Origin of the sequence: Streptomyces sp. NBC_00503 (assembly GCF_036346895.1) — a bacterium.
Classification (GTDB): domain Bacteria; phylum Actinomycetota; class Actinomycetes; order Streptomycetales; family Streptomycetaceae; genus Streptomyces.
The window spans coordinates 4,188,200-4,300,328 of record NZ_CP107855.1 but is presented as its reverse complement, the minus strand read 5'-3'; the positions used below and the strand labels follow the sequence as shown (position 1 = coordinate 4,300,328).

Annotated in this window: 114 protein-coding genes, 1 tRNA gene and 3 pseudogenes (1 of these 118 only partly in view); 61 read left to right on the top strand and 57 right to left on the bottom strand. The window is 70.3% G+C overall.

Going from position 1 to position 112,129, the window contains the following annotated elements; translation table 11 throughout:
* The first annotated feature begins 21 nt into the window (after positions 1-21).
* Positions 22-510, top strand: a complete 489-nt coding sequence (locus tag OG490_RS20165; protein WP_330297690.1) for a carboxymuconolactone decarboxylase family protein — start codon at positions 22-24, stop codon at positions 508-510.
* A 21-nt stretch (positions 511-531) separates the two neighbouring features.
* On the opposite strand, the gene OG490_RS20160 is transcribed toward OG490_RS20165, so the two are convergent.
* From OG490_RS20160 to OG490_RS20145, 4 genes are read right to left on the bottom strand one after another with little or no spacing between them, the layout of a single operon-like run.
* Positions 532-1,347 carry an alpha/beta fold hydrolase gene (locus tag OG490_RS20160; RefSeq protein WP_330297689.1) on the bottom strand — a complete coding sequence of 272 codons (816 nt, stop codon included), beginning with the start codon at positions 1,345-1,347 and terminating at the stop codon, positions 532-534.
* A gap of 50 nt (positions 1,348-1,397) precedes the next feature.
* Positions 1,398-1,811: a hypothetical protein gene (locus OG490_RS20155; RefSeq protein ID WP_443065844.1), complete on the bottom strand. Its 414-nt coding sequence runs from the start codon at positions 1,809-1,811 to the stop codon at positions 1,398-1,400.
* A 38-nt stretch (positions 1,812-1,849) separates the two neighbouring features.
* Positions 1,850-2,086 carry a DUF397 domain-containing protein gene (locus OG490_RS20150; RefSeq protein WP_330297688.1) on the bottom strand — a complete coding sequence of 79 codons (237 nt, stop codon included), beginning with the start codon at positions 2,084-2,086 and terminating at the stop codon, positions 1,850-1,852.
* Entirely contained in the window at positions 2,083-2,919 is an 837-nt protein-coding gene (locus OG490_RS20145; RefSeq protein ID WP_330297687.1) for a helix-turn-helix domain-containing protein, read from the bottom strand. Before OG490_RS20145 ends, OG490_RS20150 begins: the two co-directional genes overlap by 4 nt.
* 213 nt (positions 2,920-3,132) lie before the next feature.
* Here OG490_RS20145 and OG490_RS20140 point away from each other — a divergent pair, with 213 nt between their 5' ends.
* Positions 3,133-3,507 (top strand): hypothetical protein, encoded by a 375-nt coding sequence (locus OG490_RS20140; protein ID WP_330297686.1) that lies wholly within the window; start codon positions 3,133-3,135, stop codon positions 3,505-3,507.
* On the opposite strand, the gene OG490_RS20135 is transcribed toward OG490_RS20140, so the two are convergent.
* From OG490_RS20135 to OG490_RS20100, 8 genes are all read right to left on the bottom strand, one after another.
* Positions 3,432-4,337, bottom strand: coding sequence for an alpha/beta hydrolase (locus OG490_RS20135; protein WP_330297685.1), 906 nt, complete (start codon positions 4,335-4,337; stop codon positions 3,432-3,434). The two genes, OG490_RS20140 and OG490_RS20135, sit on opposite strands and share 76 nt — an antisense overlap.
* Positions 4,338-4,507: 170 nt before the next feature.
* On the bottom strand, positions 4,508-5,731 hold the full coding sequence (kynU, locus tag OG490_RS20130) for a kynureninase (RefSeq protein ID WP_330297684.1): 1,224 nt from the start codon (positions 5,729-5,731) through the stop codon (positions 4,508-4,510).
* Complete coding sequence (locus tag OG490_RS20125) at positions 5,724-6,572, bottom strand: tryptophan 2,3-dioxygenase (RefSeq protein WP_330297683.1); 849 nt, start codon at positions 6,570-6,572, stop codon at positions 5,724-5,726. Before OG490_RS20125 ends, kynU begins: the two co-directional genes overlap by 8 nt.
* A 185-nt stretch (positions 6,573-6,757) precedes the next feature.
* Complete coding sequence (locus OG490_RS20120; RefSeq protein WP_215028014.1) at positions 6,758-7,171, bottom strand: DUF3151 domain-containing protein; 414 nt, start codon at positions 7,169-7,171, stop codon at positions 6,758-6,760.
* An 85-nt stretch (positions 7,172-7,256) separates the two neighbouring features.
* On the bottom strand, positions 7,257-8,279 hold the full coding sequence (fbaA, locus tag OG490_RS20115; protein WP_112446238.1) for a class II fructose-bisphosphate aldolase: 1,023 nt from the start codon (positions 8,277-8,279) through the stop codon (positions 7,257-7,259).
* A 254-nt stretch (positions 8,280-8,533) separates the two neighbouring features.
* The gene (gene pyrE, locus OG490_RS20110) at positions 8,534-9,073 is read right to left on the bottom strand and encodes an orotate phosphoribosyltransferase (RefSeq protein WP_330297682.1); all 540 of its coding nucleotides are present in this window, start codon (positions 9,071-9,073) and stop codon (positions 8,534-8,536) included.
* Positions 9,074-9,105: 32 nt separating this feature from the next.
* Positions 9,106-9,894 carry an aldose epimerase family protein gene (locus OG490_RS20105; RefSeq protein ID WP_330297681.1) on the bottom strand — a complete coding sequence of 263 codons (789 nt, stop codon included), beginning with the start codon at positions 9,892-9,894 and terminating at the stop codon, positions 9,106-9,108.
* A 39-nt stretch (positions 9,895-9,933) separates the two neighbouring features.
* Positions 9,934-10,836, bottom strand: coding sequence for an SRPBCC family protein (locus OG490_RS20100; protein ID WP_330297680.1), 903 nt, complete (start codon positions 10,834-10,836; stop codon positions 9,934-9,936).
* A gap of 115 nt (positions 10,837-10,951) precedes the next feature.
* Here OG490_RS20100 and OG490_RS20095 point away from each other — a divergent pair, with 115 nt between their 5' ends.
* Together OG490_RS20095 and OG490_RS20090 are read left to right on the top strand one after the other, a co-directional pair.
* Entirely contained in the window at positions 10,952-11,524 is a 573-nt protein-coding gene (locus tag OG490_RS20095; protein WP_330297679.1) for a TetR/AcrR family transcriptional regulator, read from the top strand.
* A gap of 12 nt (positions 11,525-11,536) precedes the next feature.
* Positions 11,537-12,142, top strand: a complete 606-nt coding sequence (locus OG490_RS20090) for a DUF4865 family protein (RefSeq protein ID WP_330297678.1) — start codon at positions 11,537-11,539, stop codon at positions 12,140-12,142.
* A gap of 12 nt (positions 12,143-12,154) precedes the next feature.
* Here the strand turns inward: OG490_RS20090 and OG490_RS20085 are convergent, their stop codons facing one another.
* The 3 genes from OG490_RS20085 to OG490_RS20075 form a co-directional block, all read right to left on the bottom strand.
* Complete coding sequence (locus tag OG490_RS20085; protein ID WP_330297677.1) at positions 12,155-13,819, bottom strand: polyamine aminopropyltransferase; 1,665 nt, start codon at positions 13,817-13,819, stop codon at positions 12,155-12,157.
* 223 nt (positions 13,820-14,042) lie between these two features.
* Complete coding sequence (locus OG490_RS20080; RefSeq protein ID WP_330297676.1) at positions 14,043-14,606, bottom strand: DUF2617 family protein; 564 nt, start codon at positions 14,604-14,606, stop codon at positions 14,043-14,045.
* Between the two features lie 332 nt (positions 14,607-14,938).
* A complete protein-coding gene (locus OG490_RS20075; RefSeq protein WP_330297675.1) occupies positions 14,939-15,214 on the bottom strand; it encodes a hypothetical protein in 276 nt (91 codons plus the stop codon).
* 140 nt (positions 15,215-15,354) lie between these two features.
* Here OG490_RS20075 and OG490_RS20070 point away from each other — a divergent pair, with 140 nt between their 5' ends.
* Positions 15,355-16,557: a pyridoxal phosphate-dependent aminotransferase gene (locus tag OG490_RS20070; RefSeq protein WP_330297674.1), complete on the top strand. Its 1,203-nt coding sequence runs from the start codon at positions 15,355-15,357 to the stop codon at positions 16,555-16,557.
* Between the two features lie 75 nt (positions 16,558-16,632).
* Here OG490_RS20070 and OG490_RS20065 read toward each other — a convergent pair whose 3' ends face one another.
* Complete coding sequence (locus OG490_RS20065) at positions 16,633-17,049, bottom strand: DUF3224 domain-containing protein (RefSeq protein WP_330300986.1); 417 nt, start codon at positions 17,047-17,049, stop codon at positions 16,633-16,635.
* A 111-nt stretch (positions 17,050-17,160) separates the two neighbouring features.
* On the opposite strand from OG490_RS20065, the gene OG490_RS20060 reads away from it, so the two are divergent.
* Entirely contained in the window at positions 17,161-18,315 is a 1,155-nt protein-coding gene (locus OG490_RS20060) for a mannosyltransferase family protein (RefSeq protein ID WP_330297673.1), read from the top strand.
* Between the two features lie 14 nt (positions 18,316-18,329).
* Here OG490_RS20060 and OG490_RS20055 read toward each other — a convergent pair whose 3' ends face one another.
* On the bottom strand, positions 18,330-18,878 hold the full coding sequence (locus OG490_RS20055; protein ID WP_330297672.1) for a YbjN domain-containing protein: 549 nt from the start codon (positions 18,876-18,878) through the stop codon (positions 18,330-18,332).
* Positions 18,879-19,015: 137 nt separating this feature from the next.
* On the opposite strand from OG490_RS20055, the gene OG490_RS20050 reads away from it, so the two are divergent.
* A complete protein-coding gene (locus OG490_RS20050) occupies positions 19,016-19,501 on the top strand; it encodes a hypothetical protein (protein WP_330297671.1) in 486 nt (161 codons plus the stop codon).
* Between the two features lie 69 nt (positions 19,502-19,570).
* Here the strand turns inward: OG490_RS20050 and clpB are convergent, their stop codons facing one another.
* On the bottom strand, positions 19,571-22,183 hold the full coding sequence (clpB, locus tag OG490_RS20045) for an ATP-dependent chaperone ClpB (protein WP_330297670.1): 2,613 nt from the start codon (positions 22,181-22,183) through the stop codon (positions 19,571-19,573).
* 114 nt (positions 22,184-22,297) lie between these two features.
* Here clpB and OG490_RS20040 point away from each other — a divergent pair, with 114 nt between their 5' ends.
* A complete protein-coding gene (locus OG490_RS20040) occupies positions 22,298-22,717 on the top strand; it encodes a pyridoxamine 5'-phosphate oxidase family protein (protein ID WP_330297669.1) in 420 nt (139 codons plus the stop codon).
* A gap of 206 nt (positions 22,718-22,923) precedes the next feature.
* On the opposite strand, the gene OG490_RS20035 is transcribed toward OG490_RS20040, so the two are convergent.
* Complete coding sequence (locus tag OG490_RS20035) at positions 22,924-23,235, bottom strand: (2Fe-2S)-binding protein (protein ID WP_330297668.1); 312 nt, start codon at positions 23,233-23,235, stop codon at positions 22,924-22,926.
* A gap of 281 nt (positions 23,236-23,516) precedes the next feature.
* Between OG490_RS20035 and OG490_RS20030 the strand changes: the two genes are divergently transcribed.
* Complete coding sequence (locus OG490_RS20030) at positions 23,517-24,527, top strand: helix-turn-helix transcriptional regulator (protein ID WP_330297667.1); 1,011 nt, start codon at positions 23,517-23,519, stop codon at positions 24,525-24,527.
* Positions 24,528-24,634: 107 nt separating this feature from the next.
* On the opposite strand, the gene OG490_RS20025 is transcribed toward OG490_RS20030, so the two are convergent.
* Genes OG490_RS20025 through dnaK form a run of 4 tightly spaced genes read right to left on the bottom strand, consistent with a single transcriptional unit; the run spans position 24,635 to position 28,873 of the window.
* A complete protein-coding gene (locus OG490_RS20025) occupies positions 24,635-25,105 on the bottom strand; it encodes a heat shock protein transcriptional repressor HspR (protein ID WP_330297666.1) in 471 nt (156 codons plus the stop codon).
* 1 nt (position 25,106) lies between these two features.
* The gene (dnaJ, locus tag OG490_RS20020) at positions 25,107-26,294 is read right to left on the bottom strand and encodes a molecular chaperone DnaJ (RefSeq protein ID WP_330297665.1); all 1,188 of its coding nucleotides are present in this window, start codon (positions 26,292-26,294) and stop codon (positions 25,107-25,109) included.
* 60 nt (positions 26,295-26,354) lie between these two features.
* A complete protein-coding gene (gene grpE / locus OG490_RS20015) occupies positions 26,355-27,026 on the bottom strand; it encodes a nucleotide exchange factor GrpE (RefSeq protein WP_330297664.1) in 672 nt (223 codons plus the stop codon).
* Positions 27,026-28,873: a molecular chaperone DnaK gene (gene dnaK, locus OG490_RS20010; RefSeq protein ID WP_330297663.1), complete on the bottom strand. Its 1,848-nt coding sequence runs from the start codon at positions 28,871-28,873 to the stop codon at positions 27,026-27,028. Before dnaK ends, grpE begins: the two co-directional genes overlap by 1 nt.
* Positions 28,874-29,126: 253 nt before the next feature.
* On the opposite strand from dnaK, the gene OG490_RS20005 reads away from it, so the two are divergent.
* Positions 29,127-29,660, top strand: a complete 534-nt coding sequence (locus OG490_RS20005; protein ID WP_330297662.1) for a sugar transferase — start codon at positions 29,127-29,129, stop codon at positions 29,658-29,660.
* A 110-nt stretch (positions 29,661-29,770) separates the two neighbouring features.
* A complete protein-coding gene (locus OG490_RS20000; protein ID WP_330297661.1) occupies positions 29,771-32,272 on the top strand; it encodes a (Fe-S)-binding protein in 2,502 nt (833 codons plus the stop codon).
* Positions 32,273-32,418: 146 nt separating this feature from the next.
* Here OG490_RS20000 and OG490_RS19995 read toward each other — a convergent pair whose 3' ends face one another.
* Positions 32,419-33,480 carry a hypothetical protein gene (locus OG490_RS19995; RefSeq protein ID WP_330297660.1) on the bottom strand — a complete coding sequence of 354 codons (1,062 nt, stop codon included), beginning with the start codon at positions 33,478-33,480 and terminating at the stop codon, positions 32,419-32,421.
* 310 nt (positions 33,481-33,790) lie between these two features.
* Here OG490_RS19995 and OG490_RS19990 point away from each other — a divergent pair, with 310 nt between their 5' ends.
* A complete protein-coding gene (locus OG490_RS19990) occupies positions 33,791-34,702 on the top strand; it encodes a Yip1 family protein (protein WP_330297659.1) in 912 nt (303 codons plus the stop codon).
* A gap of 93 nt (positions 34,703-34,795) precedes the next feature.
* Here the strand turns inward: OG490_RS19990 and OG490_RS19985 are convergent, their stop codons facing one another.
* Together OG490_RS19985 and dcd are read right to left on the bottom strand one after the other, a co-directional pair.
* Entirely contained in the window at positions 34,796-35,296 is a 501-nt protein-coding gene (locus OG490_RS19985; protein WP_330297658.1) for a phosphoribosyltransferase, read from the bottom strand.
* Positions 35,293-35,880, bottom strand: coding sequence for a dCTP deaminase (gene dcd, locus OG490_RS19980; RefSeq protein WP_330297657.1), 588 nt, complete (start codon positions 35,878-35,880; stop codon positions 35,293-35,295). The genes OG490_RS19985 and dcd overlap by 4 nt, the downstream gene beginning before the upstream one ends.
* A gap of 484 nt (positions 35,881-36,364) precedes the next feature.
* Here dcd and OG490_RS19975 point away from each other — a divergent pair.
* Positions 36,365-36,435: transfer RNA gene (locus OG490_RS19975), tRNA-Gly, on the top strand.
* Between the two features lie 752 nt (positions 36,436-37,187).
* Positions 37,188-37,892, top strand: coding sequence for a restriction endonuclease (locus tag OG490_RS19970; RefSeq protein WP_330297656.1), 705 nt, complete (start codon positions 37,188-37,190; stop codon positions 37,890-37,892).
* Between the two features lie 168 nt (positions 37,893-38,060).
* On the opposite strand, the gene OG490_RS19965 is transcribed toward OG490_RS19970, so the two are convergent.
* The 5 genes from OG490_RS19965 to OG490_RS19945 form a co-directional block, all read right to left on the bottom strand.
* Positions 38,061-39,218 (bottom strand): helix-turn-helix domain-containing protein, encoded by a 1,158-nt coding sequence (locus OG490_RS19965; RefSeq protein ID WP_330297655.1) that lies wholly within the window; start codon positions 39,216-39,218, stop codon positions 38,061-38,063.
* A 32-nt stretch (positions 39,219-39,250) separates the two neighbouring features.
* A complete protein-coding gene (locus OG490_RS19960; RefSeq protein ID WP_330297654.1) occupies positions 39,251-39,898 on the bottom strand; it encodes a hypothetical protein in 648 nt (215 codons plus the stop codon).
* 143 nt (positions 39,899-40,041) lie between these two features.
* The gene (locus OG490_RS19955; protein ID WP_330297653.1) at positions 40,042-41,190 is read right to left on the bottom strand and encodes a tyrosine-type recombinase/integrase; all 1,149 of its coding nucleotides are present in this window, start codon (positions 41,188-41,190) and stop codon (positions 40,042-40,044) included.
* On the bottom strand, positions 41,190-41,408 hold the full coding sequence (locus OG490_RS19950; RefSeq protein WP_324289260.1) for an excisionase family DNA-binding protein: 219 nt from the start codon (positions 41,406-41,408) through the stop codon (positions 41,190-41,192). Before OG490_RS19950 ends, OG490_RS19955 begins: the two co-directional genes overlap by 1 nt.
* A 204-nt stretch (positions 41,409-41,612) precedes the next feature.
* The gene (locus tag OG490_RS19945) at positions 41,613-42,104 is read right to left on the bottom strand and encodes a helix-turn-helix domain-containing protein (RefSeq protein ID WP_330297652.1); all 492 of its coding nucleotides are present in this window, start codon (positions 42,102-42,104) and stop codon (positions 41,613-41,615) included.
* Between the two features lie 308 nt (positions 42,105-42,412).
* Between OG490_RS19945 and OG490_RS19940 the strand changes: the two genes are divergently transcribed.
* From OG490_RS19940 to OG490_RS19920, 5 genes are all read left to right on the top strand, one after another.
* The gene (locus OG490_RS19940; RefSeq protein WP_330297651.1) at positions 42,413-43,921 is read left to right on the top strand and encodes a DnaB-like helicase N-terminal domain-containing protein; all 1,509 of its coding nucleotides are present in this window, start codon (positions 42,413-42,415) and stop codon (positions 43,919-43,921) included.
* A gap of 342 nt (positions 43,922-44,263) precedes the next feature.
* On the top strand, positions 44,264-45,061 hold the full coding sequence (locus OG490_RS19935) for a DUF2637 domain-containing protein (protein ID WP_330297650.1): 798 nt from the start codon (positions 44,264-44,266) through the stop codon (positions 45,059-45,061).
* A gap of 377 nt (positions 45,062-45,438) precedes the next feature.
* Positions 45,439-45,726 carry a mobilization protein gene (locus OG490_RS19930; RefSeq protein WP_330297649.1) on the top strand — a complete coding sequence of 96 codons (288 nt, stop codon included), beginning with the start codon at positions 45,439-45,441 and terminating at the stop codon, positions 45,724-45,726.
* A complete protein-coding gene (locus OG490_RS19925; RefSeq protein WP_330297648.1) occupies positions 45,723-47,423 on the top strand; it encodes a relaxase/mobilization nuclease domain-containing protein in 1,701 nt (566 codons plus the stop codon). Before OG490_RS19930 ends, OG490_RS19925 begins: the two co-directional genes overlap by 4 nt.
* A 302-nt stretch (positions 47,424-47,725) precedes the next feature.
* Positions 47,726-48,106, top strand: a complete 381-nt coding sequence (locus OG490_RS19920) for a hypothetical protein (RefSeq protein ID WP_330297647.1) — start codon at positions 47,726-47,728, stop codon at positions 48,104-48,106.
* A 66-nt stretch (positions 48,107-48,172) separates the two neighbouring features.
* On the opposite strand, the gene OG490_RS19915 is transcribed toward OG490_RS19920, so the two are convergent.
* The 6 genes from OG490_RS19915 to OG490_RS19890 form a co-directional block, all read right to left on the bottom strand.
* Positions 48,173-48,610 (bottom strand): NUDIX hydrolase, encoded by a 438-nt coding sequence (locus OG490_RS19915; protein WP_330297646.1) that lies wholly within the window; start codon positions 48,608-48,610, stop codon positions 48,173-48,175.
* Positions 48,611-48,638: 28 nt separating this feature from the next.
* Entirely contained in the window at positions 48,639-49,469 is an 831-nt protein-coding gene (locus OG490_RS19910) for a hypothetical protein (protein WP_330297645.1), read from the bottom strand.
* Complete coding sequence (locus OG490_RS19905) at positions 49,450-50,343, bottom strand: aldo/keto reductase (RefSeq protein WP_330297644.1); 894 nt, start codon at positions 50,341-50,343, stop codon at positions 49,450-49,452. The genes OG490_RS19910 and OG490_RS19905 overlap by 20 nt, the downstream gene beginning before the upstream one ends.
* The gene (locus OG490_RS19900) at positions 50,340-51,524 is read right to left on the bottom strand and encodes a cupin domain-containing protein (protein WP_330297643.1); all 1,185 of its coding nucleotides are present in this window, start codon (positions 51,522-51,524) and stop codon (positions 50,340-50,342) included. The genes OG490_RS19905 and OG490_RS19900 overlap by 4 nt, the downstream gene beginning before the upstream one ends.
* 19 nt (positions 51,525-51,543) lie before the next feature.
* Positions 51,544-51,675, bottom strand: coding sequence for a hypothetical protein (locus OG490_RS19895; RefSeq protein ID WP_258054030.1), 132 nt, complete (start codon positions 51,673-51,675; stop codon positions 51,544-51,546).
* Between the two features lie 201 nt (positions 51,676-51,876).
* Entirely contained in the window at positions 51,877-52,104 is a 228-nt protein-coding gene (locus tag OG490_RS19890) for a hypothetical protein (protein WP_037929703.1), read from the bottom strand.
* A gap of 237 nt (positions 52,105-52,341) precedes the next feature.
* Between OG490_RS19890 and OG490_RS19885 the strand changes: the two genes are divergently transcribed.
* The gene (locus OG490_RS19885) at positions 52,342-53,625 is read left to right on the top strand and encodes a helix-turn-helix domain-containing protein (protein ID WP_330297642.1); all 1,284 of its coding nucleotides are present in this window, start codon (positions 52,342-52,344) and stop codon (positions 53,623-53,625) included.
* Here the strand turns inward: OG490_RS19885 and cutA are convergent.
* The gene (gene cutA, locus OG490_RS19880) at positions 53,622-53,939 is read right to left on the bottom strand and encodes a divalent-cation tolerance protein CutA (protein WP_330297641.1); all 318 of its coding nucleotides are present in this window, start codon (positions 53,937-53,939) and stop codon (positions 53,622-53,624) included. The two genes, OG490_RS19885 and cutA, sit on opposite strands and share 4 nt — an antisense overlap.
* Positions 53,940-54,477: 538 nt before the next feature.
* Here cutA and OG490_RS19875 point away from each other — a divergent pair.
* The 4 genes from OG490_RS19875 to OG490_RS19860 all read left to right on the top strand — a co-directional run bounded on the left by OG490_RS19875 (position 54,478) and on the right by OG490_RS19860 (position 58,165).
* Positions 54,478-55,932: a vanadium-dependent haloperoxidase gene (locus OG490_RS19875; RefSeq protein ID WP_330297640.1), complete on the top strand. Its 1,455-nt coding sequence runs from the start codon at positions 54,478-54,480 to the stop codon at positions 55,930-55,932.
* A gap of 91 nt (positions 55,933-56,023) precedes the next feature.
* Positions 56,024-56,200, top strand: coding sequence for a hypothetical protein (locus OG490_RS19870; protein WP_330297639.1), 177 nt, complete (start codon positions 56,024-56,026; stop codon positions 56,198-56,200).
* A gap of 113 nt (positions 56,201-56,313) precedes the next feature.
* Complete coding sequence (locus OG490_RS19865; protein WP_443065843.1) at positions 56,314-56,883, top strand: DM13 domain-containing protein; 570 nt, start codon at positions 56,314-56,316, stop codon at positions 56,881-56,883.
* 229 nt (positions 56,884-57,112) lie between these two features.
* Entirely contained in the window at positions 57,113-58,165 is a 1,053-nt protein-coding gene (locus OG490_RS19860) for a PucR family transcriptional regulator (protein ID WP_443046195.1), read from the top strand.
* Position 58,166: 1 nt separating this feature from the next.
* Here OG490_RS19860 and OG490_RS19855 read toward each other — a convergent pair whose 3' ends face one another.
* The 3 genes from OG490_RS19855 to OG490_RS19845 are packed head-to-tail and all read right to left on the bottom strand — an operon-like array spanning position 58,167 to position 61,181.
* The gene (locus tag OG490_RS19855) at positions 58,167-59,465 is read right to left on the bottom strand and encodes an ArsB/NhaD family transporter (RefSeq protein WP_330297638.1); all 1,299 of its coding nucleotides are present in this window, start codon (positions 59,463-59,465) and stop codon (positions 58,167-58,169) included.
* Positions 59,462-59,929, bottom strand: coding sequence for a CBS domain-containing protein (locus OG490_RS19850; protein WP_330297637.1), 468 nt, complete (start codon positions 59,927-59,929; stop codon positions 59,462-59,464). The genes OG490_RS19855 and OG490_RS19850 overlap by 4 nt, the downstream gene beginning before the upstream one ends.
* Entirely contained in the window at positions 59,916-61,181 is a 1,266-nt protein-coding gene (locus tag OG490_RS19845) for a cation:proton antiporter (protein ID WP_330297636.1), read from the bottom strand. The genes OG490_RS19850 and OG490_RS19845 overlap by 14 nt, the downstream gene beginning before the upstream one ends.
* Positions 61,182-61,386: 205 nt before the next feature.
* Between OG490_RS19845 and OG490_RS19840 the strand changes: the two genes are divergently transcribed.
* The 6 genes from OG490_RS19840 to OG490_RS19815 all read left to right on the top strand — a co-directional run bounded on the left by OG490_RS19840 (position 61,387) and on the right by OG490_RS19815 (position 63,940).
* Positions 61,387-61,701, top strand: a complete 315-nt coding sequence (locus tag OG490_RS19840) for a hypothetical protein (protein WP_330297635.1) — start codon at positions 61,387-61,389, stop codon at positions 61,699-61,701.
* 5 nt (positions 61,702-61,706) lie between these two features.
* A complete protein-coding gene (locus tag OG490_RS19835; protein ID WP_330297634.1) occupies positions 61,707-61,916 on the top strand; it encodes a hypothetical protein in 210 nt (69 codons plus the stop codon).
* 399 nt (positions 61,917-62,315) lie between these two features.
* Positions 62,316-62,459, top strand: coding sequence for a hypothetical protein (locus tag OG490_RS19830; RefSeq protein ID WP_330297633.1), 144 nt, complete (start codon positions 62,316-62,318; stop codon positions 62,457-62,459).
* Between the two features lie 26 nt (positions 62,460-62,485).
* Positions 62,486-63,025, top strand: a complete 540-nt coding sequence (locus OG490_RS19825; protein ID WP_330297632.1) for a hypothetical protein — start codon at positions 62,486-62,488, stop codon at positions 63,023-63,025.
* A gap of 118 nt (positions 63,026-63,143) precedes the next feature.
* Complete coding sequence (locus OG490_RS19820) at positions 63,144-63,506, top strand: hypothetical protein (RefSeq protein WP_330297631.1); 363 nt, start codon at positions 63,144-63,146, stop codon at positions 63,504-63,506.
* A gap of 62 nt (positions 63,507-63,568) precedes the next feature.
* Entirely contained in the window at positions 63,569-63,940 is a 372-nt protein-coding gene (locus OG490_RS19815; RefSeq protein WP_330297630.1) for a hypothetical protein, read from the top strand.
* A gap of 205 nt (positions 63,941-64,145) precedes the next feature.
* Here OG490_RS19815 and OG490_RS19805 read toward each other — a convergent pair whose 3' ends face one another.
* Entirely contained in the window at positions 64,146-64,421 is a 276-nt protein-coding gene (locus tag OG490_RS19805; protein ID WP_330297629.1) for a hypothetical protein, read from the bottom strand.
* 345 nt (positions 64,422-64,766) lie between these two features.
* Between OG490_RS19805 and OG490_RS19800 the strand changes: the two genes are divergently transcribed.
* From OG490_RS19800 to OG490_RS19785, 4 genes are all read left to right on the top strand, one after another.
* Positions 64,767-65,726, top strand: a complete 960-nt coding sequence (locus tag OG490_RS19800) for a tetratricopeptide repeat protein (protein WP_330297628.1) — start codon at positions 64,767-64,769, stop codon at positions 65,724-65,726.
* 615 nt (positions 65,727-66,341) lie between these two features.
* Positions 66,342-67,682: a hemolysin family protein gene (locus OG490_RS19795; protein WP_267038675.1), complete on the top strand. Its 1,341-nt coding sequence runs from the start codon at positions 66,342-66,344 to the stop codon at positions 67,680-67,682.
* On the top strand, positions 67,679-68,692 hold the full coding sequence (locus tag OG490_RS19790; protein ID WP_267038676.1) for a hemolysin family protein: 1,014 nt from the start codon (positions 67,679-67,681) through the stop codon (positions 68,690-68,692). The genes OG490_RS19795 and OG490_RS19790 overlap by 4 nt, the downstream gene beginning before the upstream one ends.
* A gap of 121 nt (positions 68,693-68,813) precedes the next feature.
* Positions 68,814-69,506 (top strand): Pr6Pr family membrane protein, encoded by a 693-nt coding sequence (locus OG490_RS19785; RefSeq protein ID WP_267038677.1) that lies wholly within the window; start codon positions 68,814-68,816, stop codon positions 69,504-69,506.
* A gap of 182 nt (positions 69,507-69,688) precedes the next feature.
* Here the strand turns inward: OG490_RS19785 and OG490_RS19780 are convergent, their stop codons facing one another.
* Positions 69,689-70,561, bottom strand: coding sequence for a serine hydrolase (locus OG490_RS19780; RefSeq protein ID WP_330297627.1), 873 nt, complete (start codon positions 70,559-70,561; stop codon positions 69,689-69,691).
* The gene (locus OG490_RS19775) at positions 70,558-71,490 is read right to left on the bottom strand and encodes a LysR family transcriptional regulator (RefSeq protein WP_267038679.1); all 933 of its coding nucleotides are present in this window, start codon (positions 71,488-71,490) and stop codon (positions 70,558-70,560) included. The genes OG490_RS19780 and OG490_RS19775 overlap by 4 nt, the downstream gene beginning before the upstream one ends.
* A 211-nt stretch (positions 71,491-71,701) precedes the next feature.
* On the opposite strand from OG490_RS19775, the gene OG490_RS19770 reads away from it, so the two are divergent.
* Positions 71,702-73,174 carry a peptidoglycan D,D-transpeptidase FtsI family protein gene (locus tag OG490_RS19770; protein ID WP_330297626.1) on the top strand — a complete coding sequence of 491 codons (1,473 nt, stop codon included), beginning with the start codon at positions 71,702-71,704 and terminating at the stop codon, positions 73,172-73,174.
* 113 nt (positions 73,175-73,287) lie between these two features.
* Positions 73,288-74,817 carry a D-alanyl-D-alanine carboxypeptidase family protein gene (locus OG490_RS19765; RefSeq protein WP_330297625.1) on the top strand — a complete coding sequence of 510 codons (1,530 nt, stop codon included), beginning with the start codon at positions 73,288-73,290 and terminating at the stop codon, positions 74,815-74,817.
* 620 nt (positions 74,818-75,437) lie between these two features.
* Here the strand turns inward: OG490_RS19765 and OG490_RS19760 are convergent.
* A complete protein-coding gene (locus OG490_RS19760; protein WP_330300984.1) occupies positions 75,438-75,947 on the bottom strand; it encodes an HIT family protein in 510 nt (169 codons plus the stop codon).
* 633 nt (positions 75,948-76,580) lie between these two features.
* On the opposite strand from OG490_RS19760, the gene OG490_RS19755 reads away from it, so the two are divergent.
* Positions 76,581-78,236: an ice-binding family protein gene (locus OG490_RS19755; protein WP_330297624.1), complete on the top strand. Its 1,656-nt coding sequence runs from the start codon at positions 76,581-76,583 to the stop codon at positions 78,234-78,236.
* Between the two features lie 236 nt (positions 78,237-78,472).
* Here OG490_RS19755 and OG490_RS19750 read toward each other — a convergent pair whose 3' ends face one another.
* Complete coding sequence (locus OG490_RS19750) at positions 78,473-79,405, bottom strand: helix-turn-helix domain-containing protein (protein ID WP_330297623.1); 933 nt, start codon at positions 79,403-79,405, stop codon at positions 78,473-78,475.
* Between the two features lie 1,007 nt (positions 79,406-80,412).
* Between OG490_RS19750 and OG490_RS19740 the strand changes: the two genes are divergently transcribed.
* Positions 80,413-80,976, top strand: a complete 564-nt coding sequence (locus tag OG490_RS19740; protein ID WP_330297622.1) for an NADPH-dependent FMN reductase — start codon at positions 80,413-80,415, stop codon at positions 80,974-80,976.
* On the opposite strand, the gene OG490_RS19735 is transcribed toward OG490_RS19740, so the two are convergent.
* Positions 80,859-81,224: an MmyB family transcriptional regulator gene (locus OG490_RS19735; protein ID WP_330297621.1), complete on the bottom strand. Its 366-nt coding sequence runs from the start codon at positions 81,222-81,224 to the stop codon at positions 80,859-80,861. The two genes, OG490_RS19740 and OG490_RS19735, sit on opposite strands and share 118 nt — an antisense overlap.
* On the bottom strand, positions 81,221-82,309 hold the full coding sequence (locus OG490_RS19730; RefSeq protein ID WP_330300983.1) for a serine hydrolase domain-containing protein: 1,089 nt from the start codon (positions 82,307-82,309) through the stop codon (positions 81,221-81,223). Before OG490_RS19730 ends, OG490_RS19735 begins: the two co-directional genes overlap by 4 nt.
* A 259-nt stretch (positions 82,310-82,568) precedes the next feature.
* On the opposite strand from OG490_RS19730, the gene OG490_RS19725 reads away from it, so the two are divergent.
* The 5 genes from OG490_RS19725 (at position 82,569) to OG490_RS19705 (ending at position 87,809) form a co-directional block, all read left to right on the top strand.
* Entirely contained in the window at positions 82,569-84,119 is a 1,551-nt protein-coding gene (locus tag OG490_RS19725; RefSeq protein WP_330297620.1) for an alpha/beta hydrolase, read from the top strand.
* Between the two features lie 12 nt (positions 84,120-84,131).
* Positions 84,132-85,742 carry an alpha/beta hydrolase gene (locus OG490_RS19720; RefSeq protein WP_330297619.1) on the top strand — a complete coding sequence of 537 codons (1,611 nt, stop codon included), beginning with the start codon at positions 84,132-84,134 and terminating at the stop codon, positions 85,740-85,742.
* A complete protein-coding gene (locus OG490_RS19715; protein ID WP_330297618.1) occupies positions 85,711-86,358 on the top strand; it encodes a DUF4436 family protein in 648 nt (215 codons plus the stop codon). The genes OG490_RS19720 and OG490_RS19715 overlap by 32 nt, the downstream gene beginning before the upstream one ends.
* Positions 86,359-86,517: 159 nt before the next feature.
* Positions 86,518-86,835 (top strand): hypothetical protein, encoded by a 318-nt coding sequence (locus OG490_RS19710; protein ID WP_330297617.1) that lies wholly within the window; start codon positions 86,518-86,520, stop codon positions 86,833-86,835.
* A 164-nt stretch (positions 86,836-86,999) separates the two neighbouring features.
* Positions 87,000-87,809 (top strand): helix-turn-helix transcriptional regulator, encoded by an 810-nt coding sequence (locus tag OG490_RS19705; protein ID WP_330297616.1) that lies wholly within the window; start codon positions 87,000-87,002, stop codon positions 87,807-87,809.
* A gap of 16 nt (positions 87,810-87,825) precedes the next feature.
* On the opposite strand, the gene OG490_RS19700 is transcribed toward OG490_RS19705, so the two are convergent.
* Positions 87,826-88,692 carry an FAH family protein gene (locus OG490_RS19700; protein ID WP_330297615.1) on the bottom strand — a complete coding sequence of 289 codons (867 nt, stop codon included), beginning with the start codon at positions 88,690-88,692 and terminating at the stop codon, positions 87,826-87,828.
* A 424-nt stretch (positions 88,693-89,116) separates the two neighbouring features.
* On the opposite strand from OG490_RS19700, the gene OG490_RS19695 reads away from it, so the two are divergent.
* From OG490_RS19695 to OG490_RS19650, 10 genes are all read left to right on the top strand, one after another.
* On the top strand, positions 89,117-90,319 hold the full coding sequence (locus OG490_RS19695; RefSeq protein WP_330297614.1) for an MFS transporter: 1,203 nt from the start codon (positions 89,117-89,119) through the stop codon (positions 90,317-90,319).
* 21 nt (positions 90,320-90,340) lie between these two features.
* Positions 90,341-91,600, top strand: a complete 1,260-nt coding sequence (locus OG490_RS19690) for an ATP-grasp domain-containing protein (RefSeq protein ID WP_330297613.1) — start codon at positions 90,341-90,343, stop codon at positions 91,598-91,600.
* Entirely contained in the window at positions 91,597-93,327 is a 1,731-nt protein-coding gene (locus tag OG490_RS19685; protein ID WP_330297612.1) for a GH3 auxin-responsive promoter family protein, read from the top strand. Before OG490_RS19690 ends, OG490_RS19685 begins: the two co-directional genes overlap by 4 nt.
* A gap of 77 nt (positions 93,328-93,404) precedes the next feature.
* The gene (locus OG490_RS19680) at positions 93,405-94,259 is read left to right on the top strand and encodes an alpha/beta hydrolase (protein ID WP_330297611.1); all 855 of its coding nucleotides are present in this window, start codon (positions 93,405-93,407) and stop codon (positions 94,257-94,259) included.
* Positions 94,256-95,497: an enolase C-terminal domain-like protein gene (locus tag OG490_RS19675; protein WP_330297610.1), complete on the top strand. Its 1,242-nt coding sequence runs from the start codon at positions 94,256-94,258 to the stop codon at positions 95,495-95,497. Before OG490_RS19680 ends, OG490_RS19675 begins: the two co-directional genes overlap by 4 nt.
* Positions 95,494-96,240 carry an SDR family NAD(P)-dependent oxidoreductase gene (locus tag OG490_RS19670; RefSeq protein ID WP_330297609.1) on the top strand — a complete coding sequence of 249 codons (747 nt, stop codon included), beginning with the start codon at positions 95,494-95,496 and terminating at the stop codon, positions 96,238-96,240. The genes OG490_RS19675 and OG490_RS19670 overlap by 4 nt, the downstream gene beginning before the upstream one ends.
* Before the next feature lie 37 nt (positions 96,241-96,277).
* Positions 96,278-96,568: a YciI family protein gene (locus tag OG490_RS19665; protein WP_330297608.1), complete on the top strand. Its 291-nt coding sequence runs from the start codon at positions 96,278-96,280 to the stop codon at positions 96,566-96,568.
* Positions 96,569-96,635: 67 nt separating this feature from the next.
* On the top strand, positions 96,636-98,003 hold the full coding sequence (locus OG490_RS19660; RefSeq protein ID WP_330297607.1) for an aminotransferase-like domain-containing protein: 1,368 nt from the start codon (positions 96,636-96,638) through the stop codon (positions 98,001-98,003).
* 87 nt (positions 98,004-98,090) lie between these two features.
* Positions 98,091-99,050 (top strand): TauD/TfdA family dioxygenase, encoded by a 960-nt coding sequence (locus tag OG490_RS19655; protein WP_330297606.1) that lies wholly within the window; start codon positions 98,091-98,093, stop codon positions 99,048-99,050.
* Between the two features lie 84 nt (positions 99,051-99,134).
* Positions 99,135-99,947: a carbon-nitrogen family hydrolase gene (locus tag OG490_RS19650; RefSeq protein ID WP_330297605.1), complete on the top strand. Its 813-nt coding sequence runs from the start codon at positions 99,135-99,137 to the stop codon at positions 99,945-99,947.
* A 28-nt stretch (positions 99,948-99,975) separates the two neighbouring features.
* Here OG490_RS19650 and OG490_RS19645 read toward each other — a convergent pair whose 3' ends face one another.
* On the bottom strand, positions 99,976-100,815 hold the full coding sequence (locus OG490_RS19645; protein WP_330297604.1) for an oxidoreductase: 840 nt from the start codon (positions 100,813-100,815) through the stop codon (positions 99,976-99,978).
* 112 nt (positions 100,816-100,927) lie between these two features.
* Here OG490_RS19645 and OG490_RS19640 point away from each other — a divergent pair, with 112 nt between their 5' ends.
* Positions 100,928-101,335, top strand: a complete 408-nt coding sequence (locus OG490_RS19640) for a MerR family transcriptional regulator (protein ID WP_330297603.1) — start codon at positions 100,928-100,930, stop codon at positions 101,333-101,335.
* 90 nt (positions 101,336-101,425) lie between these two features.
* Here the strand turns inward: OG490_RS19640 and OG490_RS19635 are convergent.
* Positions 101,426-101,533 (bottom strand): annotated as a pseudogene (locus OG490_RS19635) (LysR family transcriptional regulator); the annotation flags it as partial.
* Positions 101,534-101,642: 109 nt separating this feature from the next.
* Positions 101,643-101,843, bottom strand: a pseudogene (locus OG490_RS19630) (LysR family transcriptional regulator); the annotation flags it as partial.
* Here OG490_RS19630 and OG490_RS19625 point away from each other — a divergent pair.
* Positions 101,841-102,083: pseudogene (locus OG490_RS19625) on the top strand (hypothetical protein); the annotation flags it as partial. The pseudogenes OG490_RS19630 and OG490_RS19625 overlap by 3 nt on opposite strands.
* On the opposite strand, the gene OG490_RS19620 reads toward OG490_RS19625, so the two are convergent.
* The 3 genes from OG490_RS19620 to OG490_RS19610 are packed head-to-tail and all read right to left on the bottom strand — an operon-like array spanning position 102,050 to position 106,126.
* Positions 102,050-102,751, bottom strand: a complete 702-nt coding sequence (locus OG490_RS19620; RefSeq protein ID WP_330297602.1) for a response regulator transcription factor — start codon at positions 102,749-102,751, stop codon at positions 102,050-102,052. The pseudogene OG490_RS19625 and the gene OG490_RS19620 overlap by 34 nt on opposite strands.
* Positions 102,748-103,941 carry a sensor histidine kinase gene (locus OG490_RS19615; protein WP_330297601.1) on the bottom strand — a complete coding sequence of 398 codons (1,194 nt, stop codon included), beginning with the start codon at positions 103,939-103,941 and terminating at the stop codon, positions 102,748-102,750. Before OG490_RS19615 ends, OG490_RS19620 begins: the two co-directional genes overlap by 4 nt.
* Positions 103,942-103,957: 16 nt before the next feature.
* Positions 103,958-106,126 carry an MMPL family transporter gene (locus tag OG490_RS19610; RefSeq protein ID WP_443065842.1) on the bottom strand — a complete coding sequence of 723 codons (2,169 nt, stop codon included), beginning with the start codon at positions 106,124-106,126 and terminating at the stop codon, positions 103,958-103,960.
* Positions 106,127-106,460: 334 nt separating this feature from the next.
* On the opposite strand from OG490_RS19610, the gene OG490_RS19605 reads away from it, so the two are divergent.
* The 3 genes from OG490_RS19605 to OG490_RS19595 are packed head-to-tail and all read left to right on the top strand — an operon-like array spanning position 106,461 to position 109,670.
* The gene (locus tag OG490_RS19605; RefSeq protein WP_330297599.1) at positions 106,461-106,799 is read left to right on the top strand and encodes a hypothetical protein; all 339 of its coding nucleotides are present in this window, start codon (positions 106,461-106,463) and stop codon (positions 106,797-106,799) included.
* Positions 106,796-109,090, top strand: a complete 2,295-nt coding sequence (locus OG490_RS19600) for a tetratricopeptide repeat protein (protein WP_330297598.1) — start codon at positions 106,796-106,798, stop codon at positions 109,088-109,090. Before OG490_RS19605 ends, OG490_RS19600 begins: the two co-directional genes overlap by 4 nt.
* Positions 109,074-109,670 carry a hypothetical protein gene (locus tag OG490_RS19595; RefSeq protein ID WP_330297597.1) on the top strand — a complete coding sequence of 199 codons (597 nt, stop codon included), beginning with the start codon at positions 109,074-109,076 and terminating at the stop codon, positions 109,668-109,670. The genes OG490_RS19600 and OG490_RS19595 overlap by 17 nt, the downstream gene beginning before the upstream one ends.
* Here OG490_RS19595 and OG490_RS19590 read toward each other — a convergent pair.
* Together OG490_RS19590 and OG490_RS19585 are read right to left on the bottom strand one after the other, a co-directional pair.
* The gene (locus tag OG490_RS19590; RefSeq protein WP_443065841.1) at positions 109,577-110,002 is read right to left on the bottom strand and encodes a hypothetical protein; all 426 of its coding nucleotides are present in this window, start codon (positions 110,000-110,002) and stop codon (positions 109,577-109,579) included. The two genes, OG490_RS19595 and OG490_RS19590, sit on opposite strands and share 94 nt — an antisense overlap.
* A gap of 175 nt (positions 110,003-110,177) precedes the next feature.
* A complete protein-coding gene (locus OG490_RS19585; RefSeq protein WP_330297596.1) occupies positions 110,178-110,633 on the bottom strand; it encodes a VOC family protein in 456 nt (151 codons plus the stop codon).
* A 176-nt stretch (positions 110,634-110,809) separates the two neighbouring features.
* On the opposite strand from OG490_RS19585, the gene OG490_RS19580 reads away from it, so the two are divergent.
* From OG490_RS19580 to OG490_RS19570, 3 genes are all read left to right on the top strand, one after another.
* Positions 110,810-111,367, top strand: coding sequence for a CGNR zinc finger domain-containing protein (locus OG490_RS19580; protein ID WP_330297595.1), 558 nt, complete (start codon positions 110,810-110,812; stop codon positions 111,365-111,367).
* 516 nt (positions 111,368-111,883) lie between these two features.
* Complete coding sequence (locus OG490_RS19575; protein WP_330297594.1) at positions 111,884-112,054, top strand: hypothetical protein; 171 nt, start codon at positions 111,884-111,886, stop codon at positions 112,052-112,054.
* On the top strand, positions 112,051-112,129 hold the start of the coding sequence (locus tag OG490_RS19570) for a TOMM precursor leader peptide-binding protein (protein ID WP_330297593.1). The gene runs 2,204 nt beyond the window's last position; only the first 79 of its 2,283 coding nucleotides appear in the window; it begins with the start codon at positions 112,051-112,053; its stop codon lies off the right edge, out of view. The genes OG490_RS19575 and OG490_RS19570 overlap by 4 nt, the downstream gene beginning before the upstream one ends.

The window sequence follows — 112,129 nt, the reverse complement described above, 5'->3', positions numbered from 1 at the left end:
CCGACCTGAAGGAGAGCAGCCATGACGAACACCCCCATCTCCCGGATGTCCGACCCGACCAAGCTCGTCCCCGAGCTGGCCGACGTGAGCGCCGCCCTCTTCCGGGCCACCGGCAACCACACGGTGCCGCGCAGCACGTTGAACCTCATCGGCATCCGGGCCGGGCAGATCGTCGGCAACACCTACCTGACCATCCTGAACACCAGCTTCGCCCGCAAGGCCGGGGAGACCGAGGAGCGCATCACCGCCGTCTCCTCCTGGACGGACGCCCTCTTCTTCACCGACGCCGAGCGGGCCGCCCTCGCGCTGATGGAGGCGACCATCCAGCCCGCCCCGTTCGGCAAGGAGCGGGTCTCCGACGAGCTGTACGCGGAGGTGGCCAGGCACTACGACGAGAAGGCCATCGCCACGCTCACCATCGCGATCGGCCAGCTCAGCTTCTTCATCGCCCTCGCCGTCATCGGCAAGCCGGCCCCGGTCACCTCGCTGGCGGCCCAGCAGTGGGACTGAGGATCCCGGACGGAGCCGGCGTCAGCCCTCCCCGATGAATCGGGTGAGGGCGGCGACGTACTCCTGGGGGTGGGTGACGTGCGGGATGTGGCCCGCGCCCTCCAGCCGCTGCCGCCGGGCCCGGGGCAGCGCCTCGGCCAGGTGGTCGAGGACGGTCCCCAGCCACGCCGGGCTCTCCGTCCCGCCGCTCAGCAGGACCGGTACCTCGCACCGCGAGAGCCCCTCCAGGTCCACCGTCGCCCAGTCGGGGTCGGACTGTTCGTCCAGGAAGGTCGGGGCGTTGTGCACGAACGTGTCGCGCGCCCGCTGAGGCAGCCGGTCCCAGGTCCCCGGGCCCATGGCGACCTCTTCCACGAACAGTCGCGCGCCCTGCTCGTACTCACCCTTCCGCAAGAGGCCGAGCACGGCCTCGATCGAGGCTCCGGCCGTCCCCATCTCCGCCAGGGCGGCCGGGTCCCCGGCCACCATCGCCATCAGCGGCGGCTCGTGGGCCGTGATCGTACGGAAGAGCTCGGGCCTGCGCGCCGCCAGCCCCAGGACGGTGGCCGCGCCGAAGGAGTTCCCGGCCACGTGCGCGGGGGCCGGGCCGAGCTCCTCGATCAGGGCCGCCAGATCGTCCTCGTCCTGCCTACGGGTCCCGGGCAGCGGCCCCGCCTCGCTCTGCCCGTGGCCACGGCGGTCGTAGCTCAGCACCCGGAAGGAGGCGCGGATGTCCGCCTCGATCGCGGGCTGCCAGGAGGTGTGGTCGTTCCACGAACCGTGGACGAGGACGAGCGGCTCGCCCTCCCCGACGACCTCGTAGTAGAGATTCGGGCCACCTGCACGGAGAAAGGGCATGCGCACTCCCTACCAACGCCCCCGACCACCGGTCAACGACCGGCGGCGGGTCACGGCGTGTCCCGCTCCAGCCAGGAGGGCCGCTCGGGCACGTCCGCGTCCCAGGCCCTCGGGGGCGGCGGCGGCTCGGCCGGAGCCTTCGGGGGCCGCGCGGACCACGGGCGCGCGGCGCGTACGGGCTCGGGTGCGGGGTCCGGTGCGGCCCAGGGGTTGGACTCGGCCGGGGGCGGCGCGCTGTCGGAGAGCTCCTCGGCGACCGTGAGGCGGCAGTGGTAGGTCTGCCACACCCCGTCCAGGACCAGCAGGAACCCGTCCCGCTCCTGGTAGAGCACCCGGCGTTTGACGTTGTACGGGTGCGCGGGCTCGTACGTCTGCGCCCGCGCCCGGAGTGCGGCGAGCGCGTCCTCCCTAGTCCCCTCGACGTGCCCGATCACCCCGACGGACCACCGATGGTCCCGGCCCATCCCAATGTTCTGCTCGGCTATCAACCCCCACCTGGCCATTACGCTGCCGCCCACCCCGCGAAGTCGGACCAGGCGGCGGTCGTCAGGGTGAGGGTCGGGCCGAGGTTCTTGGAGTCCCGGACGTGGATGGCGTGGGGGCAGGCCGCCACCTCTACGCACTGGCCGCCGCTGGCGTCGCTGTAGCTCGACCTGTGCCAGTCGTAGGCCACCTCGACGCAGTCGCCGCCGCTGGGGTTGCTGTAGCTCGACTTGAACCACCGCAAGCTGCCGCTCATTGCCGTTCTCCCGCCAACTCCTGAATTAGGCCCAGTGATTCATCCGGGCTTAGGGCCTGCGCACGGATCTTTGCATACCGCTGGCTGTACATGCTCACCTTTGCCGGGTCGCTGATCAACAGCCCCTCGTCCTGAACCTCCAGATATACGAGGCGCTCGTGCGCGGGCGTTTCGACCAGCTTCAGCGGCCCGTAGAGGCCGACGTGATCGGTCCGATCGCCTCGGTTCGGAGGCAGCACCTGGACGGTGACGTTGCGCCTCCGGGCGTATGACAGCAGGCACAGCAATTGCGCGCGCATCACCTCTTCGGTTCCAACCCTGCGGGTCAGAACCGCCTCTTCCACCACCAGCTCGATCAGCGCGACCGGATCCCGGTCGAAGAGGGACTGGCGCGCAATCCGGCCTCCGACCAGCTCCACCACCCGCAGGTCCGAGTGCGGAGGAAAGCTGCCGCTGATGAGTGCGGTCGCGTACTCCAACGTCTGGAAGATCCCGTCGATGACGAGCGGCTGGTACGAGGAAACCGCCAGGGCCGTCTTCTCCAGCTCGGCGAAGTCCTGGAACTGCGGCGGGTATCGATCCAGCCGCACCAGCTCCCGCGCCGCCTCGAAAACCCCCAGCCCGTCCCCGATCACCGCTTCCAGTCGGATCAGCATCTCGTCACTCGGCGGCTGCGCGCACGTCTCCAGGGCGCTGATGGCCGCCGCCGAGTAGCCCAGCATTTCGCCGAGTTCCTCCTGCGTCAGCCCCTCGCGCTTCCTGAACGCCCGGACCAGATGGGCCACCAGTCGGGTCGTCCCGCTCGCCGCTTCCTTGTTCGCAGACTTCGCCATGCGATCACCCTCGAACTCAACCGGACACAACCGAACTCAACCAACGGAGCCCGGGTTCCTACCGTTTGAGCGGTTGAGTTCGGGCTCTGGAAAACGGTAGACCCGCGCCACCAAGCTGGACCCATGAACACAGAAAGTCACGCCACTCCCACCTGGGTCCCCGCCGCCGGAATCTCAATGCGCAAGGCAGGAGTGCAATTTGACGCTGTACGCATGGACGGCGACGACGGCCGGAACCTCGTCGATCTGCTCATCACGCTCACGGGCGGTGACCCCGGTCCGGTCATCACACAAAGCAACGGCAGGCGGCCCGTCTACTTCCTGATCCCGCCCGGCAGCGCCGCCCACCGGTCCTGGCCGCCCGGAATGACCCGGCTCGGCTCCGGCCCGCGCCGGACCACGTACATCCCCGTCCCGGAGCTCGACGGCTCCTGGCCACTGGCCTGGCGCTGTCCACCCACCGCCGAGGACCGCTTCGTGCACGCCCTGCTCCTGCACCGGGCCGCCGGGCTCTACCAGGCGAGTTGGGAGATCTCCTCCGACACCACCGCGCACGCGTCCGCCGCCGGGTCGATGAGCGGGAAGTGACCGACCTCGTCCAGCAGGGTCAGGCCGACCATCTCCCCCGCGTGCGCGGCCGCGGCCACGTACGCCTCGGACACCTCCTCCGGGACCACGATGTCGCTGCGCCCCTGGACCACCGCCGTCGCGATGCCGGTCGGGAGCAGCGCCGCCGGATCGGCGTACGGGCGGCGTGCGCCGAAGGCAGTGGCCCCGCCCAGCAGTTGCGCCGAGGCGCCCCCGCAGACCCCCAGCTCCTCCGCCACCGTGAAGTCCGCGATCGGGGCCAGTGCCACCACGCCGCGCAGCAGCGGCGGGGAAGGCAGCCTCCAGCCGGCCGGCGAGTCGTACGGGAGCACGTGCCGGGCCGCGGCCCACAGTGCGAGGTGGCCTCCGGCCGAGTGGCCGGTCAGCACCGTGCGGCGCGGGTCCGCCTCCGGCAGGCACGCGGCGGCCAGGTCGGGCAGGGCGTCCATCGCGGCGGCCACGTCGTCGAAGGTCTCGGGCCAGCGGCCCGCCACGGGGCCCTCGGCATCCTGGTGGGGCAGGGGCAGCGATGCCCGGGACTGGCCTCTCCGGTACTCGACATTGGCGACGGCGAAACCACGGCGGGCCAGGAAGTCCACGAAGGGGGTGATGTGCTGCCGGTCGTAGGGGGCGCGCCAGGCTCCGCCGTGCAGGACGACCACCAGCGGGACGGAACGGGGGGCGCGGGTCCCCTCGCCGCGCGGGGCGTAGAAGTCGACGATCTGGTCGGGGTGTTCACCGTAGGCCGCCGTCGCGTCGGGGGCGACGGGCGGATGGGAGAAGGCCGAGGCCGCCTCGGCGGCGTCCCGTTCGACTGCGGGGTCCGTCATCGGCTCAACCTCCGGTAACGCATGGGACAAGGGGGACTGGTGTTCCGGTGTTCCGGCAGAGCGGGACCGTATCAGGCCGGAACGGGCCCCTCCGTGGCGGGCCGAGGAGATACGGCTGCGGGCGGGGCCGTAGCCCCGCCCGCATGGTGATGTGACGTTTCGCTACCGGTTCACCCGAAAATGTGACCCAGTGTGCGGGCTGCGCGCTCCGCGTCGGCGAAACCGACGTAGAGAGGGGTGAAGCCGAAGCGCAGGACGTCGGGGGCCCGGAAGTCCCCGATCACGCCCCGGGCGATGAGCTCGCGCATGATCTCCGCCGCGTTCGCGGTGCGCAGGGAGACCTGGCTGGCGCGGCTGCCGTGCTCGGTCGGGGTGACCGGCTCGACCTTGCCCGCCGGGACGTACGCCGCCACGCACTCCAGGAAGAAGTCCGTCAGCGCGAGCGACTTCGCACGGACCGCTTCGACGGAGACCCCGTCCCAGGCGTCGAGGGCGGCGTCCAGGGCGAGCATGGACAGGATGTCCGGGGTGCCGACGCGCCCCCTGCGGACGCCCTCCGCGGCCTCGTAGGACGGGGTCATCGCGAACGGGTCCGCGTGTCCGTTCCAGCCCGGCAGCGGCGAGTCGAAGGCTCCCTGGTGGCGGGCGGCGATGTACAGGAACGCGGGAGCGCCGGGGCCGCCGTTGAGGAACTTGTACGAGCAGCCGACCGCGAGGTCCACGCCGTGCGCGTCGAGGCCCACGGGCAGGGCTCCGGCCGTGTGGCACAGGTCCCAGACGATCAGCGCGCCCGCGGCGTGCGCCGCCGTGGTGAGGGCGGGCAGGTCGTGGAGGCGGCCGGTGCGGTAGTCGGCGTGGTTGAGCAGGACCACGGCGGTGTCCGCGGACATCGCCCCGGCCGCTTCGGACGGGTCCACGGGGACCACGCGCAGCCCCGTCATCCGGGCCGCGGACTCTGCGATGTAGCCGTCCGTGGGGAAGGTGGTGGCGTCCACGAGCATCTCGGTTCGGCCGGGGGCGGCGAGGCGGGCCGCGCCGACCAGGGCCTTGAAGAGGTTGACGCTGGTGGAGTCGCCGACGACGACCTGACCGGCGGCCGCGCCGATCAGGGGGGCTATCCGGTCGCCGATGCGCTCCGGGGCGTTCCACCAGTTGGCCTCGCCCTCGGTCCAGGAGCGGATGAGGCGGGTGCCCCACTGCTCGGTGGCCACCTCGGCGAGGCGCTGGGCGACCCCGGCCGGGAGGGCGCCGAGGCTGTTGCCGTCCAGGTAGACGACGCCCTCGGGCAGGGTGAAGCGCTCGCGGAGCTTGCCGAGCTCGTCGGCGGCGTCGAGCTCGGCGGCCCGCTGCGCCAGATCGGGCGCGGTCGGCTCAGGCGTGGTCGGCTCAGACATGGCTGCGCGCCGTCCACAGCTCCGGGAAGACGTTCTTCGTCGCCCGCTTCTCCAGCCAGGTCACGCCCGCCGAACCGCCGGTGCCCGTCTTGGCGCCCATCGCGCGCCGGGTGGCCACCAGGTGGTCGTTGCGCCAGCGCCAGACCAGCTCCGCGACGTCCGTGAGGACCTCGCCGAGGCGGTGCAGGTCCGGGTGGGCGTCGGGGTCCGCGTAGAGGGAGGTCCAGACGGACTCCACCTCCGGCGAGGGCTCGTAGCGCTGGGTCAGGTCGCGGTCCAGGACGGCCGCCGGGACCCCGAGGCCGCGGCGGGCCAGGAGGCGCAGGACCTCGTCGTACAGGCTGGGCTCGTGCAGGGCCTTCTCCAGCTCCCCGTGGACGCGCGGCGCGCCGCGGTGCGGGACCAGCATGGAGGCGGACTTGTCGCCGAGCAGGAACTCCATCCGGCGGTACATCGCCGACTGGAAGCCGGAGCCCTCGCCGAGGGCGGCGCGGTACGCGTTGAACTGGCCCGGGGTCAGCTGGGCGAGGGGGCGCCAGGAGGCGTTGAGGGCCTCCAGCTCGCGGAGTGAACGTTTCAGCGCGTCCATCGCGACGGGGATCCGGTCCTCGCGGAGCGCCCGCGCGGCCGTCTCCCACTCGTGGACGATCACCGTGAACCACAGCTCCATGACCTGGGTCGTGACCAGGAAGACCATCTCGCCCGGGTCGTCCGAGCGCAGGTGCTGGAGGTGGGTGAGGACGTCCGCCTGGACGTAGTCCTCGTAGGGGGTCGTGCCGGCGAAGTCGAGGTTCGGGGTGTCCGAACCGCCGTCTCCGGAGGCATCAAGGGCGTGCGACATCGCTGTCTCCTCGATACGTGCTTCCGGGTAGCGGTCCGCTCCTTCCGGTGAGGTGAGTGGAGCTCCGGTCCCCTGTCCGCATCATAAGACCGTCGTGCGGCGGGGACTCAATAGTCAGTGGGGTACGTCACATTCCGCGACCGGGCGGGCCCCGGTGGAGCCCGCCCGGTCATCCGCATGGCGGATCAGGCGCCGAGGACGTCCGCAGCGGTCTCCGAGGAGTCGCGCAGGAAGGTCGAGCAGCGCTCGTACTCCTCCTTCTCCTCGATCGCACCGGCCGCGCGGGCCAGGGCGTTCAGGGCGCGCAGGAAGCCGCGGTTCGGCTCGTGCTCCCACGGCACCGGGCCGTGGCCCTTCCAGCCGGCGCGGCGCAGCGCGTCGAGGCCGCGGTGGTAGCCCGTACGGGCGTACGCGTACGACTCGACCGTGCGGCCGGCGGCGAAGGCCTCGTCGGCGAGGAGCGCCCAGGCGAGGGAGGACGTCGGGTGCGCGGCGGCCACCTCCACGGCGGGGGTGCCGGCGGCGATGGCCTCGCGGCCCGGCTCGTCGGGCAGGTGGGTGGGGGCGGGGCCCCCGAGCAGGTTCTGGTGAATGGACATGCCCACAGTCTGGGGGATGCCGGGACCGCGAAAGGGCCCGACCCCGCCGTCCGGAGACGGCGGGGTCGGGCCCTTCGTGGCGCGACTACTTGAGCTTGGTGCCCGTGGAACGCAGGTTCGCGCACGCCTCGGTGACGCGCGCGGCCATGCCGGCCTCGGCGGCCTTGCCCCAGGTGCGGGGGTCGTACTTCGACTTGGTGCCGACCTCGCCGTCGACCTTCAGGACCGCGTCGTAGTTGCGGAACATGTGGTCCACGACCGGACGGGTGAAGGCGTACTGGGTGTCGGTGTCGAGGTTCATCTTCACGACGCCGTTCTCCAGCGCGGTGGCGATCTCCTCGGCCGTGGAGCCCGAGCCGCCGTGGAAGACGAAGTCGAACGGCGAGGACTTGCCGTACTTCTCGCCGACGCCGGCCTGGAGGTCCTTGAGGAGCTCGGGGCGCAGGACGACGTTGCCCGGCTTGTAGACGCCGTGGACGTTGCCGAAGGAGGCGGCCAGCAGGTAGCGGCCCTTCTCGCCCAGGCCGAGGGCCTCGGCGGTGCGCAGCGCGTCGTCGACGGTCGTGTACAGCTCGTCGTTGATCTCGTGGCTGACGCCGTCCTCCTCGCCACCGGTCGGGGTGATCTCGACCTCGAGGATGATCTTCGCGGCGGCGGCCTTCGCGAGCAGCTCCTGGCCGATGGCCAGGTTGTCGGCGAGGGTCTCGGCGGAGCCGTCCCACATGTGCGACTGGAACAGCGGGTTGAGGCCGCGGGCCACGCGCTCGGCGGAGATCTCGATCAGCGGGCGGACGTAGGTGTCCAGCTTGTCCTTGGGGCAGTGGTCCGTGTGCAGCGCGACGGTGATGTCGTACTTCGCGGCCACGATGTGCGCGAACTCGGCCAGGGCGGCGGCGCCGGTGACCATGTCCTTGTTGTACTGGCCACCCAGGAACTCCGCACCACCGGTGGAGATCTGGATGATGCCGTCGCTCTCGGCCTCCGCGAAGCCGCGCAGTGCAGCGTGCAGGGTCTGGGTCGAGGTCACGTTGATCGCCGGGTAGGCAAACTTGCCTGCCTTCGCCCGGTCGAGCATCTCGTTGTAGACCTCGGGGGTTGCGATGGGCATCTGTCCGCTCCTTGGATGTGCGGGAGGTGTGCTTATTGCGGGCCCTGACCTGGGGGCGACGTTGCCGTCGGGCCCATCTTTCCAGACTCCGGGGCGCACTCCACCTCGACGACGGCGGCGCGCGGGCCGAAGCGGGTGGAGTGTTTCACGTGAAACACTCCACCCGGACACAAAAGGCCAGGTCAGGACCTACTTCGGGACTCCTGGGGACCTAAGTCACCAGTTGTGCGGAAGCACCACCCGCTGTCCGAGTGCTAGGACAATCCGAGGTCGCCGAGCTGGTAGCCCGTGAGGTACGGCAGACCGGCCGCGGCGATCGCGTCGGCCGCACCGCGGTCGACGATCGTCGCGACGGCGACGACCTCGCCGCCGGCCTCGCGGACCGCCTCGACGGCGGTCAGCGGGGAACCGCCGGTGGTCGAGGTGTCCTCGACGACCAGGCAGCGCTTGCCCTTCACGTCGGTGCCCTCGATGCGGCGCTGCATGCCGTGCGCCTTCTGCGCCTTGCGGACGACGAAGGCGTCCAGCACCGCGCCGCGCGCCGCGGAGGCGTGCAGCATCGAGGTGGCGACCGGGTCGGCGCCCAGGGTCAGACCGCCGACGCAGTCGAACTCCAGGTCGGCGGTGAGGTCGAGCATGACCTGGCCGACCAGCGGAGCGGCCGTGCCGTCCAGGGTGACCCGGCGCAGGTCGATGTAGTAGTCGGCCTCACGGCCGGAGGAGAGGATCACCTTGCCGTGCACGACGGCCTTGTCCTTGATCTGCTGCAGAAGCGCATCGCGTACGTCACTCATGGGCATGAGCTTAATTGGGCGCCGGAGCCCGGCTACCCGAGGCGCCGCCAGGTCCAGGTCGTGGAGATCTCCAGCGGGTCCACCGGGGTGACCAGCTGCGGCAGGCTGTTCAGCCCGTTCGGCGGGCCGGACTGCGGTTCCACGCAGACCGCCTCGGGCTCCTCGTCGTAGACGACCACCCATTCGGAGCGGCTGGTGACCTTCAGCTCCAGCGCTCCGGGCCAGGTGAGGGTGACGTCGACCCCGTCCGGCATGCCGAAGCAGTCGTCCCACGGGCCGGGCTTGGGGTCGATGCGGATTCCGGTCGGGAGGTGGTCGGCGCCGCGCTCCTCCTGCCAGCCCGCTTCGAAGTCGATGCGGACGTCCTCGCCGCCGTTGCCGAGGTTGCGGTGGAACCAGGGGTGCCAGCCGGCCTGCGCCGGGAAGGAGTCCTCGTAGGTCTCCACGCCCATGGTCAGGGTCAGGCCGTTCTCGCCGAGCTCGAAGATCTGGGTGACGAGGCCCGCGTAGGGCCACGGGTCGGTGAGGGCGTACGTGAACGCGGCCTCGGTGGCGGTGGTGCGGGCCGGGCGCCAGGCGGCGTCGCGGCCGAAGCCGTGGATGGCGTGCGGCGGGTGGTTGAGCGGCAGTTGGTGGAGGGTCGCGCCGTCCTGGAACTGGCCGTTCCTGGTGCGCCCGCACCAGGGCACCATCGGGAAGGACCCGAAGCGGTCCCCCTGCCGCAGCAGCTCCGTCCCGTCGATGCGCAGACTGCTGATCCGGCAGCCGTTCTCCTGGTCGATGGTCACCTCGGCGCCGCCGGCGCGCAGTTGCGTACTCATGTCCCCGACCTTAGGGCGTCCTGGGCCTGAGCCGCTTCTTCATCGCTTGCGGCGAAGGGCCCGGCCCAGCAGGACGGCCGAGGCCACGGCCACCGCCGCGGCCGGGGCGATCCAGCGGAGGTTGGCGTTGGCCGCGGTCGCGGTGGGGGCGGGGACGGGGGCGTAGCGGCCGCGCGGGGGCGCATGGTCCACCTCTTCCGCGCTGCGGCCGATCATCGTGCGGCGGGCATGGGCGGCCTCGGCGGGCGGACGCGGCGGACCGCCGAGGTCCCCGAGGTCGGCGATGCCTTCGAAGGTGCCGTCCAGGAAGGGATCCAGCGAAGGGGGCGGGACCTCGGCGTCGAACACGGACGCGGTGACCTCGGTGACCTCGGGCAGGTCCGGATCCCCGGGCTCGTCCCCGACCTCCTCCTCGGACTCGGCCACCACATCGGTGACCGCCACCGCATCGGTGACCTCCCCGTCGGCGGCCTCCCCGTCGGCGACCGGCTCATCGGTGCCCGGCTCGTCCGTGCCCGCCACCGCGGCGAGGTGGGCCGCGGCCCGGTCCAGCAGGCGGTGCCCGGCGGTGGCGGAGGCCTCCGGGTCGAAGGCGGCGGCGCGGCCGTCCGCGGTCGACTCGGCGGTGAACTCCAGCCGGGTGCCGCCGTCCGCCTCGGTGAGCCGGAGCTCCAGGGAGAGCTTCACGCTCCCGCTGCCCCGCACCTCCGCGCCCCGGGCTTCGAGGGTGAAGTGGCCGGGATCCCGCTCGGTGACGGACAGGACTCCGCGGTAGGTCACGGTGTGGCCGCCGACCCGCACCTTCAGCCGGCCGGACAGCGGCCCGGCGTCGGTGTCGGCGTCCTGCTGGAGCCCCGGCACGCAGCGCGCCACCCGGGCGGGATCGCGCAGCACGGCGCGGACGTCTACGGCGGGGACCGGAACGAACACCTGATGCTCCATGCGGTCGAGCCTACCGACGAGTCAGCTCCCCGTCAGGGAGTGCTGCGGTCCGGAGAGGCCGTGTTCGCGCAGCGCCACGCACCGCGCTGTACCTACTGGTATGTACAGTGGAATCATGAACGCGTCCGAGGACCTCATCGAAAGCACCCGCGAGCTGCTGTGGGAGCGCGGTTACGTCGGCACCAGCCCCAAGGCCATCCAGCAGCGGGCCGGGGTCGGCCAGGGCAGCATGTACCACCACTTCGCCGGGAAGTCCGGCCTGGCGCTGGCCGCGATCGAGCGCACCGCCGCGGAGCTCCGCGCCAAGGCGCAGGCGCAGTTCGACGCCCCGGGCACCGCGGGCGAGCGGATCACCGCCTATCTGCGGCGCGAGCGCGACGTGTTGCGCGGCTGCCCGATCGGCCGGCTCACCCAGGACCCGGACGTCATGGCGGACCCCGTGCTGCGCGTCCCGGTCGAGGAGACCTTCGCGTGGCTGCGGTCCCGGCTGGCCGGGGTGCTGGCCGAGGGGCGCCGCACCGGCGAGTTCGGGCCCGCGCTGGACCCGGACGCCACGGCCGCGACGGTCGTCGCCGTGCTCCAGGGCGGGTACGTCCTGGCCCGCGCCGCCGAGGACGCCGAGGTCTTCGCCCAGTCCGTGGACGGACTCCTCGGACTGCTGGGCCTGTTCCAGGCACCCACCGAGTAGGAAGCAGATCCCGTGTACGCGAGCCAGTACGAGATCACCCTCCCCGCCGACTACGACATGGGGATCATCCGCAGACGCGTCGCCGACTTCGGGCACGGGCTCGACGACCGCGCCGGGCTGGGCCTCAAGGCCTACCTCGTCCGCGAACGCGGCGCCGGCGGCTCCCCGGTCAACCAGTACGCGCCCTTCTACCTGTGGAACGACCCCGGCGCGATGGGCCGCTTCCTCCTCGGCGGAGGCGGATTCCAGGGCATCGTCCGCGACTTCGGCCGCCCGGCCGTCCACCACTGGACCGGGCTTGCCGCCTTCGCCGGGCCCGCCCGCGCCGCCACGGCGCCCCGGGCGGCCTCGCGCCGCCTGACCGCCGTCCCGGCCGATGCCGACCTCACCGCGCTGGTCGAGCGGGAGACCGAGGAGCTGGAGCGGCTCGCCCGGCACCCCGGCGTGCACACCGCGGCGCTCGCGGCCGACCCGCGGAGCTGGCAGCTGCTCCGCTTCGTCCTGTGGGAGGAGGCCGTACCGGACGGCCCCGGGGACGAGGACGCCACCGAGCGGTACGAGGTGCTGCACCTGTCGGCGCCGGAGCTCGCAGCGCTCCCGGCCGGCCGCGCCTGGTAGGGCGGAAGGGATCTACGAGTACCGCGGATGCGGGAGCGTGGACGGCGGGAGCCCGAAGACCCGGCCGCGTTCCGCGTCGCGGGCGGCGTCGCCGAGGGACTGCGTGGACAGCGAGCGCAGGGCGGGCGTGTCCCGGTCCACGCGCAGCGCGGGAACCCCTTCGCGGGCGGCGAGGACGAAGCCCCAGTCCTGCGGATGCGCCTCGGGGGCGGCGCCGAGCGCCCGGTCGGGCCCCGCGGCGAATCCGGAGAGGCGGCCGCCCGCGCTGTAGGGGGCGGTGCTCAGGCCGGCCGCGCGCAGGGTGGCTTCGACGGTCCAGTACGTACGGGGCCTCGTGGCCAGCGGTCCCGCGTGCACGGCGAGCCGCCCGCCGGGGCGCAGGGCCCGCGCGGCCAGCCCGTAGAACTCCTGCGAGTACAGCTTCGTGCTGGGGGTGATCCCGGGGTCGGGCAGGTCGGAGACGATGACGTCGAAGCGGTCGCGGGCGGCGGGTCCGCGCAGCCAGCGGAAGGCGTCCTGGGTGACGACTCCGAGTCGCGGATCCTCGTACACCCGGCCGTTGAGCGCGGAGAGCATCGGGTCGGTGCGGGCGAGCCGCACGACTCCGGGGTCGAGTTCGACGACGGTGACGGAGGTGACGTCGCGGTAGCGCAGGACTTCGCGGGCGGCGAGCCCGTCGCCGCCGCCGAGGACCAGGACCCGGGAGTGCGGGCCGGTCATCGCGGGGTGCACGAGGGCTTCGTGGTAGCGGTACTCGTCGTATCCGCTGACCCGCAGGCGACCGTCGAGGAAGAGGTCGAGCGAGCGCGGGGAGCCGGTCGGGGGGCCGGTCAGGACGAGCTCCTGGACCCCGGTCTGGACGGCGACGCGGACCTCGCCGCCGTAGACGGCGCGGCGGGCCACGCGTTCGAAGTCGTCGGCCAGGACGGTGGCGCTGGCGAGGACGGCGAGGACGGTGATGTTGGCGGCGATGAGCAGCCAGCGGGCGCGGCGGCTCAGATCGCGGCGGAACAGCCACAGGACGAGCCCGGCGCCGACGGTGGCGTTGACGGTGCCGGTGACCATGGCTCCGGTGAGCTGGCCGAGGACGGGCAGGAGCAGGAAGGGGAAGGCGAGGCCGCCGACGAGGGCGCCGACGTAGTCGGCGGCGAACAGGTCGGCGACGGCGCCGCCCGCGTCCTGTCTGCGGATGCGCTGGATGAGCACCATCAGGAGCGGGATCTCGGCGCCGATGAGCACGCCGATGGCGAAGGAGAAGGCGACGAGCGCGGGCCGCGACTCCCCCAGCCAGGCGAAGCTGGCGTAGAGAGCTATGGCGGAGAGCCCGCCGAGGAGGGCGAGCGCCGCCTCGATGGCGGCGAACCCGAAGGCGGGGCGGTTGCGCAGGGCCTTGGCGAGGAGGGATCCGACGCCCATGGCGAAGACCATGACGGACAGCACGACCGACGCCTGGGTGACGGAATCGCCGATGAGGTACGAGCCCAGGGCGAGCAGCTCCAGCTCGTACACGAGCCCGCAGGCGGCACAGACGAACACGGTGGCCAGGACGAGGAACCGTCCGGTCCGGGGCCGTACGGGCAGGGGGGCCGGGAGGCGGGCCACACCGCGCGGATCCGGAGCCGGGAGGCGGCGCCACCTGGTGCGAAGCACCCCGCGCGGGGCGGAACGGTCGATCATGAAGCGAACCGTACGTCACCGCCCGCTTGCATCAAGTCACCCACATGGGTGTAAGTGGCGCACTGGTTCGGGCAGTTGGCGTAACCGCGGGACGGCTCCGCACCCCGGTGAACCCGTACGCGTGAACGTCGAACTCGGAGGCGGTTCCCGCCCGGGCGGGAACCGCCCCGCCCCGGCGGGTGTCAGCCGAACGAGTGCCCGTCAAAGGCCTGCCGGGCTCCCGTCAGATGAGCGCCGGCGCCGCCGCGGCCGCGGCGCCGACCGTGGGCACCCCCGTCGCACCCATCCGCACGCCGACGCGCGTGCGCGTCGCCACCAGCTGCCCTTCCTGCGGATAGGCGTGCCAGGTGCGCCATCGGACCTGGCCCTCGTAGCGCTGCGCGAGCATGGCGGTGAAGGCGTGCGGGTCGCCGGGGAAGGTCCCGGCGAGCCCGTTCGGGTGATCCGCGACCAGCGCGAGCAGTTCCTGCGCCCGGCCGGCGAAGGAGCCGCGCGAGAGGGTCTCGACCCGCGCGGCGAACTCGTACTCCCAGTCGCCGACCCGCTTGGCCACGCCGAGCGGCAGCGGGGTACTGCTCCCGGGCATACAGGCGACGGTCTCGGAACAGAGCACGTCCCCCTCTTCCAGGAGCACCTGATGAGAGGCCCCGAGCAGGCGCAACTCGACTTTTGCGCCCATCAGTTCGAGGTTCAGTACGGCCAGGGCGGGCAGCCGCTCCCGACCCAGGGCCCAGGCGAGGTCGGCGGCACGCGTGTCGGTATAGGTGGTCTGGAGGGTCGTGAGCATGAGTCGGCTCCGCAAACGCGCGAGGGAGATGGGCCGGGGCCCGCCAGCGGTAGTCAACGGGTGGGGGGACACCGGCACGGGTCCACAGGAAGTCCCGGGAGGTCCGGGGACTGGTCTACTCAACCGAGGGAATCATGAAAGGCACGGCACTCACAGCGTTTTTACCCAACTTGACGGGGTTTACATCCCCTCGGGGGCTCCTCAGTTCACGTGTTCAACAACATCCCGCCCGTACGCCGTAATACGCGGCGGCGGCGCCCCGAACAAGAAGACGCCTGACGGAAGTTGTCCCCGGTGGACGCTTCGCGTACACGCATCCATGCTCCCCCGTGTCAGCTGGATCCGCATCCTCCGCCGCCGCACGACGAGGAGGAGGAGCCGCAGGAGGACGAGGAACCGCACGAGGACGAGGAGGATCCGCACGAGGACGAGGACCCGCCGCCGTCCGAACCGCCCGCCCACCAGCTGTTGCTGCTGCCGCTGTACCCGCCAGAGCCGCCCGAGCCGCCGCCCGAGTACCCGGAGCGGGCCGCACGGACCACCACCACCCCGATGAGCACCACGACGACGGATACGGCCAGGCCGATCATCAACAGAACGAACGTCATGTCCGTTCACCCCCTTTGCGTTCCACCCGGTTCCCCGGGTCCGGGATCCCCTGTCGTCCCGTGTGCAGGGGGGATGCCCTGCGGGTACACGACCCAAAGCTCACTTGAGCAAGTCCAGAGCTTGCCGGAAGGATGACGCCATGAGCGCTCCCGAACGCAGCAACAGCAGCCCCGACAGCACCGCCGCCGACCGCCCGTTCCTCAACCGCAGGCTGGCGGCCTTCGGTACGACGATCTTCGCGGAGATGTCCGCGCTGGCCACCGCCACCGGATCGATCAACCTCGGCCAGGGGTTCCCCGACACCGACGGCCCCGCCGAGATCGCCGAAGCGGCGGTCCGCGCGATCCGCGACGGCAGGGGCAACCAGTACCCGCCGGGCCCCGGCGTCCCGGAGCTGCGCCGCGCCGTCGCCGCCCACCAGCAGCGCTTCTACGGCCTGTCCTACGACCCCGACACCGAGGTCCTCGTCACCGCGGGCGCCACCGAGGCCATCGCGGCCGCGCTCCTGGCCCTCCTGGAACCGGGCGACGAGGTCATCGCCCTGGAGCCGTTCTACGACTCCTACGCCGCCTGCATCGCAATGGCCGGGGCGGTGCGGGTCCCGCTCACCCTGCGCGCCCCCGATTTCCGCCTCGACGTCGACGCGCTGCGCGCCGCCGTCACCCCGCGGACCCGGCTGCTGCTGCTGAACACCCCCCACAACCCGACGGGCACCGTGCTCACGCCCGCCGAACTCTCCGCGATCGCCGAGCTGGCCGTCTCCCGGGACCTGCTGGTCATCACGGACGAGGTCTACGAGCACCTGGTCTTCGAGGGCTCCCACACCCCGCTGGCGGGCCTGCCGGGCATGCGGGACCGTACGGTGACGATCTCCTCCAGCGGCAAGACCTTCTCCTTCACCGGCTGGAAGGTCGGCTGGGTGACCGGGACCCCGGAACTGGTCACGGCGGTGCGCTCCGCCAAGCAGTTCCTGACCTACGTCTCCTCGGGGCCCTTCCAGTACGCCATCGCCGAGGCGCTGGCCCTGCCGGACTCGTACTACGAGGCCTTCCGCGCGGACCTGGCCGCCAAGCGCGACCTCCTCGCCGACGGCCTCGCGGCGGCCGGCTTCGAGGTGTTCCGGCCGCAGGGCACGTACTTCATCACCACCGACATCACCCCGCTCGGGGAGCGCGACGGCCTGGCCTTCTGCCGGGCCCTGCCGGAGCGGTGCGGGGTCGTGGCCATCCCGAACCAGGTGTTCTACGACGACAAGTCGGCGGGAGCCACCCAGGTGCGCTGGGCCTTCTGCAAGAAGACCGAGGTGCTGGAGGAGGCCGTGGCCCGGCTGCGACGCCTCTGAAGGCCCTGAGGGCCCTGAGGGCCCTGAGGGCCCTGAGGGCCCGGACGGCCCTGAGGGCCCGGACGGCCCCGAGGGCTACGCCGGCAGGTCGAAGTCGAACCAGATGCGGTGGGTGCCGTCCTCGTCGACGCGCAGGCCGCCCGTGCCCGTGATGCCCTTCAGGGCCCGCGTGCCACTGGCCGGGACGATCGCGAAGTGCTCGGCGCTGCGGTCGGGGCCGCCGTCCGTGGTGGCCCCGTGGACGAAGTTGAAGGCACCCTCACGGCCCGCGAGGGTGCCCTCGAAGGACTCCATTGCCACGTAGCTGCCGACGCCCGCCTCCTGGTCGAAGGCGGCGGTGAAGAGCGTGGCCGAGCGGCCCGAGAGGGACTCGCCCTCGTAGTGTTTCTCCATCGTCGCCACACCGACCGGGAGCCCGGTCTCCACCGGGGGCTCCGGGGTCAGCGGGGCCGGAGTGAAACTGACGACCTTGAAGGTGCCCGAAGCTCTCATCATCATGGGGCGAGCGTAAACGCGTCCCACGCAGGACGAGGCAGCACGAGGCAGAACGCAGCAGCACGAAGCAGGCCGAGGCAGGACGAGGGAAGTCGGGGATACATGTCCATGGCCACGGCCACGGCCACCGCATCGCGCACCGTACGCACCCAGACCCCCACCGCCCTCCTCGCGCTCGGGGTCTTCGCCGCCCTGCGCGGGGCCGGGGTGCTGGTGGTCGCCGCCGTGGCCTGGTGGACCGGACGCAGCCCCGTGAAGGTGCTCGGGGAGTCCTGGGACTCGGTCTGGTACCTGCGGATCGCCGAGCACGGCTACGGGCGCACCCAGATGTACCCCGGCATCGGCTCGCTCCAGAGCGACTCGGCCTTCTTCCCGCTCTACCCCGTCCTCATCCGCTGCGCCTCCCTCGTGCTGCCGGGCTCCCTGACCACCGCCGCGCTCGTGGTCGCCTGGATCGCGGCCGGGGCGGCGGCCGTCGGGGTGTACCGGGTCGGGGAACACCTCCTCGGGCCCCGCGGCGGACTGCTGCTCGTCGCACTGTGGGCCGTGCTGCCGCACTCCCTCATGCTCACCCTCGCCTACACCGAGCCCCTGCTGGCCGCCTTCGCGGCCTGGGCCCTGTACGCGCTGCTGCGGGGCCGGTGGGGCTGGGCCGCGGGGCTGGCCGTGCTCGCCGGGCTGACCCGGCCCACCGGGGCCGCGGTCGCCGCCGCCGTGGTGGTGAGTGCCGGGTACGAGATCCTCGTACGCCGGGGCCGTGCTCCGGCGGTGTGGGCCGCCGCGCTGGCCGCGCCCGCGGGCTGGGCCTCGTACGTCCTGCTCGTCGGCGCCCGCCGGGACGACCTCCTCGGCGGCTACTTCGCCGTCCAGAGCGGCTGGGGCTCGCGCTTCGACTTCGGCGCGGCGGCGCTGCGCTCCGCCTGGAACGCCGTGTCCGGCGGGCACACGGAGCTCGCCACCACGGTGACGGCGGTCCTGCTGGTGGCGGCGCTGCTGCTCGCGGCCCGGCTCGTACGGGACCGGACGGCCCCGCTGCCGCTGCTCGTGTACACCGGCGTGCTGCTGCTGATGACCTACGGCGGGGCCGGCTTCTTCGAGTCGAAGCCGCGCTTCCTGCTGCCCGCGTTCCCGCTGCTGCTGCCGGCGGCGGCCCTCATGGCGAAAGCCCGGCCGCGCACCGCGGTCGTGGTGACCGGGGTGCTGGCCGGGCTCTCGTACGCATACGGGCCGTACCTGCTGCTCGTATCCGGGGTGGCGCCGTGAGGGACGGCTGAGACCTAGTTGGTCTCGCTGTCGCCCTCGTCGTCGTCGCCCTTGTCGGCGGAGTCGACCTCGGCCTCCAGGCCGAGCTGCTCGACGAGCCACTTGTCGAACTCGATCGACGCACGGACCCAGCTGACCGTGGAGGACACGAAGTGCTCCAGGTTCACGCCGGTGCCGATCAGCATCTGCGCCTCACCGATCAGACGGACGGAGCCGTCGTCGTGGGTGTGGCTGTAGACCTTCGGCCACAGGGTGCGGCGGTTCCAGTCGTCGATCGACTCGAGGAGCTGCGGCTTCTCGTCGATCTTGTGGGGGCGGTCGTAGAAGGTCCGCACGGAGAAGACCTGCTGGTCGTCCTCGCCGCGGAACATGAAGTACGTGCGGAACTCCTCCCACGGCGCCGCGAGGTCACCCTCGTCGTCGACGACGTACTTGAGCTCCATCTGCTCCAGAAGCTGCTTGACCAGATCCTGGTCGGGGACGACGGGGCCCGCCGGTCCTGTGGCCTGCGGATCGGGCTGCTGCCCTCCGAAGTTCGGAATCGAGGCCGGGTCGATGCTCACCGTGTACTTCCCTTCGTGCGGATGCGGCCATCCTCCCTCATCCCGCCCGCCTCATGTCCACCCCCGCACGTACGATCCGCTCCGGGCGGACAGGAGTAGGGCCGCCGTAAGGGGGATGGGTGTCTATTCACAGGCCTTTGCGTGTACTCGCGGTGTCGGCGCCCGCCGCGGCGCTGGTGATCGGCCTCGGCGGAGCGATCTGGCTGTGGACGGCACCGGGCGACCGGGGCGACGCCGGGAAGGGCCCCGAGGGCAGCCACGAGGTCACCTGCGCCCAGGCGATGGAGTTCGCCGGGGGGAACCTGCCCGCGGGGGTCCACGACGAGAAGTGCTGGCGGGTCGACTCGCCGCACTCCACCGTGACCGGATCGTTCCGCTTCGACCGGTCCGGGTTGGACGCCTGGCTGGCCAGCGCCTTCCCCCAGGCGCCGGAGTACGCGCGGGACGACCGTCCCGCGATCTGTCCGAAGCCGGGGCCGGGGTTCGACCCGGAGGGCGGGGACCGGTGCCTCGGAGTCGACCGCCCCGACGCCGTGCCGGGCCGCGCCCCGAAGGTGCGGATCAGTGTCGAGCAGCAGACGGGGTACGACGTCCGGATCCGGTTCGTCGCCTACGACGGGTGAGGGCCGTACGGGGCCCCTGGCCACGGCGGCAGTGCCGCGGCCCGGGCCCCGTACGGCCCTCGGCGTGCCTCAGAGCGCCTTGCCGACCAGCAGGTCGTCGCCCGCGAGGGAGACGCGGACGGTGTCGCCGTCCTTGACCTCGCCCGAGAGGATCTCGCGGGCCAGGCGGTCGCCGATCGCCGTCTGGATCAGGCGGCGCAGCGGGCGGGCTCCGTACGCCGGGTCGTTGCCCTTGTCCGCCAGCCAGGCCAGGGCCTCGGGCGTGACGTCCAGGGTCAGGCGGCGCTCGGCCAGCCGCTTGGCGAGGCGGCCGATCTGGAGCTCGGCGATGTGGGCCAGCTCGGCCCCGCTCAGGGCCGAGAAGACCACCAGGTCGTCGAGGCGGTTGAGGAACTCCGGCTTGAAGGAGGCCCGCACCACGTCCAGGACCCGGGCCTTCTTGTCCTCCGGGGAGGTGGTCGGGTCGACCAGGAACTGCGACCCCAGGTTCGAGGTCAGGATCAGGATGGTGTTGCGGAAGTCCACGGTGCGGCCCTGGCCGTCCGTGAGGCGCCCGTCGTCGAGGACCTGGAGCAGGATGTCGAAGACCTCGGGATGGGCCTTCTCCACCTCGTCCAGGAGGACCACGGAGTACGGGCGGCGGCGGACGGCCTCGGTGAGCTGGCCGCCCTCCTCGTAGCCCACGTACCCGGGCGGGGCGCCGACCAGGCGGGCCACGCTGTGCTTCTCGGAGTACTCCGACATGTCGATGCGGACCATCGCCCGCTCGTCGTCGAAGAGGAAGTCCGCAAGCGCCTTGGCCAGCTCCGTCTTGCCCACGCCCGTGGGGCCCAGGAAGAGGAACGAGCCGGTCGGGCGGTCCGGGTCGGCGATACCGGCCCGGGTGCGGCGCACGGCGTCCGAGACGGCCCGTACGGCCTCGCCCTGGCCGATCAGGCGCCGTCCCAGCTCCTCCTCCATGCGCAGCAGCTTCTCGGTCTCGCCCTGGAGCAGCCGGCCGGCCGGGATGCCCGTCCAGGCAGCGACCACGTCGGCGATGTCGTCCGGGCCGACCTCGTCCTTGACCATGGCGTCTTTGGAATGTCCGGTCTTCGCGGCGGACCCCGCCGAAGCGGCCTCCTCCTCGGTGGCTTCCGCGAGCTCGTGCTCCAGGGCCGGGATCTCCCCGTAGAGCAGCTTGGAGGCGGTGTCGAAGTCTCCGTCGCGCTGGGCCCGCTCGGCCTGGCCGCGCAGGTCGTCCAGGCGCTCCTTGAGCTCGCCGACCCGGTTGAGGGACTGCTTCTCCTTCTCCCAGCGGGCGGTCAGGCCCCGCAGGTCCTCCTCCTTGTCCGCGAGGTCCTTGCGGATCTTGTCGAGACGCTCGCGGGAGGCGGGGTCCGACTCGTTGTTCAGGGCCAGCTCCTCCATCCGGAGGCGGTCGACCGAGCGCTGGAGCTCGTCGATCTCCAGCGGGGAGGAGTCGATCTCCATGCGGAGCCGGGACATGGACTCGTCGACGAGGTCGATGGCCTTGTCGGGCAGGAAGCGGGAGGTGATGTACCGGTCGGAGAGGGTGGCCGCGGCCACCAGTGCGCTGTCGTTGATGACGACCTTGTGGTGGGCCTCGTAGCGGCCCTTGAGCCCGCGCAGGATCGCGATGGTGTCCTCGACGCTCGGCTCGGCGACCAGCACCTGCTGGAAGCGCCGCTCCAGCGCCGCGTCCTTCTCGATCCGCTCGCGGTACTCGTCGAGGGTGGTCGCGCCGACCATGCGCAGCTCGCCGCGGGCCAGCATGGGCTTGAGCATGTTGCCCGCGTCCATGGCGGAGTCCCCGCCGGCGCCCGCTCCGACGACCGTGTGCAGCTCGTCGATGAAGGTGATGATCTGGCCGTCGCTGGACTTGATCTCCGCGAGGACGGTCTTGAGCCGCTCCTCGAACTCGCCGCGGTACTTGGCGCCGGCGACCATCGCGCCGAGGTCGAGGGAGACGAGCCGCTTGTTCTTCAGGGACTCCGGAACGTCGCCCTTGACGATGCGCTGGGCCAGGCCCTCGACGACGGCGGTCTTGCCGACGCCGGGCTCGCCGATGAGCACCGGGTTGTTCTTGGTGCGGCGCGAAAGGACCTGGACGACGCGCCGGATCTCGTGGTCGCGGCCGATGACCGGGTCGAGCTTGCCCTCGCGGGCCGCCGCCGTGAAGTCGGTGCCGAACTTCTCCAGGGCCTTGTACTGGCCCTCGGGGTCGGGGGAGGTCACCCGCCGCCCTCCTCTTGAGGTCTCGAATGCGGACAGCAGTTTCTTCGCGGTCGCGCCCTGGGCGGCGAGGAGCTCGCCGGCCGCGCCGCCCTTGGCGGCGATGGCGATGAGCAGGTGTTCGGTGGAGAGGTACTCGTCGCCGAGCTTGCCGGCCTGCGCGTCCGCCTCGGCCAGTACGGCGAGCAGCTCGCGCGTGGGCTGCGGGGGCGCGACCGTGGAACCGGTGACGCTGGGCAGGGCGGCCAGCAGCCGGTCCGCTCCGGCGCGCACGGCGGCCTGGTCGGCGTCGGTGGCGGCCAGCAGGTCGGTGACGTTCTCGTTGTCCTCGCCGGCGAGGAGCGCCAGCAGCAGGTGGGCGGGCGTCAGGTCCGCGTGCCCGTCCTTGACGGCCCTGCTCGTGGCCGCGTTCAGCGCGTCCCGGCTCTTGTTGGTCAGCTCGGCATCCACTTGCGGCTGCTCCTCTCCGTACGGTTAACAAGAACAACCTGCACAAAGTTGAGTCTATTCCACTCAAGGTGGCCCGTGCACCTTGCGCCGGACCCTTCGCCGTACCCTCGCACCATGTCTCACGAGGTACTCAACCCGACGCCGGAATACCTCGCCTTCTGGCGGGAGCGGCACGTCTGCACGCTGACCACCCCGCGCCCCGACGGCAGCCCGCACGTGGTGCCCGTGGGCGTGACCTACGACCCGGAGGCCGGGCTGGCACGGGTGATCAGCAACAAGAACAGCAAGAAGATCCGCAACGTCCTGGCGGCACAGGGGCGCGCGGACGCACCGGACGGCCCCCGGGCGGCGGTCTGCCAGATGGAGGGACGCCGCTGGGCGACCCTGGAGGGCCGCGCGGTGATCCGTACGGACGAGGCCTCCGTCGCGGAGGCGGTGCGCCGCTACGCGGAGCGCTACGGGCGCATGCCCTCGCCGAACCCGGACCGGGTGGTCATGGAGATCACCCTGGACCGGGCCATGGGTCGGGCGTAGGGCGCCGGGCGTAGTCGCGCAGGGCGCAGTCGCGCAGGTCGGGCCGGGCTCGAGGCGGGCGCGGGCCGGGTGCGAGGCCGTTCGGTATTTGTCCGGTTCAACTACTGGACAGGCACATCACAACGGCGCCATCGTGGTCAGGTCCACGATGGCGCCGCTGTGTGGGGGGTAGCGCCTGAGCGATCTGTGACGACGGGGGAATCGCGTCAGGCACTGCGGGGGGTGGCGGTGGTTTCGGGCTCGAAGAGCTGGTGATCACGTTGATCCAGGTTGACGAAGACCATGCCGTACCGGACCTCGCAGCGCACGGGCTGCGGCGCACCTCGGGGACGGCGCAGGCAGCGGTAGGCGCGGACGTCCTCGTCCTCCTCGCGCACCACGACGATCGGCTGGCCGAAGAGGGTGACCTTCAATGAATCGCCGGCGTACGGAATTGCGCTGGTCAGGTCGATGAACTGCCAGCCCGATCGGTACGCGGAAGCCATTTCGCGACGGAAGCCGCGGTCGTCGGGGGTCATCAGGCGACCCGCGTCGGCATGGAGTCCCAACTGATGTCCCCCGCCTGAGCCGCATTGAGGGGCGTCGAGTCCCAGCTGATGTCTGACTTGCCCACTCCGTTGACAGCACTGGCTGCCGCAAAGACCGTAGCGACGGAGAAAACAACGGCAAGCGCCGAGCGAAGCATTCTCTTGTACATGGTCGGCTTCGTCCTCACTTGATGGAATCCTCTCCCCCGCGTGTCAGACGATGGCTCATTCAGGCACGTCAGTGCCACAGGGACGATGCATCATGTTCTTACATGTTCAGGACCCTGGGGGGTGGAGATTTGCCTAATAACGACACGAACCCGACACATCCCCACCCGGTCACATGTATGTGTGCCGAGGGAACGCGGCTGTACGCCGCCGCGCTGAGCAATGGTCGCGTACCGCGCAGTGAGGTCGGAAACGCCCCCTGCCTGCTCGAATTCGGGCTGCTGCGACCCGACCCGGATGACGCGAATCAGCTCCGCGCGGTTCCACCCTCGGTCGCACTCGCACAAAGGCTCCACCCGCTCGAACAGGAGATCCAGGAGCGTCGCCGCAGCGCCGTGGATCTCACAGACGCATTCGAGCCGTTCCTCGCCATCAGCGCCCGGTCCCCCGCGGACAGCCACGCCATCACCCCCCTCGACGGCCTGGAACAGATCAACGCGGCGCTCGACCTGGCCACCGCCGAATGCCACACCGAGGTCCTGACCGTCCAGCCGGGCGGGGCCCGGCCCCCCTTCGCCCTCTCCGAGGCCCTGGAGCGCGGCACCGCCCTGACCAACCGCGGGGTGAGCATCCGCACCCTGTACCAGCACACCGCGCGGCACAGCCAGGGCACGCTCGCCTACGCGGACCGCATCGCCACGGGCAAGGTCGAGATCCGCACCCTGGAGGAGCTCATCGAGCGCCTCATCATCTTCGACCGCACCGTCGCCTTCATCCCGGCCGGCGCCGGCCGCGGCCTCGCCCTGGAGCTGCGCCACCCCGGGCTCGTCCAGTACCTCATCAAGGTCTTCGAGCAGCTGTGGCGCCGCGCCGTGCCCCTGGACGACGAGGTGACCTACGAGCACACCCCGGCCGGCATCTCCGGCGTGCAGCGCTCCATCGCCCAGCTCCTCATCGAGGGGCACGTGGACGAGGCCATCGCGCGCCGCCTGGGGATGAACGTACGGACCTGCCGCGCGCACATCGCCAAGCTGGCCTCCGCCCTGGGCAGCGGCAGCCGCGCCCAACTCGGCTTCCTCATCGCCCAGTCGGGCATCCTCAAGGACCCGCCGTAGCCCCTGGGGGCCCCGGCGCGTCCCGCGCGCCCTGCGCGCCCCGAGGGGCCCCCGGACGCCGGGAAGGCCCCGATCCGATGGATCGGGGCCTTCCCGGGCTCTGGACGTCAGCCCTGCGGCCGCTTCGGCGCCGGGCGCCAGACGACCAGGGCGTTGCCCGGGACCGGCGGCTGGTACGGGACCAGGTCGCGGCGGTACGAGGCGTGCACCTGGGCCTCGCGCTGCTGGAGGACGGCGGCGGCGCCGTCGACGGCACTGGAGAGCTCGGCCACGCGCTGCTGGAGCGCGGCGACCTGGTTCTCCAGTTCGATGATGCGCTTGATGCCGGCCAGGTTGATGCCCTCGTCCTGGGACAGCGCCTGCACCGTACGGAGCAGCTCGATGTCACGGGCCGAGTAGCGCCGGCCGCGCCCGGCCGTACGGTCCGGGGAGACCAGGCCGAGGCGGTCGTACTGGCGCAGGGTCTGCGGATGCAGGCCCGAGAGCTGGGCGGCCACCGAGATCACGTAGACCGGGGTCTCGTCGGTGAGCTGGTAATACCCCTTACCCGTACGAGCCTGGCTGCGGCGACCGTCCATGTCATGCTCCCTTCGCGGACTCGAACAGCGCGGAGCGCGGGTCCTCGGACTCCATCGCGTCGCGGTACAACTCCAAGGCCTCGCGGGCCTTGTCGTTCAGCTCGGTCGGGACCGCTACCTCCACCGTGACGAGCAGGTCGCCGCGGGTGCCGTCCTTGCGGACCGCTCCCTTGCCGCGGGCCCGCATCGTACGGCCGTTGGGGGTGCCCGGCGGCAGCTTCAGCGTCACCGAGGGGCCGTTCAAGGTCGGGACCTTGATGTCGGCGCCCAGGGCCGCCTCCGCGAACGACACCGGGACGGTCACCGTGAGGTTGTCGTCCTTGCGGCCGAAGACCGGGTGGCCGTCCACGTGCACGACCACGTACAGGTCGCCGGACGGGCCGCCGCGCTCGCCCGGAGCACCCTTGCCGCGCAGCCGGATCCGCTGGGAGTCGGAGACTCCCGCCGGGATCCGGACCTGCATGGTCTTGGAGCTGCGGGCCCGGCCGCTGCCCTTGCAGACGTCACAGGGGGTCTCGGCGATGAGGCCGCGGCCCTTGCAGTCCGCACAGGGGTCGGTCAGCGAGAAACCGCCGCCGCTGCCCCGGGAGACCTGGCCGGTGCCGACGCAGGTCGGGCACACGCGGGGCGTGCCGTTCTTGTCGCCGGTGCCCGAACAGGCCTTGCAGGGCGCCTGCGAGGACATCCGGAGCGGGACCGTGGCCCCGTCCACCGCCTCCGTGAAGGAGAGGGTGACCTCCGATTCGATGTCCTGGCCGCGGCGCGGCTGGGTACGGGTCCCGGCGCCGGGACCGGCGCCGCCGCGGTTGAACAGGCCGCCGAAGACGTCGCCCAGACCGCCGCCGAAGCCGCCGCCCGCGCCGCCGCCCTGCTGCTGGCCTCCGAAGAGGTCACCGAGGTCGAAGTTGAACTGGCCGCCGGCCCCGCCCGGGCCGGGGCGGAAGCCCCCGCTGCCGAACAGGGCCCGGGCCTCGTCGTACTCCTTGCGCTTCTTGGGGTCCCCGAGGATGTCGTTCGCCTCGGAGATCTCCTTGAAGCGCTCCTCGGCCGAGGAGTCGCCCTTGTTGGCGTCCGGGTGGAACTCGCGGGCGAGCTTCCGGTACGCCTTCTTGATCTCGGCCTCGGTGGCGTCCTTCGGGACACCGAGGACCTTGTAGTAGTCCTTCTCGACGAAGTCCTTCGTGCTCATCCCCGGTGTCCCTCCTCTCGTACTGCTACTGCGATACGTCGTGCAAAATACGCTGCAGCGTCAGCCCTTTTCGGGGGCATCCGCGTCCTTGTCCGACGGCGCGTCGGCCTCGGCCGCCTCGGACTTCGGCGCCGCGCCCGGCTGGGGCTCGGCCACCGCGACCCGTGCGGGACGGATCGTACGCTCGCCGATCCGGTAGCCGGGCTGCAGGATCGCCACGCAGGTGTCCTCGGTGACGTCCGGCGCGTACGAGTGCATCAGGGCCTCGTGGATCGTCGGGTCGAAGGGCTCGCCCTCCTTGCCGAACTGCTGCAGGCCCATCTTGGCCGCGGCGGTCTCCAGCGATTCGGCCACCGACTTGAAGCCGCCGACCAGTTCGCCATGCTCCCGCGCCCGGCCGATGTCGTCCAGGGTCGGGAGGAGCTCCGTCAGGAGGGCCGCGACCGCGATCTCCTTGACGGCGATCCGGTCCCGCTCCACCCGGCGGCGGTAGTTCTGGTACTCCGCCTGGAGTCGCTGGAGGTCACCGGTGCGCTCGCCGAGCGCCGTACGGGCCTGGTCCAGCTGGGCCAGGAGGGCCACATCCGCTGCCGCTGCCGCTGCCGCTGCGTCCCCGGCCGGGGCCGCCGGCTCCCCCTTGGAGGAACCGGCGGTCTTCGGCTCGGCGGCTGCGTCATCCGCGCCGGTGGGGACTTCGGGCTTCTCGTCGAAGCCCGGGGTCTCCTCCGACATCAGGCAGCGCCGCCCTTCTGCTTCTCGTCGTCGACGATCTCGGCGTCGACGACGTCGTCGTCGGCGTGGGCCTGGCCGTCACCGGCCGGGGCGCCACCGGCGGCCTGGGCCGCCTGGGCGTCGGCGTAGATCGCCTGGCCGAGCTTCTGGCTGACGGCGCCGAGCTTCTCGGTCGCGGTGCGGATCTCGGCGGTGTCCTCGCCCTTGAGCTTTTCCTTCAGCTCGTCGATGGACGCCTGGACCTCGTCCTTGACCTCGGCCGGGACCTTGTCCTCGTTGTCCTTGACGAACTTCTCCGTCTGGTAGACGAGCTGCTCGCCCTGGTTGCGGGACTCGGCCGCCTCCTTGCGACGGGAGTCCTCGTCCGCGTACTGCTCCGCCTCCTGGCGCATGCGGTCGACCTCGTCCTTGGCGAGCGAAGAGCCGCCGGTGACGGTCATCTTCTGCTCCTTGCCCGTGCCGAGGTCCTTCGCCGTGACGTGCATGATGCCGTTGGCGTCGATGTCGAAGGAGACCTCGATCTGCGGGATGCCACGGGGGGCCGGCGGCAGACCGGTCAGCTCGAACATGCCGAGCTTCTTGTTGTACGCCGCGATCTCGCGCTCGCCCTGGTAGACCTGGATCTGCACGGACGGCTGGTTGTCCTCGGCCGTCGTGAAGATCTCGGACCGCTTGGTCGGGATCGTGGTGTTGCGCTCGATGAGCTTGGTCATGATGCCGCCCTTGGTTTCGATACCGAGGGACAGCGGGGTCACGTCGAGGAGCAGGACGTCCTTGACCTCACCCTTGAGAACGCCCGCCTGGAGGGTCGCGCCGAGGGCGACGACCTCGTCCGGGTTGACGCCCTTGTTGGCGTCCTGACCGCCGGTGAGCTCCTTGACGAGCTCGGCGACGGCCGGCATGCGGGTGGAGCCGCCGACCAGGACCACGTGGTCGATCTCGGACAGGTTGATACCCGCGTCCTTGATGACGTTGTGGAACGGGCTCTTGCAGCGCTCGAGCAGGTCCGAGGTCAGCTGCTGGAACTGGGCGCGCGTGAGCTTCTCGTCCAGGTGCAGCGGGCCCTCGGCGGAAGCCGTGATGTAGGGCAGGTTGATCGAGGTCTCCGTGGAGGAGGACAGCTCGATCTTCGCCTTCTCGGCGGCCTCGCGCAGACGCTGGAGCGCCATCTTGTCCTTGGACAGGTCGACGCCGTGGCCGTTCTGGAACTGCTTCACGAGGTACTCGACGACGCGCTGGTCCCAGTCGTCGCCACCGAGGTGGTTGTCACCGTTGGTGGCCTTGACCTCGACGACGCCGTCGCCGATCTCGAGGAGCGACACGTCGAAGGTGCCGCCACCGAGGTCGAAGACGAGAATGGTCTGGTCGTCCTTGTCGAGGCCGTAGGCCAGGGCGGCGGCAGTCGGCTCGTTGACAATACGCAGGACGTTGAGGCCCGCGATCTCGCCGGCTTCCTTCGTCGCCTGACGCTCGGAGTCGTTGAAGTAGGCCGGGACGGTGATGACCGCGTCCGTGACCTTCTCACCCAGGTACGCCTCGGCGTCGCGCTTCAGCTTCTGCAGGATGAAGGCGCTCATCTGCTGCGGGTTGAAGTCCTTGCCATCCAGGTTGATCTTCCAGTCAGTGCCCATGTGGCGCTTGACGGAACGGATGGTCCGGTCCACGTTCGTGACCGCCTGGCGCTTGGCGACCTCGCCGACGAGGACCTCGCCGTTCTTGGCGAAGGCGACGACGGACGGCGTGGTCCTGGCGCCCTCGGCGTTGGTGATGACGGTGGGCTCGCCGCCTTCCAGAACGCTGACGACGGAGTTAGTGGTGCCCAGGTCGATGCCGACCGCACGTGCCATTTTGATTCCTCCAGCTGACTTGAGTGGAACAGACTCAAGGATGCCGCAACGCTGCGCTGGCGTCAACAGAGCTGAGCCGAGGGGGCTCAACCTTTAGGTCGCGCTTACGCTCAAGCCAGCCTCCATTCCAACCCCGCCGGCGTTTGAGGCGCGGGGTTCGGGGCGGAGCCCCAACGGCGACGCCGCACCCGAACGGGTAACCACGGCCGCGCGGCACCCCCACACCGCCCAAGGCGTCCGGCACGGTGCTGGCATGCCTCTGCTGCTACGCCTCCCCGCCGCGCCAGGGCTCCGGCCGGCCAGGCCACCCGCCAAGCGGGTCCTCGACCTCCTGGGGGCGGCGCTCCTGATCGCGGTGCTCCTCGTACCGCTCCTGCTGGTCGCCGGGCTGCTGTACGCGACCCAGGGCGCGGGCGTCCTCGTACGGGAGCCCGCGGCCGGGCTCGGCGGGCGGGCGTACGGGGCCTGGCGGTTCCGGGTCGGCAAGGGCCGGGCCGGGGCGGCGCTGGAGCGGTGCGCGCTGGACGGGATGCCGCAGCTGCTGAACGTCGTGCGCGGGGAGATGTCGCTGGTCGGGCCGCGCCCGGAGCCCCGCACCGACCGGCCCGACCGGCTCCTCGTGCGGCCCGGGATGACGGGGCTGTGGCAGGCGGGCGCGCGTTCGGACCTGCCGTGGGAGGAGATGGACCTGCTGGACCGGCACTATGTGGAGAACCACTGGCTGGGGATGGATCTGGCGATCCTCGCGCGGACCCCGCGGGCGGCCTGGCGGCACAGGCGACCCTGAGCGACGCAGATCACCGCACGCTCGGCTACATTGCGGCGTCGGGACTGGGTAACCTCAAGCCTTGACTGGATAAGTTACCGCTTAGTAAGTGCCGCCCGAGGAGCCCTTCCATGCAACTCGCCGCGATCATCGTGTCGCTGGTCCTGACCGTGGTCGGCGTCGCGCTGCTCGCCCGAGCCGTGGCGCAGATCTACCGCTTCGTGAAGCTCGGACAGCCCGTACCGGCAGGCAGCCGTACGGACGATCCGAAGGCACGAACGATCACCCTGGTCCGGGAGTTCCTCGGACACAGCCGGATGAACCGCTGGGGCCTCGTCGGCTTCGCGCACTGGTTCGTCGCGATCGGCTTCCTGACCCTGCCGCCGACGCTGGTGCAGGCGTACGGGCAGCTCTTCCAGGCCGACTGGACGCTCCCGATCATCGGCGAGTTCCTGCCGTTCGAGCTCTACATCGAGTTCATCGGCCTCATGACGGTCCTCGGCATCGTCATCCTGATGGGGATCCGTCTCGCGTCGCTGCCCTCGCGGGCCGGCCGCAAGTCGCGCTTCGCGGGCTCGAAGGCCTGGCAGGCGTACTTCGTCGAGTACATCATCCTGACCATCGGCCTCGCGATCCTGTGCCTGCGCGGCCTCGAAGGCGCGATCCACCACGTGGACTCGTACGAGCCCGCCTACTTCGTCTCGTACCCGCTGGTGCTGGCGTTCAAGGGCATGTCGCTCGGCGCGCTGCAGAACGCCATCTACTTCACCGCGATGATCAAGATCGGCACCTCGCTGATCTGGATGATCGTCGTATCGCTCAACACCAACATGGGTGTCGCCTGGCACCGCTTCCTCGGCTTCCCGAACATCTGGTTCAAGCGCAACGCGGACGGCGCGGTCGCGCTGGGCGCCCTGCAGCCCATGACCAGCGGCGGGAAGGTCATCGACTTCGAGGACCCGGGCGAGGACGACGTCTTCGGCGTCTCCCAGGTCGAGCAGTTCTCGTGGAAGGGCATCCTCGACTTCTCCACGTGCACGGAGTGCGGTCGCTGCCAGTCGCAGTGCCCGGCCTGGAACACCGGCAAGCCCCTCTCCCCCAAGCTCCTGATCATGTCGCTGCGCGACCACGCGCACGCCAAGGCCCCGTACCTGCTCGCGGGCGGCGGCAAGGACATGGAGGGCAACGAGAAGGCCACGCCCGAACAGCTCAGAGACGTCCCCGCCTCGGCCCTCGCCGAGGCCGAGCGGCCGCTGATCGGCACCGCCGAGGAGAACGGGGTCATCGACCCCGACGTCCTGTGGTCCTGCACGAGCTGCGGTGCCTGCGTCGAGCAGTGCCCGGTGGACATCGAGCACATCGACCACATCGTCGACATGCGCCGCTACCAGGTGATGATCGAGAGCGCGTTCCCGTCGGAGGCGGGCACGATGCTCAAGAACCTGGAGAAGAAGGGCAACCCCTGGGGCCTGGCGAAGAAGCAGCGCGTCGAGTGGACCAAGGAGGTGGACTTCGAGGTCCCGATCATCGGCAAGGACGCGGAGGACCTCTCCGAGTTCGACTACCTCTACTGGGTCGGCTGCGCCGGCGCACTCGAGGACCGGGCCAAGAAGACCACGAAGGCCTTCGCGGAGCTGCTGAACATCGCGGGCGTCAAGTTCGCGATCATGGGCGGCGACGAGAAGTGCACGGGTGACTCCCCGCGCCGTCTCGGCAACGAGCCGCTGTTCCAGCAGCTGGCGTCCGAGAACGTCGCGATGCTGAACATGGCGTTCGGCGAGGACGACGAGGACCCGGAGACGAAGAAGCCGAAGTCGGCGAAGCGGATCGTCTCCACCTGCCCGCACTGCTTCAACACCATCGCGAACGAGTACCCGCAGCTGGGCGGCGAGTACGAGGTCATCCACCACACGCAGCTGCTCCAGCACCTGATCGACGAGGGCCGCCTCACGCCGGTGACCCCGGTCGACGGGCTGATCACGTACCACGACCCGTGCTACCTGGGCCGGCACAACAAGGTCTACACGCCGCCGCGCGAGATCATGTCGGCCGTGCCGGGCCTGCGGCAGCAGGAGATGCACCGCCACAAGGAGCGGGGCTTCTGCTGCGGCGCCGGTGGCGCGCGGATGTGGATGGAGGAGCGGATCGGCAAGCGCATCAACAACGAGCGCGTCGACGAAGCCCTGTCGCTCAACCCCGACATCGTGTCGACGGCGTGCCCGTTCTGCCTGGTGATGCTGACCGACTCGGTGAACGGCAAGAAGAACGAGGGCCAGGCGCAGGAACACGTCACCGTGGTGGACGTGGCGCAGCTGCTGCTGGAGTCGGTGAAGCTGCCGGAGGGCGTGGTGGCCGAGGCGGAGGCTGCTGCGGAGGCGGCCGCTGCCGCCGAGGCGGCCGCGGAGGCTGAAGCTGCGGCTGCGGCGAAGGCCGAGGCTGAGGCGGCCGCTGCGAAGGCGGCGGAAGCCAAGGCCAAGGCTGAGGCCGAGGCCAAGGCTGAGGCCGAGGCGGAAGCGAAGGCGGCTGCTGAAGCCGAGACCGCTGCCGAGGCGGAGGCTCCGGCCGAGGCCGAGGAGCCCGAAGCCGAGGCCGAGCCCAAGGCCGAGCCCGAAGCGGGCCCCGAGGCCAAGTAGCCCCCGCACGACCGGAACGGCCCGCCCCCACACAGGGGGCGGGCCGTTCTGTCGTCCGGGGTCCGGGGCGGAGCCCAGGTTTCGGGAAGGGGCGGGGTGGGGGAAGGCCCCGCGCAGCGGCCCGAATCAGGCCGGGCCAGGCCAAGTCAGGACCGCTGGCTCCGGCTGCGACGCAGCACGGCGAAGCCGAGGCCCGCCGCGCCCACCGCGGCCATGCCCCCGCCGGCGGCCAGCAGCAGCGGGGTGTCCGCGTTCGCGGTCGCCGCAGCCGGGGTCACGCCCTCCGCGCCGGCCTTCACTCCGCCCTTCGGGACGACCCGCTCGCCCGTCTTCTTCACGGGCGCGACCGGCTTCGTACCGCCGTCCTTGACGCCGTCCTTGCCGTCGCCCTTGGCGACCTCGTACCGCTCGATCAGCTTGCCGCTGGTGAAGTCGTAGACCCGGCTGTTCCCGCCGTTCCTGCCGTCGATGACGACGAACTTCACGCGCTCGCCGTCCTGGACCAGCTTGTAGGTCCAGCCGTCGTTGAACAGGCTCGGGTGCCTCATCGGGTCGATCGTGCCGAGGTGGGTCCCGTTCGGCGTGGAGATCTCGGCGCGCTTGCCCTGCGGGCCGTCGACCAGCTTCGCGATCCGCCCGTCGGTCAGGGTGATCCGTACCGAGCTCTCCACCTTCTCGACCGGCTTCGGCTTCTCGACGGGCTTCGGCTTCTCCACCGGCTTCGGCTTCTGTGCGTCCTCGACCCAGGAGGTCACGGTGCCGTTGGGCTGGAGGACGACGTGCAGGCCGTTGTTCTGGCCGTAGGCCGCCGCGCCGCCCTGGCTGACCAGCGTGTCCAGCTTGGTGCCGCCCGCGAAGACGTCGGCCTCGAACCGATCGGCGCCGACCTTGTAGACCTTGGCGACCGAGCCGTCGGCCAGCTTCACGGTGGTCACGAACACCCGGCCCGCCGGCTTGACGGGCGGGGCGGTCGGCTCGACCGTCGGGGTGGTCGGCGGGGTGGTCGGCGGGACGCTCGGGTCCACCTGGGGGTCCACCTGCGGGTCCTGCCGGTCGGCGGTCGGCTGCTCCACGCCGGGCAGGACCTGCGGCTCCGGGACGGCCGGGGAGTCCGCGAAGGCGGACCCGACGGGGAGGGCCAGGACGGCGGCCGCGCCGGCGACGACGGCGGCGGTACGGAGGGTGGTGCGGGGGCGGGGGCTGCGCATGGCGGGATGCTCTTCTCGTGCTCGGGCTCGGGCTCGTGCTCGTCGGTACTCGTTCGCGGCGGCGACACCAACGAAGCTACGGGTCCGGTATGTCCGTATTCCGTCGACTGTGTAACGGAGTCCCGCAGACTGCCGCGCAGCCACGTAACCCACCCCGGGAAGCCCCATCAGAGCCCCGCCGGGGCCCCCGCGGGGCGCCCCTGAGACGACCCCCGACCGCCCCCTAGGGGATGTCACAGGTCAGCCGCAAAGGGGGCCGTTTCCGGCAGCCCGGCCACCGGGCCCCTCCGGAGCGGGTACTTTCGATCACGTGGCTGGATTCAGGATCGGACGCGGCCGGGACAACAACCGCACCCCGCAACAACCCCCGCGGCAGCAGCCGTACGGCTCGCAGCAGGCCGCGCCCCACCAGGCGCCGCAGGCTCCGCCGCCGTACGGCCAGCAGCCCTACGCTCCCCAGCAGTGGCCCCAGCAGGCCGCCGCCGGGGGCCACGGCGAGCCCGAGTACTACGACCCGCACGGCGGCCCCGGCGCGCCCGCGGGCCAGGGCCCGGGACCGGGCGCGTACCCGGGTGACGCTCCGGGGTACACCCAGGCCTTCGCGATCGGCGAGGACCCGTACCCCTACAACCAGGGCGCGACCTACCAGGCGGGCGCGGCGCAGGCCGCCGCCCCCACGGGTCCGCGGCTGCCGTGGAAGGAACTGCTCCGCGGCATCGTGACGCGGCCCGGGGCGACGTTCCTGCAGATGCGCGACTACCCCGTCTGGGGCCCGGCGCTGACCGTGACCTTCCTCTACGGCCTGCTCGCGGTCTTCGGCCTCGACGACGCCCGCAAGGACGTCATCAACGCGACCCTCTCGAAGGCGATCCCGATCGTCCTGTCGGCGGGCGTGGCCTTCGTGATCTGCGGCCTGATCCTCGGCGCCGTCACGCACACCCTGGCCCGCCAGCTGGGCGGCGACGGGGCCTGGCAGCCCACCGTGGGCATGTCGATGCTGGTCATGACCCTCACGGACGCCCCGCGCCTGCTGTTCGCGATGTTCCTGGGCGGGGACAACATGTTCGTGCAGGTGCTGGGCTGGGCCACCTGGGTGGCGGCCGGCGTGCTCTTCACGGCGCTGGTCGGCAAATCGCACGACCTGCCGTGGCCGAAGGCCCTGGGCGCGTCGGCGATCCAGCTGGTCGCCCTGCTGTCGATCATCAAGCTGGGCACGCTGTAACCGGCGCGCACACCGGAACACGTACGAAGGGGCCCGCCGCGCAAACGCACGGCGGGCCCCTTTCACGCTCTCACGCTCTCGCGCTCCCACTGCTCAGGCGTCGAGAACCTGACCCTCACGCTGCACGACGGGCGGCTGGACCGACCAGGGGAACTCGATCCACTCGTCGGTCTTCTTCCACACGTACTCGCACTTCACGAGCGAGTGGGACTTCTCGTAGATCACGGCGGACCGGACCTCGGCGACGGCGCCCAGGCAGAAGTCGTGGACCAGCTTCAGGGTCTTGCCCGTGTCGGCGACGTCGTCGGCGATCAGGACCTTCTTGTTGGAGAAGTCGATCGCGTCCGGCACGGGAGCCAGCATGACCGGCATCTCCAACGTGGTCCCGACCCCGGTGTAGAACTCGACGTTCACCAGGTGGATGTTCTTGCAGTCGAGCGCGTACGCCAGCCCGCCGGCGACGAAGACGCCGCCCCGGGCGATGCTCAGGATGATGTCGGGCTCGTAGCCGTCGTCGGCGATGGTCTGCGCCAGCTCGCGCACGGCGCGCCCGAAGCCCTCGTAGTCAAGGTTCTCGCGTACTCCGTTGCTCATGCCTCGTGCCTCACCTGGGTTCGGTGGAAGTTCTGGAAGGAGCGCGAGGCGGTCGGTCCGCGCTGCCCCTGGTACCTGGACTCGTACCGCTCGCTCCCGTACGGGAACTCGGCGGGCGAGCTGAGCCGGAACAGGCACAGCTGCCCGATCTTCATACCCGGCCAGAGCTTGATCGGCAGCGTGGCGAGGTTCGACAGCTCGAGGGTCACGTGCCCGGAGAACCCGGGGTCGATGAAACCGGCGGTCGAATGCGTCACCAGACCGAGGCGGCCCAGGCTGGACTTCCCCTCCAGTCTGGAGGCGATGTCCTCGGGCAGCGAGATGACCTCGTAGGTCGAGGCGAGCACGAACTCACCCGGGTGGAGGATGAACGCCTCGTCCCCGTCCGGCTCGACCATCCGGGTCAGATCCGGCTGCTCGGTGGCGGGGTCGATGTGGGCGTAGCGGTGGTTCTCGAACACCCGGAAGAACCGGTCGAGACGTACATCGATGCTGGAGGGCTGCACCATCGACTCTTCGAATGGGTCGATGCGAACCCGTCCGCTGTCGATCTCGGCCCGGATGTCTTTGTCAGAGAGAAGCACGTCCCGAGGATACGCAGAGCGCGCGGACCGCCCCAATCGAGGCGGATCCCCGCGCGCCGGTCAACCGCCAGCCACTCCCTCTACGGCCGCCCCTACCGCTTGGCGGCGCCACCCACGGGCACGGCATGCCTCAGCCGCGCGCAGCGCGGACACCGCAACAGCCGCCCCGGCCCGATCCGGCCGGCACCGAGGTGCTGCAGCGGGAACGAAGCGGTGCTGAATACGTGCCCTTCGGCACAACGGACGACGGTGTGCTCCATCGAGTCCCTTTCCCCAACCAGCCGTACTGCGACGAATCGCCACATTAGGGGATGAACAAGACCCACTCCAGCCGCCGCTCCGCAGCACCAAGGTACGCCCCAACTCCCGCCCCCACGACCCTCCGTGCCCCCCACACGCCGGGACGACCCCCGGGTGAATTCACCAGGGGTAGATCATGGGGTAGGGTGAGGAACGATACGGATCCAGGCAACTGGACCGCTGTGCGGATGTAGTTTAATGGTAGAACATGAGCTTCCCAAGCTTATAGCGCGGGTTCGATTCCCGTCATCCGCTCTTGCAAGAAGGCCCAGGTCAGCGACCTGGGCCTTCTTCGTTGTCTAGACCTTTCAGGCCCTTCCATGCCCTCCGCGTGCCCCAACTCGCAGAAACGCCCTGCTCGAAGGGCCTTCCGTGCACCACCTGCACCACTCGGACGCGGAATCACCTCGGATCGCGAGACGCATTTCATGTGACCCGCGCCACACAGGCGTCCAGATTCGCCTGTTCGCAACCCTGAAGGCAGCCCTCAACCACACCGCCCACACGGCCATGTTGGCGACCGCGCAACGCTCCCCCTGCACCTCCGAATGCCGCCGAAGGCGCTGCTCATCGAAGCGCAGGCAGGCTCGCCCCGATTCGGCAGATGATCACGAGTGGTGACAAGTAGGTGACGCGTTGTCAGTGGCGAGTGCTTTCATGGATCCGGTGCGCAGGGAGGCGCATCGCGACTGGTGGGGGGATACAGCTGTGCCCTGGATCAATGACTACTTCCGAGCAGACGGCACCCGGGTCAAAGGCCACGTCCGGCTACCTGCCGGGGCCCGGAGGGAGACCGCGACGCTCGGCCTGATCGTCGCCGGAGTGATCGTCTTCGGGAACGGAACAACATCCGCGGGGGCCGGAACAGGCTCGGGTCAGGAGTTACCCAGGCCGCAGTCGACGGTGGTCTACCCGATCAAGTGGCCGGCATGGGAAAACCGCCCAGCACCCCAACCCATACCGATGGTCTCCTATCCGATCGTCTTCCCCAGCACAGGGAACGGCAGGTGAGCCCCCGCCCACCCGCGAAGAGGCGCAGGCGCACCAGCGCGGCGCGGCGCCGGAAGGCCACCGGCTCGGAGGAGCTGTGGCTCATCGGCCTGGCCGGCCTCGTGGCCGTCAGTCTCATCGTGGCGGTGATGTCGTGGCTCGCCGCCCATCCCTGGGTTCTGGTACTCGGCCTCCTCGCAGCCGGTGCCGCGGGCGCGCTGTGGCTACGCCGGCGCCAGGAGGCCGCGCGATGGGAGCGGGTCCGGGCCCAGGGCCTGCGCTACGCCGTCGAACACCTCGACAGCCTCCACCACAACGACTTCGAGTTCGCCGTACGGGACCTCATGCACCGCGACGGCTGCTCCGACGCCCAGAAGGTCGGCGGCCGGGGCGACAACGGCGCGGACGTCAAAGCCACCGACCCCTACGGCCGCCGCTGGGTGATCCAGTGCAAGCACCGCAAGGCCGGCTGGCAGGGGTCAGCGGTCGGCACCCCCGACCTCCAGGTCCTCAACGGCACCGGCCGCCAGATACACGGCGGCGACGTCCTCGTCATGCTCACCAACGGCCGCTTCTCCGGACCCGCCCTCACCTTCGCCAAATCCCAGCGCCTCCACCTCGTCGACCGCCACCTCCTCGCCCAATGGGCCAGCGGCTCGCGCCCTCTGTGGGAACTCCTTCGCGCCGTCCCACCACCCAGGAAACCGAGTTCGCTCTCGTGATGTGCCCGGGCCACCTCGCAAGGCTGTCGGATCCGCGCCCGAGGTAGGCCCAGATGCACCGATGGGGCGCGCACAGCATGCCGCTGTACGCGCCCCGTCTGCTCTGGCCCCGAAGTTCTGTCAGCCCTCCGGCCAGGTAACCGTTCCGCCCATTCGGTGGGCCCTGCGTCAGCGCACGACGGATAGCTGCGGGCGACGCGTCGCCGCCCCAGAACGAGCGTCGTCACGTCCGCCATCCTGTGCAGTGACCACCAGCCCGAAGATGAGGTCGTTGAGGTCCGCGGGCCGCAGTTCGAGGTCGCGGGCGACGTCGGATGGCGGTGTACCTTCCGCACGCAGGGCGGTGAATACCTTCCCGAGTACTTGGGAGGTCTCTCGGACGAGCACACTCTGCGGCTCCGCCTTGCGGTAGCCCAGCCGCCCAAGCTCCACGCAGTGGGTGCGGTACTGCCACTCGGTCGTGAGGTTCAACTCGTGCAGACGGTGCGCCAGCGCCATGGCAGCGACCTTCCAGCGCCGCTTCGCCTGCAGGATCCAATTGGTGCTCGGGTTGCGGGGAGCGTACGCGAGTACATCCGCAGCCGGCATCAGCAAGGCCGCCGCAAAGCGATGTGCTTCACCCTCGGCTTGCGGTCCGTGCGGCACCTGCTCCTCGCCGTGCAGGACGAGGTGCCCCAGCTCGTGGGCCGCATCGAACCGCCCTCTCTCGGCGGTCTTCTCCGTGCTCAGCAGGACGAAGGGGATGCCCCGGTCCCAGAAGGAGAACGCGTCAACCTCAGGACAGTCTCGGGACAACGAGAACACTCGTACCCCGTGCGCTTCCAAGAGATGGACCATGTTCGGGATGGGGGCGACGCCCAAGCCCCACCGAGCGCGGACGAGCTCGGCTGCTTTCTCGGCTGGGCAGTCCGCAGATCCTGACTCCCCCGGAAAGGGGGCCTGCTCACCTTCGCTGAGACGGCTGAATGAAGTCAGGGACGGCAACGCCGGGGTCGGCAGCCGGAAGCGTGCCCCAATCCAGTCCTGCAAGATCCTGGCCAGACGACCTCCGCTGAGCGCGATGTCCCGCTGGGATGCGGTCATCTTGCTCAGCGCCCTGAAACTCACCGACTCCACAGACAGGTCGGCGACCTCCTCGGCGGTGAAGAACGATTCAGGGAACTCGAGCGCCTCGGCAAGGGCAGCCAAGGAAGGCGCGCTCGGGTGCGCCCGGCCGTTCTCGTAGTCCGACAGCCGTCGGGTGGTAAGGCCGGCCATCTGGGCGAGTCGGGTGACGGTGAGCCCGCGGCGCTTGCGCGCCAGGACGAGCCGGGATGCGGTGGTCATGGGAGTGCCAATGGGTTGGGGGGTGGGACGCGTCAGCCCAGGCGTTCGATGGGGATGTCGATGCCGCCCTCGCCGTCGTCGTCGTTCGGGAAGGGATTGAAGCCCTCGAAGTCGAGGTACGGGAAGATGATCCGCTCGTGCCAGCTGTCGATCTTGCCACGACTGCCCGCATTATTCGGCAGGGACAGCTCGTAATAGAGCCGCGTCCCGGTCGGGGTGTTCACATGCTGGTAGAGCAGGAACCAGGTGGGGATGCCGTCGCCCACGTCGTGAAGCTCAGCCTCGACCGTTTCGCCGGGGAGCATCAGCTGGCGGTTGGTCTCGACCCTGCGGATGACAGCAGAGCCCTTCGGGTATCGCGTCGACGGAATGAGGCCGGCGTAGCCCGTGCCCTTGCTCCCGCTGGAGGCCGTGACAGCGAAGCCCTCCGTCGGCGAAATGAGGAGGGACACGTTGTTAGGACTCGCGCTGCGCCACCCCTTGGGGATGTAGGCCTCCCGCAGGAAGCGAATGGTCCGCCCCCAGAAGATGTTGCCCGGCAGCGAAACGGGATCGAGCGGGGTGCAGAAGTTGCGTTCCGCTTCAGCACGCTGAAGTACGTCCTCGATGCGTTCGATGGAGAGTCCCAGCTCAGCGAGTCTGTCCCGACCGCGTGAATCCTCAACGTGCACGACTGCCATACCCAGCCCCTGACCACAGCGAGTGATTTCCGGAAATCCTCCCTCATTTGAGGTGGGAAATCAAGAAGCGTTGCTGGTCACTCGCCTGTGCTGCGGGTGCGCCACCCAGTCGGGGCAGGCTTCTGGCCTGCCCCGACCGAGTCCTACGCACCCCGAGCCACGGCCTTCTTCTCTGCCCGACTTCGCTGCTCGCGCACCCTCGCGTCGATGCCCCCGGCGACCTCCTGCTGACGTTCGTCGTCGGAGTGCTGGTAGATCATTGCGGCCTTCTCCGAGGACTGGCCGGCGCGGACCATCGTGTCCTTGAGGGTCGCGCCGGACTGGGTGGAGAGGGTGTGGCCGGTGTGGCGCAGGTCGTAGAAGCGGAAGTCTTTCGGGAGGCCGACCTTCGCTCGGGCCTTGGCCCACTTGCGGCCGAAGGACGTGCGCCGGAACGGCGCTCCCTTCTCCCCTACGAACAGCAGGCCGTCGGGCTCCTTCTCCGCGAACCAGTCCAGGTGCCGCTTGACCTCCATGGAGAGGAAGGCCGGCAGTTGGATGGTGCGGACGCCCGCCGCCGACTTGGTGTCACCCTCGACTCGGCGCCCGGTGTTCAGCTCCGGGGCCGCCTCCGTAATCCGTACGGCGAGGGGGTCCAGGGTGACCGAGGTCCGGCGCAGGGCTGCCTGCTCCTCCGGGCGCATCGGGCCGTAGGCGCAGAAGTAGACCATCAGCCGCCAGCGCGGGCCCATGGCCTCGGCGAGGGCGTCGACCTGGGCGACGGTCGCGGTCGAGCGCTCCTTGGCCTGCTCGCTGCCCGCGCCCCTGATGCGGCACGGGTTACGGCGGATCAGCTCGTCGTCGGTCGCCGTCTCCAGGATGGCCTTCAGCAGCCGGTAGGACTTGGCGACCGTCGTGGCGCCGGTGACGGTTAGGCGCTCGGCCCGCCAGGTCCGCACGGTCGGTGGGGTGATCTCGTCCAGGTCGAGGTCCCCGAAGCCGGGGAGGACGTGGAGGCGCAGGAGCCTGCGGTACAGCTCGTCCGTGGTGGCGGCGAGGCCCCGCTCGTCGACCCACTTCAGCGCGTACGCCTGGAAGTTGACCTTGCCCACGTCGGGGTCGGTCCAGTGGTTGCGCTGGATGTCCGCCTTGGTGAGGGTCAGCCAGTCCTGCGCGTCGGTCTTCGTCGCGAAGGTCTCCGGGGCCGTGCGTCGGCTGCCGTCAGGGGCCCAGTAGCGCGCCTGCCAACGGCCGGACGGGAGCTGGCGGGTGGTGCCGAATTCGCGCCGCCGCTGCGGCTTGCGGGCCGCCATCAGGCCGCCTTCCCGAAGCGGGAGCGGGCGTCGCGGAGCGTGGGGACGGTGCTCGCAGCGATGTACGCGGCGAGGACGCTGTCGGCGATGCGGACGTGCTTGCCGAACTTGGCGTAGCCGATGCGGCGTTCCTGGATGAGGCGCCGGATGAAGCGCACGCCGGTGCCGAGGCGTTCGGCGGCCTGCTCCACGGTGAGGAAGGTGTCGGGGGTGGTCACCTCCTTCGCAATGCGGGGGCGCTGGGTGGAGGTGTGGGGTATCGCCTGGTGGCGCAAGCAGTGCTCCGGATTCTGGCCGCGGGCTGGAGCGGGGGCGGCAACCCCCTGAGCCGGGCCGGCGTGTCGTACAGGGATGGGATGGGCGGTACTGCTGCTGCGACCTGGAGGTTTGCGGGCCCAGGGCAGCAGGGTGGAGAGAGGCGGCTACGCGCCGGGAGGAGGCCCGTACCGCTCCGCGTTGATCTTCATCACCTCGGCGGCGATGGCGTTGGAGACCATCGCGTCGGCCTCGGTGCTGATCTCCGGGTGGTCCTTCAGGTAGGCGGAGAGTTCGTCCCGCGCCTGGGTGGCTTCGGAGCTGGCGCGCGCGGAGGCGCGGTATGTGGCGACCACGTTGTCGATGAGCTCCATGGCGCGGCCCATGGCGGCCAGACTCGGCGGCCCGACGAAGTTGCTGAGCGGGACGCCGAAGATCTCGGCGAAGCCGATGGCCTCGTCGAGGTTGATCCGGCGCTTGCGGTTCTCGATGCGCCAGACCGCGGACGGGTTCATGTCGAAGCCCGCCTCGTTCAGCAGGTCGGACAGTGCGGTGGTGCTCCAACCGCGCTTCTCCCGCTCCAGCTTGATCCGCACGGCGGCGTTCTCCTCGCCGCTGAGCAGCACCCCTTCGGGGGCGTCGCTCTCGTCGTCCGGCATCACCCCTCCCTTCTGTCGCTGTGGCGGCCACGGTTTTGCGGCATGCCAAAACCATACATCATCTTCTGCAGTTCGCATAGATCTCTGCGAACCGCATAATCTGTGGTACGATTCGATCATCCTCAGCAGACCGCAGCGATCCCCTGGAGCCCGCGACCCCGTACCCAGACATGCAAAAAGCCCCCCGGTGGTCCAACACCGAGGGGCCCAAAGCGCAAACCTCACGCCGCCCATCCCTGAACGACTGACCTGCGAGGCCGGGATTGCCGTCCCATGTGGCCCGCACGTAGAGGAGCTTCTTGTCCAGTATGGACGACCCCCTGCCGAACCCGCCACACCTCGCCCCGTCCGACATGACCGCCGTGCCGCCGTACGACTCGGACGCGGAGGCCGCGGTCCTGGGCGCCTGCATGTTCAGCGCCGACATCATCGACGCGGTCCGCAACCTCCTTGAGGGGCCGGACTTCTACCGCCCCGCGCACGAGACTGTGTGGCGGGCGATCCTGACCCTGCGCAGTGAGGACAAGCCGACCGACCCGATCGTGCTCGCCGACCGGCTGCGTGAGCAGGACGACCTGAATCGCATCGGAGGCGCGTCCTACCTCCACCAACTCGCGCAGGCCACACCTTCGGTCGGCGGCGCGATCCACTACGCCGGGATCGTGCGGAGGAAGGCGGACCTGCGACGCCTCCGCGCCTCCGGCATGCGCACCGTGCAGCGGACCATGGAGCCGGGCGCCGACCCCGACTCGATCCGCAGCGAGGTCGCGGCCGAGGTCCGCGCCGAGGGCGAGCGCGCCCTGGCGTCCGGACAGGGGCGGCTGTCCCGGTTCATCACCGACGGGTGGAGCTTCGTCACCGAATCCGGTGCCGACACCGACCCGCTGTGGGGCACCCGCGAGCAGACCGCCTGGTCCTCCGGGGAGAGCCTGATGATCGTCGGCGCTCCCGGCGTCGGCAAGACAACCCTCGCGCACCAGGTGATCTTCGCTCGCCTGGGCCTCGCCGACAGCGTCCTGGACATGCCCGTCGCCCCGGGCAAGCGGGTGCTGTACCTGGCGCTGGACCGGTACAAGCAGATCGCCCGTGCCCTGGCCCGCCGCATCCAGCCCGAGCACGAGACACGGCTGCGCGACGGGCTGGCCGTCTGGCAGGGCCCGCTGCCCGCGACGCTCGACAAGGAGCCCGACCTCCTTGCCGACCTCGCCAATGCCCACGGGGCCGACACGATCGTGATCGACAGCCTGAAGGACGCGGTGAGCACCCTGGTCGACGACGCCCTCGGAGTCGCGTACAACAACGCCCGCCAACGGGCCATGCGCGAAGGGGTCGAGGTCCTGGAACTGCACCACCAGCGCAAGGCCGGCGAGGGCACACCGCGCGCCCAGAAGCCCACCCTGGACCGGGTGTACGGCTCCACGCACATCGTCTCCGGCGCGGGCAGCGTCCTGTACGTGGGCGGAGAGGCCGGCGACCTCGCCGTCACGCTCCACCACCTCAAGACCCCCACCGGCGAGATCGGCCCGCTCCAGGTCATCCACGACCACGAGCGCGGCACCACCAGCGTCGACCCCGCGCTGGACCCCGTCGAGATCCTCCGCAAGCGTCCCGACGGACTGACCGTCCGCGAACTCGCCCTCATCCAGAGCGGCGAGAACAACCCCGACCGCGCCGCCACCGAGAAGGCCCGCCGCACCCTGGACCGCCTCGTGAAGACCGGACTCGCGGTCAAGGCCGAGGGCGCCGCAGGCGGCAGCGGAGGCGGCCAGCAGGCCCGCTACCGCGCCTCCGTCAGGCACATCGGCGCCGTCTCCTAGCTCCGCGGTCGAGGCCTGCGAACCGTGCACGGGGGCGTACACGCGCCCCCGGGGCACGCCCCCGCCCACACGGTCTCGCCGACGTACACGATCCACACAAAACCGCAGGTCAGACGATCACGCACCCGTACACGCCGTACACGTGCCAGAGCGTTCACGCGCGAGCCCCCCTTTAGAAGGGGGCTCGCGTGTACGCCCCCTCCGTGAACGCCGTGATCGCCTCCACAGAAACCCACACGGAGCACCCTTCTGAGCACCAACACCACTCCCGTCTCCCACCCCCACCGCAGCACCCAGGCTGCCGGGAGGTACGTCCTCGTCGTAGCGGGCGCATTCATCCTCGTGCTGACCGCTGCCGCGTTCTGGCTCTCGTACGCGCACCTGGCCGAGGTCGCCGGACGCCATGGGCTGGCGGTCTCCCCCATCCGCCAGTGGGCCTGGCCGGCGACCCTGGACACCTTTATCGTCATCGGCGAGCTGCTCATGCTCCACGCCGGCCTTCGCCGGGAGCCGGACGGCTGGGCAATCGCGCTGACCGCTGCCGGGTCGGTGGGCTCCATCGCGCTCAACGTGGCCGGGGTCAGCGGCAGCGGGGACACCCCGGCCCCCGTCCTCGACTACGTTGTCGCCGCCGTCCCGCCGACTGCTGCGCTGCTCGCCTTCGGCGTCCTGATGCGCCAGGTGCACCGCCTCGTCGCAATGCCGGATCCGGGTGCCAGCAGCCCGCCCGAGGGCTCCCTCCCCGACGCCACAAGCTCTGTGGTCAACCGCGACAACCCCGTGGTGGACTCCGGAACCGCACCCCTACCGGAACAACCCTCGGCCACTCCCGACGGCCTCCGCCACGGCGAGGGCGCACCCGCGAAACAGGCGCCCGTCGGCACAGTGGCGCAAGGCATCGAGCAAGTGGCGGAATCCCGGACCCCGACGAAGAAGCGCGCCGGTCGCAAAGCCGCCGTCCCGCTCGACGAGCTCCTCGTCATCGCGCGCAACGCCCCGACCGGACGCAATGGCCGCGCCTCCAGCCGCCACATCGAGAAAGCCGTACGCGCACACGGACTGCCCATCGGCCGCGACCGCCGGGACGAACTCACCCTTCAGGTCCAGGCCGAGCTCGACGAGGCAACCAGCACCACCTGAGGCATACCCGACTGGCCCCGAGCCAGCCGGTCCGACCACCTCCACGACAGGAGCAGCACCCGCACATGCACGAAAACGAGAAGCCCTCACTCATCGGCCAGCGGCCGACCCCCACCCCAGCAAACAGCGCAGCAAGTTGGAGGTTCGGACACTCCCCCGTCGGGGGTGCGTCCGAACCGGAGCCCGCCCCGGGGGTGGCGGGTCCCGTCCCGCGCCAGGGGGCACGGGACGGGGAGGCTGCGGCCGAGGGCGGACCGCAGCCTGCCAGGCGCCGGGGCAAGCCCCGAAGCCGAGCCAGCGAGCAGCGCATCGCAAAAAGCGTCCGCCTCAGCGAGCCAGAACTCGCGCTCGCCTCCGCCGGCGCAGCGGCCGTCGGCATGACCCTGGCCGGCTTCCTCGCGCACAGCACACTCGCCGCTGCCCGCGACCTGAACCGCACCGCTGCCGTCATCGCCACCGAGCAGGACGTACTCACCGCCCTGTTCGCACTGCGCCGCCAGCTCGGCATCGCGAACAACAACCTCAACCAGACGGCCAAAGCCCTGCACCTGGGCATCGCCCCCGAAGGACTCGACGACACCATCGCCGCCGTCCTCCGCGCCGTCGAGGACATCCGCCACGTCACCGCCCGCATGATCAACCCCGAAGGAACCCAAGCCGCTTGATCCCCTCCATCCACAAACAGGGCGGCGATACCGCCGGTCTGATCGCCTACCTCTTCGGCGCCGGCCGGAGCGAAGAGCACATCGACCCGCACGTGGTCGCCTCCTTCGACGGTCTCGCCCCCGACCCCGGCCGCGATCTGGGCGCCACCGAGGGTGATCTCCAGCAGCTCCTCGATGAACCCCTCCACCTCCTCCCCGCCGGGACCCGCCCGGACAAGCACGTCTGGCACGCCTCCGTCCGCGCCGCCCCCGGCGACCGCACCCTCACCGACACCGAGTGGGCCGACATCGCACACCGGGTCATCGCCGCCACCGGCATCGACCCCGGCGACGGCGCGGGCTGCCGCTGGGCGGCCATCCGCCATGCCGACGACCACATCCACCTCATCGCCACCCTCGTACGCGAAGACGGCCGCAAGCCCGACCACCACCGCTCAGGGAAGCGCGCCCAGGCGGAATGCCGTCGTATCGAGGTCGACTACGACCTCTACCGCGTGGCTCCCGGCGACGGCACTGCCGCCAAGCGCCCCACCAGCGCCGAACAGCACAAGGCCAAGCGCCGGGGCGGGGACCGTACCGCCCGCGAGGAACTGCGCGAGACGGTCCGGCGAGCCGCCGCCGGCGCCGCCTCGGAGACGGAGTTCTTCGGCCGCCTCGCCACCGCCGGCCTCCTCATCAAGCTCCGCACCGCCCCCTCCGGCGACACCCTCGGCTACACCGTCGCCCTGCCCGAGGACCGCAACAAGGACGGGGCGCCCGTCCACTACTCGGGGTCCAAGCTCGCGCCCGACCTCTCGCTTCCCCGCCTCCGCGAACGCTGGACCGGAGCCCCGACCCAGGCGACCGCACCCCAGGCGAGCAGTCCGGCCGCCTCGCGCCGCCGAGCCACGGGTGCCGTCTGGCAGGCCGTCCTGCTCGTCGACCAGGGCGACGACGCCACCGTGGCTGCGCTGATTGCCGGCGGTGGAGAAGTCCTCGACGCCCTGGCCAAGACCTCGGCAGCCCATACCCGACACCAGCTACGCGACGCGGCAGCGGCCTTCGAGCGGGCGGCCCGCTCCCACATCCGCGCCGAACGCGGCCAGGACCAGGCCCTGCGCCAAGCCGCCCGGGAACTCGTGCAGGGAGGGGCAGCCCTCGGCCGAGGCGAAGACGCGGCCACGGGCGCGATGCTGATCGACATGGTGTTCTTCCTCGCCACCGCAGCCTCTGCCTGGCACGCGAAGAAGGGCCACGCCCAGCAAGCAGTCGCCGCACTCCAAGCCGCACAGCACCTCCGTGCCGCCTACCAAGCTGCTGCCGCCCACCCCATGGCCGTGCTCCAGGAGCACGGACGTCACATGCCCCGGCCCCTGGAACTGCGCCTCGCGTCGGTGCTGCGCGACGCGATCCCGAACCTGGCCGAGCAGGTCCTGGCAGAGCCCGGCTGGCCGGCCCTGGCCGCCACCCTCGCCGACGTCCAGGCCGCCGGCCACGAGCCCGCCGAACTGCTCACCGAAGCAATCGGAAACAGGGAGTTGGGCAGCGCGACCTCGGTCAGCGACGTCCTCGTATGGCGGCTCCGACGCCTCGCGCAACTACCCGCCGACCCCGGAACCGCACGCCCCCAGACCGCCCACACCCGCAGCGCCCCGACCCCGCCAATCACTACGAAAACGGCCACCAAGGACATCGGCGACGGCGCTTACCGACGCTGATCCAGCCCATCACGGACGCCTTATATCCGACGATCCGCGATTACCGAATTCCGGAATTCTCCGGAGCATTGAAGACATCCCCACCACTCGCACCGTAAGGACCCCCGCACCCCCGAGATCGAACTCTGAGCCGAAACACAGCCCTGCCCCGTCCCCCGGCCGAGCAGGCCGTACACCACTGCGATCGCCGCTGACCGGCGAAGCGCGGCGCAACATAGCCGACAATCCCCGGTCAGCCAAACCGGGGATTCTCCAGACACTGGATACATCGCCCTTCCCGCACACCTTCGAGGAGCTCTCGCATGCCCGAAACCGAAATCCGACCCACCGTCGTCGCCCTCCTCTGCGACTCGAACTTCAAATATCGGCGCGACACCAAAACCTGGTCCCACATAGACGGCCGCCCCTTCACCAAGGAGGAGCAGGCCACCGCCTTGGACGCCACCCGCGCCGAGTTCGAAGAGTTCGCGGCACAGCACACTCGCTACATGGAGTACCGGCGGACGACGGAAGAGGCCCCGGAAGCCTTCCAGCAGTTCCTCGCGCCGTTCATGGAGCGACTCACCACGAAGAACCTCGGCAATGCCGTCGAGCTCATGGCCAAGGACGAGAGGGCCGAGTTCGACCGGCTGTTTGCCCTCATGATCGAGCGCCCTCGCCGCTTCACCGCGTACACCTTCTGACCAATGCCACCGGGGCCAACGCATTCTCAGCGTTGGCCCCGGTGGCATGTCCGCATGGCCGTACGACTAGACGACGTCCCCGGCACCGAGAGTGCCGGCACCGATGGCACCCCGCAGGACGTAGGCGATCTCCTCTGGCTTGAGGTCGATGCCGTCCAGCCCCTCCGCTGTCAACGGGATCTCTTCCAGCGCGTATTCGCCGCGCCCCTCGGCACTGAACTCGGGGCCGGTGCGGTCTTCGAAGGACCATGTCGCGATGCGGGCGAGGTAGAAGAGCTGACGGTCGGTGTCGGACTCCATGGTGTGCAGGAGGCGGACGATGTCGGCCTTCCCCGCGATCTCCTCGTGGATCTCCCGGTGGAGGGCGGCCTCCCGGGACTCGTCGCTCTCCTCGACCCCGCCGCCGGGCAGCACCCAGTACACGGGGATTCCGGGCTTGGTGCGTCGGATGACCAGCATCGTTTCGTCCGCGGTGACGAGGACGGCTCGGACTCGTTCGATCATGTTGGTCTGTCTCCTTGCTTGTTGACGCTCAGCCAGGAAGGATGCCCGTCACTTCCTCCGCGCGCTGGCGCAACAGTGGAGCCAGCTCCCTGTACCAGCCGCGGCCGACGGCCTGGAGCATTTCGGCGAGGGCGACCTGTTCGCCGATCCGGCCGGCGGGTGTGTCCAGGACGTCGGCGAACTCGGTGCGGATGCGTGCGGCGACGGCGGGGACGCGGAGGCTGTTGACGTAGAGCATGGCCGGGTCGTAGCCGACAGGAACGGCGCCCCAGCGTTCCCAGTCGAGGATGACTAAGGGGTGGTGGGTGAGGTTGGCCCACTGGAGGTCGGCGTGGCCGGTGACGCGTTCGGTGATGGTCGGTGCGGGGATGCCGAGGAACTCGGGGAACACGCGGTCCGCCCAGGACTGACGGATGGTCTCGCGGGGCGGCTCGGCAGCGCTGAGGGCGTCCAGGCTCTCCCGCAGCGTCGCCCACCAGGAGTCCGGGAGACCTGGGTCCTCCGTAAGGTCGGGGGTTTCCGGGGAGATGACGGGCTGGGCGATGTAGTCGATCAGCTCGGCCTCGAAGACGTACTCCCCACCCTCCCATCGGTACAGGTCGTGGAGGTGGGGGCGGGACACCTTGTCCGAAACCCGTTCCTCGGCGAGCGCGATGCCCTCGTTCCGGGTGGTGGGGGTCTTGGCAGCTTCGCCGCAGTGGACGCGGAGCCAGTGGCCGTTCTCGGTGCGGGAGCCGACGGTCCGGCCGAGCCATCCCCAGGACAGCGGGCCCGTCGGAGCGGTGGCCAGATGTGAGGATGCGGTGGCGAGGGCGTCCTCCATGCGGGCCCTGGTGATCTCATCCTTGGGCGAGTACATCGATGACCCTCCTGAGCTGGTCCGGTTCGAGCGGCGAGGCGATGGCCTCCTTGGCGGCCTTCCAGTGCTGCGGCGTACTGGCGGACAGCAGTACCACGTCCAGGCTCGGGCAGGACACCGCAGCCAGGAGGCAGGCCGCGGCCGTGCTGGTGCCCGGTCGGATGAACTCGGCGAGTTCGGGTGTGGCCAAGTCGAGGAGTTCGCCGCCGTGCAGGGGTGAGGAGCCGAATGTGAGCAGGCCGGCGGCGCGAGCCTGGACGAGCGGGCCCCGCCCGCCGAGGGCGAGCGCGATCGGGCGGACCATGACGAGGCTGACCGGCTGCTGAATCGCGCCGAGGTGGTGTTCACCCGATCCGGCGGCCTCTTTGGCCAGGCCCAGGAGTTCGGGGACGGTGAATGCCTCGTGCTGGAAGCCGGACCAGGTGGCCACTCCGTATCCGGCGATGCGGCCTTCGGTGGCGTACTCCTCCAGCACGGCGAACGCACCGCGCAGCCGCGCGTGCAGCACCGCACGGTCCTGGTCGGCGTGCTCGGGGTTGTGGACGAACACGATGTCGGCGCGGCCCAGGGCCGCGAGGGAGCGACCGGTCTGCCAGCGGGCGAAGCCGGGGTGGAGGCTGTGGCCGACGGCGGCTTCCTCGGGCGTGAGGACTCCGGCCGCCACCGCGGCCTCGCCTTCCTGCCGGGTGAAGAACCCGGTCTTCGTCGCGACCATCGCACGGGGGTGGTCGGCGATGACCAGGCCGAGTGTCCGGTGGGCAGTGGCGTAGTTGGGTGCCGTGTCCAGCCAGACCAGCCCGTCGGAGCACGCGGTGCGCGCCGGCTCCTCGACGGCGCGCACCCGGTACGTCCCGAGCCCGAGGGCGGCGGTCACCTGGGTGCCCCGATCAGGGCGGCGGCCTGTCCGCCGACCAGAGCCGAGACGATCTCAGCGCTCTGGGCGACGGTGAGGCCGGATGCGGCGGCGAGGTCCCCGAGCGTGACCGGCTGCCCGCCGGCCAGACGGTGCAGCAACGGTGCGGCGGGCAGTGCGAAGGTCCACTCGCGCCCGGCGCCGGAGAAGGTCACCGCCTCGGCGTCCTGGTCCACCCGGGCGCGGGGCACGGTGACCTGGACGGTGATCCCGGGCTCGGGCGGAACCATCGCCAGGTGCGGCAGGGAAAGGCGCGGGTGCCCCGGGTGTGTGGTGTCCAGCGACCTCTCCCACCGGTCCAGAATCGCCGGGGCCTCCAGAGCGGCCAGCACTTCCTTGCGTACGGCACCCAGGTAGTCCGCCCACACTTCGGGGGTGCTGAAGCGAGGGACGTCGGAGCGGACGGTTGCGCTGGTCCGGAGGTCGTCGCAGAGCCAGCCGAGGAACTCGGCACCGGTCTGCGTGGCCAGTCCGAAGGTGAGGTGGAGCGATGCGGTGCCCTGGTCGGCGCTCACCGCGTGCCACCAGCCGCGTGGCAGGTAGAGCAGGTCGCCGGGCGTCAGGACGATGTCCGCGATCGGCTCGCCCGTCGGGGCCTCGGGGGCTTCGACGTCGCGCCAGGCGGGGGCCTGCCGGGTGGGTCCGTAGATCTTCCACCGCTTGGAGCCTTCGAGTTGGAGGACCACGACGTCGTGGTCGTCCCAGTGGGTACCGAAGCCCTCTTCGGACGTCCAGGAGGCGTACGCGTTGGCCTGGACGGGGGTCCGGAAGAACCGTTCGAGGCCGGCGGCGGCTGCCCGGACGGGCGGGTGGATCTGGTCGATCGCGTCGATGACGAGGGACGCCCCCTCGGCGAGGCGCGCGTGGAACTCCGTCGGCTGCGGCTGATACCAGGACACCCCTCGGCGGTTCGTGCGCAGAACGGAGTACGCCGTCGCAGGGACGGCCTCCCCCGCGCGGGAGAGTCGCATGCGGGGCGGCTCCAGCCGGTGCGCGGCGACGATCTCGTTGATGTCGTCCCAGGTCAACAGGGTGGGAACGGCGGCGTCGGCTGAACGGATCACTGCGTGGGCGCGGAAACACGTCTGGGCGAGGAACGTGTCCCCGCCCAGACGCTGCGCCCACGATGCGGAATCAATCACCGTGGGTCTCCTCGGTCGATCAGGTGTCGTTCATGTCCGACTTGCCACCGGTGTTGTCCGAAGCCTCTTCGGCGCGCGACCGCGCCGCGTTGATCCGGCGGACACCGATCAGCAGACCACTGGCCTGCTCGGTGGGAGCGTTCTCGTTCATCCCGTACTCCTTCCTGATCCTTGATGTGGCCCGCAGGGGTTCCTGCGGGAAATCTGGGGGCGGGGATGGTGCTGCGCGTGCACCTGCGGGGTCAGCGCCCCGTATCGCCGGCCAGGGCGAGAGTGACCACCAGGACGCAGGTGACTGCGATGTAGATCAGGACCGCGAGCTGCTGGCGCCATCCCCGCAGCGCCCTGCGGTTCAGCCTCGCTCCAGGCTGGAGGGGTCCTTGACGATCCACTCCGAGCCGCCGCCCTCGGGCCGGGCGAAGACCGCGTTCGCGTACGAGACACGGGTGGCCGGGTCTTCGTACTCGCCGATGAACTGGACGATGCCCCGCCGGTTCTCCAGCGGGTCGAAGACCGGCGTTCCTTCGCTGACCCAGCCGGGCACGGTCTGACGCTGGCGCGGACGGATCTGAGGGGCCACGGCTCTCTCCTTGGGCTCGGGCTGGCTCTTCGCTCCGGGGGACGCAGCGGGCCGCAGGTGCGACATGGGGTGCGGCCTTGCGGCCCGCTGCGAGGGGGAGGCCGCCATTCCCGGGCGGCTGTGACCAGTCAACTGCCGTACGCGTTTGGATGGATGGGCCAGAAGGCATGGCCATTTCGGGGACATGGCCAGGTTTTATGGCCAGGCTGGGATCAGGGCTCTGCCGACGGTCGGGGGATGGCGATGATGACCACGAACGAGGGCGACGGCGTGGAGCCGATCGGGCCGCTGCTGCGGCGCCTGCGCATGGCCGGCGGACGCACACAGGAGGGGCTGGCGGCGGATCTCTCCGCACGGCGGGGGTACCCGCTGGAGCAGGGTGCGGTGTCCAGGTGGGAGACCCACGAGCGGCTCCCGGACCCGGCTTCACGGGCGCTTCTGGCCGCGGAGTTCGGCGTACCGGAGGAGGAGCTCCGCCGGGCCGTCGCTCTCGCCCGGCGCCTTCGGCGACAGGAGCAGAAGGACCAGACCGACCAGGAGAACGAAGTGTTCGACCGCCGCGGATTCATGACGGCTTCGGCCGGCGCCGGGATCGCCGTCATACAGCCCTCTTCCCTGCTCTCGTCAGGACGGAGGATCGGAGCAGACGTTCCGAGGCAGTTGAGCCAGCGCACCGCCCGGCTCCGGCGCCTCGACGACTTCGTGGGCGGTGGCGACACGTACCAGATGTACGTCCGCGAGCTGGCGACCACGACCCGGCTGGCTGACGAGGGGGTCTACAGCGAGGTGACCGGCAGGGGGCTGCGGGGGATCATCGCCGAACAGGCCCAACTCGCGGGCTGGGCGGCATACGACGCGGGCCAGTACGAGGAGGCCCGCGGGCACTACATGACCGCCTTGGCCGCATCACGCACGGCCGAGGACAGCTCTCTGGAAGGCAACTCGCTGGCCTTTCTCGCGTACCTGGAATGGACCGTGGGCGGCGACTCCGGGATCCGCTTCGCCACGGCCGCGTACGAGGCGCTGGGTTCGGGGACGGCGCCCGTCGTGCGTGCGCTGCTGGCCGACCGACTGGCCTGGCAGCACGCGACCTCGGGGAACGCCCGGGAAGCGGACTACGCGCTGGGCCTCGCCGAAGAGGCGATCCACGAGCCCGGCGACGAGCCGGGCCCCGACTGGGCGTACTGGGTGGACCGCGACGAGATCGCGATCATGACGGGCAGGTGCTGGTCGGAGCTGCACCGGCCCCTGAGGGCGATCCCGGCTCTGGAGGACGCCCTGGGCCGGTACGACGACTCCCGGTCCCGAGACAAGGCGCTGTACCTGTCGTGGCTGGCGGCGGCGTATCTAGACGCCGGCGAGATCGAGCACGCGACCGCGATCACGACCCGGGTGTTCGACCTCTCCGAGGGACTCGCGTCGATCCGGCCGATGGTGCGGGCCCGCCTGATGGTCAAGCGACTGGAGCCCCACCGGTCCATCGCCCCGGTCGGTGCGCTGCTGGAACGGGCCAAGGGCTAGCGGGTGGCCCGCATGATCCAGTCCAGGTACTCGGCGCGGCCGGCGTCGATGGCGAAGGCGATGACCTCGGGCGAGTCGTACGGATGGTTGTCCACCAGGTGCTTCTCCAGCGCTTCGCGCCGGTCACCGGTCGTACGGAAGGTCACCTGGAACTCGGTGCCTTCGGAGACCTCTCCGAGGTGCCGGTACGTCGTCTCGATGGGTCCGGTCACCTGCCCGGAAGCGGCCAGATTCGCCTCCACTGCCGAGCGCGACAGCTTCCGCGCGGCGTCCTGATTGTCCACGGTCGTGATCACGATCAAGAAGTCAGCCATGGGGGCAACGTACCTGGCTTGGTGTCGCGTTGGCCTGCACAAGTCATTGATTCCAGCGAGATCGACGAGAGCCGATCACACCGGGCGCCCCGCACGACCCCGGCGCCCTTACGCGCTCCTGGCCGAACGGGTGACGGGAGCCTTTACCGCGCCCGCCGGAACCCTGCTTTCGGAGCATGTACCTGAAGAACGGGAAGAACGATCACCGCATGACCAGCCCCGGCATCGACCTCGACGCACCCCCTCCGGATCCAACTGGCCACTAGGGCGCCGATGCGCCGGCCCGTTGTGCCACTTGCCGACGCGGTGGCGCGGCCCCGACCCTGACGAGAGGCCAGCCGGAGGCCGACTCCGAAGCCGTTCGAAGGTCTGACATAGGCGATTCGACCAGGAGCGGAATTGCGCCGCCGTGCGGGCGGGGCCGGTCATTCCGCGGAGCCTTGCCGTTTTCTACATGCGCTCCAGCGTGCCCTGACGCATGATCACGCCGCCACCTCTCGTGGTGATCAACATGCCTGTGATCAGGGGGAGTCGAGCCATGCCCGAGAACGTCCGTACCACCAGAACCCGCAGCACGATCTGGCGCCGCACGCTGGCGGCCGGCGTCGTCCTCGCCGCCACCGGTTCCATCCTCGCGGCCAGCCCCCAGCGCGCTGAGGCGGCGCTGCCGACCCAGTCGATAGCCGACCCCGTCCACTACTGGAACGACGTCCTCCAGGGTGTGTTCAGGCAGGTCGAGGGTGGCCCGGTGCCGATGGCGCGGGCGGCCGCGATGATGAACGGCGCGATCTACGACGCGGAGAGCTCGTACCAGGCCAAGTGGAAGGGCCAGATGACCTCCGCGGCCTACATCCACGCGGCGGCCTACGCGGGCTGGGTCGAGGGGCCGGACGAAGAGGAACGCGTCATCGGCCGCACCGCGTACAACATCCTGCTCAATCTCTACGGCGTGAACCGGCCCAACAAGAACGCCCCCGACTTCACGGCCTACCTCGACAAGCGCTTCAAGGAGCGCTTCGGAACCGACCCGACCAGTGGCGATCTTCTGGACATCACCATCGTCAGCGGGATGGTCAACCAGATGATGAACGCCCGCGCAGGCGACGGCTCGGAGAATACGCAGGGCTACACCAGCGACAACAAGCCGGGAGCGTGGCGTCCCACCAGCTACCCCGACATGGTCGACGCCAAGTGCGCATCGGACGGCAATGCCGTCAACCCGGTCTGGGGGCAGGTCAAGCCGTTCTCCCTGAGCTCGGGCTCGCAGTTCCGGCCCACCACCCTCGCGCAGTACGGCACGTACGAGAACCTCGTGGCCAGCCCCGAGTACAAGGCGCAGGTCGCAGCCGTACGGAACGCCGGCGCGGCCGCCCCCACCGCCGCCACGCCGGTGATCAACCGGACCGCGGACCAGTTCAACGCGGCCTGGTTCTGGGCCAACGACAACGACGGCACGTACAAGCCCCCGGGCCACATGCTCCAGGCCACCCGTGAGGTATCCAAGGCCCGCGGCCTGAGCACGTACGCCAACGCCAAGCTCTTCGCGCTCGTCTCGATCGCCCTCGCCGACACGGGCATAGCCGTCCGCGACGCGAAGTTCTCCACCCCTATCGACCTATGGCGGCCCGTCTCCGCGATCCGCGAGGGCGGCCTCGACCCGCAGTGGAAGCCCCTCCTGAAGAACAATGCCGGCGTCAACGTCAACCCGTGCTTCCCCGCCTACGTCTCCGGCCACGCCTCCTTCGGCGCCGCCTGGGCGGGCATCATGAAGCGCTACTTCAACACCGACACCATCGCCTTCGACCTCACCACCGACGAGCCGAACGCGCCGGTCAAGACCCGCCACTTCACCAGCTTCAGCGCCGCCGCCAAGGAGGACGCCGACAGCCGCATCTGGCTCGGCGTCCACTACCCGTGGGACGCCACCGACGGCCTGATCCTCGGCGACAAGATCGCGGACCAGGTCTTCAGCACCAAGCTCCGCACCCTGTGACCTGAACGGCGGGGCGGGGCCTCTGTACCCCCGCCCCGCCGCATGGGAGCCTGAGGCCACCGCCCCTCCCTCCCCGCCAGGAGAAACCCCTATGACCCGCCGTTCCCGGACCGGGCCCGTCTCGCCGCTCTTCGCCTTCGGCGCGGTGCTCACCGCCGCAGGCGGGTTGCTGTACATGCACCCGGGACCCGGCCCGATGGCCATGGCCCTCGGGGCGCTCGCCTTGGCGGTCGCGGCAGCGGTGTGGGCCTCCTCCAGGCAGCGATGACCACAAGGTCCTGGGCCCAGCCGCAAGGCTTTCGTCACCGGGCCGGAGCTGGTGAGGCTGCGATCCGGTCGCGTTGAATTCAGGCGACGGACCAACGACGAGAGGCATCCGCGGTGACGGAGACGAAACGACGCGGCCGGCTGTGGGCCGCGGTGACGGTCGCGGCGACGCTGGTGCTGGGCGTAGGCCTGTACTGGTTCCAGCCGTGGAAGCTGTGGCAGGACGCGACCGTTCACGAGGCCATTCCGGCGGCCTCCCCGTCCACAGCCGCACCCGGGCCAACCCGCTCACCCACGACCCCGGCGACGGCCCCGAGCGCTCCGGCCGGCCCGCAGACCTTGGCCCAGGGCACCCTGATCAGCCACGAGCACACCACCACCGGCACCGCGAAGATCATCCGGCTCCCCGACGGCTCCCGCACCCTGCGCCTGGAGAACCTCGACACCAGCAACGGCCCGGACCTGCGGGTCTGGCTCACCGACGCCCCGGTGAAGGAGGGCGAGGCGGGCTGGTCCGTCTTCGACGACGGCAAGTACGTCAGCCTGGGCAAACTCAAGGGCAACAAGGGCGACCAGAACTACGAAATCCCCACCGACGTGAACCTGGCCGACTACGGCAGCGTCACCATCTGGTGCGACCGCTTCGACGTCTCCTTCGGCGCGGCGGCCCTGGCGACCGTGTAACCCAGCGCCGCCCGGATACCGCCCCCCCGCTTCCGCAGTTCGGCATCCGGGCCGCGCTGGCCATCCCCCGTGCCCTGATTCTCTCCGCGCGGTGCGCCGATGCGCATTGCCGGTGACCGGCAATCTTTACGCCGCCCTGATGCCGGTCGCGAGGAGCCGTCCGGATACATGTCACCCTTGTCCCCGCGTCAAGGGCGCGTCACGGACGCGTCAGGATCGGGGGAAGACCGTGGTGGAATCACAGACACCGGAGAACCATCTCGCGGGGTATGCCGAGACGCTCTTGCATGCCTGCGCCACGGGCCGCCGGCTGACCCGCGCCGAGCTGGAGTCACGCCGCGCGGAAGGGGAGCGGGCGGCTGAGGCCGGACTCCCGCTCCGTGCCCTGATACGCGATCACCTTGCCGCAGCCCAGGCCGTGCGGCCCCTCCCGGAGCCGGGCCCGCTCCTGGCGGCCGTCGAGCAGGCCGTGGACGCCTTCGTCGGGGGCTACGAACGGGCCCAGCACCAGGCCGTCCGGCAGGAGGAGGCGGCCCGCAGAGAGTTCATCGACGACCTGCTCTACGGCGGCAGCGACTTGGGCCGGCTGGCCGAGCGGGCCGAGCGCTTCGGGCTGCGCCTGTCGCAGTCCCACGCGGTCGCGGTGGCCACCGGTCCCGAACCGTACGGCGACGGATATCAGGTGGCGCGCGGCATCGAGTCGGCGGTCCTCGCCCGCTTCCCGGGCCGGCAGATCCTGCTGACCACCAAGGACGGCCGGCTGATCTGCGTGGCCCCCGGGGACCAGCCCGAGGTCCTGTCCTACTTCGCCAAGCGGGCCTACGCGGCCACGGACGGGGGCCGTGTCGCGATCGGCCGGCCACACCCGGGAGCGGGCGGGGTCGTCCACTCCTACGAGGAAGCCCTCAACGCGCTCGACCTCGCCCGCCGGATGGGCCTGGACGGGCCGGTGCTCCACGCCGTCGACCTGCTCGTCTTCCCGGTGCTGACCCGGGACCGGCAGGCCATGGCCGACCTGGTCGAGACCACCCTGGGCCCGCTCCGCAAGGCCCGGGGCGGCGCCCAGCCGCTGCTCGACACCCTCACCGCGTACTTCGACAGCGGCTGTGTGTCGACAGAGGCGGCCCGACGCCTCTCCCTCAGCGTGAGGGCGCTGACATACCGGCTGGACCGCATCCACACCCGGACCGGCGCCGATCCGGCCGACCCGCTGAACCGCTACACGCTCCAGACCGCCGTGATCGGCGCCCGCCTGCTGGGCTGGCCGGACGGCGAGGCCTGACCTACACCAGGGCGAAGTAGCGCAGCCACAGGTAGAGGGCCGAGACGGCGATCGTGACGGCGGTGACGATCAGGCCGTATCTGGTGAACTGCCAGAAGGTGATGGGTTGCCGGTTGCGTTCGGCGATGCCGAGGACGACGACGTTGGCGGAGGCGCCGATGGCGGTGGCGTTGCCGCCGAGGTCGGCGCCCAGCGCGAGGGCCCACCACATGACGTGGTCGGGGTCGCCGCCCATGTTGGTGACGAGTTCGCTGGTGATGGGTGCCATGGTGGCGACGTAGGGGATGTTGTCGACGATCCCTGACAGGACGGCGGAGCCTCCGAGCAGGAGCATGGAGCCACCGAGTTCGTTCCCGCCGATGACGTCCGCGAGGGAGCCGGCCAGGTCGCCGATCACGCCGGTCTCGATGAGGGCTCCGACCATGACGAACAGACCCGCGAAGAAGGCAAGCGTGGGCCACTCCACCTCGCCCAGCACCTCACCGGTCTCCACCTTGGAGACCGCGACGAGCAGGCCGGCGCCGAGGAGCGCGACGACGCTGGGTTCGTAGTGCAGCACGGGGTGCAGGACGAACCCGGCGACGACCAGGGCGAGGACACCCAAGCCCTGGACGAGCAGTCGTGGTTCGGTGATCGCCTCGCGCTCGCGCAGCTCCATCAGCTCTGCGGCACGCTTCTCGTCGTAGACGAAGTACTTGGCGAACATCACCCGGCACAGCAGCACCAGCACTACGGTCAGGACCGCGGCCAGCGGGGCCAGGTGGACCAGGAAGTCGTTGAAGGTGAGTCCGGCCCGGCTGGCGATGATGATGTTGGGCGGGTCGCCGACCAGGGTGGCGGTGCCGCCGATGTTCGAGGCGAACACCTCGGCGAGCAGGAACGGCATCGCTGGCAGCTTCAGCCGGTCGCACACCAGCAGGGTGACGGGTGCGACCAGCAGCACGGTGGTGACGTTGTCCAAGAGCGCCGAGGCCACGGCCGTGATGACGACCAGCATGGCCATCACGCGGAAGGGTCTGGCCCTGGCCTTCTTCACGGACCAGATGGCCAGGTACTCGAAGAGCCCGGTCCGCTTCAGGACGCCGACGATCATCATCATGCCGAGCAGCAGGAAGATGACGTTCCAGTCGATGCCGGTCTTGTCCGAGTGGAAGGCGGCGATGTCGTCGGTGGCTCCGATGGCCAGCATCAGCGCGGCGCCGCCCAGGGCGGCGGCGACGCGGTGGACCCACTCGGTGATGATCAGGACGTAGACGCCGGCGAAGACGGCGATCGCGGCCCAGCTCTGCCAGTCGCTCACGCCTGGCCGCCCACTGCGAGAAGGTGCCGCATCAGCCCGGCCGCCGAGACCACCCCGAGCAGCCGGCCCCTGTCGCCGTCGCGTTCGACCACCGCGACCAGCGGGACGTGGGTGCGGGCCATGGCGGCCGCGATCTGCATCGTCCCTGCCTCCGGACTGACGTAGGGCGGCTTGAACGTACGGGCGGGCAGCCACTGGGCGACGGTCTTGCCCGCGAGTGCCTCGGTCATCTCTTCGGCGTGCCGCTCGTCGATGACCGCGGCGAGCAGCGGGTCCTCCATCACGTACTCGGGGACGAGCTGGCGGACCAGCTGGGAGCCGGGGACGGCCGCGTACGGAGTGCCGTCTGTGTCCAGGACCAGCAGCGCGGGCAGATTTTGTTCGGCCAGCAGACGGATGGCGTCCACAGCCGGGGCGTCGGTCGTCACGTGCGGGTAGGGCTCGGCGAGTTCACGGGCGGGCATGGCGCTTCTCCTGGTCGGGTGCACTGCTTGGGGCGGGAAGAGTGGACGGCGTCGGTGCGGGCTCCTCGCTCGGGATGCCGGCGAGGTCGTCGACGCGGAAGAGGCGGGCGATCGGGACGTCGGTGCTGCTGTGGGCGATGATCGAGAAGGCGATGCAGACGGCGATCAGCGTGTAGGCCGCCTCACCCTCGGGGATCCCGGCCTGCAGGACGAGCAGGCCGTAGACGACGGACGCGAAGCCCTTGGGCCCGAACCAGGCGGCGACCAGCTTCTCCCGCCGCTCGATTCGCGCCCCTAGCAGGGACACCAAGAACGAGGCCGGGCGGATCAGCACGATCGCCAGCACGACCGCCAGGTACCCGCCCACTGAAAGGTCCCCGAACAGCTGCGGGGTCAGCAGGGCGCCGAAGACGAGGAGGGCGGCGAACTTGGCCAACTCCGCGAGCATCTCGCCGAGCGGTTCGAAGTGGGTCTTCGCCTCAGGCGAGATGGAGGCGAGGACGGCGCCTGCGGAGAACGCGGCGAGGTAGGGGTTGGCGTGGGTGAGGTGGCACAGCCCGTACAGGATGATCCCGGTCGCCAGTGGCAGCAGCGGCTGGAGCTTCGGCTCCGCGCCCAGCAGTCGCAGCCGCACCAGGCCCGCGACTGCCAGAGGCAGCACGATCCCGAAGACCAGCCCCAGCCCGAGCTCCAGAGCGATCGAGCCGATGGAAGCCTGCGCGTGTCCGGAGGTGGGTCCGGCGGCGGCGATCAGGACCAGTACGACCGGGAGGGCGAGGCCGTCGTTGATGCCGCTCTCCACGTTCAGCAGCTGCCGCAGCTTCGCGGGCACCTCCCGCCGTCCCACGATGGCGGAGGCGAACACGGGGTCGGTGGGCGCGAGGACCGCGCCGACGAGGAGGGAGGTCGTCCAGTCCAGGCCGACGAGGTAGTGGGTGATCAGCGCCATGCCGGCCATCGCGAGGGGCATGCCCAGCCCGAGCGCGCGGGCCGGGTTCTTCCAGTTCTGCCGCAGTTTCGGGAAGGAGACGTGCATGCCGTCGGTGAAGAGCACGGCGAAGAGGGCCAGATCGGCGGTGACCGAAACGATCTCGCTGTCGGCCGTGATGTGGATCAGCCCGAGGAACCCGTCACTGACCAGGGCCCCTCCGAGCAGGAAGAGGAGGGAGGTCGAAAGGACGGTGCGGGCGGCGAGCCCGGAGAGCAGTACGGCGACCAGCAAGGCCACACCGAAGACAGCGACGAGCACCATGGCAGAAGTCCCCGTTCCACGAAGAGAGTTATCCCCTGTTCGCCGACCAGGCTTCCCGGCACACCACCGGCTACTTTATACATTTCTTACGCGTCTTTGACGGATCTCTGACGGCAGTCCCACAAGCCGGAATCTTGCCGGACTCCGGCATGAACTCGCCAGATGGGCGGCGTCTATGGTGGGCGTTCGCACCAGAGAGGTACCAGTGAACGGAAACCCGGCGTATCACGCCATCGCCCTCGCGGCGGCCACCCTGCTCGTCCTTCCCGTCCCCGCGGCGATCCTCGCCGGCTGGACGCCGCCCAAGTGGCCGACGCGGGCCGCTGCCGTGTCATGCGCCTGGGCCCTGCTCTGCATCTACGCCCTCGCTCCCCTGAACGCCATCCCCAGGATGTTGAACGCACCCGACCCGGCCGTGATGGCCTGCACCGCGGCCGGCATGGTGTTCAGCGCGGCAGCCGTTGCCTGCCTCCTGCGGGCCGTATGGGTCTCCCGGCGCCCGACGCCCATGGGCGGCTGAGCGCGATGCCCGCAGTCAGAGCCGCCAACTGGGTACGGCACCAGGTCACGGAGTTCCGCATCGCGTGCGTCCTGTCCATGGCCGGCACGCTCACCACGCTGGCGGGACTTGCCCTGTACTCCATTCCCGGCGCCGGATTCCCACCGGTTGCCATCGGCCTCTCCTGCCTCACCACCGGCCTGGTCATGCTGGGCTCCGGAGTCAAAGACCACTGACCCCTCAGCCACCGTGGAGACGGTCCCGGCCGTGGCGCGCGGTCCGCCTACCGGGTACGGATACACGAAGTCCGATTTCGCCCAGTGGTTTTCGCTGGCCCGCTGGATGTACCAGCGGACGTGGATCAGACCCGAGCGCCCGACCCTGCTGTTCGACCTGGCCGAGGCCGACGCCTGGCCACCTTGGTGGCCTTCGTCGCGGTCATGCCGCAGGTCGCAGCGGACGAGGCGCTCGAGGTGTCGACCTGGTGATGGGCGACCTGATCCGCTCCTCCAGCTCCAAGATGACCAAGCAGCGGCTGCGGACACTGAAGGACCTGGACGTGGGTCAGGTGTGGCACGCGATGGCCCAGAAGACCGCCACCCCCCGAGGGCGACTTCCGTGCGACGCTCGACGCCATGGACGTCGGCCCGTTCCACACCGCCGCCCAGACGTTCAAGCTCCTCGCGCAGGAGCCCGACGACGGCGCCGAGCAGAGGGTCAAGTTCGCCTGTCACCCCTGGAGGGCGGCCATTATTGCCGAGGTCCGGCAACGACTTTGAACTGTCCCTGTGCCAAGCTGCAGGCCATGGGGTGGACTTTCAAGTTGCACGGCGGAATCGCTACCGCGCTGGGGACCGCACTGTTGGTGCTGGCCGCGCTCACCTGGATTCCTGGATCCCTGCCGATGAGCGCGTCGAGGTGGCTGGTGCCAGTGATTGTCGTGCTGTTCTTCCCGATCTTCATATCTGCCTGGGTACGCATGCTGTTGACGCGCGCCGACCGGCACTCGATGTGGCTGGCATTCCGGTGCCTCTCCGGCAGAGTTCAGCTGGTGCTTGCGACACTGGCCGTGGCTGGCGTCGCGATGATCATCATCAGTTTGGCCGTGGAGAGGAACTTGCAGTCGGCCGAGGTGAAGGACGGCCGCTACTTCGCCTTTGACACAACGCCGTATGCGCGCGGCCCGGTAGAGGTCACTCAAGACCAGTACGAGGCGGTCCTGGAGAGTGATCAGCGCAGCATGTTCGCGATCCCAGGCGTGCTTTTCGTCGTCGCCGCAACGTTCGTCATGGCATCCGGAGAGATCCGGCGATCAGATCGTGGCTTTGTGCCGTCGCGGCCGTGATGAGGCCATGATCTGCAGCGGTTCACGAAGCTGACGGCCATGCCCGGGCTCTGGCTGGTACGGCTGGAACGTTGGCATCTGGTCGGGCTTCCACTACATCGAACCGTAGGAGGCACGCTTGAACAGGGCACGTTTCGTATCGGTGCTGGCAGGTGCTGCCATCCTCGTCGCCGGGGGCGTCATGACCGCCACAGCCACCGACAGGCCACCCGCTCCTCCGCGGCCGCCGTGGGTGAAGGCCGACGGCACGGTGGACACGACAAAGCTGCCTGACCGGATGCCCGTCATGGGCCCGGACGGCCAGCCGGCGAAGGACGCCAGCGGCAAGCAGATCACCGTGGACGTACGGCCACCTGGGCAGCCGACTGGGCAACAGAACAAGAGTGATTCTCCGGGTAGCAACAGGCGGGTGGAGAAGCGCGAGAACGGAGCCGTCAACGAAATCTTCGAGGTCAAGCCCTCCGCTCCGCCCGTCGGTTAACCCATCAGAAGGGCCCCGAGCGGGCGATCGTTCGGGGCCCGACCCGTAGGAAGGGGCGCGACATGTCCGCGTTGGTGTCACTGGTCGCGGGCCTTTGGTATGCGGCCATCGCCGTCATCGTGTTCGACGACAACCCGCCAGCAATCCTCTTCGCCGCCGCATTCGGCGCTGCGGGCTTCGTGCTGGCCTCGGCCGGGCTCCAGATGCTGACCGGTCACCCGGACCAGGCTCTCCTTGCCCGGCGCGGCGCGTGGCTCGCACTTCTGACAACCGCGATCCCTCTGGCCGTCTGGGCGGTCAGCGTCGCGTCCTCTGACGCTCCTGCCGCGTACACACAACTTGCTTTCTCACGTGAGTACTTTGGGTACGTGGCTCTGGCGTTGACACCAGCGGTCCTGACCCTGCTACTGGTCCGCACCCGCGTCCGCCGCTAGGACCACGCAATCACGACGAACCCTCCGTGGAACCAGGCTCGATGGCAGCGCACAGTTTGGGGCTTCATGGCGAGAAGGACCGCCGCCGGAGTAGGAGGCCAACCCCGCGACCATCTACACGGACGCATCCGCCGGGACATGGGTAAAGGCCCCGGGCCGGCGCGACTGTGATCGATCCCCAGAGCGTAAAGGCCGCCGAGCTGCGTCAGCCACGGATCATCATCACCAGTGATACCGGCACGGCGGCGAGGCCGCCAACCACGACGAACGCACCCACAATCCGCAGAAAACGCTGCGACGGCACCGATCGATCCCGGCTCTGCTGCCGTGGGCTCCGCTCAAGGCCTTCCACCACCAGTGCACGCATCCGGGCAGACCCGCGCCGCGATGAGAACACCCCTCCCAGCGCGGCGGCCAGGATCCCCCATATCAACAGGAACAAGTCCGGAGACGCCTCATCCTGAACCGCTAGCAACGACATGCTCGGAATCCTCTACCGGCGGCACGAACACTTCAACGAGCATGCCAGTCATGCGACTTCGTTACCCCCTGTGTGACCTCGCGACCGGTGCTTGCACCGTGACGGTTACCCGTTATCGGTGGCGGCCAACGATCCCTACCCCCTGGGAAGTTCACGCTCATGCCTGACGCACGAGACCGTGGAGAGCCCGGTGCCGGGAGACCGGCACGCCGGGTTCGGAGAGCGGCCTGGGGAAACGGACCGGCGGAAACGCCGACACCGCGCCCCAGGCCGACTCAACTGGACCGCCGGAACTTCATCCTCGCGTCCAGCGGATACGCCCTGTCCGCCCTCGGGCTGCCCGACATGGACAGCATCACCCGCCGGACCACGACGGCTCCCCCGGGCGCCGTCCGCGTAGGCCGGGGTGAGGTGGCAGCGGTGCGCCACATGGTGAAGGCCCTGGGTGACTCGGCCTCCGAACTCGGCGGCGGCCACGCCCGCCACCTGGCCGTCCGGTACCTGACGCAGGACGTCGCGCCCTGGCTGGAGGGCCGCTTCACCGAGGCCACCGGCCGCGAGCTGTTCGCCGCGACCTCCCAGCTCGTCCACCTCGCCGGCTGGATGGCCCAGGACGAAGGCGACACCCCCGAGCTGCGCGGGCTCGCCCAGCGCTACTACGCCCACTCCTTCCGCCTGGCCGCCGAAGCCGGCGACCCCGAGCTGTCCGCCACAGCACTCCGAGGCCTCGCCGTCCAGTGCGTCGACCTCGGCTACAGAGCCGAAGCCGTCCAGCTCGGCGAAGCCTGCGTGAAGTACGGCCGCAGCCTCGACAACCCCCGCGCCGTCGCCTACTACGAGGCCACCCTCGCCAACGCCGCCGCCCAGGACGACGACCGCCGCATGGCCACCAAGCACCTCGCCATGTCCGAGGCGGCCATCGGCAAGCCGGCCGCCGCGGGCGGAGACTCCTGGGCCGCGCACTACTCCCCCGGCCGCTGGGCCCACGAGTCCGGCATGATCCTCTCCCGCCTCGGAGACCTCGACGCCGCCGAAGAGCACCTCCACCTCGCCCTCGACATCCACGGCCTCGACCGCCGCCGCACCCGCGCCATCGTCCTCGCCGACCTCGGCGGCGTCCGCCTCCGCCAAGGCGACGTCGACGGAGCCATGGCCACCTGGCGCGACTTCCTCGACTGCGCGGACGGCATCCGCTCGGTGAAGGTCCAGGCTGCCCTCCAGGACATGCGCGTCCGCCTGCGCCGGTACAACGGAGTCCCGGAAGCCCAGGAGCTCCGCGAGCGGGCGGCCCGCGTCACTGGCTGACGGGTTGCTGGAGCGAGCGAAGGACCGGCTCCGCGCCTCCTTCCGGGATTCCGACGGCCTTGGCGGGGGTCGTCTGGGCAGCTGCACAGTTACGCGGTACGTGCCGGGCGGCGGCCTCGGCGATCGCACGGTCGGCCTCGGGGAGCAGGGCCGTGTAGGTGTCCGCCGTGATACCTCGACCAGTACAAGGCGCATCAGTCGTCTGCACGTCGCCTGCGCCATCGACGGCACCAGGGCATCCACCTGACGGCAGGCCCGCTTGCCGCGATGCACTCGCGACGAACCAGGGATATCTAGCCTTGTGCGATCAATGGGGATTAAACATGTAGTTCAGACTAGTCGTGTCGAACCGGTCGACCTCGTACTGTTGATCCCGGCCTGCGGCGACACCGATGGCCCGCGAGAAGCACCCGCCTCGCCACCGCACCGAGCGGTGCTTTACCATCTCTTTACTATCCCGTTGCGGATACTTGCCCTGAGCCAAGCAGAAGCCCGGACCACGTGAGGTCCGACGAGAAGCGAACGGAGTGCCCGACCCGCAATGGGTGAACCTCCCAGTCCAGGCCGTGCCACGCCCTGCCCGCACAATCTCCAGACGGCAGCAGGGGTGGCACGGTGACCGAAGTCCTGCTGCTGCTCCTTGCCCTGGTGCTGACACTCGCGTGCGCGGTGTTCGTCGCTGCCGAGTTCTCCCTCACCACAGTCGAGCGCAGCGAGCTGGAACGCTCCGCCGCGGCCGGTGAGCGGGGCGCCGAGAGCGCCCTGAAGGCGGCGAAGCAGCTGACGTTCCAGCTGTCCGGTGCCCAGCTCGGCATCACCGTGACCGCGCTGGTGATCGGCATGCTCGCCGAGCCCTCGGTCTCCGCCCTCCTGCGAGGTCCTCTGGAATCGGTCGGGCTGCCCTCCGGGGCCGTTTCCACCACTGCGACCCTGCTTGGCGTTGCCCTTTCCACCGTGGTCCTCATGGTCGTGGGCGAGCTCGTCCCGAAGAACTGGGCGATCTCGCGACCGCTGGCCGTCGCGAAGGTCGTCGCCGGCCCTCAGCGTGCCTTCACGGCCGCGTTCGGGCCGCTGATCCGTCACCTGAACAACACCGCGAACGGCCTGCTGCGCCGCTTCGGCCTGGAACCGGCCGAGGAGCTGGCCTCCGCCCGCACGCCGGAGGAGCTGGTCGCTCTGGCCCGGCACTCGGCTCGTGAGGGTGCGATCGAGGCCGACTCGGCCGAGCTGTTCGTCCGTACCCTGCACCTGGCCGATCTGACCGCCGAGAACGTCATGACCGCGCGGGTCGACGTCCAGGCCCTGGAGCTCAACGCCTCCGCGACGGACGCCGCGAAGTTGACCCGGACCACCGGCCTGTCCCGGTTCCCCGTCTACCGCGACACCCTGGACGATGTGGTCGGCACCGTCCACATCCGCAACGTCCTCGCACTCGACGAGGACGAACGCACGACCACCCCGGTGTCCGCGCTCATGACCCCGGCGCTGCTGGTGCCGCACTCCCTGCCCGCGGACACCCTGCTCGGGCGACTGCGCAAGGCCCACACGATGGCCGTGGTCATCGACGAGTACGGCGGCACCGCCGGCGTGGCCACGGTCGAGGACATCGTCGAGGAGGTCATCGGCGAGGTCCGCGACGAGCACGACCCGATCGAGGTTCCCGACCTCATCCAAGGCCCCGACCATGACGGCCGCCAGGTATGGGAGGCCGGCGGAGGCATCCGCCTCGACGAACTGGAACACATCGGCTTCGCAGCCTCCGAAGGCCCCTACGAGACGCTGGCAGGCCTGATCGTCACCCGCCTGGAACGCATCCCGGCCGAGGGCGACACCGTCACGGTCGACGGCTGGGAACTCACGGTCCTCGACATCGACCGCCATCGCGCCGACCGGGTCGCGATCACAGCACCCGCCGCTTCCAGCAATGAGACCGACTCCGGGGAGGAGAACCGATGACCACGATCCAGCTGCTGATCGGCGCTCTCACCCTGATCACCAACGCCTTCTTCGTCGCCGCCGAGTTCGCCCTGATCTCGGTCCGCCGCAGCCAGATCGAACCGGCAGCCCGCAAGGGCAACCGGCGGGCCAAGAGCACCCTGTGGGCCCTGGAACACATCTCCGCGATGATGGCCACCGCCCAGCTCGGCATCACGGTCTCCTCCCTGGTCCTGGGCGCGGTCGCCGAGCCGGCCATCGCCCACCTGCTCGAGCCCCCTTTCCAGGCCATCGGCATCCCCGAGGCGCTGATCCACCCGATCGCGTTCGTCATCGCCCTCGCCGCGGCGACCTACCTGCACATGCTGGTCGGTGAGATGGTCCCGAAGAACATCGCACTCGCCGCCCCCGCACGGACCGCGCTGCTGCTCGGCCCGCCCCTGGTCGCCCTCACCCAGGCGCTGCGGCCGTTCGTGTTCGGCATCGACGCCTTCGCCAACGTGCTGCTGCGGCTGCTGAAGGTCGAGCCGAAGGGTGAAGTCGGATCGACCTTCACCGACGAGGAACTGGCCCGCCTGGTCAAGGACTCCAGTACGGCCGGCCTCCTCGCCCCCGAGGGCGCCGACCGTCTGCGGGACGCACTCGCACTCGGCAAGCGGCCCGTCGGCGAGGTCATGATCCCCCGCGAGGAGTTCGTCACCGTCCCCTACGGCATCACCCCTCGCACCCTGGAACGCACAGCGGCCGACCACGGCTTCTCCCGTCTGGTCGTCACCGGACCCGATGGCCAGATCATGGGCTTCCTCCACATCAAGGATGTCCTCGACGTAGCCGAGCGCACGGCGCCCTTCCCAGCCTCCGCCCTGCGCACCGTCACCGAGGTCGGTCAGGGGACCCCTCTGGACGACACGCTGAACGCAATGCGCAACGCCGGCACCCACCTCGCCGCCGTCGCCGACGACAGCGGTTCGGTCATCGGCTTCGTGACGATGGAAGACGTCCTCGAAGAACTCGTCGGCCAAGCCGCCTGACCAGCGAAGAACACACGTTTGTATTCAAAGTGCGCGTCGCGGATCATCGACAGTCGCCGCAGCCCACGAAATCCGTCGGGCGAGCCACCCGCGGTGTCGGCCGAAGGGGAAGTAGTCGATCATGGAATTGAAGTGGGCCCGTGCCTGGTATGCCGCGACCGCGGCGTGCGTCGCCATAGGCGTGATCATCTATGGGGTGCTGTCCTGGCAGAATCACATGCCCGCGGTGGCCGAGACCGGCGAGCTGTTCCAGAGGTTCGGCGGTAGCCCCCTGGGCCGCACCCTGAACATCTTCGCGTTCTTCACGGTCCAGTCGAACCTGATCGTGGGCGCAACGTGCCTGCTGCTCGCCATCAACCCGGACAGGTCCTCGACCGTGTTCCGGGTGTTCAGGCTGATCGGCCTGGTCGGGATCACGGTCACGGGCCTCGTCTACCACGTCGCGCTGAACGGCCTGCTCGCGCTGGACACGTGGGCAATGGCCTCCGACAAACTGACGCACCTCGTCGTTCCGGTCATGGCAGTGGTGGGCTGGCTGGCGTTCGGCCCGCGCGGCCTCGCTTCGGCGCGAGTCGTGAAGCTGACGGTCCTCTTCCCACTCACCTACATGATCTTCACGATGATCCGCGGCCCGCTCGCCTCCGACTGGTATCCCTACCCGTTCGCGAACGTCCACGCGTTGGGCTACCTGAGGGTCGTCATCAACGGCGTCTGGATCGGGCTTCTGTTCGTTTCCCTCGCCGCCGGCGCGGCCTGGCTGGACAGGCGCCTGTCAGCCAAGCAGCCCGCCCCTTCCCCGCAAGAGACGAGCTAGGGACGAGCTAGGGAAGCGGACCTCAGCTCACTGACCGCCCTCTGAAGCCTGTTCGGCCGCAGGGCGATCCTTGGCGCGCGCTCCGAATACAAGGCGCCTGCTCCTCGCTGGTCAGGCCACCGGGACCGCGCCGGTTTGTTCGACAGCACCCAGCGATACCCGGAATTCGGCCGCGGGAGGGTTCAAAGGGTGCGCAGTGCGTCGACGGCGATGCGGGCGGTGGTGCCGATGACGGCGTCGGCCAGGGGAAGGGTGGCGGCGGTGTTGGCGGCGCGGGTGAAGACGGCGACGGCGTAGCGGCCGCCGTCTGGGTACTCGATGACGCCCACCTCGTTGCGTACGGTCGGCAGGCTGCCGGTCTTGCCCGAGACATGGATGTCGTCGAAGGGGAAGCCGGAGGCCATGCGGTGGGGCCAGACCTGCAGGCCGAGGAGGCGACGGATCGCGGCGCAGTGTTCGGGGGTACAGGCTTCGTCGCGCCAGACGGCGCTGAGCAGACGGGTCATGTCGCGTGGGGTGCTGCGGTTGGTCCGGGTGGGGTCGAGGGACCTGAGCCGGGCGATGACGTAAGGGTCGGCCAGGGCCTGCGCGCCGCCGGGGCCCGCGTCCTCCCTGATGGTGGCGAGGAGCTGGCGGAACGTGTGGGTGGCGTGCGTGTGGTGGAGGCCGAGCCGAGACGTGGTGGCGTTGACGGCATCCAGGCCGATGCGGTCCAGGAGGAGTCCGGCGGCGGCGTTGTCGCTGACGGCCATCATCAGATAGGCCGCGTCACGCAGTGACATGCGGACGGGGTCGAGCATGGCGGCGATCCCGATGGGGCCCGAGCTTCGGTCGGTCGGCAGGCATTCGGCCTGCTCGGTGAGGTCGACGCGCCCTTCCACGGCGAGTTCGTGGAGGGCGACGAGCAGGCAGAGTTTGTGCACGCTGGCGGTGACGACCGGGTGGTCGGAGCCCGCGTTGACCTCCGCGCCGGAATCGATGTCGACGGCGTGCAGCCAGCCGGTGACGCCGGCCGCGTCGAATGCCTCGCGAATGCGAGTGAGGGTGTTGATCACAGCCAGTACTCCGCTGCCGGGCGCAGATGCCGCGGGGTGGGGTCGGGGCTCGCCGCGGCAGTGCTTCGCAGTGCGCGTGTGGCCGCTTCGGCGAAGGTGCTGACGGCGGTGTCTCCGCGCCCTTGCGGCCAGGCCACGGAAAGGCGCCAGGCCAGGGGGTTACCGACGAGCGGACGCCAGGTGATGTCCGGGTCCTGGTCGCCGGCAGGAGCCAGGTGGGCGTCCCTCGGGCTGAAGGCGACGGCGTTCGCCGAGAGGATCAGGCCGCGGACGAAGCTGACGCCTTGGCCGTGCCGGACGCCGGCGGGCGTGTACCCGTTGCGGGCGCACGTGGTCAGTACGTCATCGTGCAGTGCCGGGGCGTCGGCACGGTGGAAGAGGATCAGCCCGTACCCGGTGAGGGCGGAGAGCGGGACTTCATCGAGCGCTGCCGCCGGGGCGTCGCGTGGCAGCAGTACGCCCACCTCGCGGTGCAGCACCGGGCCCAGCGTGAGGCCGGAGACGTCACAGGGGTGGTGGATGAGTCCGACGTCCAGGTCGTGCGAGGCCAACTGGGCGAGCTGCTGGGTGGTGGTCAGTTCACGCAGTTCGAGTTCGACGCCGACGTGGCGCTGCTGGAAGTCACCCAGGATCGCGGCGAGGGTGTCGCCCGCGATGTCGGGCGGCAGTGCGGCACGGAGCAGCCCGCTGTCGCCGTCGCGGATACGGCGGGCGGTGGCCAGCAGGTCCTCGGAGCGGACGAGCAGCTCGCGGGTGTCGGCAAGGAGCAGCGTGCCTGCCTTGGTGATGGCCACCTGCCGGCTGGTGCGCTCGAACAGCCGCACCCCCAGCTCGCGCTCCAGGCGCTTGATGCGCTGGGACAGGGGCGGCTGGGCGATGCCGAGCCGCTCTGCGGCACGGCCGAAATGTGACTCTTCTGCAACAGCCACAAAGCACTCCAAGTGCCGGATCAGGTCCACAAGCAGCAACGATATCGGAAATTAATAGATGTGCGATTGATCCGGAACTTGGACATGACGTGATGCCGACTGCTCTTCTCGTGGCATGCGGCGAATGCGAGCCGCCCGGCGGTGAGTGGGGCGCGGGTGCTCCGCCTCGACCGTCCGGACACCACCACGAGAACCCGCCCGGAGACCATGCATGAACAGGACACTGAGACACGCAGCCGTCGTCTGCGGGGTGTTGATGGCCGCCCTGCTCGTGTGGGCGACGTGGTTGCAGGCTGCCCGGGGTAAAAGCCTGGCCAACCATCAGCAGAACCCGCGGGTGAGGATGGAGACGTTCGCCCAACCTCGCGGAGACATCATCGTCGGCGGCGAATCGATCACCGGCTCCGAGGTAGTCCCGGGCTCGGACTTCACGTACAAGCGGGTCTACAAGGACGGCCCGATGTACGCGCCGATCACCGGATACCTCTCCCAGGCACAGGGCGCCACCTTCCTGGAGGGCGTCCACGACGACTTCCTCAACGGCAAGGACAGCAGGCTGCTCGCGGGGCCCATCGACGCGCTGACCGGTGTGAAGCCCCAAGGCGGTGACGTCATCACCACCATCGACCCGAAGATGCAGAAGGCCGCCTACGAGGGGCTGACGGACCTCGACGCCACAGGCGCGGTGGTCGCCCTCGATCCGCGCACCGGCAAGATCCTGGCGATGGCGAGCACACCCTCGTACGACCCCTCCGTCTTCGCCGGAATCACGGGCAAGGAAGGACAGGAGTTCAAGCGGCTGGGCCAGGACGAGGACAAGCCGCTGAGCAATCGGGCGACCCGTGAGATCTATCCGCCCGGCTCGACCTTCAAGATCCTCACCGCGGCGGCCGCCCTCGAACACGGCGTGGCGACCGACATCGACGCCCCCTCGGACGCCCCGGCTCCGTACCGGCTGCCGCTCAGCACGAAGGAGATCGGCAACGTGGTCCCCGACTCCCAGTGCGACAAGGTCTCGATGAAGACCGCCATGCAGTGGTCCTGCAACAACGTCTTCCTCGACGCCGCGCTCAAGACGGGCAAGGACAGGATGCGCGAGACGGCGGAGAAGTTCGGCTTCAACAAGGAGCACTTCGCCCCCGTACGCACGGCCGCGAGCGGCTACCCGGCCGAGCTGGACAAGCCGCAGACCGCACTGACCGGCATGGGGCAGGGGAGCGTGACCACCACACCGCTCCAGATGGCCATGGTCACCGCGGGCCTCGCCAACAACGGCACGGTAATGAAGCCGTACATGGTGGAGGAACTGCGCGGCCCCGACCTGTCGGTGCTCGAGAAGACCCAGCCGGAGGTGCTCAGCCAGGCCGTCTCCGAGACCACCGCGAAGAAGGTGCAGGCCATGATGGAGCACACGGTGAGCGACGGCTCCGGGAGCAACGCTACAATCTCGGACATTACGGTCGGCGGCAAACCCGGCACCGCCCAGCACGGTACCGACGTCCGCGACGAGCGCCCGTACGCCTGGTTCGTGTCGTACGCGAAGCAGAGCGACGGCTCTTCCCCGGTCGCGGTCGCCGTCTTCATCGATCCCGAGGACATGGACATCTCCCGTGAAGACATCGCGGGTGGCCGCCTGGGGGCTCCGATCGCGAAGGCGGTCATGGAAGCGGCGCTGAAGCGGTAGCCCCGCGCGCACACGTTGGCAGAGCTGTGCGCGCCAACGGCAGGGAAGTTCGGTCGATCACACGTGCCCGTCCAGGAACGGCGGGGGCAGCACGTCATAAGAAGGAGATGTCCATGGTGGGCCAGCCCCCCCACGAACCAGAGCAGAACCGGCCACAGCAGGAGCCGTCATCGGGCGAACGCGACTCGCGGCCCGCGCCGACTCCCCAACCTGACCAGGCCGGTGCGGCGAACGAGGAGAACGCATCGGCGACCGACCGCGGCGAGATACCCGGGAACGACGATGCGACCACCACCGACGCTCCACCTGACGTCGACGAGCCCCGCCAGGAGCCGCTGTCGCACCCGGACCGGCTCGCACAGGTCGCCGACACCACCAGTCCGCCCGCGACCCAAGGCCGTACCCTCCCACGCTGGCTCAAGATCGTGACGCCGGTCTCACTGCTCCTGGGCCTGGTCTTCCTCATCGCGCAGGTGGTCCGGCCGCTGCCGTCGCCGGCTCTCAAGATCGAAGCCGGCCTGTCCCCCTACAACGTCGCCGGGCACTTCGAAATCCCGTGGCCGAAGGAGGGGCAGGCGGCCGTCCAGATGGAGGGCGTGGGCAGCCTCGGCACCTTCGGCAAGCCGAAGCCCGTTCCGACCGCGAGCGTCGCCAAGGTGATGGCGGCGTACGTGCTCCTCAAGGAGCACCCGCTCAAGGAGGACGAACCGGGACCGATGATCGAGGTCGACGCCAAGGCCGTACAGGACGGCCAGGCCGAGCACGAGTCACGCATCGAAGGTCTGAAGGTCGGCGCGAAGTTCAGCCAGCAGGACATGATGAAGATGCTGATGATCCCCTCGGGCAACAACATCGCCCGGCTGCTGGCCCGCTGGGACACCGGAACCGACTCCGAGACCGCGTTCGTGCGGAAGATGAACGACGCCGCCAAGCAGCTCGGCATGAAGGACACCACCTACACCGATCCCAGCGGTCTGGACGCGAAGACGGTGAGCACCGCCGTCGACCAGCTCAAACTCGCGGAGGCGGTCATGAAGTTCGATGCCTTCCGGGCGATCGTCGCTCTGCCGAACGCCACCATCGACGGCCTGCCCGAGCCGATCAACAACAACAACGACAGGCTCCTCCTGGCGGGCCTGAGCATCCGGGGCATCAAGACCGGATCACACACGGCGGCCGGCGGCGCGCTGATGTGGGCGGCGTACAAGACGATCGACGACAAGACCCCGCTGATCCTGGGCACGATGATGGATCAGCACGTCGACGGCCCGGATCCCAACGGCGCCAACAGCCTCATCCTGGTCCAGGACAACAGCAAGAAGGTCATCGAGGCGGTCCGCAATGCGCTGACCTCCGCCGTCGTCGTCAAGAAGGGCCAAGTCGTCGGCCATCACGACAACGGACTCGGTGGGCGGACCCCCCTCGTCGCCACCGAGGACCTCAAGGCCATCGGCCTGCCGGGCCAGCGACTGGCGCTGCGCATCGTCGACAGCGGCAAGGCGGTTCCGCACACGGCCAAGGCCGGCACCGAGGTGGGCACGCTGACGATCGGCGGTGGACCCGACGCCACGAAGGTCCCGGTCGCCCTCCAGAAAGACCTGACCGAACCGTCCTTCGTGTCGAAGCTGACGCGACTGGGCTGACCTCCCGGATGAACGAGATGGTCATCTCCCTCGCCGCGAAGGGGCTGCCGACCGGCGAGGTCCAGGCCCACCTCGCCGAGGAGGGTGACCTTTCGGGGCGGGCAGACCGTGGGGCAGCGGTGGTCGGCAGCCCCTGCGGGAGATGGCGGATTCCCCAGCGAGTTGGTCCGGCATCTCACGACCACACCGACTGATGGAACAGAGATTGCCCCTGCAACGCCCCCCTCAAGCTCGCCGCTGTCAGACCCCAGAACTACCGCTCCTGGCGCATTGGTAGAGCCTCGCCTCGGCAAGTGCGGTGCTCGTGCCCCAACCGTGCCCTTCAGGGCGGTAAACAGCGGTCATCACGGGTGCGGACGACACCCCACGGAAGCTTCGGCAGGAAGACATACACCGAGGTCAGAGGCCATATAAGCACCCCGAGCACCATTGATTCCCAAGCTTATAGCGCGGGTTCGATTCCCGTCATCCGCTCTTGCAAGAAGGCCCAGGTCACCGACCTGGGCCTTCTTCGTTGTCCAGGTCTCTCACCCTGCAACGCCTCGCGGGACGCGCTTTCGGTGACCTGCGCCATGTGCGGCCCCGCACTGGGTGGGCAGTTGGCCTTCCCGAAACAACGGTTACCCCTCCGTGGCGATCCCTCGGGCGACGAGCGCCTCGCGCAGGCGCGCGGCGGTCTCGGCCGCCCGGTCCGGCGACGGTGACAGGACGCCGTTCTCCGTCATCAGAGCGTGGAACTGCTGCTGCGAGTACGGGACGCCGGCCGGCAGGGGGGCCACGTGCCAGTGCAGATGCGCATTACCCTGCTGGCTGCCGAGCGAGTAGAGGTACGTCCGCTCCGGCTCGCAGACAGCCTCGACGGCAAGGGCGATCTCCCGGACGAAAAGCATGAGCCGGGTGTAAGCCTCCTCGCCCAGGTCGCGCACGGCATGCTCGACGTGCGCTTTCGGTGCAACGAGGACCTTGCCCGGCACAGTGGGCCACCTGTCCAGGAACGCCACGTGATCGGCATCCTCGAACACCGTCTCGTGCGAGTAGTCCGGGTTCCCGGCGAGGAACGCGCAGACGAAGCACGGACCGCTCCGTGTGCGCTCCACGTATGCCGCAAGATCCATCGGCCGTCGGTCCATCGACACCGTTGCCCCTCTCCGTAGGGTGCGCCAGTCTCCCGCGGCCCTGCGATGGGCACCAGATTCACCTCCCGGGCCGCTGGGCGCCGGCGGTGACGGCCGCCTCGCGCCCAAGGGGCGGCAGAGCCTGGCCAGTTGGCGTTCACGGAGCGCCTTCCGGTGAATCGCCAGGCGCACGGTCGAAGCGATAGATCCGCATATGCGTGCGAGACATTTCGGTCATCCTGACGTTCCGTCACCCATGTAGACCCATTTTTCTGATATACGGCGTATTGCCCTGCAATATGCGTGAGTAATGCCCAGTAACGGCGTATTAGTACCTCTGGCAGGGAGTCGCTCGCCCCGCCCAGGGCGAGCCTGCACGAGGGATCGCAGGTGGGGGGCCTCCGCCCTGTCCAGTGACCGTCACGGGCGCCCGAGGTCCTCCTTCGGGAGGACTGAGGCTCGAAGCACTCGAAGCACTCGAAGCAACAGAAAGGTCCTGCTATGGCGTTGGATGCCATTCGATCGGATCCACCCAACAGAAGGCCTCAACCAAGACTGCTCAAACGGGGAGCCGTCTTCCTACTTCCCACCGCGCTCTTTGCGGCGGCCACTCTGGTCCCGCAGTACGCTCACGCCGCGGAAGCCCCCGTGGGGCTGGGGACCGCCACCAACTACGCGGTTCTGGCCGGTTCGACGGTCACCAACACGAACACCCCCACCATCATCAACGGCGACCTGGGACTCTATCCGGGCACATCGGTGACCGGCTTTCCGCCCGGCATCGTCAACGGAGTGCAGCGCATCGCCCCCAACGCCGCCGCCCTTCAGGCGAAGAACGACCTCGTCACCGCCTACAACGACGCGGCAGGCCGGGGACCGGGGAACGTGCTCGCTTCGGCCGAGATCGGCGGACTCACGCTGGCGCCCGGCGTCTACACCGCCCCGTCGACCGTGGGCATCACCGGGACGGTCACTCTCGACGGCCAGAACGACCCCGCCTCCGTCTTCATCTTCCGGATCCCCTCGACCCTGATCACGGCTCCGGCGAGTGTCGTGGCCTTCATCAACGGCGCAAATGCCTGCAACGTGTTCTGGCAGGTGGGCAGCTCCGCCACCATCGACACGACCTCCCAGTTCAAGGGCAACATCCTGGCCCTGGAGTCCATCTCGGTGAACACCGGCGCCGTGATCGAAGGCCGCGCCCTCGCGCGCAACGGCGCGGTCACGCTGGACAACAACACCATTACGAGGGCGGCTTGCGCCGTTGGCCCGCCCGGACCTCCCGGACCGACGGGCTCTCCCGGCCCGACCGGCTCTCCCGGCCCGACGGGTTCGCCCGGCCCGACCGGCGCCCCTGGCCCCACTGGCAGCCCTGGCCCGACCGGCTCACCCGGACCTGACGGCTCGCCCGGTGCCCCCGGATCCCCCGGCGCACCTGGCCCGACCGGCTCACCCGGCCCCGTCGGCAGCCCCGGACCGACCGGCTCGCCCGGCGCACCCGGCCCTGACGGCTCGCCCGGCACCCCCGGATCCCCCGGATCCCCCGGCGCACCTGGCCCGACCGGCTCACCCGGCCCCGTCGGCGGCCCCGGACCGGTCGGCGCACCCGGCCCTGACGGCTCGCCCGGTGCCCCCGGTGCCCCCGGTGCACCTGGCCCGAGCGGCTCACCCGGCCCCGTCGGTGCCCCCGGCCCCATCGGCTCACCCGGCCCGACCGGCTCACCCGGCCCCATCGGCGGCCCCGGACCGGTCGGCGCACCCGGCCCTGCCGGACCTGCCGGACCTGCCGGACCCGCAGGACCCGCAGGACCCGCAGGACCCGCAGGACCCGCAGGACCCGCAGGGCCCAAGGGGCCGCGCGGGGACAAGGGCGAAAAGGGTGACCACGGCGAGCACGGCCACGGGCACCACAACCACGACGAGGGCGGACCCGGCCACGGTCACGACGACGAGGACGAGGACGACGGCGAGCACGGCCACGGCCACGACGGGCCCGACGACGGCGGACCCGGCCACGGCCACGACGACCACGGCAAGCCTCCATGGGCCAACTCCCTGCCGGGCAACCTCAACGCTGGTCCGGGCCCCCTGGGCGCCGGCCACACGGCCAAGAGCGTCAACTTCGCCCACGTGAGCGCCGCCACCCGCCAGCAGCCGGAGGGAGCCTCGCCCGTACTCGCCGCGAACCGCGCAAGCAGCGGGCCCGGCATCCTGGCCGCCTCCGCAGCCGCGCTCGCATTCATCGGAGGCTCGGCCCTCTTCACCATGAAGCGAGTCCGACGTACGGCGACTCGACAGGACTAGCCCATCGCGGACGTGACCGCCTCCCGCCCCCGAGCCATCGGGGGTCGGGGCCGGAGCCCGGTCACGCACATGGGACGCCCTTGTCAGCCGTTCGGCGGCCGAGCCCCTGGAATCGTGGTCCAGGGGCTCGGTGGGGCTCGAGAGATCCCGAGCCGGCGGCGCCGAACAGCCCTCGCTGGTTATCGAGTTGGCGCTGCGAAATCGGCCGGCGGCCGGATCCGCTGACGGACCCGCCGTCAGGACAGCGAAGGACAGGGCTCCTGCACGCGCTGAACTCCCTGCCCTGACCGGTGGAGGTCAGGGCAGAATTCCGTACGGCCGTATGCCTTGACGACTTCGTCGATGAAATGGCGCGTACGGTCCGGGCCCAGCGCCCGGGCTTGCAAGTGCGCGTACATATCGCTGTAGCGCCGCACGTCGGATCGTTTCTCCAGGTAGAGGTCGCTGGTGAACCTTTCGAGATACACCACGCTCACATCGGTGGCGTCGGCAAATTCGAGCAGCGCGAACTGTCCCGATACGCCCGGGTGGGCACCCACGTCGTGAGGGAGGACCTGCAAGGTGATGTACGGCCGGGCGCTGAGGCGGATCAGATGGTCCAGCTGTTCGCGCATGACCTCGCGGCCGCCCACGACGCGCCACAGCGCCGATTCGTCCAGGATGGCCCATAAGCGCAGCGGGTTGCGCGGGGCACCCACCCGGCTCTGGCGCCGCAGCCGCACCTGGAGGCGCGTGGCCGCCTGATCGGCAGTGGCGTGAGGGATCGTTCCTGCGATGACCGCCTGGGCGTAGGCGGGAGTCTGCAGCAGGCCGGGGATCACCATGGGCTCGTAGAAGCGAATGGCGGCCGCCGCCGCCTCCAGGCCGATGTAGGCGCCGTACGAGATGTCGCCGTAGGAATTCCACCAACCCTGCTGACCCGATTCCCTGGCCAGTTGCATCAGGTGGTCAACACGCCGCTGGTCCTGGACTCCGTACAGCGCACAGAGATCGCGCACGTCACGCGGCTTGATGAGGCGGTGACCGTTCTCCAGCAGGCTGATCTTGGGCTGGGAGATCAGCAGGCGTTCCGCCACCTGCTGCGTCGTCATTCCGCTGATCTCCCGAAGCCGACGCAGCTCCGACCCCAGTCGACGCCTGCTGACGGTGGGATTCACAGTGCCGCCCACGGGACGCATACCTCCACTCCGAATAGACCTTGCGCTAGCGAACAGACTGCCACGGCCGGGGCCGCCGGATCCGCCTTGACTCCGTGTCGCGCACGGTGATTGCGCCGGGCGGAGAACGCCCTTAACTCGCATTCAGCTCCAGCTGGTTGAGCATATATTCCGGTTCAAAATAAGAGGAATCAGAACACCGCCTCGCAGTGACCTGAAGAATCGGAATCACCCCGAAGGGGGCCACCACCACACGCAGGTTTCTGCGTAATATGCCAGCTCTTCGACTGCTCCGATCTGACGCTCTCCGCCTCCCGGAAGGCCGGCAAACGGCTGCCTCGTGCCGCCGCCGGGCAGCAGTACGAACGCACCCACCACATCCGACGCAGTCATCGCGCGCCGGGCGCCCGAGTGCGACGGAACGGATCTGGAGCGGAAGCATCCGATACGGGAGCGCCGCCTGGCCCGCATCGCCGCGAAAGGTCCTGATGCCGGACGTGCGCCACAGGCATAGGCTGATAGGTGGGTCATTGCACTCTCACGTGCGGCGGCCCGGAAGGGCGACCCCGGCGTGTGAATGCGCCGGGGCCGTTGTGTCACCGTCGCCGCGCCACAGGGAGCGAGGCACGATGCGTTCAGCCGACGCGCCCCTCTCGACGAAGCGATCTTCACGCAGCGTGGGAAGGTCCGTGCCCCGCGCATGCCCTTCGGGGCGGTGAACAGCGGTCAATACGGGTACGGGCGGACTCTCGCGATAGCGCATTCGCCAGGCTGTTTTCGCAGGTCAGAAACTATATGAATCACCCGCGCGCCATAGATTCCCAAGCTTATGGCGCGGGTTCGATTCCCGTCATCCGCTCTTGCAAGAAGGCCCAGGTCAGCGACCTGGGCCTTCTTCTTTGTCTGGACCTCTCAGACCCCGCATGCCGTAAGTTCCATGGCGGCAGGCCGGGTTGGGCTCCAGGTCTGCTCTAACGGCACGACAGGGTCCTGTCCGGCCGGGTCGGTAGGGTGGTGAGATGCCTTCGCTGCCTCTGATCCTCTTGCTGTCCGGAAGCCTGCGGGCTGGTTCCTCCAACGAATCGGTGCTGCGCACTGCACAGGCCGTAGCCCCGTCGCAGGTGCGCACCGTCGTGTACGAGGGATTTGCGGCGCTTCCGCATTTCAACCCCGACGATGACACCGATCCGCTTCCGGCTCCTGTGGCCGAGCTGCGGGCGGCGATCAAAGAGGCTGCCGCCGTCTTGATCTGCACTCCGGAGTACGCGGGTACTCTGCCCGGCTCGTTCAAGAACCTGCTGGACTGGACCGTCGGCGGCACCGAGATCTGCGACAAGCCCGTGGCCTGGGTGAACTCCGCCGTCCCCGGGCGTGGCCGGGGTGCGGAGGCCACGCTGCGCCTGGTGCTCGGCTACACCGGCGCCGCCATCGTGGAATCGGCCTGCACAAGCATTCCGGTGACCTCTCAGATGATCGGGACGGACGGACTCATCGCCGATCCGGGGGTGCGCGAGCAGCTCGGCAAGGTGGTTGCCCTGCTGGCGGAAGCCTCCGAAGAGGCCACAGCGCTCGACCGGGGATAGCGTCCGCCGGTCCATGCCGAAGGCGGAGTCGGATGACTGCGCCTTCGGGACCGGCCACGCACCACGGCGTGCTGCCCGTCGCCCTCCGGGGCGAGGAGGACCTGGCAGTCCAGGTCGACCGGGCCGATCAGCGGGTGCAGGACGCGCATGCGCGAGGCCCGACGTACGGCGACCTCGTGCAGGCCCCACAGGGCGGTGAACTCCGCTCGCGGGGACGAAGGTTCCTCACCCGGGCCGCGATGCGTCATTTGGTCCAGATGTCCAGCAGTTGGTTCGCCGCACGGAAATGATCGGGTGAATCCACATTGCACACGACGGTGACGGCAGTTTTCCGGTCCGGACTGACCTTGAAGGTGCTGTGAAACCCCTCCCAGTCCCCTCGATGCACCAGGCTCTTGTCGGGGAGAACGAGGATTCCGGCCCCGTACCGCCCTTCTTCGATGCCACGCGGACGCAGGACGTCGCCCACACTCACCGATCCATCCGTGACCCCGGCGAGCAGCTCCTTTCCACCGATTCGGCCAGTGCGGTAATTATCGGCCCAGCGTACGAATTCCCCGGGGCTGCTTTGGACGGACCCGTCTCCGTACTGCTTCCAGGGGGAGGAATTGGGGGTGAAGGAGCCGTCCTTCTCGTCGTACGACTTCGCCTTGCCGGGAACATCCACCCCCGGGGCCAAAGTCATGCGCAGGTGCAGCGGGGTGAAGAATTCCTGTTGGATGAATGCCGGGAACGGCTTGCCTGCGACTCTTTCGACGACATGTGCCAGGAGGACGTAGTTGGAGTTGGAGTAGGAGAAACGCTTGCCTGCCGGACCTTCCGGCTGCGAGGCGAGGACGGCAGCGATCGCTTCCTTCTGGCCGGCCGGATCCGTGAGCTTTATGCCCTTGGCCTCCAGCAGATCCTGATAGTCGGTGATGCCGCTGGTGTGACGCATCAGGTTGCCCAGGGTGACGTTCCGCGTCCAGGCGGGCGGGTTGTCGAGAAAATCGGACAGGGGGTCGCTCAGCGCCAGTTGGCGGCGCCCGGCCAGCAAAAGGACGGCGTCTGCGGTGAATTGCTTGGAGTTGGATGCCATGTCGAAGACCGTCTTCGAGGTGATCGCGCGCCCGGTCGACAGATCGGCTTTCCCTCTCCCCGCCTCCCAGACAACGCTCCCCCGCACGCCGACAGCTGCCGCACAGCCCGGGCCTTCAGGAGATGGCACCAGCTCCTGAAGAACTTCTGCGCTGCGCTTCTCGTGGTCATCCCCGGTCGCGTATGCCTGCGGACTTGCGACGCCGGCCAGTACGACCACGACCATGGCGCCCCCGGCCGTGCACAACCACGCCATCCGATTCACGGACACCACCTTCTTTCCGCCGGGATGACGTCTGCGAGCGGAATCGAGCGGAAATCGAGCGGAAATCGCCCGCAGACCTTGCAGAGGTGGGCGAGCAGCCCAATCAACGCTACCGGGAGGTGCGAATACGCGCGCTCCGCGCGCGCCTGAGAGTGCCCCCGAGTAGCGTGGAAGAAGTGCGTTCCGCCCAAAACGCTGCGGCCAGGCCCCGGCAGGGTCGCCGCTGATGTCGGCAGAGGAACGGGATCACATGCCAAAGCTCAGCGTCCCCGCGGTGACTGCCGCAGCCGCTCTGGTCTGCCTGGCAGCATTCGGCCCCACACCCAGCAGCGCCGCGTCGCGAGCGGCCCAGCCCGACGGGCAGCCCAGCCCGGTGGCCCCCCGGTTCGTGCCCGGCGCCTGTCCGAAGCCGCCCGAGCCGATCGAAGCGCTGAGTACCGCGAAGTGCGGCTTCCTCGAGGTCCCCGAGAACCGCTCCCACCCCGGCAGCCACACCATAAAGCTGGCCGTTGCGCGCATTGCGGCCGTCTCCGCGAAGCCCGGCGCGGAACCGGTGGTGTTCATGGCGGGCGGCCCCGGCGCCGATACCTTCGACGACATCCCCTTCCTCATCTCCTCCGGCCTGAACAAGGACCGCGAGCTGATCGTCATGGCCCAGCGCGGCAACCTCTACGACCAGCCGGACCTCGCTTGCCCGGGGATCGACCGGTTCAACGCGCAGGCCGTGGGCCTGGGCTACGACGCACCGGAGGCGGAACAGATCTTCCTGAAGGCGGTGAAGGAGTGCCGGGACCGTCTGACGGCCGACGGCACCGACCTGAGCGCCTACAACAGCACCGAGAACGCAGCTGACTTCGCCGATTTGCGGAAGGCGCTGGACATCCCCCAGTGGAACGTCTACGGCTACTCCTACGGCAGCAACCTGGCCCTGACGTACCTGCGCCTGCACCCCGAGGGAATCCGCGCGGTGGCGATCGACTCGATCGCGCCCTCCCAGTTCGTGACCCTGCCCTGGACATGGGGCAGCACCGCCGAGGGCATCCACAACATCTTCGAGGCGTGCGCGGCGCAGCCCGCCTGCAAGGACCGGTACCCGGACCTCCCCCGCATGCTGACGGAGCAGGTGCGCAAGCTGGAGGCTCACCCCCTGACGCTGAACATCACGCCGAAGGACGGAGGGAAGCCGGTCAAGACCGTCCTCGACGGGGGCGCCCTGCTGAACCTGATCGTCGCCTTCACCCCCCGGCCCAAGGACATCCCGGCGGCGCTCGATGAACTGAGCAACGGAAACCCTGAGCGCTTCGCGCAGGCCCGCGCGGCCGGCTCGGTCCAGAAGGTCGGCGAGTTCGCACACGGCCTGACGAACTCGATAGCGTGCAGCGAGTGGGCTCCGGGCTATTCGGAATCCGATGTGCTGAAGGCGGGGCAGAAGGCCTACCCCGGGTGGCCGGACACGGTCCTGGCCCAGCCTCCGCAGCTGCCCTTCCAGTACCCGGCATGCGGGATCTGGAACGTTCCGGACCGGGCGTCCATCCAGCGGGTGGCGACGGTCAGCTCGGTGCCGGCACTCGTCGTCTCCGGCACGTTCGACGTGAAGACCGGAGCGAGCTGGGCGAAGGGCGTGGCCCGCAACCTGTCCCGCTCGACCGCCATAGAGGTCCCCGGAATCGGCCACTGGGTGGTCCCGCAGTCGCCCTGCGCGCAAAGCGTGCTGGCCTCGTTCTTCCTCAACCCCACGTCCCCCGACACGAGTTGCGTGGACGATCTCGAACCCCAGCCGTTCACGATCATCCCGAAGTAACCGGGAGAGCAGATGACACGCCACCACGCGTCCCGTCGTCGGCGCACCGTACGACGACTCCTGGCCCCGGCGGCCGGCGTAGCGGCCGGTCTCCTCGTCACCGGCCTGCTCACGGCACCCGCCCAGGCGCAGACCCGTACCGACACCAGCCCCGGCCCAGGAGCGCCGATCGGCACGACGGCCCGGACGGTGGGTGACGCCCGGTACGAGCCGGGCCCGTGCCCGAAGACGGCGGAACCGAGCGAAGAGCTCGAGGGGGCCCGTTGCGGAACGCTCACCGTCCCCGAGAACCGGGCCGAGCCGAGCGGCAAGACGATCAGACTCGGTGTCGCGATCGTGGCCGCAGCGACCGCCACACCGAAACCCGACCCCATCGTCTGGCTCGCCGGCGGGCCCGGAGACGACGCCGTGGGGGAGGCGAAGATGGCGATCGACGGCGGCCTGAACCGCGACCGTGACGTGATCTTCATGTCCCAGCGCGGTGTGTACTCGGCCGACCCGGCGCTCCTCTGCCGCAACGTCGACGAGTTCAACGCACAGGTGGTCGGCCTCCCCTTCGACGCCGCCTCCACTGGGCGCCTGCACGTCGATGCCACGAAGGCCTGCCGCGACAAGCTGGCGGGCAGCGGGGCCGACCTCAGTGTCTACAACGACACCGAGAGCGCCGCAGACTACGACGACCTGCGCACGGCGCTGGGCCTCGAACAGTGGAACCTGTACGCCATCTCCTACGGCACCCACCTGGCGTTGGTCTCCATGCGCCTGCACCCCGAGGGGCTCCGCTCAGTGGCCATCGACGGCATCCTGCCCCCGTCCAAGGCCGGGTCCGCCGATTCCTGGACCAGCTTCCGGGAGGGCGTCGACGGCCTGTTCAAGGCCTGCGCGGACCAGCCGGCCTGCAACAAGAGCTATCCGAACCTGTCGGCCACCTTCGAGAAGCTCGTCAGCGACCTCGAAGCCAAGCCGGTCATCACCACCGTGACGGTCCCCGGCAGCAAGAACCCGGTCAAGGTCGTGATCGACGGCGGAACCCTCGTGACCTGGCTGGCCAGCGCCACCCACACGGCGGAGAGCGTCCCGATCTCCCTCCACGAGCTGGCGAACGGCAACCCGCAGCGGATCGCCCAGCAGTGGGCGGGCTGGAGGACCAACCCCAAGGGCATCGGCGTGACTTCGCACGGTCTCTCCTACGGCATCTTCTGCAGCGAGTGGACGCCCTACGAGAGCAAGGACGCGGCGGTCCAGGGCGGGCAGAAGGAGTTCCCGTCGTTCCCCCGCTCCGTGCAGGCCCAAGCTCCGCAGCTCCCCTTCCTCCATGAGGACTGCGATGCCTGGAAGGTCCCCGCGGCCGCGCCCTCGATCCGGTCCGTCACGACCAGCGACGTTCCCACCCTCGCCCTGTCGGGTTCGTTCGACGCCCAGACCGGGGCGGCCAACGGACCGTACGTCGCCCGCACGCTGAGCAAGGCCGAGGTCGTCACGGTCCCCTACGAGCCGCACGTGGTGTTCGCCTCGTCGAAGTGCGCGCAGGACATCGCCGTCTCGTTCTTCGACAACCCGGCCGCGCCGAAGACCGAATGCCTCAAGACCCTTGAGGCGCCGGAGTTCAAGACCGCGCCCTGAAACCGCTCGTCGGAGTCAGCATGGCCCCCACCTGGGAATCACGTGGCCCGCGCCTCTGGAGTTCATGGCACACGAGCGGCTCACGTTCAGGGATGTGCAGATCGCGGTCACGGACGGATCGATCAGCGACTACCCGTTCGACACCTACAAGACCGGCATCGGGTTCTGGGCACGGCTGGACGGCAAACAGGTGCCGGTACGGATGCTGTTCTCCAACAACGACACGCTCTTCTCGGTGTCCGCGACACCGGCCCCCTCCGAGCAAGGGGCTGCCGGCGTGGCGTTGGGGCTGGCACTGGCCCGATCGGGCAGCCTGCTCGCCTTCACGGTCTTCATGATGGTCGTGATGTGGGCGCTGGCGGCGTCCGTGCTCATGGCGGCCTGGTACCTGACGACCCGCCGAGAGGGCCTGGTCTGGGCCGCCCTCGGCTGGATGGCCGCCACCCTGTTCGCCCTCTCGGCCTTCCGCAACAACGCCCCCGGCACGCCCCCGATCGGCTGCGTGCTGGACTGGTTCGCCTTCCTGTGGGCTGAAACCGTCATCGCCCTCTGCCTCATCGCCGTGGTCATTGCGGGCGTCCGCACCGCCCTCCAACGCGACGACCCTGTCGTGTGAGCACCTGCGCGCCGACCGCCGGACATTGCCGGAATCCGGCAGACCTGGAGCCCGAAAGCAGCACGCACAGCCCTCTGCACCCACCCGCCGCACCGTCGGTACAGTCACCGGGTCGGACCGCGATCGGTCCGGCTCGTACACCTCCCGGGAGCCGGACCCATGACATGGCAGTGGATCGGCCTGATGGCCTTCTCCCTCACCCTGCTGCCCGCCGGTCTGGCCATGGCCGCGGACCTGGTGCCCGAGCGGCTCCGTAGCAGGCTGACGCCCGTCCGGCCGCGCGGCTGGGCACTCCTGCTGATCTACACCACCGCACCGGTCAACGCACTCCCCCGCCTGGCCGGCGCCTCCCCCGAAACCACGCTCGCCTGTACGGCAGCCGGCGGGGCACTCGCCGTCACCGGCTGCCTTCTTCTGGGCTTCGCCACCTACGCGCATCAGCGGCGCACGGTCGCGGCCCCTCAGGAAGGGCCCTGAAGCCGCACCTCCCCTGAAGCCGTACGGCCGCCTGGGCCTTCTTCGTCATGGCCCGACTCCCGTGGAGCAGGTGGCGAAATGATCCTCCATGCCCGAATGGGCGGGGTGTCATTGCCAGATATGATCGGACCCCTGCCTGGATGTTCCAAAAATGAAGGTTTCCCATGACACTGGCCGACCCCAGCGGTGAGATGGAGACCGGTCCCCCCTCGGAAGACGTCCTGCTGCCGGATCTGCTGCGGGCGTGGCGTGCCGATGCCGGTGCCAGGGCGGGGCGCGACAAGCCGCTCTCCCAGAAGGAGATCGCCAAGCGCGCGGAGGTCAGCGAGCGCTGGTACCGCAGCCTGGAGGGCGGGCAGCCGGTGTCCCTGACCGGGGACGTGCTGCAACGCCTGACCGCTGCGCTCACCCTGGGCCCCGACGAACGCATGGTGCTCTACGCACAGGCGTACGGCGGCGTCGCCCCGCTGGAGCCGATCGTCGAGGGCACGGACGAGCGCGCCCTGCGGGAGCTGATCCGGCTGGTGGAGATCCCGGAGAAACTCCCCCACTACCTGACCGACCACGCCTGGAACATCCTCGCCTACAACCCCATGATGCTCGATTGGTTCCCCTGGGTGGGCGGGCCGTCGGCCAATCTCATGCGGTGGGCCCTCACCAGCCCCGAAGCGCGTACGCAGCTCGTGGACTGGCACCGCAACGCCGAGGTCTACCTGGGGCAGCTCAGGTACGCGCTGTCGGGCCGGCCGAACGACCTCGCCCTGCGCGAGCTCCAGGACGAGGTGCTGTCCGTTCCTGCGTGCCGGGAGATCTGGGACGAGGACATGTGCGTGGTCGCCTACCGGCAGGGGCACCGCTTCCGCCTGGACCTCCCGCGGATCCGCCCCGAGCGGTTCACGGTCAGCTCCCACGTGCTGCTGCCCGCCTACCTCCCCGGCATCCGCCATGTCACCCTGATGCCGACCGAGGACTGATCAGGCCGGGGACCGATCAGGCCCGGGCACCCCACGCCAGCCGGTTCGCCAGCGTGACCCCGTGGCTCGCGAAGTGGAGCGTCACCCGGTCCCCGTCGGCCATCTCGTGCCCGGCGTGGAAGCTGCTGCGGTCCGCCCCGATGTACACGTAGTGCACCCGGCCGGGCCGGTGCAGGGCCTCGTAGTCCATGAGCGTCGCCATGATCGTGTCGAGGTCGTAGAACAGCGCGTCGGTGCCGGTGGTGAACGGGCCCGACCAGACCACGGCGCCGTCCCGCTCGATCACCGTCTCGCCGGTGACCCGGGTCGGCGGCGGGCCGAGGTGCAGGGCGGGTGAGATCGCGGCGTCGCAGAGCTTGGCGTACGACAAGTGCCCGTTGTGCCGCTTGAACCGGCCGATGTCGGTGACGTCGTTGCCGAAGCCGTGCCCCACGTAGACGGGCCTGCCGGTCTTCTCGTCGCCCACGTACACGAGGACGACCTCCGCCTCCTCGCACACGGCGACCGCGTCGCCCGGTACGGACAGCGGCTCACCGGACCGCTTCAGCGCATCGCCGAGCCCCTTCACAAACCAGTTGGGCTGACCCGGAGTTGTGGCATCCGCCTTGACGTTGTGGGTCATCATGAAGCCGCTCACCACGGCATCGCCGACGTGCTCCGGCATCAGCGGGGGCAGCATCCGAACCCCGGGCCGGTCTTCGGCAGGTACGTCCAGCCGCTCCCGCCCGGCGGTCAGCAGGTCTGCGTCCCCGCCCGACTCGGCTATCAGCGCGGCGAGTTGATCACCGCCCAATGGGTACAGCCGCAGATCCGTGTCGTCCCGCGGTACGCCGAGGCCGAAGCAGCGCTCGTTGTCGTAGGTGCATTCAAAGAGCACCGTCATGAAGGATCGCCTCCCGGACGAATGACGAATCTCGTACAGCCGCTTGCGCCGACCCGGACAGTACGCCATGCGATGCGGCACTTTCTTGCCGCTCCCGCGCACACCATCCGCCTGAAAGTTTGACGGTGGGGCGGGTCATCGACCGGCAAATCTTTACCTATTGACAGTCCAAGAGGGCCATTCGTAGTGTCCTTCTCGGGGAAAGCCACTGTGCGCCGTACCGGCTCCGGCCGCCACCGTGCATCACGCCAAAGGCGCGTGACCGGCGCAGCAGTGATTCGTAGCGGTCCGACCGCTGGCCTGGCTCGGCCGAACAACAGAGCTGAAGCAGAAACCCAATTCAGCGGCCGGTGTCGGCCTCGCGCCGGGCCGGCAATCGGAGCCCGGCAGATCAATGAAAACCAGGGGAATGAAGACGATGCGTTTGTCCAGGTCTTTCTGGCTGTTGTGGTCCGGCCAGACCGCCAACCGCTTCGGTGCGCTGGTGCCCGCCTTCCTCGTCATCTACCTGGAACAGAGCAAGATCGCCTCGAAGGCCACCACTCCGGTCATTCTCGGCCTGTTCGGGGCCGGTGTCGTCGTGGCGGGACTCATCGGCGGGGTCGTGGCCGACCGGTTCGGAGCTCGACGGGTGATCCTGACGGCCCAGTTGGGCGTCGTCGCCATCGCCGCCGCACTGGCCTTCGTCGACAACATCTACGTGATCGCCGTGTGCTCACCACTGGCGGGTCTGCTCACCGCGGTGGACCGGCCGGCGGCCGCGGGTCTGGTGACCGTGCTCGTACCGAAGGAGCACTTCACCAAGGCGTACAGCATTCTGCACGTGGGCTTCAACATCGGCGCCTCACTGGGGCCGGTACTGTCCGGCTTCGCCCTCGCCGCCTGGCCGCCCGCGCTGTTCCTGCTCTGGGCCGGAGCGGGCGTCCTCTACTTCGTACTGGTCTGGCTGCTGCCGAAGGACCGGCTCGCGCAGGAGGGGCACACGGCCGAGCCCTGGTCGCCGCGGAGCGCGGCCGCCGACATGCTGGAGCCGTTCCGCGGCCCGGTGCTGCTGACCTTCCTCGGCCTGTCCTTCCTCCTGGCCTGTGTCTACCTCCAGTTCGAGGCGGCGCTGCCGCTGCACATGGACCACGAGGGCATCTCGCCGTCCACCATCGGCCTGGTCTTCGCGGTGAACGCGGTCCTCATGGTCGCCGCGCTGCCCTTCGTCCCGAAGGTCACCGAGCGGATGCGGGAAAACACCCCGCTGGTGATCGGCGCCATTCTGGTGGCGATCGGATTCGGGCTCAACGCACTGGCTCACGACGTGCCGTGGTTCATCGGTGCACTGGTGATCTGGACGCTGGGCGAGGTCATCTACGTGCCGATGGCCTCCACATTCCTGGCCCGCCGTTCACCGGACGGAAAAGCCGGCACCTATCAGGGCTCTTTCTTCTTCGCCTGGAACCTCGGACTGATCGTGGGCGGACCGCTGGGCATCGTCATCGCCCGCCAATTCGGCTTCGCCGTGCTGTGGACCGTGCTGGCGGGAGTCGGAATCGCGGTGGCGATCGGATTCAAGGCGATGGCCAGGATTCCCGGTTACGAGGACGTGCCGGCCGACTCGGAAATCACCCTGTCCGCTTAAGCAAAGGAACAGAGAAACCCAATGGAACGTATCGCGATCGTCGGCAGCCGGACCGACATGGCAAGGCACGCCAAGGAACTCGGTCTGGAGGTCGTGCTCGTGCACTCTCCGGGCAGCCGCCCCGAGCGCGTCCAGCAGTACGTGGACCACATGATCGAATGCCAGGTCGCCGATCCGGAGGCCGTGCTCGACGTCCTGGCCCCCCTGCACCACGAGCGCCCCTTCCGGCGCATCCTCGCCCCCGGCGAGGACGCCGTGCTCACCGCGGCGGTCGTCAGCGAGAAGCTCGGCATCCCCGGCAACAGCGTCGAGACCGTCCGCGCCATCAAGAACAAGGTGCTGACCCGGCAGGCGATGGACCGCGCCGGGATCAGCCCGGTGCTGCACCGCGTCGTGGCGAGCGAGGCCGAGCTGCTCGGCTTCCTCGCCGAGGTCGACGGCAAGATCATCCTCAAGCCGATCGACAGCACCGGCAGCCTCTCCACCCTGCCCGTCGAAGACGAGGAGCAGGCACGCCGCGCCTGGGCGCTGTATGTCGCGGACGGGCACGCCGAAGGCCTCGTGGAGGAGTTCCTGGAGGGTCCCGAGGTCACGCTGGAGTCGTTCTCCGTCGCCGGGAAGCACCACCCGGTCGGCGTCGACGAGTACCTCAAGGCGCCCGGGCAGGCCGTCGAGATCGGTGACCTCTTCCCCGGCCGGGTCTCCGCCGGGAACCGGGACGAGATGGTCCGGCTGACGTCCGTGCTGCTGGACGCCGTCGGCCTCGTCGAGGGCCCGTCGCACACCGAGTTCATTCTGACCGACAAGGGTCCGCGCGTCCTGGAGACGCACTGCCGCATCGGCGGCGGCGCCATCAACGAACTGGTCAATCGCGCCTACGGTGTCGACCTGTCCCGGCTCCAGGTGTCGGTGCCGCTCGGCCTCGAGACGTTCACCCCGCACTCGCTGGACTCCGGCAAGGGCGCGGTCATGATCTTCTTCATGCCGGAGCCCGGCCGGGTGACGAACATTTCCGGTCTGGACACCCTCGGCGTCCCCGTGCACCAGATGCCGATCGAGACGTCGTGGACCGGGCTGGTCGGCCTCGACCCGATCCGGGACGCCGAGGTGGGCGTCAACCTCTGCCTGGAGGTCGGCGAGGTCGCGATCCCGGTGCGCAACAACTGGGAGCTCCTCATGGGCTTCGTGATCGCCAACGGCGACGACGCGGACCACGCGGTGGCGCGCGCGGAAGAGGTCATGGCCGCCATCACCATCGAGACCGAGCCGGTCGACGCATGAGCACCGCCGTCTCGCCGGTGTCCGCAACAGCCGTGCAGAACAGCACCACGTACTCAAGGCAGCAGGCCGTCAACTCCTCCGTCGTCACGGGTCCGTTCCTCGACCGGGCCAGGACCGCCCTGGAGCGGCAGCGCGCGATCTGCGCCTCGCCGCAGGAGCACGCCGACCGGGTGTTCAAGGACATCCTCGACCAGGCCGAAGGCACGTACTTCGGCAAGAAGCACGGGTTGAGCGCGGTCCGCACCCTCGCGGACTGGAAGAAGGCCGTCCCGGTGCGCTGCTACCCGGCCTTCGAGCCGTACATCCAAAAGCTCCTCGACGGCGACACCAACGTGCTGACCCGCAGCGACCCCTACGCCTTCCTCAAGACCTCGGGATCCAGCGGCAAGCCCAAGCTCATCCCCACCACACGGCACTGGCGCAACCTCTACCGCGGCCGGGCGCTGTACGCGCAGTGGGGGCTCTACTTCGAGAGCATCGGCTACGACCGCTCCCGCGGGGCCGCCGTGCTCGACCTGTCCTGGGAGCGCGCGGCCCCGGTCGAGCCGGTGCTGGGCGAATTCCCCAGCTACTCGATCTCCCAGCGGCCCGCCTCGGTCAGCAGCGTCGACTGGACGCCGCCGTGGTACGAGGAGGACTGGTTCCAGGGCCTGGAGGACGAGGACTACAAGACCGGGCTCTACCGCAAGCTGCGGCTGCTGGCCTCCTCCGACGTACGGATCATCGTCGCGCTCAACCCGTCGAAGATCGTCGGACTGGCCGAGCAGCTCGCCGGGCGCGCCGGGGACCTGATCGCCGATCTGCGCCACGGCACGCTGGCCGGCCTGCCGTGCGGGGGCGCCGACCCGGTCCTCGCGGACCGGCTGGAGGCCCTGCGCCGGGCGAACGGCGGCGGCCTGCGCATCGCCGACCTGTGGCCGAACCTGTCGCTGGTGGTGTCGTGGAACTCCGCCTCGGCCGCGCTGTACCAGCCGTGGCTGGAGGAGGTCACGCCGGGCGTGCCGAAGCTGCCCTTCAGCGCCACCGGCACCGAGGGCATCGTGACCATCCCGGTGGACGCCCACGACGCGGCGGGCCCGCTCGCCATGGACCTCGGCCTGTACGAGTTCGTGCCCACCGAGGGCCGCGACGACGAAGCGGACCTGGAGCCGGACGTGGAGACGGTCGGCTACCGCGACCTGGAGGCCGGCCAGACCTACAACGTCGTGATGAGCCAGGCCAACGGCCTGTACCGGTACGACCTCGGCGACCGCTACACGGTGGTGGACCGGGTCGGCGAGGTGCCGCGGATGGCGTTCGCCGGGCGCAGCGGCTTCGGCAGCTCGTTCACCGGCGAGAAGCTCACCGAGGAGGACGTGCACAACGCGGTCCGGCTCGGCCTGGGCGACGACTGGCGCCTGCGGCCGCTGTTCACGTGCATCCCGGTGTGGAACACCCCGCCCGGCTACACGCTGGCGATCGAGTGGTCCGAGGAGCTCTCGATGAGGCCCGAGCGGTTCGCGGCGCAGGTCGAGGACCAGCTCCAGAGGCTCAACATCGAGTACGCCGAGAAACGGCGCACCGAGCGGCTCACCCCGATGCGCGTCCTGGCCGTGCCGCCGGGCACCTTCGCCGCGGTCGACCAGCGCCGCCAGGCCGAGGGGGCCTCGCCGGCCCAGCTCAAGCACTACTGGATCCAGCGCAACGGCGACCTGCTCACGTACCTCGAAGGGGCACCGCAGAAGTAGGCGCCCGGCCGGTCCGCGGGCGCCGTACGCACCTTCCGGCATCACACCGGACAGTTCCATGGGGGGATCGAACTCCGTTGTACCCGAAAGACATTCACCAGATATCCGAACTCCGGGCCGCCGACGGCACGGCGCTCGCCCTGCACCGCTGGGCCCCGCAGGACGGGGCGCCCGTCCACGGCGTGCTGTTCTACGTGCACGGCATCCAGAGCCACGCCGGCTGGCTGTTCGAGACCGGGCCCGAGCTGGCCGCGCGCGGCGTGGCCACGTACGCGCTGGACCGCCGCGGCTCGGGCGTGAGCGGCGGCGTCCGGGGCGACCTGCCCTCGGCCGAGGCGGTCCTGGAGGACTACCGGCTGGGTCTGGCCGCGGCGCGTCGGGAGCGTCCGGAGCTGCCGCTCACGCTCCTGGGGCAGAGCTTCGGCGGCAGCATCGTCGGGGCCCTGGCCGCGGTGAGCGGCCTGGACGTCGCCACCGTCGTCTACTGCACGCCCGCCCTGGGTCAGCAGCGGGCACGGTTCGGCTCCGTCGGTCTGGCGGCGGTGCGCCAACTGTCCGGCCGGGAGCGCGCGCCCATCGCGCTGGAGGACGAGGACTACACCGGCGAGGCGCGCTATCTGGAGTTCATGGCGAACGACCGGCTGATGCTGCGCCAGATCACCGATCGGACGCGGGCTGCCATGGTCGCGCTGGAGGACTCCTACGCGGAACTCCAGGTGCCGCTCGCCCCCGGGCCGGACATCCACTTCGTCCGCACCGGGCGTGACCCGATCATCGACCTGGACGTCTCGGAGAGGACGCTGCGCGCTCTGCACGGCGAGTTCACCACCACGTCGTTCGCCGCCCGGCACCACTACGTCGAGTTCTCGCCCGTCCGGCGGGACTACTGGGACTGGCTGGCGGGGATCGTCGTCCCGGCGGTGCCGGCGTGATCACCGAGGTGCGGGTGGCCCCGGTCGCCCTGCCGATGGGCCGACCGTTCGTGCACGCGGGGAAGGCCCGGGCCACCACCGCTTCGGTGGTGGTGGCGGTCCGCGCGGCCGGACACGAGGGCTTCGGCGAGGGCGCACCCCGGGAGTACGTCACCGGGGAGTCCCTGGCCGGTGCGGTCGAAGCGCTCCGGGCGTTCGGGCCCGAGCGGTTGAACCGCATGGTCGACGTGACGGACCTCGACGCGGCGCTGCGCGCGCTGGCGGAGCTGGACCTGCCCACCGTGGTCGGCGGCGCCCGCCCGATGCCCGCCGCGGCGGCCGCGCTGGAACTGGCCCTGTTCGACCTGGTCTGCAGGATCCACGGCGTGCCGGGCTCGGAGGCGTTGCGCCGGGTCCCCGGGGTGGCGGACATGCTGACCGCCCGGCCGGAGCCGGTGGCCGTGTCCTACGTCCTGGACATGGCCGGGGACCCGGCGGCCACGGTGGAACGACTGGAAGCCGAGGCCCTGCGGTCGGTCCGGCACATCAAGCTGAAGGCCACCCAGGACATTGGCGACTGCGTCCGGCGGGCCGAGTACGTACGGGGGAAGTTCGCCCCCGGGGCCACCCTGTCGGTCGACGTCAACGGCGACTGGGACCGCGCTACGGCACTGCGCGCGGCCCACGCGCTGCGGCCGCTGGGCATCGCCTGGTTCGAGGAGCCGGTGGCGCCCCGCGACTGGTCCGCCATGCGGGCCGTCCGCGAGGAGGGCGGCATCCCGGTGATGCTCGACGAGTCCTGCTGGGGACTCGACGACCTGGACACGGCCGCCCGGCTGGGCGCCGCCGACCTGGTCAACGCCCGCGTCAGCAAGTGCGGCGGCGTCTTTGCGACGCTGCGGCTGATCCGCCACGCCCGTGGGCTGGGGCTCGACGCCCAGCTGGGCGTGCACGTCGGCGAAGTCGGCCCGCTGTGGGCCGCCGCCCGGCTCCTGTCCTGCTCGGTGGGCCGGCTGGCCACCGTGGAGGCGGGCAAGCAGGACGAGTGGTTCCCCACCCCGCTGACCGAACCGCCCTACCGGGTGGACCGGCAGCACTACCTCGCCCACCCCCTGGAGGGCGCGGGCCTCGGGCCGGTCCCGGGCCCGGCGCTGCGGGACGCCTGCCACTGGACGGTGGCGGACGGCCGGGCGCACACGAGACACGACAGCGACAGCACCGCGACCACGTACGGCAACAGCACAGGAGATCTGTCATGACGAAGCGCACGGCCCTGCTCATCGGCGCCGCGGGAGGAATCCTCCAGGAGGTCGCGCGGGGGCTCGCCGCCGAGGGCCACGGCCTCGTCCTCTTCGACAGGGACGAGGAGGCGGTGACCGGCCTCGCGGAGGAGCTCGCCGCGCTGACGAGGACCGAGGCCGTGGTCGGCGACATCACCGACATCCCGGCCGCCGAACGGCAACTGACCGAGATCGTCGGCAAGCACGCGCCGTCCATCCTCGTCAACGGCGTCGGCGGCGACACCCGCGTCATCGGCTACGCCGACCTGGAGCGCGACCACTTCGACCAGACGTACCTGGAGAACGTGGTCAGCACCTGGATCGCGGTCAAGGTGTGCGCGCCGCGCATGGCCGCCGACGGCTACGGCCGCATCGTCAACTTCGCCTCCACGGGCGGCCGTACGTACAGCCACTTCAACAACGCCGCCTACGTGGGCGCGAAGGCGGCCGTCATCGGCATGACCAAGCAGATGGCCTACGAGCTCGCCGGCACCGGCGTCGTGGCGAACGTGGTCGCCCACGGCCCCGTCGCGACCGCCCGGGTGGCCGGCGCCTTCGAGCGGCGTGACGAGGCGGCGAAGAAGGCCGTGCTCTCCCGTCTGCCGATGGGCCGTTACGGCACGGTCTCCGAGGCCGCGGGCAGCGTGCTCCACCTGTGCTCCGAGAGCGCGGGCTACTCCACCGGCTCCGTCATCGACATCAACGGCGGCCTCTACATGTGACCGGGCCTTCCGGGCCACCACCAGCAAGGAGATTTCCGTGTCGGTATTTGTCGTCGAGTTCGAGTACAACGTAGGCCGCGACGAGCGCGAGAGGGTCCATGCGGACCACACGGCCTACCTCAAAAGCCTGACCGATCAGGGCGTGCTGCTGGCGGGCGGGCCGCTGCCGCAGGAGAACACCGGCCTGCTCGTGTACGCCACCGAGGACCGTCCGGCCCTGGACGCGGTCCTCGCCGAGGAGCCGTACGCCAAGAGCGGGTTCATCGCCGCCACGCGCGTGCGCGAGTGGCGCCCGGGCAAGGGCAGCTGGATCGCCGCCCGGTCCTGACCCGCACGGCGAGTACATCCGCCCGGACCGCCGCCGGGAAGCACCACAGCAAGTGAGAGAGAGATCAATGAGCGCATCACTGGTGGAACCGACGAACGTCCTGGAGCGCGGCATCACCGGCGCCGACGGAGGGGTGTCCTTCGCCCTGGAGCAGCTGCACACGTCCGTCGTCGACCCGCGCATGGACTCGATGCGGCTGCTGAGCGAGACCACGATGACGTTCCCCGACGCGATCTCGTTCTCCAACGGCGCGCCCTTCGACGGTACGCACGATGTCGCGAAGCTGCCCCTGTACCTGGAGCGCTATCTGGAGCACCTGCGGGAGAGCGGGGTGCCGGAGAAGAAGATCTCCCGGCTGATGTTCCAGTACGGCCCGGTGAACGGCTTCATCCAGGAAGAGGTCGCGCGCAACCTCAGGCAGGACGAGGGCATCGACGTCGCGCCCGAGTCCATCATGATCACCCAGGGCGCCCAGGAGGCCATGGTGATCGCCCTGCGGGCCCTGTTCACCTCGCCCGACCAGGTGCTGCTGACCGTCTCGCCCGCCTACGTCGGCATCGTGGGCGCCGCCAAGACCCTCGGCATCCCGATGCGCGGCGTACTGGAGGGCCCCGACGGCCTGGAGCCCGAGGCGGTCGCCGAGGCCGTACGGGCCGTACGGGCCGAGGGCAAGCAGCCGGTGGCGCTCTACCTGATCCCCGACTTCTCCAACCCGTCGGGAACCCAGCTGCCGCTGGAGGCGCGCAAGGAGCTGCTGGCCGTGGCCCGCCGCGAGGAACTGATCCTCCTGGAGGACAACCCCTACGGGCTGTTCGGCCGCGAGGGCGGGGAGCTGCCCACGCTCAAATCCCTCGACGACACCCGCCACGTCGTCTACCTGGGCTCGTACTCCAAGACCGCGTTCCCCGGCGCGCGGCTCGGCTTCATGGTCGCCGACCAGCCGGTGACCGGCCCCAACGGCACGCAGCGGCCGCTGGCCGCCGAGCTGTCGAAGACCAAGAGCTTCCTCACCGTGGGCACCTCCTCGCTCTCCCAGGCGGTGCTCGGCGGCATCCTCGTCGAGGCCGACTACGACCTGCGCAGCGCCAGCCGCGCGACGGCGCAGGTGTACCAGGCCCGGCTGCAGGCCGTCCTGGAGGCACTCGCCGCGCACTTCCCGCCCGAGGAGCACGCGCAGCACGGGGTCAGCTGGAACGTGCCGGGCGGCGGGTTCTTCCTGATGCTGCGGGTCGGCTTCGAGGCGGACCTCGCGGCGATGGAGCGCTCAGCCCGCGACTACGGGGTCAGCTGGGCGCCGATGACCATGTTCTACGTCGACGGCGGCGGCGACCGGATGATCCGCCTCGGGTTCAGCAACCTGGCGGTCCCGGACATCCGCGAGGGCATCGCCCGCCTCGCCCTCTTCATCGAAGACACCCCGCGCACGGACCGCTGAGCGCGCTGCCCCCGTAGAACCACCCCGCAGGACCGCCCCGCAGGACCGCCCCGCAGGGCCCACCCACCGAACACCGAGGAACACACCATGGACGCCCAGAGCGTTTTCGTACTGACCGACGAGGAGCGCGCACAGCTCGGCGAGGTCGCCGACCAGCTGGCCGCGGCCCTGCCCGCGGAGATCGACCACCCGGACTGGATGAGCCGGGGCCGTGACCTCTCCGCCACGATCCCCTCCCGACTGGCCGCCCGCATACGGCAGTTCCGCCACGACCCGGGCCCGGACGGCAGCATCCTGATCCGCAACCTCCCGGTGCGCGAGGCCGAACTGCCGGACACCCCGCAGGCCCTGGGCTCGGTGGAGAAGACGCCCGGCCACTCCTCCTCGGTCATCGCCCTGACCACCCTCCAGCTCGGCGAGATCATCGCCTACCGCAACGAGAAGTCCGGCGCGCTGGTGCAGAACGTGGTGCCGGTGCCCGGCCAGGAGGCCGAGCAGAACAACGCCGGTTCCAAGCGGCTGGGCATGCACGTGGAGAACACCTTCCACGACAACCGCCCCGACTTCGTCGCGCTGTTCTGCCTGCGCGGCGACCACGACCGGGTCGCGGAGCTGCAGATGACCTCCGTCCGCCAGGCGCTGGGACTGCTGTCCGATGCGGACCGCAAGGTGTTGTCCGAGCCGCGCTACGTCACTCCGCCGCCGTCCTCGTTCCCCACGCAGAGCGCGTCCGAGCCGCACGCGCTGCTGATCGGCGCCGCGGACGACCCGAACGTGCGCGCCGACTTCATCAGCACCGAGGCGCTCGACGAGGAGGCCGCGCGGGCCAAGGACGCCCTGGAGGAGGCCTTCGCGGAGGTCGTGCGGGGAATCAAGCTGGAGCCCGGCGACCTGGCGATCGTCAACAACCACCTGGTGCTGCACGGCCGCAGCCACTTCACGCCCCGCTACGACGGCAAGGACCGCTGGCTGCACCGGACGTTCGTCCAGCTCGACCACCGCCGCTCGCGTGCGGTCCGCCAGGGCAACGGCAACGTCCTGGACTAGTCCGTCCAGTCCGTCACCCGAACGCGGTGCGGCCCCGGACCGGGCCCCGGTCCGGGGCCGCACCGCCCGCAGAAGGAGGGCACCGTGCGCGTTTCGCTGGTGCAGATCGAAGTGGACCCCGACGAGCCGGTGCGCGGCCGGCGCGCCCGCGCGGCCGCTCTCGTACGGGCACAGCGCGGCCGGGACCTGGTCGTGCTGCCCGAGCTGTGGCCGGTGGGCGCGTTCGCGTACGACGCGTGGGAGGACGCGGCCGAGCCGCTGGACGGCCCGACGGCCGAAGCCATGTCGGCGGCGGCGCGGGACGCCGGCGTGTGGCTGCACGCCGGTTCCGTGGTGGAGCGGGACGGGTCGGGCGGGCTGTACAACACCTCTCTCGTCTTCGACCCGGAGGGCGGACTGCGCGCCGCCTACCGGAAGATCCACCGCTTCGGCTTCGACGAGGGCGAGGCCGTCGTCATGGGGGGCGGCCGCGAGATCGTCACGGCGGCGGCGCCTTTCGGCATCCTGGGCCTCGCGACCTGCTACGACCTGCGTTTCCCCGAGCAGTTCCGGCTGCTGGTGGACGCGGGCGCGCAGATCCTGGCGATCCCGGCGGGCTGGCCGTCCCGCCGCCTCGAACACTGGCGCCTGCTCGCCCGGGCGCGAGCGGTGGAGTCGCAGGCCTTCGTCCTGGCGTGCTGCACCGCGGGCACCCACGCGGGCGTCGAACAGGCAGGTCACAGCATGGTCGTCGACCCCTGGGGCACCGTCCTGGCGGAAGCGGGCCCGGACGAGGAGGTCCTGCACGTGGACCTCGACCCCGGGCAGGTCGCCACGGTCCGCGCGGAGTTCCCCGTCCTGCGGGACCGGATCCTGGGCCTGCCGGACCCGTGGGGCCGAACCGGGGGCGCCTTGTAGGGGGCGCCCGCTGGACCGCGTCCCGCCGTCAGACGGCTTCTGCGGTTTTGGTGGAGAGTGCTACGTGGCGCCATTGGTCGAGTTCGCGTCGCACCAGGTCCAGCTTCGCCTCGATGCGCTCGATCGCGTCCGCGCCCAGCTGCAGGCGCAGCGGCGGGTCGGGCACCTCGGTGATGTCGACGACGGCTTTCGCGGCCTTCGCCGGATCACCCTGCTGACGGCCGTCGTTCGCGGCCATTGCCTCGCGCACCGGCCCCGCGCCGGCGTCGTAGTCGGCGATGGAGGCCGGTTCGACCTGGATGCTCTGCTTGCTGAGGAAGTCGGTGCGGAACCCGCCCGGCTCCACGATCGTGACGCGGACACCGAGCGGGGCCAACTCGCCGTGCAGCGCCTCGGAGATGCCTTCGAGGGCGAACTTCGAAGCCCCGTACAGGCCCACCGCCGGAGCGGTGGCGAAGCCGCCCACCGAGCCGATGTTCAGCACGTGTCCGGAGCGCTGGGCGCGCAACGTCGGCAGGGTCGCCCGCAACGTGTTGAGCACGCCGAAGACGTTGACGTCGAACAGGGCCCGTGCGGCCTCGTCGGAGGTCTCCTCGATCGCGCCCACGAGACCGTAACCGGCGTTGTTGACCACGATGTCGAGCCCGCCGAACTTCGCCAGACCGGCCTCCACCGCGGCCGTCAGCTGCTCCGGTTCGGTCACGTCCGCGTCCACCGCCAGCAGCCGGTCCGGCGCGTGCGGGTGGGCCCGGAGCACCGCTGACGCATCCCGCGCCGTAGCGATCACGCTGTGCCCCCGGTCCAGCGCTTCCCGGGTTATCTCCGCGCCGAGCCCCCGCGATGCCCCGGTGACAAACCAAACGCTCATGTCTCTCCCCTGTTCCGATGACCCGATGGGTCGGTGGCCCGGTGGGCCGACACTTCGACGCTAGAACCTAGAGTCCTGTCTAGATCAACAGCTGCGTGAGGGAAGGGCGCTCATGGACCTGAGCATCGGTGAGGTGGCACGGCGCACGGGGCTGAGCGTGCACGCGCTGCGGTTCTACGAGCGGGAGGGCCTCTTCGCCAACCCGGTGCGCCGCCTGTCCAACGGCCGCCGGATCTATCACGAAGAAGACCTGGAGTGGCTGGCCATCTGCACGAAGCTCCGCTCCTCCGGCATGCCCCTGGCGTTGATCCGGCAGTACGTCGAACTGGCCCGTCAGGGCCCGGGCAACGAACACGAGCGCCTCCAGCTGCTGCGCCGGCACGAAAGCCACGTAGAAACGCAGATCCGCGAACTGCAGGACACCCTGGACGTGATGCGGCACAAGGTGCGGATCTACGAGGACCATCTCGCCCGCGGTGAAGCCGACCGGCTGTGGAATCCGTCCCGGGACCGCCCTTAAGCGGTACGCAGCAGGTCCCGGAAGACGGTGGCCGCGGGGCTGGAACCCGGCCCGTGTGCAGGCGCGGTCGAGCACTCCACGGATGCCCGTGCCGCGCGGCAGGCTGATCAGCGGGCGGTCGCGAAGCTCGGCCAACGCAATGCCCGTGCGGTCCGGGGCCGTGAGGGCGGGGTCGTCCGGGGCGACGGCTGCGACCAGGGGGGACGTCGACCAGGACGTGGAGACAAACGCCGGGCGGGGGCTCCTCGTCCGCGAGTCCGATCACGGCGACGCCGAGTTCCCCGCGGTGCAGCGCGGCGAGCATCCGCTCCGAGGTGTCCTCGGTCAGGGCGATCTCCACCGCGGGGTGGTCCTCGTGGAACCCGGCCAGGACGGCGGCCAGGTCGAACTCATCGACTGCCGCGGCCGCGCCCGAGACGAGGCCGAGGGTGACCTGGCCGCGCAGCAGCCCGGTGAACTCCTGCGCGGTCTGCCGTACCGCTTCGACGGCGGTGAGCGCGGCCCGCAATTCTTCGGAGCCGACCTGGACGGCATCGAACTCCGCGCCACCGACCTCGACTGGTCCTTCGGTACCGGAACGCCTCTGTCCGGCACCGCACAGGACCTCCTCCTGCTCGCCTACGGCCGACGGCTCCCGCCAGGCCATCTCCGGGGCGAACCGGGCGACCGCTTCCTCGCCGCGCAGTCCGGCCCGCCCGGCCCGACGGGTCACGCTCAGTCCCCGGGGACGACGAGCCCCGACTCGTAGGCCGCGATCACGAGTTGCGCCCGGTCACGGATCCCCAGCTTTCCCATGATCCGGCTCACGTGGGTCTTCGCCGTGAGGGGGCTCAGGGCCAGCGCGTCGGCGATCTCGGTGTTGTTGAGGCCCCGGGCCACGAGGGTGAGGACCTCGCGTTCCCGCGCGGAGAGCGGGTCGAGGGCGGCGGGGGCCGGGGCGGAGCCGGGGGTGCGCAGGACCCGGGCGATCAGCCGGGCCGTCGGGCCCGGGGAGAGGAGGGCCTCGCCGCCGGCCACCGTACGGATGGCGGCCAGGAGCTCGGCCGGCCTGGTGTCCTTCACGAGGAAGCCGGAGGCCCCGGACCGCAGCGCTTCGACCACGTTCTCGTCGGTGTCGTACGTCGTCAGGACCAGGACCTTCACCCCGGCCAGGTCTTCGGCGGAGGCGATGAGCCGGGTCGCCTCGATGCCGTCGGTGCCCGGCATCCGGATGTCCATGACGACCACGTCGGCGCGCTCGGAGTGGGCGAGGTCGAAGGCCTCGCGCCCGTTGCCCGCCTGTCCGACGACCTCCATGTCGGGCGCCGATTCGATGAGCATCGCGAAGGCCGCCCGTACGAGGGTCTGGTCGTCGGCGAGGAGGACGCGGATGACGGGGGTGACGGGGTCGGGCCCGGCGGACGGCGGTGTGGTCATGCTGATGCCTCCGGGGAACGGGGTGGGAACGGGGGTGGGAGCGGCAGGCTCGCCGCGACTTCGAAGCCGCCGCCGGAGCGGGGGCCCGTCCGTACGGTGCCGCCCACGCTGCGGGCCCGCTCGCCCATGCCGACGATGCCGAAACCCGGAGCGGTGGAGTCCGCCCCCGGGCCGCGGCCGTCGTCGCTGACGGTGATGCGGAGGGAGCCGTCCGCCTCCGCCACCCGGACCCGGACCGTGGCCCCGGGACCCGCGTGGCGGACCGCGTTGGTCAGCGACTCCTGGACGATGCGGTAGGCGGCGGCCCCCACGGCCGGCGGGACATGGACCCCGTCGGTGTCCAGGGTCAGCTCCGCCTCGGCCGCACGGACCAGATCGGGCAGCCCCGCGAGGTCCGGCAGCGGCCCGCGCTCGTCGGCGCGGAGCACGGTCAGGGTGGTACGCAGCTCCGCGCGGGCCTCGCGGCAGGTGTCGGCGATGGAGTCCAGCGCCTCGGCGATCGCGGCCCGGTCGAGCCGGTCCGGGTCGACGGCGAGGACATGAGCGGCGACCGCGGTGCGGACACCGATCAGGGTGATGCTGTGGGCCAGCAGGTCGTGCAGGTCGCGGGCGATGCGTAGACGCTCCTCCGCGATCTTGCGGTCGGCGTCCTGTCCGGCCCGGGCGCGCTCCTCGGCCAGGTACCTGCGGTAGTTGCGCACGGCGACCCCGAGCACGAGGGCCGCCACCAGCCAGCCGGAGGTGCGCAGTACGTCCAGGGCGCGGTGGACGCCGTTGAACGACATGGCGGTCACCGCGAAGCCCACGACGCACGCGCCGGCCGTCACCGTCCGGCGGACGGTGCCGGTGGCGGCCACGGTGTACAGGGCGAGCATGCCGGCCGGCACGGGGGCGGCGTGGGCGTTGTCGAGCAGCTGGTACGGGGCGATGCAGGCGACGACCGCGACCAGCACCCCGAGCGGACGGCGCCGCCGCCACGCCAGGAGCAGGGTGCAGCAGGCGAGCAGCACCCAGCCCAGCGCGTCCGGCCGCAGGGCGGTGTCGGCGTACGCCATGGCCGCGGCGAGGATCCCGACAGCGGCCGCGATCACCGCGTCGTTGCGCGTCGGGTGCGCGGCCGCCAGGGGGTCCTGGTGCAGCACGCGCAGTACACGGGCGGCCGCGCTCGGGGGGTCGGTCACTTCTGCCACCGGGACATCGTCGCTCTCACCGCCGGTCGCCGACCAGGGTGGGGGTGGGCGCGGCAGCGGGGGCCGGGGCGCCGGAGGGACGGCCCGGCCACCACACCCGGTGGCCCAGCAGCACGCTGGCGCTGGTGACCAGGTACGTGCGGACGAGGAAGGTGTCCAGGATCACCCCGACCGCGACGACCGTGCCCATCTCCACGAACATCACCAGCGGCAGCGAGGCGAGCACCGCGAAGGTGGCCGCCAGGACGATCCCGGCCGAGGCGATCACTCCGCCGGTGGTGCGCAGCGCGGTCAGCGCGGCCTGCCTCGGATCGACGCCGCGCCGGGTCTCCTCGCGGGTGCGGTGCATCAGGAAGATGCCGTAGTCGACGCCGAGGGCGACCAGGAAGACGAAGGTCAGCAGCGGCAGCCCCGGGTCGACGCCGGTGAAGCCGAACAGCGGGCCGAAGACCAGTCCGCCGATGCCCAGCGCCGCGCCCCACACCAGGACGACGGCGGCGACCAGGAGCAGCGGGGCGACCAGGCTGCGCAGCAGCAAGGCGAGGACGAGCAGCACCGCGAGGAGGACGAGCGGGATGACGATCAGGCGGTCGTGGGCGTTGGTGGCGGCCAGGTCGAGCTGCTGGGCGCTGGCGCCGCCCACGTGCGCGGCGTCCTCGCCCCCGACCCGCGCTCCGTCGAGTGCGGCTCGCAGCCGTCCGATGGTGGCGCTCTCCCCCGCGGACTCGGGCGCGGACTCGGCGGTGACGGCGATCTCGGTCCAGCCGCCGCCGCTGCGGCCCCGCTCGGCGCCCGCGATTCCCTCGACGGACCTGGCTCGGGCCAGGATCCGGTCGGCGGCTCCGGTGGGCGCCATGACCTCGATGGGCCGGCTGCTGCGGTCCGGGAAGGCCTCGGCCAGCGTTCCCATGGCGGCGATCGACTCGGGCTTGCTGGTGAAGCTGTCCTCCTTCTTGAGCGCCCCGGGCAGGGCGAACACGCCGAGCGCCAGCGCGCCCAGCAGCACGACTCCGGTCACGAGCACGGCCACCGGCCGCCTGCCCGCCGAACTCCCCATCGCGGCGAAGACGTTCAGCCCGCGCCGCTGCTTGGGCTCACTGCCGTACGCGGGGATCAGCGGCCAGAACACCCGCCGTCCCAGCAGCACCAGGACCGCCGGCAGCAGCGTCGTCATCGCGATCAGCGCGCACAGCACGCCCACCGCTCCGACCGGTCCGAGGCCACGGATGTTGTTGAGGTCGGCGGCGAGCAGGCAGGCCAGCCCCGCCACGACGGTCCCGCCGGAGGCCAGTACGGCCGACCCGACACCGCGCAGCGCGCGGCGCATCGCGTCGTACGGCAGCGGCGTGCGACGCAGCTCGTCCCGGTAGCGGGCGACGAGCAGCAGGGCGTAGTCGGTACCGGCGCCGAACACCAGGACCGTCATGATCCCGGCGCTCTGGCTGGTCACGGTGAGCCCGAAGCCGGAGGCGAGCCCGTACACGGCGGCCCGCGCACAGACGGCCGCCGCCCCGACCACCAGCAGCGGCACCAGCCACAGCACCGGGCTGCGGTAGGTGAGGATCAGGAGCAGGGCCACCACCAGCCCGGTCGCCAGCATCAGCGTCCCGTCGATGGAGCCGAACACCTCCTTGGCATCGACTTCGACGGCGCCGTCGCCGCCGACCCACACGCCCAGCCCGTCGCTGCCGCGCGCGTGGGCCCGTACGTCCTCCACGAAGGCCTTCTTCGCGGCGTCGTCCGTACCGGGCGCGGCCGTGGACACCGCGTACATGAGGGTGGCGCCGTCCGCGGAGGGGACGCCGGGTCCGCGGAGGGTCGCGCCGAAGTCCCGGGGATCCTTCGAAGCGGCGAGCAGCGCAGGGGACTTGGCGGCCCCGGACCCGGACCCGGACCCGGACCCGGACCCGGACCGGGCATCGGCCGTACCCGCCGGGGGGACGGTGACCGCCGCGACCTGCCGTTCGGCGGTCTCCCGGTCGGCGGCGGTCAGCCCGCCGTCGCGGTGGTAGACGAGCAGCACGCCGGTCGCCTCGCCGCCGGGCAGCTTCTCCTGGAGCCTGGCCACCTGCGTCGAATCGGCGCCCGACGGCAGGTAGTCCGCCGTCCGGTCGCGCTGTACGTCCGCCAGCCCGCCCGCGAACGACCCCGCGACGGCGATCACGATCACCCACAGCGCCAGCACGCCCCAGGGAACCACCTTGTGGCGCCTGCCCGTTGACACTCTCCGCGCTGCCTGCGCGTCCTGCTCCGCCTGCCCCATCTCGGGCCCCTCCGCATGGACTCGGCCCGGTGGCCCCGATGGCCCGCCCGGTTGAATCCAGCGTCCCGTCCCCGACGCACCGTTCCCTCAGGCCGACGCAGGAGATCGCCCCTACTCCCCCGGGCGTCCCGGAGCTCCCCGTACTCCCCGGGGAGTAGCGCCGCGCGCCCCGCGCGGGGTTTCGTCGGTGGGAGATGGCGGCCATTCTGACTGTATGACTTGGACGAGGTCGGCTTGGATCTGCGGTGCTGTCTGGGTGGTCGCCGCCGCATCCCTCATCGCGTACTTCACCACGGTCGGGCTCGACCAGGCGGACAAGCTGGCGAGCGCCATCGGCCTGCCGGTCACCCTGCTCGGACTGGCAGGCCAGGTGTTCTCCCTGGTCATGGCGCACCGCACGGCCGCGCCGGGGCCTGATCCCGAGTACGTCGGCGGGTCCAAGATCTCTGTCAGCCGGGTACGCGGGCGGTCGCGGGTGACGCTGCGGCGGCAGGCCCGGACCGGACCGGTCCCCCCGCCGGCGACCGGTTCGCACGTCGAGGGGAACCAGGTCCAGGTCGACGGCGCGGGCGAGTCAGTGGTCGAGGAGCGGTGAGCCCTCCGCGCGGCTGGCTGGCCCGGCCCGGGCAGCTGGTCACGGTGCACGGCAACATGACCGTCGTCGAACGGGTCGGCAGCTCCGTCGTACAGAACTTCGAGAAGCCGCCGCTCTACCGCCTGGGGCCCGCCACCCGGGCGCCGCTCGACATCGACCGGGAAGAGGCGCGGGAGCAGCCCAGTCAGCTGCTCAACCCCCGTTGCCGTCAACCGGAGTTCGTGGGACGGGCCGCACTGTTCGCGGAACTGCGGAACTGGTGCGGCGCCAGAGCCCCCGCGTCCGCCCTGCTGCTCCACGGCCCCGGCGGTCAGGGAAAGTCGCGGGTGGCCGAGGAGTTCGCGCGGCAGTGCCGGGACGAGGGATGGACCGTGTTCCAGGTGCGGCACGGGAGCGACCGGATGACCCGCGCCCACACCCCCGTACCGGAGGCGGACACCGGGTCCGAAGGGCTCCTGCTGATCGTCGACTACGCCGAACGATGGCCAGGCCAGGACCTGACCGACTTCATGAGCGACTGCACGGGGCAGGACGGCCGCGCGCTGCGGATGCTGTTCATCGCCCGCGCCGCCACCGGCTGGTGGAGCACGCCGTCCAAACACCTGTGGGATCTGGGCGTGCCGGTCCACGAACGCGAACTGCCCGCCCTCACCGAGGAGATCGACCGCGCCACCCTGTTCACGGCGGCGCGCGACCACTTCAGCGCTGCGCTGGGCGTCACGGTCCCGCCCCGCACACCGCCCGATCTGGGCGGCGACGGGTTCGCCACCGTACTGGCAGTGCACATGGCGGCGCTGGCCGAGGTGGACGCCCTGCGCCGGGGCCACGAGCCGCCGCGCAGCCCGTCCGAGATCTCCACGTACCTGCTCCTGCGCGAGCAGACGTACTGGGAGCAGCTGTGGACCGGCGGCCGGGTCACGATCCCGCCCGGCACCTTCGCCCGCACCGTGTACGCGGCCACCCTCACCGGCGCCGTTCCGTGGCCCCAGGCCCGCGAGGTGCTCACACGTCTCGACATCAACCCCGGCGATCCGGGCCGGGCCCTCGACGACCACGCCGTGGCCTACCCCGCACGCCAGCCCGACACGGTGCTGGAACCGCTCTACCCCGACCGGCTCGGCGAGGACTTCATCGCCCTGATGCTGCCGCACGGCCCGATGCGCTCCCTGATCCACACCGCATGGACCACGCAGGCACCCCAGCAGCTGTTCTCCGTCTCCGACCGGTCGCTCGAAGGCCTGGCCTGGCCCCGGCGCGCGCTGATCACCTTGATCGAGACGGCCCAGCGCTGGGAGCACGTGGCCGAACGGCAGCTCACGCCGCTGCTCACCGCCCGGCCCACGCTGGTACACCGGGCCGGTTCCGCCGCGCTCTCCGCTCTCGTACGGATCCCTTCGCTGCCGGCGGAGCTGCTGGACGACATCGAGTCGAGCCTCCCGTTCCGGGACCCGGAACTCGACGCGGGCGCGGCCGAGATCGCCCGGCACCTGGCCCCGTACCGATTACGGCGCGCGGCCGGGGACGCGGCGACCCTGGCCGAGGTCCACAACCAGCTCGCCCACCGCCTCCAGGGCATCGGGGAGTACGCGGCCTCCGTCACCCAGATCGAGGAGTCCCTCCGGCTCCTCAGGGAACTCGCCCCGCAGGGCGAGCACCACCGGGAGCAGCTGGCCGCCTCCCTGGACTGGGCCGGGATCATGTACGAGTTGAAGGGTGACCGCGTTCGGGCCCTGGAGTGCAGCAGGGAGGCCGTCGCGCGGTACCAGGAGCTGGCGGAGCTCCACAGGGACGAGCCGGAGACGCACGGCAGGCTCCAGCGGCGGCTGACCTACGTCCTGGCCAATCTTTCGGGCCGCGTCCAACTCGGTCCCGCCGACAAGCTCGAGGTGGCGAAGGAGGCGGTGGACGCCTGTCGGGCCCTCGTCCACGGCGGCTCGGTCCCGGACGACGTGGAGCTCGCCGGGGCCCTGCACAACCTCGGCAGGGCGCTCCAGGGGCTGGGGCGGACCGAGGAGTCGCTCGCACCGATGCGGGAAGCGGCCGGGATCCGGCGGGAACAGGCCGCCCGGGACTTCGCCTTCTACGCCGAGTACCTCGAACAGGTCCTGCGCATGCTCACCTACCACCTCGCCCTCGTGGACCGGTGGGAGGAGGCCCGGGGCAGCATGCGCGAACGCGTCGGCGTCCTGCGGAGGTTGGCCGAGGCCGATCCCGGCCGGTTCGCCGGGCCGTTGGCGAAGGCGGAGGAGCTGATGCACGCCATCGGACCTCCCGATGGGTCCCATCACTGAAGCGGTCGGTGACAGGGCGCGATGTCGCCGTAGCGTCCGTTGCGGGGCACGCAACGCCGGCAACCTGGCCGACACGGACGGCAACGACAAGACGGTGGCCGACCCCGACTGGCGCCCGCTCTCGCAGGACGTCAACGGCAACTCCTTCTCGCCCGCCTTCCCGTCGTACGTCTCCGGCCACTCCGGGATCGTCGGCGCCTGGGCCGGTGCAATGCAGAGCTTCTACGGGCGTGACGACATCGCCTTCACCGGCGGCGTCCGGCGCCACCAGTCCGCACACGGCAGTGCACGCGGCTACGACCGGATGGCGGCGGCGGGACCGTGCGTGGCGGACCGGCGAGGCCCCGACGAAGCCCACTTCATCGCCGAGCGGGACAGCGTCTACCTGGCCAGTGTCAGTGAGACCGGCTGGCCCTACATCCAGCACCGCGGGGGCCTCAAGGGGTTCCCGCGGGTCCTCGGCCCGGCCGCCGTCGCGTTCGCCGACTACCGCGGGAACAAGCAGTCGGGCACGACCAGGCCGGCCCTCGGGTGGAGCGAGAGGTTGCCGAGGGTGAGGAACATCGCGTTCCCCACGTAGTCGGGCCAGCGCAGGTGGGTCGGTGAAAGCGCCTTCAGGAAGCCGGGGTTGCCACCCCGGTGCGAGGCGTCGGCGTCGCCGTCGGGCGATGCGGTGGAGATGAAGAAGGTGTCCGTACCGGCGATGGTCGCCCGCTGGGACTCGCTCAGTTCCCGGGAGCGGCGCACGACGCGTTCCCCGGCGGCCGGGACCAGGGTGAAGTCCCGCTTCTGCAGGTACTTGGGGCAGTTGGAGATCACCTGGTCGAGTTCGACCCGCAGTCCGGCGCCGTCCGGCCGGGCCAGGTCGTTCATCCGCATCCGCCGCCGGGTGGCGGGCTCGATCGCGATCATGCCGAGCTCGGCAGGGCCCCCGAGGACCCCGCGAGGGGGTCCTCGGGGATGGGCCGGGCCCCGATGCTCAGGGTCACCGGGCCGGGGGCGTGGAGGAACCCCGGCTCTCCTGTGAGCAGCGAGGACCAGATCCGGTTCCCTTCCGGCAGGGTACGGGCTTGTTGGATCCGGCGGTTTAGAAGAAGCCGCAGGTGGGAGCAGCCTCGGTGGGAGCGATCGCTCCCTCGGCGCCGGACGGCGCGTAGATCTCCAGGCGGATCCCGTCCGGGTCGCTGAAGAAGATTCCGCCGGAGGCGACGCCCTCGCCGTGCGGCACCACGCCGTCGTACGCGAACTCGGCGTCCAGGCCCCGCAGCACCTGCTCCGCCTCCTTGACGATGTCGATCGAGTCCACCTGGAAGGACAGGTGGTGCAGACCGGACCGGTCCTTGGGGTGCGCCCCGGTGCTCTGCTGCCAGAGCGTGATCAGGAGCTTGCCGTCGGCGCCGAGGAACGCGAAGCGGCGGCCCTCCTCCTTGCCCTCGGCGGCTACCTCGAAGCCGAAGACCTTCTTGTAGAAGTCCACGGACCGGTCCAAGTCCGTGACGTTCAGCCCGACATGGCCGGTCTGCAGTGACTTGATGGCGCTCATGTTCACCACTCGCATTCGGTAGGGATGGAAGGGGTTCCTAACCTCTGAAAGAGAGGTTAGGGGTTAGGGACAACGGGTGTCAACTGCTCCAGCGCCGTTGACTGGTTAGGCTTGCGCCGAAGCTTCCCGAGACGACTCGCACCCTTCGCGCGAACCACTGAGGAAGGACGGATGTCGTGGCAATCCCGGACCCCCGGCCACTGGCGGGCGAACCGCTCTCCATCGACCTGCTCAACACCCGTTGGATGGAGAACGAAACCCTTCGCGACCTGTTCGACACCCCCGACGGCCTGGCGGTCTGGCTCGACTCCGACATCGCCGCCCGAGAGCTGAGCGGCCACGAGGTCCAGGCCGACCGCGAAACGCTCGATGCCCTGCTCGCCGCCCGCTCCGCCCTCGCCGCCCTCATCGACTCCCCGGCCGATCCCGCGGGACTGAAGGCACTCAACGCCGTGCTCGCTCACGGCTGCGTGCGCCACGGCATCGACGGGGACGGGCCCGTCCAGCGCGTCGAGGTCGACAGTGCGCTCTGGCTGCCGGCCTGGGTGGCCGCCGACAACTACCTGCGGCTCCTCGGGGACCGCCCCGAGCGGATCCGTCCCTGCGCCAACCCCGACTGCGTCCTGCACTTCTACGACACGTCCAAGAACGGCACCCGCCGCTGGTGCTCGATGTCCGGCTGCGGCAACCGCGCCAAGGCCTCCCGCCACTACGCACGGCACCGCCGGGACTGACCCGATGGGCCGGTCCCGGCGGCTCGATGGCTCGACGGACTGCGGGCCCCCGGCACGGACGTGCCGGGGCCCGGTACATGGGGGCCGGGGGCCACGGGAGGGCTACCACCAGTAGGAGGGGTAGCGGGCGGTCTGCCCACTACGACCCGTGACCACGCCGATCAGTCGAAACGGTGATGACGGCCGTGCCCGCCCTGGCCGGGGCCTTGCTGGCGAAGGATGCCCTGCGCCCTGCTGAGACTTCTTCACCAACCATGGCCGCGAAGCCACGGAGACGGTCCGTGCGCCCGACGGAATTCCGGGTTGCTCAGTCAGGTAACGGCAGCCGCTCCAGAAGGACGGCTGTCCCTGGGCCCGGTCGCCCCCGCCCCCCGAACCAGGCCGCGGTATGAAGAATTCATACCGGGAACATGAGGTTTAGTACCTGGTGAGGGGCCCGAGTGATCGTGAAGACTCTGTGGTGGCAGAACACAGGCCCGCCGACCTGCGGGCCATCGCTACAGGGGGACACCACTCATGAACGCCACCGCACTGCTCACACTTCCGCTCCAGGGCGACGCCGAATGCGGCATCGTCATCGAGGACCTGGACGCCGTCGGCACGGACGCCGTCGCGATGCTCACCTTCTGTCTGCGCCAGGCCGAGCTGCCGGTCCACACCGCGAGGACGGCCGGGCTCGCGGCATGACCGGCGGCGGTGGGGTGGCGGAGGCGCCGCTCGGGTTCAAGCGGCACCTGCGGCTGACGGTCGTACCCGACGAGG

Coding starts and splice junctions, on each gene's coding strand:
- OG490_RS19710 (WP_330297617.1), top strand. CDS start 86,518: ATGACATGGCAGTGGATCGGCCTGATGGCCTTCTCCCTCACCCTGCTG.
- OG490_RS19655 (WP_330297606.1), top strand. CDS start 98,091: ATGGACGCCCAGAGCGTTTTCGTACTGACCGACGAGGAGCGCGCACAG.
- OG490_RS20035 (WP_330297668.1), bottom strand. CDS start 23,235: ATGACCCCCGACGACCGCGGCTTCCGTCGCGAAATGGCTTCCGCGTAC.
- OG490_RS19770 (WP_330297626.1), top strand. CDS start 71,702: ATGAACAGGACACTGAGACACGCAGCCGTCGTCTGCGGGGTGTTGATG.
- OG490_RS19735 (WP_330297621.1), bottom strand. CDS start 81,224: ATGACGCATCGCGGCCCGGGTGAGGAACCTTCGTCCCCGCGAGCGGAG.
- dnaK (WP_330297663.1), bottom strand. CDS start 28,873: ATGGCACGTGCGGTCGGCATCGACCTGGGCACCACTAACTCCGTCGTC.
- OG490_RS19845 (WP_330297636.1), bottom strand. CDS start 61,181: ATGGTGCTCGTCGCTGTCTTCGGTGTGGCCTTGCTGGTCGCCGTACTG.
- OG490_RS19800 (WP_330297628.1), top strand. CDS start 64,767: ATGGACAGCATCACCCGCCGGACCACGACGGCTCCCCCGGGCGCCGTC.
- OG490_RS19785 (WP_267038677.1), top strand. CDS start 68,814: ATGGAATTGAAGTGGGCCCGTGCCTGGTATGCCGCGACCGCGGCGTGC.
- OG490_RS20120 (WP_215028014.1), bottom strand. CDS start 7,171: ATGTCCATTCACCAGAACCTGCTCGGGGGCCCCGCCCCCACCCACCTG.
- OG490_RS19940 (WP_330297651.1), top strand. CDS start 42,413: ATGGACGACCCCCTGCCGAACCCGCCACACCTCGCCCCGTCCGACATG.
- OG490_RS19685 (WP_330297612.1), top strand. CDS start 91,597: ATGAGCACCGCCGTCTCGCCGGTGTCCGCAACAGCCGTGCAGAACAGC.
- OG490_RS19645 (WP_330297604.1), bottom strand. CDS start 100,815: ATGAGCGTTTGGTTTGTCACCGGGGCATCGCGGGGGCTCGGCGCGGAG.
- OG490_RS20160 (WP_330297689.1), bottom strand. CDS start 1,347: ATGCCCTTTCTCCGTGCAGGTGGCCCGAATCTCTACTACGAGGTCGTC.
- OG490_RS19870 (WP_330297639.1), top strand. CDS start 56,024: ATGACCCGCCGTTCCCGGACCGGGCCCGTCTCGCCGCTCTTCGCCTTC.
- OG490_RS19875 (WP_330297640.1), top strand. CDS start 54,478: ATGCCCGAGAACGTCCGTACCACCAGAACCCGCAGCACGATCTGGCGC.
- OG490_RS19725 (WP_330297620.1), top strand. CDS start 82,569: ATGCCAAAGCTCAGCGTCCCCGCGGTGACTGCCGCAGCCGCTCTGGTC.
- OG490_RS19740 (WP_330297622.1), top strand. CDS start 80,413: ATGCCTTCGCTGCCTCTGATCCTCTTGCTGTCCGGAAGCCTGCGGGCT.
- OG490_RS19690 (WP_330297613.1), top strand. CDS start 90,341: ATGGAACGTATCGCGATCGTCGGCAGCCGGACCGACATGGCAAGGCAC.
- OG490_RS19730 (WP_330300983.1), bottom strand. CDS start 82,309: ATGGCGTGGTTGTGCACGGCCGGGGGCGCCATGGTCGTGGTCGTACTG.
- OG490_RS20125 (WP_330297683.1), bottom strand. CDS start 6,572: ATGTCGCACGCCCTTGATGCCTCCGGAGACGGCGGTTCGGACACCCCG.
- OG490_RS19910 (WP_330297645.1), bottom strand. CDS start 49,469: ATGTACTCGCCCAAGGATGAGATCACCAGGGCCCGCATGGAGGACGCC.
- OG490_RS19575 (WP_330297594.1), top strand. CDS start 111,884: ATGAACGCCACCGCACTGCTCACACTTCCGCTCCAGGGCGACGCCGAA.
- OG490_RS19720 (WP_330297619.1), top strand. CDS start 84,132: ATGACACGCCACCACGCGTCCCGTCGTCGGCGCACCGTACGACGACTC.
- OG490_RS20040 (WP_330297669.1), top strand. CDS start 22,298: ATGTCTCACGAGGTACTCAACCCGACGCCGGAATACCTCGCCTTCTGG.
- OG490_RS19835 (WP_330297634.1), top strand. CDS start 61,707: ATGCCCGCAGTCAGAGCCGCCAACTGGGTACGGCACCAGGTCACGGAG.
- OG490_RS19590 (WP_443065841.1), bottom strand. CDS start 110,002: ATGATCGCGATCGAGCCCGCCACCCGGCGGCGGATGCGGATGAACGAC.
- OG490_RS19790 (WP_267038676.1), top strand. CDS start 67,679: ATGACCACGATCCAGCTGCTGATCGGCGCTCTCACCCTGATCACCAAC.
- OG490_RS20060 (WP_330297673.1), top strand. CDS start 17,161: ATGGCCACGGCCACGGCCACCGCATCGCGCACCGTACGCACCCAGACC.
- OG490_RS20165 (WP_330297690.1), top strand. CDS start 22: ATGACGAACACCCCCATCTCCCGGATGTCCGACCCGACCAAGCTCGTC.
- OG490_RS19765 (WP_330297625.1), top strand. CDS start 73,288: ATGGTGGGCCAGCCCCCCCACGAACCAGAGCAGAACCGGCCACAGCAG.
- OG490_RS19985 (WP_330297658.1), bottom strand. CDS start 35,296: ATGAGCAACGGAGTACGCGAGAACCTTGACTACGAGGGCTTCGGGCGC.
- OG490_RS19885 (WP_330297642.1), top strand. CDS start 52,342: ATGGCGATGATGACCACGAACGAGGGCGACGGCGTGGAGCCGATCGGG.
- OG490_RS20100 (WP_330297680.1), bottom strand. CDS start 10,836: ATGGAGCATCAGGTGTTCGTTCCGGTCCCCGCCGTAGACGTCCGCGCC.
- OG490_RS20005 (WP_330297662.1), top strand. CDS start 29,127: ATGCCTCTGCTGCTACGCCTCCCCGCCGCGCCAGGGCTCCGGCCGGCC.
- OG490_RS20075 (WP_330297675.1), bottom strand. CDS start 15,214: ATGACGTTCGTTCTGTTGATGATCGGCCTGGCCGTATCCGTCGTCGTG.
- OG490_RS20030 (WP_330297667.1), top strand. CDS start 23,517: ATGTTCAGGACCCTGGGGGGTGGAGATTTGCCTAATAACGACACGAAC.
- kynU (WP_330297684.1), bottom strand. CDS start 5,731: ATGTCTGAGCCGACCACGCCTGAGCCGACCGCGCCCGATCTGGCGCAG.
- OG490_RS19895 (WP_258054030.1), bottom strand. CDS start 51,675: ATGAACGAGAACGCTCCCACCGAGCAGGCCAGTGGTCTGCTGATCGGT.
- OG490_RS20140 (WP_330297686.1), top strand. CDS start 3,133: ATGGACGGCGACGACGGCCGGAACCTCGTCGATCTGCTCATCACGCTC.
- OG490_RS19705 (WP_330297616.1), top strand. CDS start 87,000: ATGACACTGGCCGACCCCAGCGGTGAGATGGAGACCGGTCCCCCCTCG.
- OG490_RS19620 (WP_330297602.1), bottom strand. CDS start 102,751: ATGACCACACCGCCGTCCGCCGGGCCCGACCCCGTCACCCCCGTCATC.
- OG490_RS19920 (WP_330297647.1), top strand. CDS start 47,726: ATGCCCGAAACCGAAATCCGACCCACCGTCGTCGCCCTCCTCTGCGAC.
- OG490_RS19850 (WP_330297637.1), bottom strand. CDS start 59,929: ATGCCCGCCCGTGAACTCGCCGAGCCCTACCCGCACGTGACGACCGAC.
- OG490_RS19825 (WP_330297632.1), top strand. CDS start 62,486: ATGGGGTGGACTTTCAAGTTGCACGGCGGAATCGCTACCGCGCTGGGG.
- OG490_RS20065 (WP_330300986.1), bottom strand. CDS start 17,049: ATGAGAGCTTCGGGCACCTTCAAGGTCGTCAGTTTCACTCCGGCCCCG.
- OG490_RS19995 (WP_330297660.1), bottom strand. CDS start 33,480: ATGCGCAGCCCCCGCCCCCGCACCACCCTCCGTACCGCCGCCGTCGTC.
- dnaJ (WP_330297665.1), bottom strand. CDS start 26,294: ATGAGCACGAAGGACTTCGTCGAGAAGGACTACTACAAGGTCCTCGGT.
- OG490_RS20000 (WP_330297661.1), top strand. CDS start 29,771: ATGCAACTCGCCGCGATCATCGTGTCGCTGGTCCTGACCGTGGTCGGC.
- pyrE (WP_330297682.1), bottom strand. CDS start 9,073: ATGAGTGACGTACGCGATGCGCTTCTGCAGCAGATCAAGGACAAGGCC.
- OG490_RS19670 (WP_330297609.1), top strand. CDS start 95,494: ATGACGAAGCGCACGGCCCTGCTCATCGGCGCCGCGGGAGGAATCCTC.
- OG490_RS19815 (WP_330297630.1), top strand. CDS start 63,569: ATGTCCGCGTTGGTGTCACTGGTCGCGGGCCTTTGGTATGCGGCCATC.
- OG490_RS20135 (WP_330297685.1), bottom strand. CDS start 4,337: ATGACGGACCCCGCAGTCGAACGGGACGCCGCCGAGGCGGCCTCGGCC.
- OG490_RS20080 (WP_330297676.1), bottom strand. CDS start 14,606: ATGCTCACGACCCTCCAGACCACCTATACCGACACGCGTGCCGCCGAC.
- OG490_RS19915 (WP_330297646.1), bottom strand. CDS start 48,610: ATGATCGAACGAGTCCGAGCCGTCCTCGTCACCGCGGACGAAACGATG.
- OG490_RS19760 (WP_330300984.1), bottom strand. CDS start 75,947: ATGGACCGACGGCCGATGGATCTTGCGGCATACGTGGAGCGCACACGG.
- OG490_RS20025 (WP_330297666.1), bottom strand. CDS start 25,105: ATGGACGGTCGCCGCAGCCAGGCTCGTACGGGTAAGGGGTATTACCAG.
- OG490_RS19960 (WP_330297654.1), bottom strand. CDS start 39,898: ATGGCAGTCGTGCACGTTGAGGATTCACGCGGTCGGGACAGACTCGCT.
- OG490_RS19965 (WP_330297655.1), bottom strand. CDS start 39,218: ATGACCACCGCATCCCGGCTCGTCCTGGCGCGCAAGCGCCGCGGGCTC.
- OG490_RS19585 (WP_330297596.1), bottom strand. CDS start 110,633: ATGAGCGCCATCAAGTCACTGCAGACCGGCCATGTCGGGCTGAACGTC.
- OG490_RS20105 (WP_330297681.1), bottom strand. CDS start 9,894: ATGAGTACGCAACTGCGCGCCGGCGGCGCCGAGGTGACCATCGACCAG.
- OG490_RS19945 (WP_330297652.1), bottom strand. CDS start 42,104: ATGCCGGACGACGAGAGCGACGCCCCCGAAGGGGTGCTGCTCAGCGGC.
- OG490_RS20070 (WP_330297674.1), top strand. CDS start 15,355: ATGAGCGCTCCCGAACGCAGCAACAGCAGCCCCGACAGCACCGCCGCC.
- OG490_RS19595 (WP_330297597.1), top strand. CDS start 109,074: ATGGGTCCCATCACTGAAGCGGTCGGTGACAGGGCGCGATGTCGCCGT.
- OG490_RS19805 (WP_330297629.1), bottom strand. CDS start 64,421: ATGTCGTTGCTAGCGGTTCAGGATGAGGCGTCTCCGGACTTGTTCCTG.
- OG490_RS20155 (WP_443065844.1), bottom strand. CDS start 1,811: ATGGGCCGGGACCATCGGTGGTCCGTCGGGGTGATCGGGCACGTCGAG.
- cutA (WP_330297641.1), bottom strand. CDS start 53,939: ATGGCTGACTTCTTGATCGTGATCACGACCGTGGACAATCAGGACGCC.
- OG490_RS20085 (WP_330297677.1), bottom strand. CDS start 13,819: ATGATCGACCGTTCCGCCCCGCGCGGGGTGCTTCGCACCAGGTGGCGC.
- OG490_RS19660 (WP_330297607.1), top strand. CDS start 96,636: ATGAGCGCATCACTGGTGGAACCGACGAACGTCCTGGAGCGCGGCATC.
- OG490_RS19700 (WP_330297615.1), bottom strand. CDS start 88,692: ATGACGGTGCTCTTTGAATGCACCTACGACAACGAGCGCTGCTTCGGC.
- OG490_RS20150 (WP_330297688.1), bottom strand. CDS start 2,086: ATGAGCGGCAGCTTGCGGTGGTTCAAGTCGAGCTACAGCAACCCCAGC.
- OG490_RS20145 (WP_330297687.1), bottom strand. CDS start 2,919: ATGGCGAAGTCTGCGAACAAGGAAGCGGCGAGCGGGACGACCCGACTG.
- OG490_RS19640 (WP_330297603.1), top strand. CDS start 100,928: ATGGACCTGAGCATCGGTGAGGTGGCACGGCGCACGGGGCTGAGCGTG.
- OG490_RS19955 (WP_330297653.1), bottom strand. CDS start 41,190: ATGGCGGCCCGCAAGCCGCAGCGGCGGCGCGAATTCGGCACCACCCGC.
- fbaA (WP_112446238.1), bottom strand. CDS start 8,279: ATGCCCATCGCAACCCCCGAGGTCTACAACGAGATGCTCGACCGGGCG.
- OG490_RS19830 (WP_330297633.1), top strand. CDS start 62,316: ATGGACGTCGGCCCGTTCCACACCGCCGCCCAGACGTTCAAGCTCCTC.
- grpE (WP_330297664.1), bottom strand. CDS start 27,026: ATGTCGGAGGAGACCCCGGGCTTCGACGAGAAGCCCGAAGTCCCCACC.
- OG490_RS20095 (WP_330297679.1), top strand. CDS start 10,952: ATGAACGCGTCCGAGGACCTCATCGAAAGCACCCGCGAGCTGCTGTGG.
- OG490_RS19930 (WP_330297649.1), top strand. CDS start 45,439: ATGACCCTGGCCGGCTTCCTCGCGCACAGCACACTCGCCGCTGCCCGC.